This is a genomic window from Streptomyces sp. SGAir0957, from assembly GCF_043523415.1.
Genome location: NZ_CP027293.1, coordinates 57,672 through 173,014, shown reverse-complemented (window position 1 = coordinate 173,014; position 115,343 = coordinate 57,672). Strand labels below are relative to the sequence as shown.

At 72.3% G+C, this 115,343-nt stretch carries 86 protein-coding genes and 2 pseudogenes (2 of these 88 cut by a window edge); 50 read left to right on the top strand and 38 right to left on the bottom strand.

Features of this window, described 5'->3' with window-relative positions; all coding sequences use genetic code 11:
• From C1N81_RS06465 to C1N81_RS06405, 13 genes are all read left to right on the top strand, one after another.
• Nucleotides 1-5,538: the final stretch of a non-ribosomal peptide synthase/polyketide synthase gene (locus C1N81_RS06465; protein WP_394427654.1), read on the top strand. The gene continues 13,236 nt to the left of window position 1, outside the view; the window shows 5,538 of its 18,774 coding nt (coding positions 13,237-18,774); the start codon falls outside the window, past its left edge; the stop codon is at nt 5,536-5,538.
• Nucleotides 5,539-5,576: 38 nt separating this feature from the next.
• Nucleotides 5,577-6,794: a cytochrome P450 gene (locus C1N81_RS06460; protein WP_394437768.1), complete on the top strand. Its 1,218-nt coding sequence runs from the start codon at nt 5,577-5,579 to the stop codon at nt 6,792-6,794.
• A 90-nt stretch (nt 6,795-6,884) separates the two neighbouring features.
• A complete protein-coding gene (locus C1N81_RS06455; RefSeq protein WP_394427653.1) occupies nt 6,885-7,817 on the top strand; it encodes a sulfotransferase domain-containing protein in 933 nt (310 codons plus the stop codon).
• 67 nt (nt 7,818-7,884) lie between these two features.
• A complete protein-coding gene (locus C1N81_RS06450; RefSeq protein ID WP_394427652.1) occupies nt 7,885-8,784 on the top strand; it encodes a TauD/TfdA dioxygenase family protein in 900 nt (299 codons plus the stop codon).
• A 32-nt stretch (nt 8,785-8,816) separates the two neighbouring features.
• Nucleotides 8,817-9,977, top strand: coding sequence for a 3,5-dihydroxyphenylacetyl-CoA synthase DpgA (gene dpgA, locus C1N81_RS06445; protein ID WP_394427651.1), 1,161 nt, complete (start codon nt 8,817-8,819; stop codon nt 9,975-9,977).
• 20 nt (nt 9,978-9,997) lie between these two features.
• Complete coding sequence (gene dpgB / locus C1N81_RS06440; protein ID WP_394427649.1) at nt 9,998-10,714, top strand: enoyl-CoA-hydratase DpgB; 717 nt, start codon at nt 9,998-10,000, stop codon at nt 10,712-10,714.
• A complete protein-coding gene (gene dpgC / locus C1N81_RS06435) occupies nt 10,711-12,063 on the top strand; it encodes a (3,5-dihydroxyphenyl)acetyl-CoA 1,2-dioxygenase DpgC (protein ID WP_394427648.1) in 1,353 nt (450 codons plus the stop codon). Before dpgB ends, dpgC begins: the two co-directional genes overlap by 4 nt.
• Nucleotides 12,060-13,394 (top strand): aminotransferase-like domain-containing protein, encoded by a 1,335-nt coding sequence (locus C1N81_RS06430; RefSeq protein ID WP_394427647.1) that lies wholly within the window; start codon nt 12,060-12,062, stop codon nt 13,392-13,394. Before dpgC ends, C1N81_RS06430 begins: the two co-directional genes overlap by 4 nt.
• Nucleotides 13,395-13,452: 58 nt before the next feature.
• The gene (locus C1N81_RS06425) at nt 13,453-14,601 is read left to right on the top strand and encodes a glycine amidinotransferase (RefSeq protein WP_394427646.1); all 1,149 of its coding nucleotides are present in this window, start codon (nt 13,453-13,455) and stop codon (nt 14,599-14,601) included.
• A 49-nt stretch (nt 14,602-14,650) separates the two neighbouring features.
• Nucleotides 14,651-17,875 carry a non-ribosomal peptide synthetase gene (locus tag C1N81_RS06420; protein ID WP_394427644.1) on the top strand — a complete coding sequence of 1,075 codons (3,225 nt, stop codon included), beginning with the start codon at nt 14,651-14,653 and terminating at the stop codon, nt 17,873-17,875.
• Nucleotides 17,872-19,485, top strand: a complete 1,614-nt coding sequence (locus C1N81_RS06415; RefSeq protein WP_394427643.1) for a condensation domain-containing protein — start codon at nt 17,872-17,874, stop codon at nt 19,483-19,485. Before C1N81_RS06420 ends, C1N81_RS06415 begins: the two co-directional genes overlap by 4 nt.
• A 25-nt stretch (nt 19,486-19,510) precedes the next feature.
• Nucleotides 19,511-20,998 (top strand): lyase family protein, encoded by a 1,488-nt coding sequence (locus C1N81_RS06410; protein WP_394427642.1) that lies wholly within the window; start codon nt 19,511-19,513, stop codon nt 20,996-20,998.
• A complete protein-coding gene (locus C1N81_RS06405; RefSeq protein ID WP_394427640.1) occupies nt 20,995-21,900 on the top strand; it encodes a GHMP family kinase ATP-binding protein in 906 nt (301 codons plus the stop codon). The genes C1N81_RS06410 and C1N81_RS06405 overlap by 4 nt, the downstream gene beginning before the upstream one ends.
• Nucleotides 21,901-21,918: 18 nt before the next feature.
• Here the strand turns inward: C1N81_RS06405 and C1N81_RS06400 are convergent, their stop codons facing one another.
• Complete coding sequence (locus tag C1N81_RS06400) at nt 21,919-23,361, bottom strand: tryptophan 7-halogenase (protein WP_394427639.1); 1,443 nt, start codon at nt 23,359-23,361, stop codon at nt 21,919-21,921.
• Between the two features lie 168 nt (nt 23,362-23,529).
• Nucleotides 23,530-23,901 (bottom strand): nuclear transport factor 2 family protein, encoded by a 372-nt coding sequence (locus C1N81_RS06395; protein ID WP_394427638.1) that lies wholly within the window; start codon nt 23,899-23,901, stop codon nt 23,530-23,532.
• Nucleotides 23,902-24,252: 351 nt separating this feature from the next.
• Between C1N81_RS06395 and C1N81_RS06390 the strand changes: the two genes are divergently transcribed.
• Together C1N81_RS06390 and C1N81_RS06385 are read left to right on the top strand one after the other, a co-directional pair.
• Entirely contained in the window at nt 24,253-24,459 is a 207-nt protein-coding gene (locus tag C1N81_RS06390; protein ID WP_394437766.1) for an MbtH family protein, read from the top strand.
• 104 nt (nt 24,460-24,563) lie between these two features.
• Nucleotides 24,564-26,798, top strand: coding sequence for a pyridoxal-phosphate dependent enzyme (locus C1N81_RS06385; RefSeq protein WP_394427637.1), 2,235 nt, complete (start codon nt 24,564-24,566; stop codon nt 26,796-26,798).
• A 259-nt stretch (nt 26,799-27,057) separates the two neighbouring features.
• Here the strand turns inward: C1N81_RS06385 and C1N81_RS06380 are convergent, their stop codons facing one another.
• The gene (locus tag C1N81_RS06380; RefSeq protein WP_394427636.1) at nt 27,058-29,550 is read right to left on the bottom strand and encodes an ATP-binding protein; all 2,493 of its coding nucleotides are present in this window, start codon (nt 29,548-29,550) and stop codon (nt 27,058-27,060) included.
• A 943-nt stretch (nt 29,551-30,493) separates the two neighbouring features.
• Entirely contained in the window at nt 30,494-31,273 is a 780-nt protein-coding gene (locus C1N81_RS06375; protein WP_394427635.1) for an FkbM family methyltransferase, read from the bottom strand.
• 118 nt (nt 31,274-31,391) lie between these two features.
• Between C1N81_RS06375 and C1N81_RS06370 the strand changes: the two genes are divergently transcribed.
• On the top strand, nt 31,392-32,591 hold the full coding sequence (locus C1N81_RS06370; protein ID WP_394427634.1) for a macrolide family glycosyltransferase: 1,200 nt from the start codon (nt 31,392-31,394) through the stop codon (nt 32,589-32,591).
• Nucleotides 32,592-32,734: 143 nt separating this feature from the next.
• Here C1N81_RS06370 and pip read toward each other — a convergent pair whose 3' ends face one another.
• Both pip and C1N81_RS06360 read right to left on the bottom strand, forming a co-directional pair.
• Entirely contained in the window at nt 32,735-33,700 is a 966-nt protein-coding gene (gene pip / locus C1N81_RS06365; RefSeq protein WP_394427632.1) for a prolyl aminopeptidase, read from the bottom strand.
• Between the two features lie 227 nt (nt 33,701-33,927).
• On the bottom strand, nt 33,928-34,890 hold the full coding sequence (locus C1N81_RS06360) for a zinc-binding dehydrogenase (RefSeq protein WP_394437764.1): 963 nt from the start codon (nt 34,888-34,890) through the stop codon (nt 33,928-33,930).
• 127 nt (nt 34,891-35,017) lie between these two features.
• Here C1N81_RS06360 and C1N81_RS06355 point away from each other — a divergent pair, with 127 nt between their 5' ends.
• The 3 genes from C1N81_RS06355 (at nt 35,018) to C1N81_RS06345 (ending at nt 37,166) form a co-directional block, all read left to right on the top strand.
• Nucleotides 35,018-35,647 (top strand): TetR/AcrR family transcriptional regulator, encoded by a 630-nt coding sequence (locus C1N81_RS06355; RefSeq protein ID WP_394427631.1) that lies wholly within the window; start codon nt 35,018-35,020, stop codon nt 35,645-35,647.
• A 298-nt stretch (nt 35,648-35,945) separates the two neighbouring features.
• On the top strand, nt 35,946-36,710 hold the full coding sequence (locus C1N81_RS06350) for a PAS domain-containing protein (protein WP_394427629.1): 765 nt from the start codon (nt 35,946-35,948) through the stop codon (nt 36,708-36,710).
• 270 nt (nt 36,711-36,980) lie between these two features.
• The gene (locus C1N81_RS06345) at nt 36,981-37,166 is read left to right on the top strand and encodes an ANTAR domain-containing protein (RefSeq protein WP_394427628.1); all 186 of its coding nucleotides are present in this window, start codon (nt 36,981-36,983) and stop codon (nt 37,164-37,166) included.
• Nucleotides 37,167-37,280: 114 nt separating this feature from the next.
• Here C1N81_RS06345 and C1N81_RS06340 read toward each other — a convergent pair whose 3' ends face one another.
• A complete protein-coding gene (locus C1N81_RS06340) occupies nt 37,281-38,513 on the bottom strand; it encodes a thiolase family protein (protein ID WP_394427627.1) in 1,233 nt (410 codons plus the stop codon).
• Between the two features lie 84 nt (nt 38,514-38,597).
• Between C1N81_RS06340 and C1N81_RS06335 the strand changes: the two genes are divergently transcribed.
• A complete protein-coding gene (locus tag C1N81_RS06335) occupies nt 38,598-39,479 on the top strand; it encodes a LysR family transcriptional regulator (protein WP_394427626.1) in 882 nt (293 codons plus the stop codon).
• A 96-nt stretch (nt 39,480-39,575) separates the two neighbouring features.
• On the opposite strand, the gene C1N81_RS06330 is transcribed toward C1N81_RS06335, so the two are convergent.
• From C1N81_RS06330 to C1N81_RS06315, 4 genes and pseudogenes are all read right to left on the bottom strand, one after another.
• Nucleotides 39,576-40,034 (bottom strand): MaoC family dehydratase, encoded by a 459-nt coding sequence (locus tag C1N81_RS06330; RefSeq protein WP_394427625.1) that lies wholly within the window; start codon nt 40,032-40,034, stop codon nt 39,576-39,578.
• A gap of 60 nt (nt 40,035-40,094) precedes the next feature.
• On the bottom strand, nt 40,095-41,627 hold the full coding sequence (locus C1N81_RS06325) for an acyl-CoA synthetase (protein ID WP_394427624.1): 1,533 nt from the start codon (nt 41,625-41,627) through the stop codon (nt 40,095-40,097).
• A gap of 37 nt (nt 41,628-41,664) precedes the next feature.
• Nucleotides 41,665-42,552 (bottom strand): amidohydrolase family protein, encoded by an 888-nt coding sequence (locus tag C1N81_RS06320; RefSeq protein WP_394427623.1) that lies wholly within the window; start codon nt 42,550-42,552, stop codon nt 41,665-41,667.
• A gap of 1 nt (nt 42,553) precedes the next feature.
• Nucleotides 42,554-43,466: pseudogene (locus C1N81_RS06315) on the bottom strand (SDR family oxidoreductase).
• Nucleotides 43,467-43,598: 132 nt separating this feature from the next.
• Between C1N81_RS06315 and C1N81_RS06310 the strand changes: the two are divergent.
• On the top strand, nt 43,599-44,054 hold the full coding sequence (locus tag C1N81_RS06310) for a MarR family winged helix-turn-helix transcriptional regulator (protein WP_394427622.1): 456 nt from the start codon (nt 43,599-43,601) through the stop codon (nt 44,052-44,054).
• Nucleotides 44,055-44,070: 16 nt separating this feature from the next.
• Here the strand turns inward: C1N81_RS06310 and C1N81_RS06305 are convergent, their stop codons facing one another.
• Nucleotides 44,071-45,078 carry a PaaX family transcriptional regulator gene (locus C1N81_RS06305; protein WP_394427621.1) on the bottom strand — a complete coding sequence of 336 codons (1,008 nt, stop codon included), beginning with the start codon at nt 45,076-45,078 and terminating at the stop codon, nt 44,071-44,073.
• 136 nt (nt 45,079-45,214) lie between these two features.
• On the opposite strand from C1N81_RS06305, the gene C1N81_RS06300 reads away from it, so the two are divergent.
• Genes C1N81_RS06300 through C1N81_RS06260 form a run of 9 tightly spaced genes read left to right on the top strand, consistent with a single transcriptional unit; the run spans nt 45,215 to nt 54,195 of the window.
• Nucleotides 45,215-46,135, top strand: a complete 921-nt coding sequence (locus C1N81_RS06300) for a transporter substrate-binding domain-containing protein (RefSeq protein ID WP_394427620.1) — start codon at nt 45,215-45,217, stop codon at nt 46,133-46,135.
• 3 nt (nt 46,136-46,138) lie between these two features.
• The gene (locus C1N81_RS06295; protein WP_394427619.1) at nt 46,139-47,083 is read left to right on the top strand and encodes an amino acid ABC transporter permease; all 945 of its coding nucleotides are present in this window, start codon (nt 46,139-46,141) and stop codon (nt 47,081-47,083) included.
• Nucleotides 47,080-47,964, top strand: coding sequence for an amino acid ABC transporter ATP-binding protein (locus C1N81_RS06290; protein WP_394427618.1), 885 nt, complete (start codon nt 47,080-47,082; stop codon nt 47,962-47,964). Before C1N81_RS06295 ends, C1N81_RS06290 begins: the two co-directional genes overlap by 4 nt.
• Nucleotides 47,961-49,103, top strand: a complete 1,143-nt coding sequence (locus C1N81_RS06285; protein WP_394427617.1) for a CapA family protein — start codon at nt 47,961-47,963, stop codon at nt 49,101-49,103. Before C1N81_RS06290 ends, C1N81_RS06285 begins: the two co-directional genes overlap by 4 nt.
• Entirely contained in the window at nt 49,100-50,338 is a 1,239-nt protein-coding gene (locus tag C1N81_RS06280; RefSeq protein ID WP_394427616.1) for a CaiB/BaiF CoA transferase family protein, read from the top strand. Before C1N81_RS06285 ends, C1N81_RS06280 begins: the two co-directional genes overlap by 4 nt.
• A 36-nt stretch (nt 50,339-50,374) precedes the next feature.
• Nucleotides 50,375-51,484, top strand: coding sequence for a 2-hydroxyacyl-CoA dehydratase (locus tag C1N81_RS06275; RefSeq protein ID WP_394427615.1), 1,110 nt, complete (start codon nt 50,375-50,377; stop codon nt 51,482-51,484).
• Nucleotides 51,481-52,731: a 2-hydroxyacyl-CoA dehydratase gene (locus tag C1N81_RS06270; RefSeq protein WP_394427614.1), complete on the top strand. Its 1,251-nt coding sequence runs from the start codon at nt 51,481-51,483 to the stop codon at nt 52,729-52,731. The genes C1N81_RS06275 and C1N81_RS06270 overlap by 4 nt, the downstream gene beginning before the upstream one ends.
• A 13-nt stretch (nt 52,732-52,744) precedes the next feature.
• On the top strand, nt 52,745-53,236 hold the full coding sequence (locus tag C1N81_RS06265) for an MFS transporter (RefSeq protein WP_394427613.1): 492 nt from the start codon (nt 52,745-52,747) through the stop codon (nt 53,234-53,236).
• The gene (locus C1N81_RS06260; protein WP_394427612.1) at nt 53,191-54,195 is read left to right on the top strand and encodes an MFS transporter; all 1,005 of its coding nucleotides are present in this window, start codon (nt 53,191-53,193) and stop codon (nt 54,193-54,195) included. Before C1N81_RS06265 ends, C1N81_RS06260 begins: the two co-directional genes overlap by 46 nt.
• A 74-nt stretch (nt 54,196-54,269) precedes the next feature.
• Here C1N81_RS06260 and C1N81_RS06255 read toward each other — a convergent pair whose 3' ends face one another.
• Genes C1N81_RS06255 through C1N81_RS06245 form a run of 3 tightly spaced genes read right to left on the bottom strand, consistent with a single transcriptional unit; the run spans nt 54,270 to nt 58,518 of the window.
• Nucleotides 54,270-55,682 carry an alpha/beta hydrolase gene (locus C1N81_RS06255; protein WP_394427610.1) on the bottom strand — a complete coding sequence of 471 codons (1,413 nt, stop codon included), beginning with the start codon at nt 55,680-55,682 and terminating at the stop codon, nt 54,270-54,272.
• A gap of 23 nt (nt 55,683-55,705) precedes the next feature.
• Nucleotides 55,706-57,487: a CocE/NonD family hydrolase gene (locus C1N81_RS06250; RefSeq protein ID WP_394427608.1), complete on the bottom strand. Its 1,782-nt coding sequence runs from the start codon at nt 57,485-57,487 to the stop codon at nt 55,706-55,708.
• Nucleotides 57,484-58,518: a poly(ethylene terephthalate) hydrolase family protein gene (locus C1N81_RS06245; RefSeq protein ID WP_394427606.1), complete on the bottom strand. Its 1,035-nt coding sequence runs from the start codon at nt 58,516-58,518 to the stop codon at nt 57,484-57,486. Before C1N81_RS06245 ends, C1N81_RS06250 begins: the two co-directional genes overlap by 4 nt.
• A gap of 239 nt (nt 58,519-58,757) precedes the next feature.
• Here C1N81_RS06245 and C1N81_RS06240 point away from each other — a divergent pair, with 239 nt between their 5' ends.
• From C1N81_RS06240 to C1N81_RS06205, 8 genes are all read left to right on the top strand, one after another.
• Complete coding sequence (locus C1N81_RS06240) at nt 58,758-59,519, top strand: IclR family transcriptional regulator (RefSeq protein WP_394427604.1); 762 nt, start codon at nt 58,758-58,760, stop codon at nt 59,517-59,519.
• A gap of 165 nt (nt 59,520-59,684) precedes the next feature.
• Entirely contained in the window at nt 59,685-60,857 is a 1,173-nt protein-coding gene (locus C1N81_RS06235; protein WP_394427602.1) for a 4-hydroxybenzoate 3-monooxygenase, read from the top strand.
• 143 nt (nt 60,858-61,000) lie between these two features.
• On the top strand, nt 61,001-61,972 hold the full coding sequence (locus tag C1N81_RS06230) for an ADP-ribosylglycohydrolase family protein (protein ID WP_394427600.1): 972 nt from the start codon (nt 61,001-61,003) through the stop codon (nt 61,970-61,972).
• Nucleotides 61,973-62,193: 221 nt separating this feature from the next.
• Nucleotides 62,194-62,682, top strand: a complete 489-nt coding sequence (locus tag C1N81_RS06225) for a hypothetical protein (protein WP_394427598.1) — start codon at nt 62,194-62,196, stop codon at nt 62,680-62,682.
• A gap of 805 nt (nt 62,683-63,487) precedes the next feature.
• Entirely contained in the window at nt 63,488-67,495 is a 4,008-nt protein-coding gene (locus C1N81_RS06220; RefSeq protein WP_394427597.1) for a non-ribosomal peptide synthetase, read from the top strand.
• Nucleotides 67,492-77,076 carry an amino acid adenylation domain-containing protein gene (locus tag C1N81_RS06215; RefSeq protein ID WP_394427596.1) on the top strand — a complete coding sequence of 3,195 codons (9,585 nt, stop codon included), beginning with the start codon at nt 67,492-67,494 and terminating at the stop codon, nt 77,074-77,076. Before C1N81_RS06220 ends, C1N81_RS06215 begins: the two co-directional genes overlap by 4 nt.
• Nucleotides 77,073-77,213: a hypothetical protein gene (locus C1N81_RS06210; RefSeq protein ID WP_394427594.1), complete on the top strand. Its 141-nt coding sequence runs from the start codon at nt 77,073-77,075 to the stop codon at nt 77,211-77,213. The genes C1N81_RS06215 and C1N81_RS06210 overlap by 4 nt, the downstream gene beginning before the upstream one ends.
• A gap of 24 nt (nt 77,214-77,237) precedes the next feature.
• Nucleotides 77,238-78,110 (top strand): TauD/TfdA dioxygenase family protein, encoded by an 873-nt coding sequence (locus C1N81_RS06205; RefSeq protein ID WP_394427592.1) that lies wholly within the window; start codon nt 77,238-77,240, stop codon nt 78,108-78,110.
• Between the two features lie 238 nt (nt 78,111-78,348).
• Here the strand turns inward: C1N81_RS06205 and C1N81_RS06200 are convergent, their stop codons facing one another.
• Nucleotides 78,349-78,819, bottom strand: coding sequence for a hypothetical protein (locus tag C1N81_RS06200; RefSeq protein WP_394427591.1), 471 nt, complete (start codon nt 78,817-78,819; stop codon nt 78,349-78,351).
• Between the two features lie 308 nt (nt 78,820-79,127).
• Here C1N81_RS06200 and C1N81_RS06195 point away from each other — a divergent pair, with 308 nt between their 5' ends.
• Nucleotides 79,128-79,343 (top strand): hypothetical protein, encoded by a 216-nt coding sequence (locus tag C1N81_RS06195; RefSeq protein ID WP_394427590.1) that lies wholly within the window; start codon nt 79,128-79,130, stop codon nt 79,341-79,343.
• A 222-nt stretch (nt 79,344-79,565) separates the two neighbouring features.
• Here the strand turns inward: C1N81_RS06195 and C1N81_RS06190 are convergent, their stop codons facing one another.
• Together C1N81_RS06190 and C1N81_RS06185 are read right to left on the bottom strand one after the other, a co-directional pair.
• Nucleotides 79,566-80,243 (bottom strand): response regulator transcription factor, encoded by a 678-nt coding sequence (locus C1N81_RS06190; protein WP_394427589.1) that lies wholly within the window; start codon nt 80,241-80,243, stop codon nt 79,566-79,568.
• On the bottom strand, nt 80,240-81,493 hold the full coding sequence (locus C1N81_RS06185) for a sensor histidine kinase (protein ID WP_394427588.1): 1,254 nt from the start codon (nt 81,491-81,493) through the stop codon (nt 80,240-80,242). The genes C1N81_RS06190 and C1N81_RS06185 overlap by 4 nt, the downstream gene beginning before the upstream one ends.
• Nucleotides 81,494-81,652: 159 nt before the next feature.
• On the opposite strand from C1N81_RS06185, the gene C1N81_RS06180 reads away from it, so the two are divergent.
• The 3 genes from C1N81_RS06180 to C1N81_RS06170 all read left to right on the top strand — a co-directional run bounded on the left by C1N81_RS06180 (nt 81,653) and on the right by C1N81_RS06170 (nt 84,986).
• Entirely contained in the window at nt 81,653-82,597 is a 945-nt protein-coding gene (locus C1N81_RS06180; RefSeq protein ID WP_394427587.1) for an ABC transporter ATP-binding protein, read from the top strand.
• Nucleotides 82,594-84,153: a DUF1349 domain-containing protein gene (locus C1N81_RS06175; RefSeq protein WP_394427586.1), complete on the top strand. Its 1,560-nt coding sequence runs from the start codon at nt 82,594-82,596 to the stop codon at nt 84,151-84,153. The genes C1N81_RS06180 and C1N81_RS06175 overlap by 4 nt, the downstream gene beginning before the upstream one ends.
• Before the next feature lie 107 nt (nt 84,154-84,260).
• A complete protein-coding gene (locus C1N81_RS06170) occupies nt 84,261-84,986 on the top strand; it encodes an ABC transporter permease (RefSeq protein ID WP_394427585.1) in 726 nt (241 codons plus the stop codon).
• A gap of 187 nt (nt 84,987-85,173) precedes the next feature.
• Here the strand turns inward: C1N81_RS06170 and C1N81_RS06165 are convergent, their stop codons facing one another.
• A complete protein-coding gene (locus tag C1N81_RS06165; RefSeq protein ID WP_394427584.1) occupies nt 85,174-85,764 on the bottom strand; it encodes a TetR/AcrR family transcriptional regulator in 591 nt (196 codons plus the stop codon).
• Between the two features lie 245 nt (nt 85,765-86,009).
• Here C1N81_RS06165 and C1N81_RS06160 point away from each other — a divergent pair, with 245 nt between their 5' ends.
• From C1N81_RS06160 to C1N81_RS06135, 6 genes and pseudogenes are all read left to right on the top strand, one after another.
• Nucleotides 86,010-86,408: a VOC family protein gene (locus C1N81_RS06160; RefSeq protein WP_394437763.1), complete on the top strand. Its 399-nt coding sequence runs from the start codon at nt 86,010-86,012 to the stop codon at nt 86,406-86,408.
• 94 nt (nt 86,409-86,502) lie between these two features.
• Nucleotides 86,503-87,149: pseudogene (locus tag C1N81_RS06155) on the top strand (CatB-related O-acetyltransferase).
• Nucleotides 87,146-88,045, top strand: coding sequence for a Vgb family protein (locus tag C1N81_RS06150; RefSeq protein WP_394427583.1), 900 nt, complete (start codon nt 87,146-87,148; stop codon nt 88,043-88,045). The pseudogene C1N81_RS06155 and the gene C1N81_RS06150 overlap by 4 nt, the downstream one beginning before the upstream one ends.
• Before the next feature lie 67 nt (nt 88,046-88,112).
• Nucleotides 88,113-88,460: a YciI family protein gene (locus C1N81_RS06145; RefSeq protein ID WP_394427581.1), complete on the top strand. Its 348-nt coding sequence runs from the start codon at nt 88,113-88,115 to the stop codon at nt 88,458-88,460.
• A 360-nt stretch (nt 88,461-88,820) separates the two neighbouring features.
• Nucleotides 88,821-89,450, top strand: coding sequence for a DUF998 domain-containing protein (locus C1N81_RS06140; RefSeq protein WP_394427580.1), 630 nt, complete (start codon nt 88,821-88,823; stop codon nt 89,448-89,450).
• A gap of 147 nt (nt 89,451-89,597) precedes the next feature.
• Nucleotides 89,598-91,058: a fascin domain-containing protein gene (locus tag C1N81_RS06135; RefSeq protein WP_394427579.1), complete on the top strand. Its 1,461-nt coding sequence runs from the start codon at nt 89,598-89,600 to the stop codon at nt 91,056-91,058.
• Between the two features lie 98 nt (nt 91,059-91,156).
• Here the strand turns inward: C1N81_RS06135 and C1N81_RS06130 are convergent, their stop codons facing one another.
• On the bottom strand, nt 91,157-91,801 hold the full coding sequence (locus tag C1N81_RS06130) for a TetR/AcrR family transcriptional regulator (protein WP_394427578.1): 645 nt from the start codon (nt 91,799-91,801) through the stop codon (nt 91,157-91,159).
• A 172-nt stretch (nt 91,802-91,973) separates the two neighbouring features.
• Between C1N81_RS06130 and C1N81_RS06125 the strand changes: the two genes are divergently transcribed.
• Complete coding sequence (locus C1N81_RS06125) at nt 91,974-92,939, top strand: NAD(P)-dependent alcohol dehydrogenase (protein WP_394427576.1); 966 nt, start codon at nt 91,974-91,976, stop codon at nt 92,937-92,939.
• Nucleotides 92,940-93,071: 132 nt separating this feature from the next.
• Here C1N81_RS06125 and C1N81_RS06120 read toward each other — a convergent pair whose 3' ends face one another.
• The 18 genes from C1N81_RS06120 to C1N81_RS06035 all read right to left on the bottom strand — a co-directional run bounded on the left by C1N81_RS06120 (nt 93,072) and on the right by C1N81_RS06035 (nt 114,408).
• Nucleotides 93,072-93,428 (bottom strand): STAS domain-containing protein, encoded by a 357-nt coding sequence (locus C1N81_RS06120; RefSeq protein ID WP_394427575.1) that lies wholly within the window; start codon nt 93,426-93,428, stop codon nt 93,072-93,074.
• 194 nt (nt 93,429-93,622) lie between these two features.
• Nucleotides 93,623-95,110 carry an NADase-type glycan-binding domain-containing protein gene (locus C1N81_RS06115; RefSeq protein ID WP_394427574.1) on the bottom strand — a complete coding sequence of 496 codons (1,488 nt, stop codon included), beginning with the start codon at nt 95,108-95,110 and terminating at the stop codon, nt 93,623-93,625.
• A gap of 3 nt (nt 95,111-95,113) precedes the next feature.
• Entirely contained in the window at nt 95,114-95,677 is a 564-nt protein-coding gene (locus C1N81_RS06110) for a phage tail protein (RefSeq protein ID WP_394427572.1), read from the bottom strand.
• A complete protein-coding gene (locus tag C1N81_RS06105) occupies nt 95,674-97,635 on the bottom strand; it encodes a putative baseplate assembly protein (RefSeq protein WP_394427571.1) in 1,962 nt (653 codons plus the stop codon). Before C1N81_RS06105 ends, C1N81_RS06110 begins: the two co-directional genes overlap by 4 nt.
• Nucleotides 97,635-98,057 carry a GPW/gp25 family protein gene (locus tag C1N81_RS06100; protein WP_394427569.1) on the bottom strand — a complete coding sequence of 141 codons (423 nt, stop codon included), beginning with the start codon at nt 98,055-98,057 and terminating at the stop codon, nt 97,635-97,637. Before C1N81_RS06100 ends, C1N81_RS06105 begins: the two co-directional genes overlap by 1 nt.
• A complete protein-coding gene (locus tag C1N81_RS06095; protein ID WP_394427568.1) occupies nt 98,054-98,374 on the bottom strand; it encodes a PAAR domain-containing protein in 321 nt (106 codons plus the stop codon). Before C1N81_RS06095 ends, C1N81_RS06100 begins: the two co-directional genes overlap by 4 nt.
• A gap of 35 nt (nt 98,375-98,409) precedes the next feature.
• Nucleotides 98,410-100,236, bottom strand: coding sequence for a VgrG-related protein (locus tag C1N81_RS06090; RefSeq protein WP_394427566.1), 1,827 nt, complete (start codon nt 100,234-100,236; stop codon nt 98,410-98,412).
• On the bottom strand, nt 100,233-100,955 hold the full coding sequence (locus C1N81_RS06085) for a CIS tube protein (RefSeq protein WP_394427565.1): 723 nt from the start codon (nt 100,953-100,955) through the stop codon (nt 100,233-100,235). The genes C1N81_RS06090 and C1N81_RS06085 overlap by 4 nt, the downstream gene beginning before the upstream one ends.
• Nucleotides 100,956-101,004: 49 nt before the next feature.
• On the bottom strand, nt 101,005-101,430 hold the full coding sequence (locus tag C1N81_RS06080) for a phage tail protein (protein WP_394427563.1): 426 nt from the start codon (nt 101,428-101,430) through the stop codon (nt 101,005-101,007).
• 104 nt (nt 101,431-101,534) lie between these two features.
• A complete protein-coding gene (locus tag C1N81_RS06075; RefSeq protein ID WP_394427561.1) occupies nt 101,535-104,666 on the bottom strand; it encodes a hypothetical protein in 3,132 nt (1,043 codons plus the stop codon).
• A 4-nt stretch (nt 104,667-104,670) separates the two neighbouring features.
• Nucleotides 104,671-104,829, bottom strand: coding sequence for a DUF6760 family protein (locus C1N81_RS06070; protein WP_394427560.1), 159 nt, complete (start codon nt 104,827-104,829; stop codon nt 104,671-104,673).
• A complete protein-coding gene (locus tag C1N81_RS06065; protein WP_394427559.1) occupies nt 104,826-105,323 on the bottom strand; it encodes a hypothetical protein in 498 nt (165 codons plus the stop codon). The genes C1N81_RS06070 and C1N81_RS06065 overlap by 4 nt, the downstream gene beginning before the upstream one ends.
• A complete protein-coding gene (locus C1N81_RS06060) occupies nt 105,320-105,760 on the bottom strand; it encodes a phage tail protein (RefSeq protein WP_164560583.1) in 441 nt (146 codons plus the stop codon). Before C1N81_RS06060 ends, C1N81_RS06065 begins: the two co-directional genes overlap by 4 nt.
• A 59-nt stretch (nt 105,761-105,819) precedes the next feature.
• Nucleotides 105,820-107,394, bottom strand: coding sequence for a phage tail sheath family protein (locus tag C1N81_RS06055; protein ID WP_394427558.1), 1,575 nt, complete (start codon nt 107,392-107,394; stop codon nt 105,820-105,822).
• Between the two features lie 140 nt (nt 107,395-107,534).
• Nucleotides 107,535-109,625 carry an AAA family ATPase gene (locus C1N81_RS06050; protein ID WP_394427557.1) on the bottom strand — a complete coding sequence of 697 codons (2,091 nt, stop codon included), beginning with the start codon at nt 109,623-109,625 and terminating at the stop codon, nt 107,535-107,537.
• Nucleotides 109,622-110,326 (bottom strand): DUF4255 domain-containing protein, encoded by a 705-nt coding sequence (locus C1N81_RS06045; RefSeq protein WP_394427556.1) that lies wholly within the window; start codon nt 110,324-110,326, stop codon nt 109,622-109,624. The genes C1N81_RS06050 and C1N81_RS06045 overlap by 4 nt, the downstream gene beginning before the upstream one ends.
• Nucleotides 110,323-113,529 (bottom strand): hypothetical protein, encoded by a 3,207-nt coding sequence (locus C1N81_RS06040; protein ID WP_394427554.1) that lies wholly within the window; start codon nt 113,527-113,529, stop codon nt 110,323-110,325. The genes C1N81_RS06045 and C1N81_RS06040 overlap by 4 nt, the downstream gene beginning before the upstream one ends.
• A gap of 168 nt (nt 113,530-113,697) precedes the next feature.
• Nucleotides 113,698-114,408, bottom strand: a complete 711-nt coding sequence (locus tag C1N81_RS06035) for a helix-turn-helix transcriptional regulator (RefSeq protein ID WP_394427553.1) — start codon at nt 114,406-114,408, stop codon at nt 113,698-113,700.
• A 254-nt stretch (nt 114,409-114,662) separates the two neighbouring features.
• On the opposite strand from C1N81_RS06035, the gene C1N81_RS06030 reads away from it, so the two are divergent.
• Nucleotides 114,663-115,343, top strand: the 5' portion of a protein-coding gene (locus C1N81_RS06030; protein ID WP_394427552.1) for a COG1470 family protein. 672 nt of this gene lie beyond the right edge of the window; 681 of the gene's 1,353 nt are visible here — the first part of the coding sequence; the start codon lies at nt 114,663-114,665; the stop codon falls past the right edge of the window.

The window sequence follows — 115,343 nt, the reverse complement described above, 5'->3', positions numbered from 1 at the left end:
GAACGGTCGCCGGAGACGATCACCGCGCTCCTCGCCGTCCTGAAGACCGGCGGCGCCTACCTCCCCGTCGACGTGGGCTACCCCGAAGCCCGTATCGAACTGATGCTGCGCGACGCCGCGCCCACCGCCCTCCTCACCACCACCGGCATGGCCGACCGGCTGCCCGCGGCAGCCGGCGGGCCGCCCCGCATCGTCCTCGACGACCCCTCGACCCGCGCCGCGGTGGCCGCGCAGGACGCCGTGCCCACGGCCACCCCCGCGCACCTGGACTCCGCGGCCTACACCATCTACACCTCCGGCTCCACCGGCACCCCCAAGGGCGTCGTCGCCACCCACCGCGCCGTCGACCGGCTGGTCCGCCCCGCCGACTACGCCGACCTGCGCGAGGGCGACGTCGTCTCCCATCTCGGGTCGGTCTCCTTCGACTCCACCACGTTCGACATCTGGGCCACGCTGCTCAACGGCGCCACCCTCGCCGTGGGACCGGCCGGCTCACCGTCCGTCGCCGACATCCGCGACTACCTCGCCCGGCACCGGGTCACCGTCGCCCTGCTCCCCACGGGCCTGCTGCACCAGGTGATCGACCTCGACGTGGAGGCGCTGAGCGGCGTCCGCTCCGTCCTGACCGGCGGCGAGGCGCTCTCCGTCGAGCACTGCCGGGCCCTGTTCGACGCCCTGCCCGGCACCCGCCTGATGAACGGCTACGGGCCCACCGAGAGCATCACCTACACCCACACCCACCCCGTCACCCGCGAGGACGTCGACAGCGGCCGGGCGATCCCGCTGGGCCGGCCGCTGGCCCGCACCCGCGCCTACGTCCTCGACACCGCCCTGCGGCCCGTCCCCGTCGGAGTCCCCGGCGAGCTGTACATCGCGGGCGACGGCCTCGCCCGCGGCTACGCGGGCCGTCCGGGCCTGACCGCCGAACGGTTCACGGCCTGCCCGTTCGAGGACGGCGGCGCCCGGATGTACCGCACCGGCGACCTCGTGCGGTGGCGGGCCGACGGCGTCCTGGAGTTCGTCGGCCGTGCCGACGACCAGGCCAAGATCGGCGGTTTCCGCGTCGAGCCCGGAGAGGTGGAGGCCACCGTCTCCGCCCACCCCGACGTGGCCCAGGCCGTGGTCGTCGTCCGCGAGGACACCCCGGGCGACAAGCGCCTTGCCGCCTACGCCGCGCCGGCGGACCCGGCCGTGGCGGGCCGTGAACTGGCCGACCGCATCCGGCAGTTCGTCGCCGACCGGCTGCCGGACCACCTGGTGCCGCCCTTCGTGACCGTCCTGGACCGGCTGCCGCTCACCCCGAACGGGAAGGTCGACCGGGCGGGCCTGCCCGTCCCCGACCCGATGGCGGCGGTCAGCGTCGCACGCGGCCCGGCCACCCCGTACGAGGAGCTGCTCGGCGTCGTCTTCGCCGACGTGCTGCGCCTGCCCCGCGTCGGCGTCGACGACGACTTCTTCGCCCTCGGCGGGCACTCCCTGCTCGCGGTCCGGCTGGTCAGCCGTATCCGCGCCGTGCTGGGCGCCGAGACGTCGGTGGCCGCGGTCTTCGAGAACCCGACCGTGTCAGGGCTTGCCCGTCAGCTGACCCGGGCCGAGGGCCGGGCCAGGCCCGCCCTGGTGCCGAGGGAGCGGCCTGCCGTGGTGCCGGTCTCCTACGGGCAGAGCCGCCTCTGGTTCGTGGACCGTATCGAAGGGCCCAACCACCTCTACAACATCGGCCTCGTCCTGCGTCTCACCGGCGATCTCGACCCCGAGCTGCTGCGGACGGCCCTCGCCGACGTCGTCGCCCGGCACGAGAGCCTGCGCACCACCTTCCCGCTGGTCGACGACGAGCCGTGCCAGCACATCGTGCCCGTCGGCGAGGCGGCCGTGGAGCTGCCGGTCACCGCCGTCACCGAGGAGGAACTGGCGGGCCATCTCGACGGGCTCGCCACCCACTCCTTCGACCTGGCCCGCGAACTGCCGCTGAAGGCCGCCCTGTTCTCCCTGCGGCCGGGCGAGTGGGCGCTCTCGGTCACCGTCCACCACATCGCCGGCGACGGATGGTCGATGGGCCCGCTGTGGCGCGACCTCTCCCATGCCTACCGGGCCCGCGCCGCGGGACGCGCCCCGGAATGGGAGCCGCTGCCCGTCCAGTACGCCGACCACACCCTGTGGCAGCGCGACTTCCTCGGCGACGCGGACGACCCCGACAGCGTGCTCGCCACGCAGGTCGCCCACTGGAAGGAGCGGCTGCGGGGCGCGCCCCAGGAACTCGACCTCCCCACGGACCGGCCCCGTCCGGCGGTCTCGGACCACCGGGCAGGACTGGTGCCGCTGACTGTCCCGGCGCCCCTGCACGCACGGCTGGCGGAACTCGCGCTCGGGCAGGGCGTGACGATGTTCATGCTGCTGCACGCGGCGGTCGCGGTCCTGCTCTCCAAGAGCGGCGCCGGCCGGGACATCGTGATGGGCAGCCCCGTCGCGGGCCGCACGGACCAGGCCCTGGACGACCTCGTCGGCTTCTTCGCGGGCACCCTCGTGCTGCGCACCGACCTCTCCGGCGACCCCGACTTCCTGGAACTCCTCGACCGGGTGCGCACGACCGGCCTGGACGCCTTCGAGTACCAGGACGTCCCCTTCGAGCGGCTTGTGGAGGAGCTGGCCCCCGCCCGCTCCATGGCCCGCAACCCGCTGTTCCAGGTGATGCTCGCCGTGCAGAACAACCACCGGGGCACGCTCAGTCTGCCCGGTGTCCAGGTGCGCGAGGAGCCGACCGGAGCGCTGACGGCCCGGTTCGACCTCGACTTCGAGGTCCGGGAGAGCTTCGACGAGTCCGGCGCGCCCGCGGGGCTCGACGGCGAGGTCGTCTACGCCACCGAGCTCTTCGACCGCTCCACCGTCGAGACGCTCACGGCCCGGCTCCTGCGGGTCCTGGAGACGGTCGCCGCCGACCCCTCGCTGCCGGTGACCCGCGTCGGGCTCCTCGACGACGCCGAACGGCGGCGCGTCACCGAGGAGTGGAACGACACCACTGGCCCGCTCCCCGACGACACCCTCGCCGAGCGCTTCGCGGCGCAGGCCGCCCGCACCCCCGACGCCGTGGCACTGGTCCGCGACGGCGCCGAGATCACCTACGCCGAGCTCGACGAGCGCTCCGACCGGCTCGCCCGGCATCTGATCGGCCTCGGCGCCGCCCCGGAGACCCTGGTCGGCGTGGCCCTCGACCGGTCGGTGGACCAGATCGTCGCGCTGGTGGCCGTCGTGAAGACCGGCGCCGCCTATCTGCCCGTCGACCCCGGCCAGCCGCGACACCGTACCGACCTCGTACTCACCGACGCCTCGCCGGTCCTCGTGCTGAGCACCGTGGAGACCACGGCCCGGCTCGGCGGCACGGAGGACGGCACACCGGCGCGGTGGATCGACCTCGACGGGCCCCTGGCCGACGCTCTCCGGGGCGGCCCGGCCCCCGCGCCGGTCACCGACGCCGACCGCGGCACACCGCTGCGGCCGCACCATCCGGCCTACGTGATGTACACCTCCGGCTCCACCGGCACCCCGAAGGGCGTCTGCGTCCCGCACCTCGGCGTGGTCAACCAACTGGCCTGGATGCAGGACGAGTACCGCCTCGAACCGGCCGACCGCATGGTGCAACGGGCGTCGTTCGGCTTCGACGCCTCGGTGTGGGAGATCTTCTGGCCGCTGCTCAACGGCGCGGCGGTGGTCCTGAGCGGCCCCGGCGCCCACCCGGACCCCGCGTACCTGGCCTCGCTCATCGAACGGGAACGGGTGAGCGTCGCCCAGTTCGTCCCCTCCGTGCTGCGGGCGTTCCTCGATGGCGGCGCCGCCGAGCGGTGCACCGGCCTGCGGACGATCCTCTGCCTCGGCGAGGCGCTCCCGGCGGCCGTGCGCGACCGCGTCCGGGAGACCCTGGGCGTACCGCTGCGCAACCTCTACGGCCCCACGGAGGCGTCCATCGCCGTCACCGCCTGGCCGTGCGACACCGACCAGGACGGCGACACCGTGCCCATCGGACGCCCCCTGCGCAACATCAGGGCGTACGTCCTCGACGACGGACTCCTGCCCGTGCCGCCCGGCACCGCCGGCGAACTGTACGTCGCCGGTGCGGGCCTGGCCCGCGGTTACCTGGGCCGCCCGGTGCTCACCGCCGAGCGCTTCGTCGCCTGCCCGTACGGACCGGCGGGCGAGCGGATGTACCGCACCGGCGACATCGTGCGCTGGAGCGCCGGGGGCCACCTGGAGTTCCTCGACCGCGCGGACGACCAGGTGAAGATCCGCGGCTTCCGCATCGAGCCGGGCGAGGTCGAGGCGGTCCTGGCCACCCACCCGAAGATCGCCCAGGCGGCCGTCGTCACCCGTGAGGACCCGGGCGGCGAACCCGCCCTCGTCGGCTACCTCGTCCCGGCGGTCGCGGACGACGACGGGGCGGACCTGGTGAGGCAGGTGCGCGAGTACCTGGCCGACCGGCTCCCGGAACACCTGGTGCCGCCGGTCCTCACCCCCCTCGACACGCTGCCGCTCACCCCCAACGGCAAACTCGACCGGGCCGCGCTGCCCGCCCCCGACTACACCGCCCTCGCGACCGGCGGCCGGGGCCCGCTCACCCTGCGCGAACAACTGCTGTGCTCCGTCTTCGAGCAGGTGCTCGGCGTCTCACCCGTCGGCGTCGACGCGAGCTTCTTCGCCCTCGGCGGCCACTCGCTGCTCGCCGTACGGCTCGTCAACCGCATCAAGGTGGTCATCGGCGCCGACGTCCCGGTCCGGGCCGTGTTCGAGGCGCCCACCGTCGCGGGCCTGCTGGCCTGGATCGCCCGCGAGGGACGGCAGGGGAGCGCGGACGTGCTCGTGCCCATGCGGGCGTCGGGCGACCGGCCGCCGCTCTTCTGCGCCCACACCGTGCTGGGCCTCGGCTGGGAGTACGGCTGGCTCACCGACGCCGCCCCGGGCGACCAGCCGCTCTACGCCCTGCGCCCCCGTGGCATGGACACCGGCGCGACGGAACTGCCCGACTCGCTGGCCCGGATGGCCGCCGACTACGTCGCACAGATCCGCACCGTGCAGCCCACCGGCCCCTACCACCTGCTCGGCTGGTCCTTCGGCGGCAACGTCGTCCAGGAGATGGCGGCCCAGCTCCAGGACGCGGGGGAGGAGGTGGCCGCCCTGATCCTCCTCGACTCCAGCCCCGTGGACGGCCCCGCCACCGCCGAACAGCGGGCGGGCTTCGCCGAACAGGAGGAGACGGTGGCGGGCGCGCTCACCGGCGAGGAGCACGAGGCCTACCTCCGCATCGTCCGGAACAACACCCGCATCCTGCTGGCGCACCGGACCCGGAAGACCACCGGCACCCTGCTGCTCGTCTCCGCCGACTCCGAGACGAAGGCAGGCCTGTGGCGCCCCTTCGTCTCCGGCGAGATACGGGAGCACACGCTCGACTGCGCCCACCGCGAGATGCTCCTGAACCCGGACGTCGTCCGACAGATCTGGTCCCTCGCGGCGCGCGAACTGACCCCGACCGACACCGCACCGGGCCAGGCGTGACGCCCGGCCCGGCGGACAGCACACCCTGCGAGACGAGGATGGCCGTGGGCGACCCCCTGTACACCGTCACCACCATGCCGACACAGCGCCCGCCCGAGCGGCCGTTCGACCCGCCGGCCGAAATGCTCGAGGCCCGCCGCCACGGCCCCATCAGCCGTTACGTCTTCCCCGGCGGCGTGGACGGATGGCTGATCACCGGATACGACCTCGTCAGGTCGGTCCTGGCCGACCCGCGGTTCAGCTCCCGGTGGGAGCTCCTGCGCCATCCGACCGTGGACCACGGGGGCGTCGAGCTGGACCCGGCGCCCCCGGGCGAGTTCCTCTTCATGGACGAGCCCCGCCACGGCCGCTACCGCAAGCCGCTCATGGGCAAGTTCACCGTGCGGCGCATGAGGCTGCTCACCGAACGCATCGAAGAGATCACCGCCGAACACCTCGACGCGATGGAGCTGGCCGGGCCCCCCACCGACCTGGTGACCGCCTACGCCAAACCCCTCCCCGCCGTCACCATCTGCGAGCTGCTGGGCGTCCCGCACGACGAACGCCCCTCCTTCCAGAAACAGGTCGACGCCTTCCGGGACCTGGAGTCCGACCGCGACGACCTGATAGCGGCCTACTACGCGACCCGCACCCACCTCGCCGCCCTCGTGGCCGCCAAACGCGCCCGCCCCACCGACGACGTGCTCAGCGAACTCACCGACAGCGACCTCACGGACGAGGAGCTGGTCGGTATGTCCCTCTTCCTGCTCGCCGCCGGACTCGACACCACGATGCACATGATCGGTCTCGGCACCTACGCGCTGCTGCGCCACCCCGACCAGCTCGCCGCGCTGCGCGCGGATCCCGCCCTCGCCGACCGGGCCGTGGAGGAACTGCTGCGCTACCTGAGCGTCGGCAAGACCTTCATGCGCACGGCCCTTGAGGACGTGGAGGTCGGCGGGCACACCATCACGGCCGGGACCACGGTGATCCTGTCCTACAACACGGCCAACCGTGACCCCGCGCGTTTCACCGACCCCCACCGGCTCGACCTGCACCGCCAGGAGGGCGCGCACATCGCCTTCGGCCACGGCGCCCACCAGTGCCTGGGCCAGCAACTCGCCCGCGTCCAGATGCGGGTGGCGTTCCCCGCCCTGGTCAACCGCTTCCCCACACTGCGCCTCGCCGTACCGGCCGAGGAGATCGCCCTGCGCCCCGAGGCGGAGATCGCTGACGTCTACGGCGTGAAGAGTCTCCCCGTGACCTGGGACGCGTAACTGTGGCGAACATGGATGCCGTTCAACGGCCGCCACGGCAGATTGTGACCGAATCCGCTGCCTCTTCGTGCCTCTGTGAGGAATGCCGCCATGGGTGATCAGACGCTGACTCGAGCACCGCGCAGGTACAAGTCGCCGCAACAGGACAGTGCCCGCTGGGACGACTTCCCGCTGCGCGAGGGCGACATCGTCGTGAGCAGCCCCGCGAAGGCCGGCACGACGTGGGTGCAGATGATCTGCGCGCTGCTCATCTTCCAGACCCCCGAGCTGCCCAAGCCGCTGTCGACCCTGTCGCCGTGGCTGGACCAGCTCTTCACGCCGCAGGACCAGATGTTCGCGCAGCTCGCCGAGCAGGAGCACCGGCGCGTCATCAAGACGCATGTCCCGCTCGACGGATTGCCCCTCGACCCGCGCGTCAGCTACCTCGTCGTCGCGCGGCACCCCCTCGACCGGGCCCTGTCCATGTACCACCAGGCCGCCAACGTGCGCGCCGAGTGGCTGCACGCGTTCAACAGCGACCAGGACTCGACGGAGTACTCCGGTCCCAGCTCCCTCACGCTCCCGCCGGCCCGCGAGTACCTGCTGAACTGGTGCCGTGCCGGTGAGTCCGACGCCTGGGAGCAGGACGTCGCCGCCGCCGAACTCCACCACCCGCTCGACGCCTGGCACCGGCGTGCCGAGCCGAACGTCCGGCTGCTGCACTACGAGGACCTCCGCGCCGACCTGGCGGGGCAGATGGCGGCGCTGGCCGACTGGCTGGGCATCACCGTGGACGCCGACGTCTGGCCCGGCCTGGTGCGGGCGGCGACCTTCGAGGAGATGAAGGGCCGTGCGGCGCAGCTGGCGCCGGACAAGGAGATCCTCGCGGACCCCGTGGAGTTCTTCCGCTCAGGACGCTCGGGCGACGCCCGCTCCGTGCTGACCGACGCCGATCTCGACGCCTACCACGAGCGGGTCGGTGCCCTCGCCCCGAAGCCTTTCCTGGACTGGTTGCACGGCGGCACGGCGGGCGCCCGCCCTTGACCGCCGCACGGCCGCCCGCCGGCGCGGCGCCCCGCCGACCGTCCCACGATCCGAAGGAGAACCCGCTGTGACCCCGTCCGCGCCAGCGCAGACCGCCGCCGCCCCCGTGCCGTCCGACGCCTTCGACATCCGCCGTGTCTCCGGCGCCCTCGGGGCGGAGGTCCGCGGCATCGACCTCAACGACCTCACCGACGCGCAGTTCGAGCGGGTCCACGAGCTGATGCTCGAACACCTCGTCCTGTTCTTCCCGGACCAGGAGAGGCTCACCCCCGAGGGGCACATCGCGTTCGGCCGGCGCTTTGGCGAGGTGGAGGTCCACCCCTTCCTGCCCAAGCTGGAGGGCCACCCCGAGATCACGGTCATCCAACCGGACAAGGGCGGCAAGGCCGACGAGTGGCACATCGACGTCAGCTTCAGCCCCAGCCCGCCGATCGCGTCGATCCTGCACCTGATCGACACCCCCTCCGCGGGCGGCGACACCATGTGGAGCAACCAGTACCGGGCGTACGAGACGCTCTCCGAGCCGTTCAAGGAGATGCTCGAAGGGCTCACCGCCGTCCACGTCCTGAAGATCCCGCCGGTCGTGGAGATGTCCGCCGAGCACCCCGTCGTCCGCGTCCACCCGGTGACCGGGCGCAAGTCGCTCTACGTCACCCGGATGTGGACCTCGCACATCCCGCAGCTCACCCGGCAGGAGAGCGACGCCGTCCTCCAGCACCTGTTCGAGCACTCCGAGCAGCCCGCCTTCACCCTCAGGTACCGCTGGGACCCGCACACCGTGGCCCTGTGGGACAACCGCGTCACCCAGCACATCGCCATCAACGACTACCAGGAGCACCGCCGCGGTCAGCGCGTCACGGTCAACGGCGACCTGCCGTCGAGCAATACCCCGCCCCGGCCCGAGTACCGGCGCAACGGGGACGAGCGGTACTACCCGCGCCGCATCAACGCCAAGGTCGGCTACTGAGTCGGCCTACCCCGCACCCCACGGAGGAAGACGTGCGCGGAACCCAGCAGCGGGCCGCCCCGGTACCCCGTCCCGCCCCGGCGGATGGTCCCGCCCCGGCGGACGGTCCCGCGCGGGAGCGAGCGGCCGCCGGCGCGCCGGGGCTCGTCGGTGTCGGCACCGCCGTACCGCCGCTCTCGTACACCCAGCGAGAGGTCCTCGACCTCTTCGGCATCACCGACCGCCGCATCCGCTCCGTCTTCCTCGGCGGCAACATCGAGCGCCGCAATCTCACCCTGCCCCCGCTCGGCCCCGACGGGACACCCGTCGGGGAGTCCCAGGGCGATCTGCTGCGCAAGCACACCGAGACCGGGCTGCGGATGGGCCGGGAGGCCGTCGAACGCTGTCTGGCGGACGCCGGAGCGGACCTCGGCGACCTCCGCTACCTGTGCTGCGTCACCTCCACAGGACTGCTCACGCCCGGACTGTCCGCGCTCCTCATCAGGGACCTCGGCATTGACCCGTCCTGTCAGCGCCTCGACGTCGTGGGCATGGGCTGCAACGCCGGGCTCAACGCGCTCAACGCCGTCGCGGGCTGGGCCGGCGGCCACCCCGGCGAACTCGCCCTGATGGTCTGTGTCGAGGCCTGCTCCGCGGCCTACGTCTTCGACGGCACCATGCGCTCCTCGGTGGTCAACAGCCTCTTCGGGGACGGCGCGGCGGCCGTCGCCGTCCGCGCCCCGGAGCGACCGGGCGACGAGGCACCGCCGCCCGGACCCGAACTGCTCAGGTTCACCAGCCACATCATCCCGGAGGCCGTCTCCGCGATGCGCTACGACTGGGACGACGACCACGGCAAGTTCAGCTTCTACCTCGACGCCGACGTGCCCTATGTCGTCGGCGCCCACGCCGAGACCGCGGTCTCCCGCCTCCTGGACGGCACCGGCCTGGGCATCGAGGACATCGACCACTGGGTGGTGCACTCCGGCGGCAAGAAGGTGATCGACGCGATCCGGGTGAACCTCGGCCTGTCCCGGCACGACGTGCGGCACACCACCGGGGTGCTGCGCGACCAGGGCAACGTCTCCAGCGGATCGTTCCTGTTCTCCTACGAGCGGCTGCGCGACGAGAAGGCCGCTCTGCCGGGCGACCTCGGGGTCCTGATGACGATGGGGCCGGGCTCGACCATCGAGACGGCGCTGGTGCGCTGGTGAGGAAAGGAGCTGGTACGAGCATGAGGACCGGACCCGACCGGACGGAACTCCCCGAGGACCTGGGCATCCTGGTCGAACTGGACGGCGGCAGCCCGCTGCCCGAACTGACCGCGGCCCTCGACGCGGTCTGCGAACAGGCCGGGGAACGGCGTGCGCGGACGGTCGTGGTCCTGCGGTTCACCCCGGCACCCGACCGGACACGTGAGTGGCCGGGCGACGTCTCCATCCAGGAGGTCAAGCGCTGGGAGCGCGCCCTGCGCCGTCTGGAGCGGCTCGACCATGTGAACATCGCCGTCGTCGAGGGCACCTGCGGCGGCCCGGTCCTCGACCTGCTGCTGGCCGCGGACTACCGGATCGCCGGGCCCGACCTGCGCCTGATGCTGCCGGTCAACGGCGGCCACTTCTGGCCCGGCATGACCCTGTACCGGCTCGTGCAGCACATCGGGCTGGCCCGCGCCCGCCGCATCGTGCTGTGGGACTCGGCGATCGAACTCCGCGAGGCCACGGAGCTAGGCATCGTCGACCAGGTCAGCGAGGACCTCACCGAGGCCGTCCACACCGCGGCCGTGCTGCGCGGCCGGCTCTCCGACCGCGAGACCCACATCCGCCGGCGGCTCCTGGAGGAGGCCGCCTCCGCCGAGTACGACGACGCCCTCGGCGTCCACCTGGCCGCCTGCGACCGCGAGTTGCGACGCCTGGCCGACAGCGGCACGCAGCCCACGGAGGCGCCGAAGTGACCACCCGGCTCGACACCTCCCTCGTCGTCGGCGGCCGCTTCGACGACGACGCACACCACCTCGCCGAGGCGGCAGCGGCAGCCGAACGCGTCCTCGCGGCGCTGCCCCCGGTCCCGGCGAGGTCCCCGGACGAGCGGGCCCGCGCCGCGAGCGCGCACGCCGAAGTCCGCGCCGTTCGCCGGGACTTCCTCGCCCGGCACACCGACACCGTCTACGGCCTGCTCACCGACGGGCTGACCCGGCGTCCGCGCCTTCCGGAGCTCGTGGACGCCGCCGCCGACCTGGTGCCCGGCCTGGTGCCGACCCGCGCGCAGATGGCCGCCGAACGCCGCGTCGTACAGGCGGAGAAGGAAGGCCGCGAGATCGACCAGGGCCGGTTCTGCGGCGCCGTGCTGCGCTCGCCCGAGGCCGGCCGGCATCTCGTGGAGACGATGCTCGGACCCACCCCGCGCGCCCTGGAACTCCTGGACGGCTTCCGCGCCGACGGCCGCGTGGAACTGGACGCCGTGCACGTCGAACGCCGGGGCGCCGCCGCCCACGTCGAGTTCCGCAACCCGGAGCGGCTCAACGCCGAGAACGCCCGGCTCGTCGCCGACCTCGACACCGCCGTCGACCTCGTCCTGCTCGACGACTCGGTCCGCGTCGGCGTCCTGCGCGGCGGCACCACCGACCATCCCGCGTACCGGGGGCGGCGCGTCTTCAGCGCCGGGATCGACCTCACCGACCTGCGGAACGGCCGGATCCCGCTGGTCGACTTCCTCCTCGGCCGCGAACTCGGCTACGTCGGCAAGCTGCTCCACGGCCTGCTGACCGACCCGGCCCCCGGCGCCGGCACCGAGCGGTTCGTCACCAAACCGTGGATCGGGGCCGTCGACACCTTCGCCATCGGCGGCGGCATGCAACTCCTGCTCACCCTCGACCACGTCGTCGCCGAGGAGGGCGCCTTCGTCAGCCTGCCCGCCGCGGAGGAGGGCATCGTGCCCGGCGCGGGCAACCTCCGCCTCACCCGGCAGACGGGCGCCCGCCTCGCCCGCCAGGTGGTGCTCGGCGGACGCAGGATCGCCACCACCGACCCCGAAGCCTCCCTGGTCTACGACGAGGTCGTGCCCGCCGCTCACATGGACGAGGCGGTCGAACGCGCCGCGGCGGCCCTCTCTGCCCCGGCCGTCGCCGCCAACCGGCACATGCTCGCCCTCGCCGAGGAACCCCTGGACCACTTCCGCGCGTACATCGCCGAGTTCGCCTTCGCCCAGGCGGACCGCGCCTACGCCCCGGACGTCCTCGACAAGGTCGAACGCCGCTGGCAGGAGCGCGAGCGGCGGCGCGCGGCACGGGGGAGCCGGACATGACCGCCGCCCCCGACCTGCACGCCGCCGACCTGCACGGCTCTCTTCAGGACCCGGTGCTCGGCGCCATCGGCTTCCTGAACGAGGTGATGGCCCGTCACCCCGACGCGATCTCCTTCGCGCCCGGCGCCCCGCACCCCGACTTCGTCCAGGGGCTCGACCCGCGCGACCTGACGGACCGCTTCCTCACCCACCTGCGCACCGAACGCGGCCTCGACGCGTCCCGCGCCGAACGCGCGCTCTACGAGTACGGCCCCGCCCAGGGGCTCATCAACGACCTCGTGGCCGAGGCCCTCCGCACCGACCAGGGCATCGACGTGGCACCCGACGACGTCGTGATCACCGTCGGTGCCCAGGAGGCCATGTTCCTCACCCTGCGGGCCCTGTACCGGAACAGCGACGACGTGCTCGCCGTGGCCGATCCGTGCTTCCCCGGCATCGTCGGCGCCGCACGGCTCCTCGACATCCCCGTGACCGACGTCCGTGAAGGCGCCGCGGGACTCGACGTGGACCACCTCGCCGCTCGCTGCCGCCAGGCCCGGGCCGAGGGCCGCCGCGTCCGCGCCTGCTACGTCGCCCCGGACTTCTCCAACCCCGGCGGGGCCCGGATGCCCCTCGACGCCCGGCGGGCCCTGCTCGACCTGGCGGACCGCGAGGACCTGCTGCTCGTCGAGGACAACGCCTACGCCTTCACCGCCGCCGAGGACGACGCCCTGCCCGGACTCAAGGCGCTCGACGCCCGGCGCCGCGTCGTCCACCTCGGCACCTTCGCCAAGGTCGGGTTCCCCGGGGCCCGCGTCGGCTACGCCGTCGCCGACCAGCGGGTCGGCCGGGCCGGCGGCGACCGGTCACTCGCCCAAGGACTCGCCGGCGGCGACCGGTCACTCGCCCAGGAACTCGCCGACCTCAAGACGATGGTCACCGTCAACACCTCACCGCTGTCCCAGGCCGTCGTCGGCGGCCTCCTGCTGGAACACGGCCGCTCCCTGCGGGCCCTGGCCCGGCGCAAGGCCGAGCGCTACCGCTCCAACCTCGCCCACTTGACCGACGCCCTGGAGCGGCACCTGCCCCCCGGCACGCTCCCGGGGGTCTCCTGGCACCGCCCGGCCGGCGGCTTCTTCGCCCGCGTCGACCTGCCCGTCCCCGCCGACCACGCCTTGTTGGAGGTGTCGGCGGACCGGTACGGCGTGCTGTGGACACCGATGCGGCAGTTTTCCCTCACCGACCGCGGCGACCGGCAGATCCGGCTGTCGTGCAGCTACCTGGAGCCCGACCGGATCGAGACCGGCGTGCGGCGCCTCGCCGCCTTCCTCACGAAGGAGGCCGCGGGATGACGAGCGGTCACCGCACGCAGGCACGCACCCCCCGACGCCCCACGAAAGGCCCCCGCCGATGCGTCTGAACAGCTACGACGACTTCACCCCGCTGAAGGAGGTCGTCCTCGGCTCGGTGGACGGCTACCTCGACCGGGTGCGCGACATGTCGTTCGACATGTTCATCAGCGACAACCTCTCCGGAGCGCGCGGCTACTACCCCTCCCTCTCGACCTGGCGCGACAGCGAGGAACGCCGCGACCGCAACACCCCGCACCGCCTCGAACAGAAGGAGCGCTTCCTCGGCGAACTCGTCGAGGACGTCGAAGGCCTCGCCGCCCAGCTCGCCGCGCTCGGCGTCACCGTGCACCGGCCCCTGCCGCCCGCGCCGGAGGCGACCCGCGTCGCCACCCCCGCCTTCGAGGCCACCGTCACCCCGCCGCTCAACCTGCGCGACAACACCCTGATCATGGGCGACGAGATCATCGAGACGCCGCCCATGCTGCACGACCGCTACTTCGAGACCCAGTTCCTCAAACCGGTCTTCCTGGAGTACTTCCGCACCGGCGCCCGCTGGACGACCATGCCGCGCCCGATGATGACCGACCACTCCTTCGACCCCGCCAACGTCGCCCACGCCGCCCCGAACATCGAGGTCCCGCTCGACCCGCAGGCGTCGCCCTACGACGTGGGCCTGGAGCCGATGATCGACGGGGCCAACTGCCTGCGCCTCGGCCGCGACCTGATCGTCAACGTCTCCAACGCCAACCACGCCCTCGCCTTCGACTGGCTGCGGCGCCACCTCGACGGACGGTTCCGCGTCCACCGCATGGACCGGCTCACCCAGAGCCACATCGACTCCGTCGTGGTTCCGCTGCGCCCCGGCACCCTGCTGCTGCGCGACCCGGGCGTCGTGGACTTCCTGCCCGAGGCTTTGCGCGGGTGGGACGTCGTGGTCCCGCCACCGCCCGGCGTCGACGACTACCCGCAGTACGAGAACGACGACCCGATCCCCGCCAGCCCCTACATCGACCTGAACGTGCTCTCCATCGACGAGGACACCGTCATGGTCAACGACGCCTGCAAGACCCTCATGGCCACGCTGGAGAAGCACGGGTTCACCGTCGTCCCCGTCCGGCACCGGCACCGGCGCCTGTTCGGCGGCGGCTTCCACTGCTTCACCCTCGACACGGTGCGCGCCGGCGGCGCCGAGGACTACCTGGCCTGAGCGTCCCGCCCGCCCGCACGCCGACCCATCGACCAGCAGGAGCGTCCCGATGCAGGAAACAGCACCCGACCCCCTCGCCGGGCAGCGGCCGGCGACCGCCCGGCCGCAGGACGCCGCGGCGGCCCTCGCGCAGGCGTGCGGGGCGGACGCGGCCTCCGTACGGCTCGCCGTCCGGCTGAAGGTGGCCTCGGTGCTGTTGGGCATGGCCTCCCCGGCCCCCGACGCCTCCTGGCGCGACCTGGTGCGCCACGTGCGCACCGACGACGGGCGCGCCGAGGCGGAGGAGGCCTGGACGAACGCGTCGGCCGCGGTCGGCGTGAGCGCGGAACGGCTCGGCCGGTACGAACGGCGCGCCCTGGATCTGATGGGGGAGGACCCCGACCTGCCGCACACCCGGCACGGGCTCCTCTCGCCCGAGGAGAGCGAGGCCGTCATCGCACGCGGGGCCGGACCCCTGCGGCCGCTGCCCGGCCGCCGCTTCCACGAACTCTTCGAGGAGCGGGTCCGGCTCCACCCGGACGCCGTGGCCGTCGTCCACGGGAGCACCACCCGCACCTACCGCGAGCTCAACGACGAGGCCAACCGGATCGCCCACACCCTGCTGCGGGAGGGCCTGGCCCCCGAGGACGTGGTGGCCGTCGTCACCGAGCGGCACGCGCACTGGCCGGCCGCGGTGCTCGCCGTGTTCAAGGCGGGCGGCTGCTATCTGCCGCTGGAGCCGGAGTTCCCGGCCTCGCGCATCGCGAGGACCCTCACCCGCAGCGAGTGCCGCTGGGTGCTCGCCGACCCCGGCGTACCCTCCCTCGACGAGGCCCTGAGCGGCCGCGACACGGTCCGCCGGATGGACGTCGGGGACCTCGCCCGCGGGGACGGGCCCACGCAGGACCCCGGGGTCGCCGTCGCCGGGGACCAACTGGCGTACGTGTACTTCACCTCGGGGTCCACGGGCGAGCCCAAGGGCGCCATGTGCGAGCACGACGGGTTCCTCAACCACCTCTACGCCAAGATCGAGGATCTCGGTGTCCAGGAGGGCGACGCCGTCGGGCAGACCGCCCCGCAGTGCTTCGACATCTCCCTGTGGCAGCTGGTCTCCCCGTTCCTCGTCGGCGGCCGGGTGCTGCTGGTGGAGCAGGAGGCCGTCCTCGACGTGGCCAGGTTCGTGGACCTGGTCAACCGGCACCGCGTCCAGGTCCTCCAGCTCGTGCCCACCTACCTCGAACTCGTCCTCGCCGAGGCCGCCCGGGGCCGCGCCGCCCTGCCGCACGTGCGCGTCATGGCCGTGACGGGCGAGGCGCTCAAGAAGGAGCTGGTCCGCCGCTGGTTCGAGCAGTTCCCCGGCGTACCGCTCGTCAACTGCTACGGCCTCACCGAGGTCAGCGACGACTCCCACCACGGTGTCATGCGCGCGGTGCCGGACCACCGCTCGGTGCCGCTCGGCGACACCATCCGCAACTGCCGCGTCTACGTCATGGACGAACAGCTCCACCTCGTTCCGGACGGCGCACCGGGCGAGATCGTCATCGCCGGTGTGTGCGTCGGCCGCGGCTACGTCAACGATCCCGACCGCACCGCCGCCGTCTACCGTCAGGACCCCCTGCGGCCAGGCGAACGCCTCTACCGGTCGGGCGACTTCGGCCGCCGCCTCCCCTCCGGTGAACTGGAGTACCTGGGCCGGCGCGACGCCCAGGTGAAGATCAGCGGCTTCCGTATCGAGATCGGCGAGATCGAGGACCGGCTGCTCCAGGTCCCCGGCGTCCGCGACGGTGCCGTGGTGGTGGCCGGTACCGGCGACGACCCGCAGCTCGTCGCCTATTACACGGGTGAGGACGCCCCCGACGGCGAGGAGACCGCGCGCGCCCTGGGCACCGCCCTGCCGTACTACATGGTTCCGCACCGGCTGCACCGTGTCCGCGAACTCCCTTTGTCCGGCAACGGGAAGATCGACAAAAAGGTCCTCACCGCACGCGCCGACGACAGCGCCCGCCCTCAGGAGAGCGCCGATTCCGGCGCTCCGCGCCTCGACACCGCCACCGAGCGCCGCGTCGCGGCCGTCTGGGCACAGGTGCTGCGGGTGCCGGAGCGGCGCATCGGACGCGACAGCCGCTTCACCGACCTCGGCGGCACCTCCCTGTCCGCGATCCGGCTGGCCATCGCGCTCGACCGTCAGGTCACCGTCGCCGAGCTCCGCGACACCCCGACGGTCGCCGATGTCGCCGCCCTGCTGGACAGCAAGTCCGCACCGGCCCCGGAGATCGCCCCGAGGGCCGCCCCGGCAGATCCGGTCCTGAGCCCGCACCCGCCCGCCGACGGCCCGGCCCCGCTCCAGGTCCTCGACGTCCGCGCGGCCGATCCCGATCCTGTCGCCCGCGCCACCGCGCACCGCGCCGAGGCGCTGGCCGCCCTCGCCGACGCGGGCGCCGTCATGCTCCGCGGCGTCGGCGCCCGCACCCCCGCCGACGTCGCACGCGTCGCGACCGCGCTCGGCATCGAACCCATGACGGAACGGGAGGGCTTCGCACCCCGCACCACGCTCGCCCCCGGTGTGTACTCCGGCAGCCACTGGCCCGCCGAGGACCCGATGTGCATGCACCACGAGCTGAGCCACGCCGCGACCGTCCCCGGCACCCTGCTCTTCGCGTGCCTCACCGCCCCCGACAGCGGCGGGCGCACCAATGTCTCCGACTCCCAGCAGGTCCTCGCCGCGCTCCCGCCGGAGGTGACCGCCGCCTTCGCCGAGCACGGCTGGCTGCTGCGCCGTGCCTACCACGACGTCGGGCTCTCCTGGCACGAGGCGTTCGGCAGCACGGAGCGCGCGGCGGTCGACGCGTACTGCGCCGAGGCGGCCGTCGAACCCACCTGGAGCGCCGACGGCCACCTGTACACGCGTCAGCGCCGCGCCGCGGTGGTGCCCCACCCGCGCACCGGGGCGCCCTGCTGGTTCAACCAGATCGCCTTCCTCAACGGCCTCACCCTGGAACCGGCGATCCGGCAGTACCTCACCGACGTGTACGGGCCCGGCGGCCTGCCCTTCGACACGGCGGCCGGTGACGGCGCCCCCGTCACCGCCGACATGGTCGAGAAGATCGACGCCGTCTACGACCGGTTCACCGTGGGGGAGCCCTGGCAGGAAGGCGACGTCCTCCTCGTCGACAACATCCGCACCGCCCACGCCCGCGAACGCTACGAGGGCGACCGGGAGATCGCCGTCGTCCTCGGCGACCCGGTACGGCTGCCCGGCCACGTCCTGCCGCTGGACGACGGCGGACCGTCGTGACGCGTCCGGGACCCGCCGTGCACGACGGCGGACCCGTGCCCGGTGACACCGCCGGGCCGGTCACCGTACCGGCGACGTACGCCCAGGAACGCGCCTGGCTGGCCTCCCGCCTTGCCCACGACCCGCCCACCTACTGCGCCGTCGAAGAGTTCCCCCTGCACGCGGCCGTCTCCGCGGACGACCTCGTGCACGCCCTGCACGTCCTCATGGACCGCCACGAACCCCTGCGCACCGTCCTGCGCACCGTGGACGGACGGCTCCGCCAGGAGGTGCACCCGAGCCCCGAGCCGTGGATCGAACGGATCGACCTGAGCGCTCACGAACCCGCCGCACAGGCGGAGGAACGGCGTTCCCTGCGCGCCCGCCTCGCCCGCACCCCGTTCGATCCGCGGCGGGCGCCCCAGTGGCGCGCGGCCGTCCTGGAGCTGGGGGAGGGGTCCTGGTCGGTCGTTCTCGCGGCCCACCACACGGTGTACGACACCGCCTCCGGGTTCAACGTGCACGCCGAACTCACCGAACTCTGCGCCGCCGCCGAGGAAGGACGCCCGGCCCGCCTGCCCCAACTGCCCTTCGGCTACGCCGCATACGCGCGGCGCGAACGCGAGCGGGCCGCCTCCGGCGGCGGCGAAGCGGCCGCCGCCCACTGGCGGGCCCGGCTGCACGGGCTGCCCCCCGTGCACACCGTGCCGCTGGACCGTCCGCGACCGCCCGCCCGCACCTTCCGCGGGGCCGAGGTGCGCACCGCCCTGCCGGTCGCTGTCACCGCGGCACTGACCGGCGCCGCCCGGCGCCACGGCACCCGCCCCGTCCTGCTGTTCCTCGCCGCGTGGACCGCCCTGCTCCACCACCACTCCGGCGCCGACGACCTCGCCGTCGGCCTGCCCGTCGCCGGGCGCGACGACCCCGCGACCCGCGCCATGGTCGGCACCTTCGTCAACATGCGCGTCCTGCGGGCCGACCTCTCCGGCGACCCCGACGGCACCGAGGTCATCCGCCGCACCGCCGCCGCCGTCCGCGCGGGCGAACGGTTCGACATCCCCTTCCAGAGCCTCGTCGCACTCCTCGGGGCGCCCCGGCTGCCCGGCGTACCGCCCCTCTACCAGCTCGCCTTCAACCACACCCCGGCCGACGGTCTCGGCCCGCCCATCGTCTCCTGCGAGGAGGATCTCCTCCTCGACGTCGCCGGTACCGGCGTCCGGCTCGTCTACGACGCCGCCCTCTTCGACCGCTCCACCGCCGACACCCTGCTCGCCGACTACGTGCGGCTGCTCGCCACCCTCCTCGACGCACCCGGCACCCGCCTCTCCGCGCTGCTCCCCGCCGCCCCCCTGCGCGCCCACCTCCCCGCCACCGCCCCGCCTTCCGCACGGACCGCGCCGCGCGACGCGACCGAGGAACGGGTGGCGGCCGCCTGGCGGGCCGTCCTCGGCACCGATGCCGTCGACGTCCACGAGGACTTCTTCGCCGCGGGCGGCCACTCGCTCCAGGCCCTGCGCCTGCTCGCCCGCCTCGCCCCGGGGCGGGAGGACGGCCCCACGCTGCGGACGTTCTTCGCCGACCCGACGGTGGCCGGACTCGCCACCGCCCTGAAAAGCACTCTTGCGCTGTGAACAGCATTCCCGACGGGAGGACGGTATGGCGGTGACCGGCCGGATCGACGGCACACCGAGCGACGTGTGGCACGAGGAGGTGCTCGCTCCGCAATTCGCCTACGAGGCCGAACACCTGCTGACCCACTACGTGGCCATCGAAAGGGCCCTCCTGCGCGAGTACGTGCGGATGGGTCTTGCCGACCCCGCGGGCGCCGCGGCCCTCGACGCCCGCCTCGGCTCGCTCGACGTCGACGCGATACGCGCCGATCCGCAGCGGAACATGTCCGACATCTCTTTCGCGCTCGAACACCACGTGCAGTCCGGCCCCACGCCGCCCTTCGCCGCCTGGCACGTCGACCGCAGCCGCAACGACGCCCAGGTGTGCGCCCAACTCATGGCCGCACGCACCCACTTCACCGCCGTCGCGGCAGACCTGACCGATCTCGGCCGGGCCGTCACCGCCCTCGCCGCCCGCCACACCGACACCCCCATGCCCGGCTACACCCATGGCCAGGCCGCGCAGATCATCACCCCCGGCTACCACCTCGCCGCCCTCGCCGCCGAGACCAACGCCGCCCTGCGGCGCATGCTGCACACCTACGACGAGACGGACGCCTGCCCGCTGGGTTCCGGCGCCATGGCGGGCCAGGAACTGCCCTGGGACCGGGCGCGGCTCGCCGCCGACCTCGGCTTCGCCCGCCCCCAGCCGCACGCGCTCGTCGGCGTCGCCTCCCGCTCTTGGACCACCGCCATGGCCGCCGACCTCGCCGGCTACGCCGCCGTCCTGAGCCGCTTCACCACCGACTTCATGACCTGGGGCGGCAGCGGCTTCGGCTTCCTCGACCTGCCCGACGACCTCGCGGGCATCTCCGCCGCCATGCCGCAGAAGCGCAACTTCCCCGTACTGGAACGCATCCGAGGACGCTGCGCCCATGTCGTCGGCCGGGCCGCCGACCTCGTCGCCGGACAGCGCAACACCCCGTACAGCAACACCGTCGAGGTGTCCAAGGAGACCGGCGCCCACCTCTACACCCAAGTACGGGCCATGCGCTCCCTGCTGCGTCTGACGCACGCCGTCGTCACCGGCATCACCTACCGCACCGACCGGATGCGCACCGCCTGCGCCGAGGACCACCTCGGCGGCTTCACCCTCGCCAACCGCCTCACCCTGGACTGCGGCATCCCGTGGCGCACCGCCCAGATCGTCGCCGGGCGCTACATCAAGCACGCCGTCGAGCGAGGCCTGGACGCCGCAGCTCCGGACGCGGACCTGCTGCGGGCCTGCGCCGCCGAATCCGGCTACGAGGCCGAGCCTGCCGCCGAACTGCTCGCCGAGTCCTTCGACATCGACGCCGGACTGCGCGCCAAGCACTCGGCGGGCTCCGCCCACCCCGATCAGGTCGCACGGCTCCTCAAGGACGAGGGGAGCGAACTCGACCGGCTGGACGCCGAATGGTCGCGCAGGACCGCACACAGGCAGGCTGCGGCCCGGCGCCTCGATGAGCCGGTCCCCTCGCGGGACCACGTATGACGGGGCTGCCGGCGGCCGCTCGCAGGGTCGCCGTGGACATCGCCGAGGGCACGGGCGCCGCCTACGGCACCTTCGGTGAGCTGCTCCAGGGTGTCCTGCCCGAAGGGACCGCCTTCCTCGTCACCCTTCCGATCAGCCTGGGCAGTCGCGCCCGGTTCCGCTACGACCCCCACGGCCCGCTGCACGTCTATCCCGCGCACAAGACCAAGTCGCTGACCCTGGCGAGAACCATGCTCGACGCCCACGGCGACGGCGGCGGGGGAACGCTCCTGCTCGACAGCGACCTGCTCGTCGGCAAGGGCCTCGCCAGTTCCTCCGCCGACCTCGTCGCCACGGCCCGCGGCGTCGGCGCCGTACTCGGCCTCGACACCTCACCGGCCGCCGTGGAGGACTGGCTGCGCCCTGTCGAACCCACCGACGGGGTCATGTATCCCGGCGTCGTCGTCTTCGAACACCGCGCCGTGCGGCTCCGCGCCGAGCTGGGCGCGCTGCCGCCCCTGACCGTCGTCGCCGTCGACGAGGGCGGGCACCTCGACACGGTCGCCCACAACCGGCGTCCCCGGCACGTTCCGTCCGGCCTGCGGCGCGAGTACGCGCGCCTCGTCGACGACCTCGCCGACGCCATTCGCGCCGGCGACCTGAGCGCCCTCGGCGCGGTCACGACACGCAGCGCTGTCCTCAACCAGCGCTGGCTGCCCAAGCGCAACCTCGACGCGATGACCGGCATCGCCCAGCGCGTCGGCGCCCTCGGAGTGGTGTGCACGCACAGCGGCACCATGCTCGGGCTCCTGCTCGACACCACCGCTGACGGGCACCAGGAGAGGCTCGAAGCGGCGCGCGCCGCCTGCTCGGCGCTCCCCGGGACCCTCTCCGTCTACCGCTCGGCCACGGCGGACCGGTAGACGGAGAGGACGGCGGGCTCACACCGCGGCGGACTCCTGGCTCTTCGCCCAGTGCATGCCGTCCTGCGCGACCGTGAGGCCGCCCTCGACGGCCGGGACGTCGTCGTCCGCCTCACCGAAGGCCGCCTGCATCTGAATGCGGTGCCCCTCCCAGTGGATGTCGCGGGACTGCCGGCTCAGGTCCTTCTTGCGCTGGTCACGGTAGGTATCGGAGGTCAGCGCCGTATCGTCCGACGCGCCGCCGCCGACCAGGCCGACGAACGCCCCGGCGCCGGGGGAGGAGTCGCGGGTGACGCGCCGGGCGTCGTCGAAGTACTGCTGCTCGTCCCGGGTCACGTCATAGAAGCTGACGAGGAAGTCGTGGAAGGTCTGGTACTCCCTGCGGTACCGGGTCGCGTACTCCGCGAAGCACTCCTCTTCCTCCAGGTCTCCCCGGAGCACACTGTTGATGGAGCGCGCGGCCAGCAGCGCACTGAACGTGGCCATGTGCACGCCGGAGGAGAACAGCGGGTCGATGAAGCCGACCGCGTCGCCCACCAGCGTCAGGCCCGGAGACCAGAAGTTGTCGCTGAGGTAGGAGTAGTCCTTGCGCACCCGCACCTCGCCGTAGGGGCCACTGGTCACCCGCTTCGCCTCCGACAGATAGTCCTCGACGAGAGGGCAGTCGGCGATCATCGCGGCCAGTGCCTTGTCGCGATCGCCCCGGATCCGGTCCGCGCACTCCTTGCGCACCACCGCGCCGACCGAGGTCAGGGTGTCGGACAGCGGGATGTACCAGAACCAGCCCGCGTCGAAGGCGACACAGGTGATGTTCCCGCTGTTCGGCGCGGCGGGCCGCTTGCCGCCCTCGAAGTAGCCGTAGAGCGCGATGTTCTGGAAGAAGTCCGAGTAGCGGCGCCGTCCGCCGACGCGCCCGTACAGGCGGCTCTGATTGCCGGAGGCGTCGACGACGAAGCGGGAGCGCACCTCTCGCGCGCTGCCGTTCTCGTCCTCGAAGCGCACCCCGGACACCCGGCCGTCCTCCTCCAGGACGTCACGGACCGAGCAGCGCTCACGGACCACGACGCCCTTGCGCCGGGCGTTGTCGAGGAGCAGCTGGTCGAACTTCATGCGCTCGACCTGGTAGGCGAACGAGGTGGGGCCCGCGAACTTCTCGGAGAGCGCGAAGTCGAAGCTCCACGGTTCGGTGTTGGAGCCCCAGCGGAACGTGCCGCCCCGCTTCTTGACGAACCCGGCGGCGTGCAGTTCCTCGTCCACGCCGAGGAGGGCACAGATCCCGTGCACCGTGGAGGGCAGCAGGGACTCGCCGATCTGGTGGCGGGGGAAGCTCTCCTTCTCCAGCAGCAGCACACGGTGGCCCTGCATGGCCACGAACGTCGCGGCCGACGACCCGGCGGGGCCGCCTCCGACGACGATGACGTCGAACGACTCCGCGGATGCCGCATCGCCGGGACTGGTCATGGTGACCCTTTCGACCGAGGGAGCCGGCCGACGGGAACGGCCGGCGGCGACCAGACGCGGCCGTCCGAGCTTGATCCTCGCCGAGCCGCGACGGACGCGGCATCGGCGTCAGCCACCGTTACGCGCGGTGGTACCCCGCACACTCCTACACGCGGTGGCGCCCCGCACTCACACCATCGGCGCGAAGAAATAGGTGTTGCGGACCTCGAAGAGCAGGTCTTCGCCGAACCGGAAGAAGTCGGCGAACCGCAGATCCACCTCGCTGCCGTCCTTGAGCGTCCCGCGGAACTCGCCCTCCACGGCGGCCTCGCTCGCGCCCACCACGAGCTTTACCACCGTGTGGCTTCCGGAGTCGATGACGCGCTGGCCACGGTAGAAGGCGTCGAGGCCGTCCCGTCCGACGATGGGGTCGTAGCCGGGACGCTCGTACACCGCGCTGTCGGCGAAGAGGCCGACGACTCCCTGGACGTCACCGTCGTCCACCAACGTGTAGTAGCGGCGGACTCGTTCGGTGATCTGGTCCACCTCGAAAGCGGTCATGCCGTTTCCTTCCGGTCATGGTGGCGCTCAGCGCTCCGCACGACGGGGAGCCGGCCGACGCCGACGAAGGGAGAGAGCGGGGCCCGGTCTGCGGTGAGCGAGAGCGGAGCCGGCAGTCGACAGGCGAACGGCCCGGCTGCGTGAGTCCCGCAAGACTAGACACACTTCGGCCCGTTCCGGCAGCCCTGTAAGCGAAGAAGACCGCACCGGGGGGCCGTCGACGAAGCCCGTCCGCCCACCGCGCCGTAACGGTGGATCCCACCGAGGACCGGCCCGGAACACGCCGCGAAACTGAGGGCCTGACGGTGGAAGTACCACCGTGCCACGACACGGAAAAGGGCGGTGGGACAGGTGAACCCGTTCGACGATCCGGACGCCACCTTCCAGGTCCTCGTCAACGACGAGGGACAGCACTCGCTGTGGCCCGCGTTCGCACAGGTCCCGGACGGCTGGACCGTCGCGCACGACAAGGACAGCCGCGAGGCGTGCCTGGCCTACATCGAGAAGAACTGGACCGACCTGCGGCCCAAGAGCCTGATCGAGGCCATGGACGGCTGAGGGCGGAGCACCGAGCCCCTCTTCCCCGGCCATCGCCGGAAGGTGCCCCGGCGCACCGGCGCCCGGCCCGCACTCCCACCGAGGCACCTCCCCGAGGAGCGCGCATGCGACACGACACCCTCGTCGACGCCATCGGCAACACCCCGGCCGTCCGGCTGCGGGTGGACGCCGCCGACGGAGTCGAGGTCTACGCCAAACTCGAACTGCTCAACCCCTACGCCATGAAGGACCGCGTCGCCCGGCGCATCATCCTGGAGGCCCGCCGCACCGGCGCCCTGCGCGAGGGCGCCCCCATCGTGGAGAGCTCCTCCGGCACCATGGCCCTCGGCGTCGCCCTGGTCGGCACCTATCTCGGGCACCCCGTCCACATCGTCACCGACCCGCGCATCGACCCGGTCACCCTCGCCAAGCTCCGGGCGATGGGCTGCAGCGTGCACGTCGTGGAGGCGATGACGGCCCAGGGCTGGCAGAGCGCCCGCCTCGAACGCCTCGCCGCCCTGATGCGCGACCTGCCGGGTGCCTGGTGGCCGCGGCAGTACAGCAACCCGGACAACCCGGCCGCCTACCGCACCCTCGCCGACGAACTCCGCGACGACCTCGGCACCGTGGATGTCCTGGTCGGCTCCGTCGGCAGCGGCGGCTCGCTCTGTGGCACGTCCGCCGCGCTCCTTGAACACCTGCCCGACCTGAAGGTGGTCGGTGTCGACTGCGTCGGCAGCGTGCTGTTCGGCCAGCCCGACCTCGCCACCCGCAAACAGAGCGGACTCGGCAACAGCCTCTACCCCGACAACATCGACTACCGGCTCATCGACGAGGTCCACTGGCTCTCCGACGACGAGGCCTTCGACGCCACCCAGAGCCTCGCGAGAGAACAGAAGATCTTCGCCGGCAACACCTCCGGCTCCGTCTACCGGGTCCTCACCCACCTCGCGGCCCACGCCCGGCCCGGGACCCGGCTCGTCGGCATCATGCCGGACCGCGGGGACCGCTATGCCGAGACCGTCTACCGCCACGAGGCGGCCGGCCCCCTCGCCACCACCCCCACCGAGGTGGCCTTCGGCACGACCGTGCACAGCTGGTCCTACGCGGCGATCCCGCGCAAGGACCGGCCCGTGCTCGTCTTCGTCGAGTCCAACACCACCGGCACCGGCATGCTGGCCCTGCGCACGGCGACCCGGCTCGGCCTCGCCCCGGTCCTCCTGACCAAGGACCCCGCCCGCTACGCGGGACTGGAGGACACCGGCTGCCACACCGTCCTCTGCGACACCGAGGACGAAGCGGCCCTGCGTGCCGCCGCCGAGGAGGCCGCCGCGGGACGCACCATCGCGGGCGCCACCACCACCAGCGACTTCTACCTCGCCCAGGCGGCGGCGTTGGCCCGGTCGTTCCAGCGCCCCGGACATGCCGCCGACACCGCCGCGCTCTGCCGCGACAAGGCCCTGAGTCGTGCCGCCCTCGACGACGCGGGCGTGCCGCAGCCCGCCTATGTGGTCGTCGAATCGGCCGACGCGGTGGCCGACGCCGTCGCCCGCGTCGGACTGCCCTGCGTGGTCAAACCGGCCGACGGTTCCGGGTCGCAGGACGTGCGCTGGTGCTCCGACGAGGAGAGCGCCCTCGCCCACGCCGCGCACATCCTCGCCGCCACCGAGAACGTCCGGGGCCAGAAACGGGCGGGCAAGGTGCTCGTCGAGGAGTTCGCGCAGGGGCCCGAGTACAGCGTGGAGATGTTCTGTGCCGACGGCGAGGCCAGGTGCGTCGGAGTGACCCAGCGGACCACGACCGCACTGCCCCACTTCGTTGAGACCGGGCACCTGTTCCCCGCCGTACTGTCGCCGGTGGCCGAGGCGGAACTCGCGGAGTGCGCGCGGCAGGCACTGAAGGCGATCGGCTTCGTGCTCGGCCCCGCCCACGTCGAGGTCCGGCTGACAGCGGACGGACCCGCCGTCATCGAGGTGAACGGGCGGCTGGCCGGTGGCATGATCCCCGAACTCGTCCGCGCCGCGACCGGCATCGACCTCCTCGACCAGCAGCTTCGCGCCACTACGGGGCGCCCCCTCGCACTGCACACGGACGGTGCCCGGCACGCCGGGATTCGGTTCCTGACGGCGACGCGGACCGGACGGCTGACCGGCGTCACCGGTACCGCCGAGGCCGCCAGGGTGCCCGGAGTCGAGTCCGTCGTCGTGACCGGAACCCCCGGCCGGGCGGTCCGCCCGCCCCAGGACGCCTACGACCGACTGGGCCATGTGCTCGCCGTCGGCGCGACACCGCAGGAGGTCGAGACCGCCCTGGACAGGGCGACGGCACTGCTCCGGGTGGGAACCACCCAGGTGCCGTGACGGTCGCACCCCGTCGGGAGGTCGATCGACGGTGCGGCATGCGAAGACCGCACTGACCCATGGAGCACGGGGCCGCCGGACCCGGGGGCCGCTACGCGCACCGGCACAGAGCACCGTGCCGCCACTCGTACGAAGGCGAGCGGCGGCACGGTGGTGGGGCCCCGGCGCCCTGCCGGCCCTGCCTCCGGGGCATCCCCTGAGCACGCGCCGGACACCGCGAGGCTGTCCTGCGGAAGACGCCGGGAAGCGTCGGCGATCTCTAAGCGCCCTTCAGCTGCCGCTCGACGGACCCGCCGCCGACGCCCAGCCCGCGCAGCACCTGCCGGGGATCGGGCAGCCGCCGCAGCGCCACGGTCGCGGCCGGCGCGGGCGCCTCCGGGACGTCCGTCCGCCGCTGTGCGGCCCACGCCGCGATGTGGGCCCGGGACCGCAACCCAAGCGTGGTGCGGATATGACGGATGTGCGTCTCCACCGTGCGCACGGACACATGGATGCGCGCCGCGATCTGACGGTTGGTCAGGCCCTCCACGACCAGCGCGGCCACGTCCCGCTCCCGCCTGCTCAGGGGATGGGAAGCCGCCTCGTCCTGCGGCTCGACCGAGTCCTCCCCGAGCGCCAGGCACAGCGCCTGCCGCCACGGCATCGCCCGGCCGGCCTTCAGCCAGGACTCGGCCCGGCTCACCGGCACCGCCCGCAGCGCGGTCTCACGCGCCTGTTCGACCTGCCACCGCCACCAGCTGCTCTCCTGGAACGCCCCCTCGCGCACGCGCTCCGCCACGCCCAGCAGCCGTAGACCCCGTTCGAACTGGTGCCCGCGGATGGCGACGATCGTCAGCCCCTCCAATGCGCGGGCCGCGTCCCGATGGTGATGCGCCCGGCAGCGCAGCGCCTCGGTGAAGTGCTCCTCCGCCCGCTTCAGGTCACCCTTCTCCAGGGTCAGCGAACCGGCGGTGGACAGGATGGCGCTCAGCAACTGCGGGGCCACTCCGTCGCGCAGCACGGTGAAAGCCTGTTCAAGTTCACGTTCGGCGGTGGACGGGTCGCCGTCCTCCAGGCGGTGCCGGGCGAGGGCGCCCCGGCTCAACGCCACGAGGGTGTCGTGCCGGGACCGCAGGCCGATCTCCAGGGACTCCTCCAGGTCGTCCACCGACGCCCGGCGCTGGTCCAGAGCCTGCCGCAGAATCCCTCGTACGAACAGCAGCCGCCCCAGCAGGGGTGAGGGGCCACGCCGTCGTTCCTCCCGCACGGCCGCGTCGATCCGCCGCGCCGCCTCGTCGGGTGCGGAGCCCTGACCGGCGAGGGCCGTCGCCTCCAGCGCCACGGCGCGGTACGCGGAGTCCGGCGTGGCCGCCTCCAGGGCGTGCTCCACGAGCCCGGCCACCTCGGCGTTGCGCCCCCGTGTCCCCTCAACGGCGGCCAGCGCGCCGGTCAGCAGCAGTTGGCGCTCGTCGGAGCCCTCGCCGAGGCGTCGTACCGCGTGCAGCAGATTGACGCGCTCGCCGGCCAGCCGGTCCAGCGTGGCGAACGGCACCACGGCCTCGCTCCGCAACGGCAGGGACATCGTTGTCAGCCAGGTGGTCATCAGCTCGTACGTCGCTGCCTCCGCACCCTCGGCGGCCAGCAGTTCCTGCCCGAAACACTGGATGGACTCCAGCATGCGGAAACGGGGCTCCCCGCTGCTCGTGCCTGTGTGGGGGGCGATGACGGACTTCGCCTCAAGGGCGATCAGGAGTTCCGGCAGCGCGGCCGCCGTCCCCGGCAGGTCGGCGGTGACCGCCGTGGCCGCCTCCAGGCCGAAGCCGCCCGGCAGGACCGACAGTCTGCGCAGCAGCACCTGTTCCGCGGGCCGCAGCAGGGTGTACCCCCACTCCAGCGCGGCGCGCAGACTCTGATGACGCTCCTCGGCGAGCCGCCAGCCGTTCGTCAGGAGGGCCAGCCGGTCGTGCAGCCTGGAGCGGAGTTCGGCCGGCGGGAAGACCCGGACGAGCCGGGCGGCCATCTCGATGGGCAGCGGCAGCCCGTCCAGTCGCGCGCAGATCTCGGCCACGTCGTCGGCGTTCTCCCGGCTGAGCTGAAAGTCCGGGGCGACCGCGCGGGCTCGGTCCATGAAGAGGGAGACCGCGTCCGAACGCAGGTTGTCGGTGTACGAGTTGCCCGATCCGGTCGCGGTTCCGGGCTCGCTGAGCGTCAGGCCGTTCACCGAGAACACCGCCTCGCCGGGCAGCCTCAGCGGTTCCCTGCTCGTGGCCAGAACGCTCAGCCTCGGTCGTCCGGGAAGCAGCTCGGTCAGTACGGTTCCGCAGGCGTACAGCACGTGGTCGCAGTCGTCCAGGACGAGCAGCCGGTCCGGTGCCGAGGCTGTCGCCGTCGCCCCGTCCGGTTCGTCGCCGAGGGCGTCGAGTATCCGTCGGCGCGCCTCGTCGGCGCCGGTGACCGCTCCCAGTCTCACCACGGAGACCTCGCTCCGGCGGCGGCGTGCCTCCTGGCCGGCGACCTCCAACGCCAGTCGGGACTTACCCACGCCGGCGGGCCCGGTCAGCGTAAGCAGCCGCACCTCGTGCAACAGCCTGGTCAGCTCGACCAGTTCGTCGGCGCGGCCTACGAAGCTGCTGAGCTGGGTCAGGAGTTCGCTGTTCAGTCCGGTGTCCATGGCGCCGGACCTGTGCCGCAGCCGGTAGGAGCGTTGACGGCAGGCATTGGAGCAGTAGCGGGCGCGAGCCTGCGAGGTGCGGGTCTGCTTGGTCTGCGGCATGGGGGTTCCGCAGGTGTCGCACGTGACAGTCGTGGGGGTGGACATGGCACACGCCTTTCATGGGGGTCGGCGGCCGCAGGGGGATGCTGTGCTCCGCAGGGCGAAGTCGCCTCTGGGCAGACGGGGTACAACTCTCGGGTTCGGTCCGGAAAGCGTGCGGCCTGGCGCCGGGGCGGCACTGGGGGAGGGGAGGACAGCTGCCCGAGGACCGAGAGGGTGGTGAAGGTGGACGGGCGGGGTGCCGGCCGAGGTGGCCGCGGGCCGTGGGTTCCCGTGCGGCCGGGTCAGGTGCCGCTGATCGAGCCGGAACCGCGCGCGCTGCGGTCGGGATGTGAGGCATATGTGGGGCGGGTGATCACTAGCGGATACCGTCCTTCTCCACTGCACACTGCCGGTGGGGGGATTTGGAGCGAATGCCATTGCGTGGGGTAGTCGCTTCGCTCCGGCTGGTTACCTCGAAGCCTAGGAATGGTGCGTGCTGGGGTCAAGCAATGCTCTGCTTATGCCCAAAATTCTGTGGATAAACGGCCGAGGTCACCGTGTCCGTTTCCCCTTCAATGCGGCCCGGTTCGTGCCCGTTTCGAAATCCGTTTACGCACTGCTCAAGGCGTTCTGACGTCGATGAGGGTGCCAAGAGGACCCGTTTCCCCGTGCGGAGCGGGCCGGAATGTTTCCGTTTCCCTGCCAAGGTGTGGGACGGTTCTAGGGTTTTCCCCAGATGCGATCGGTCGGCTGTTGTCCTCAGGCGGGTGAGATGCTGAACTGAGCCGCCCGACGTTCGACGCGCCACGGGCGTCCTGGGTGCCCCGAATTCTCAGTCGCACTTTGGCCGTTCACACCACGCCGCACGCCGCTCGCCGCGTCTCCGATGTGCGATATCGCAGACGCGGCGTGGATGCGCGCGGGCCCACTCACCTGTTCCGGACCGGCGACGTCGGCGGACTCACGCCTGCTCGTCCATGGCGTAGACCATCCAGTGACGCAACACGTCCGGGATATTGCCGGCGCGCTCGGTCACGACCGTAAAACCTCGGGCGCCGAGCATGTCGACGATGGTCTCCAGCCGACCGTCGAGGTCCTGTACCTCGATCACGCACTGCCGGATCCGTCGCCAGTCCGAGTCGTCGAGACCTTCCAGAACCTCCAGCTCCGAGCCCTCGACGTCGATCTTGAGCAGGTCGATGGGTCCCTCGGGCTCCCACTCGCGCAGCACGGCGGACAACCGGAGCACGTCCGCCTCCACCTCGACGGCGCCCAGGACACGGTCTACCGCTTCCGGGCCGATCTGCTCCTCGACCAACTTCTTGTTGAGCTCCTTCTCCTCAGGATGCCGTGTGGAGTTTCCGGGCAACGCCGGGAAATAAGTGAACGGGACCCGCTCCTCCCGGCGCCGGCCGAGCGCGGCCCTTACCACGCTCACATCGGCCGATCCGCACCCGCTGAGGTTCTGCAGGAGCGCCTGGTGGATGTCGGGGATGGGTTCGAGAGCCAGGACGCGCGCATCCGGACATTCCTCGACGACGAAGAGCGAGAACATGCCCACGTTCGCGCCGACGTCCACGACGCGCGCGGATCGGGGGAGGCGAATGCCGTGCTGGAGGTAGTCGCGTTCGACGAACACTTCGTTGTAGATGAAGTGCATCTCGGAGAAGAGCGCACCTTCCGCATAGGGCGCGAAGACTTGAACCCCTTCGGCGACCTGGACGGGGCGAATGTCGGCCATTGATGCTCCCTGGGTCGTGGTTCACCGCGTCCGGAGCGCCTACCCCGCTTTGCCCATCAAATGACCATTGTTGTGGCCCCTGTTGTCGGCTCACGCCGTCTCCAGTACCGTCCGAAGCATGAGTCACGTAGCCATGGTCAGTATCGCCCACCACGGTCATGTGAATCCGAGCCTGGGAATTGTGCGCGAGCTGGTCGACCGCGGCCACCGCGTGAGTTACGCCATTCCCGACGAGGGCGACTTCGTCGAGAGAGTGCGCTCCACCGGCGCCGAGCCGCGTATCTGGAGGTCGACGCTGCCGGCGGCCGGAGACGACCAGGCGCTGTGGGGCGAAACCCGGCTCGACGTCGCCGAGTTGTTCCTCCGCGACGCCATCCAGGCACTTCCGCAACTTGAGGCGCTCCATCAGGACGCCCCGGACCTGATGCTCAGCGACTTCTCCGGCTGGGCGGCGCAGGTCCTCGCGCACCGCTGGTCCATCCCCTACGTACAGCTCTGCCCGCAGCTGGTGCCGTGGGAGGGGTACGAGGACGAGGTCGGCGCGGCGCTGGCCCAAGAGCTGAAGTCCTCCGAGCGTGGTCGTGACTACTACGCGCGGTGGCGTGCCTGGCTCGACGCGAACGGTCTCGAAGGCGTCGACCCGGACACCTTCATGAGCCGCCCACCGCGCTCGCTCGTCCTGATCCACCCCGCTCTGCAGCCGCACGCCGACCGGGTGGACACCTGCCGTTACAGTTTCGTCGGGCCCTGCCAGGGCGACCGGGCGGAGCATGACACATGGAGGCGCCCCGACGAAGCGGTCGGCAAACGACTCGCGTTGGTCTCACTCGGCTCCAACTTCACGAAACGGCCCACCTTCTACCGGGCCTGCGCCAGGGCCTTCGCGGCACTGCCCGACTGGCACCTCGTACTGCAGGTGGGGAAGCAGGTGACCGCGGAGGACCTCGGTCCATTGCCCGGCAACGTCGAGGTCAGCCGTTGGGTCCCACAACTCGGGGTGTTGCGGGAGGCCGATGTCTTCGTCACCCACGCCGGTGCCGGCGGGGCTCAGGAGGGCCTGGCGACCGGCACCCCGATGCTCTGCGTCCCGCAGGCCGGGGACCAGTTCGACAATGCCGCCAGGCTGGTCGACCTCGGCGTCGCCGAACGACTCGACACGGACGACGCCACCCCCGAGGCGCTGCGCACCGCCGTCCAGCGACTCGCCGACGAGCCGTCCGTCGCCGCGCGTTGCGCCGACCAGCAGAAGCGGGCATCGGGGGACGGGTCCCAGCGAGCGGCGGATCTCGTAGAGGCGCAACTGGCGCGCTCCTCGTAGGGGACGGCGGCGCGCGAACCGGCGCGATCCCTGGACCGCTCGCACTCCGCGATCGGCCGGACCATCGCGCCATGCGCACAGAGGATCTCAGGAGCTCCGAGCCCGGGTCCGGACGCCCGTACCCGGCGGATCGACCGCGCCGATCACCGTCCGTTCCTGCCGAATCGCGCGATCGCCTCCAGGACCGTGGCCTGACTCGTGGGACTGCCTGTGTGTCCGGAGTCGTCGATCACTTTCAGTTCCGCGTCCGGCCACGCCTTGGACAACTCCCACGCGGTCTTCAAGGGGCTGCCCAGGTCGAGTCGACCGTGGATCAGTACTCCGGGGATACCGGCCAGCCGATGTGCATCACGGAGCAGTTGTCCGTCTTCGAGCCAGGCGTCGTTCGCGAAGTAGTGTGCGCAGATCCGAGCGAATGCCATCAGCGCGTTGTCGGGTCTGTCGCTGTAGGCGCCCGGGTGGCCAAGGACCTCGTGGGCGATGACAGCGTCCTCCCAAGCACACCAGTCCCGCACCGCCTTCCTTCTGACCGTCTCGTCCGGGCTGTTCAGCAGCTGGTTGTAGGCGGCCACGACATTCCCGCTCCGCTCCGCCTCCGGAACGGCGTCGCGGAATGTCTCCCAGGGGCCCGGCAGCAGGCGTCCGACGCCGTGGTAGAGCCAGTCGGTCTCCTCCGGCCGGGTCATGGTGACACCGACGATGACGACCTCGGAGACCCGCTCGGGATAGCGCTCAGCGTAGGCGAGGATCAGTGTCGAGCCCCAGGAGCCGCCGTAGAGGAGCCAGCGCTCGACACCCAGGTGTTCGCGCAGCCGCTCCATGTCCTCGATCAGGTGGTCGGTGGTGTTGGTGTCGAGGCTGACGGACGGGTCGGAGGCGTGCGGCCTACTCTCACCGGAGCCACGCTGATCGAACAGGACGATCCGGTAGACCTCGGGGTCGAACAGCGTGCGGCTGCCACGGCGCCCGCCACTGCCGGGCCCGCCGTGCACACACAGAGCCGCCTTTCCTTGAGGATTTCCACTGGTCTCCCAGTAGATCTGGTTTCCGTCGCCGACATCGAGGTGGCCGTGCGCGTACGGTTCGATGTGCGGGAACGGCTGAGTCATGAGGGTCTCCTCCAAAAGGTGTGCAGAGCCTCGCGAGGCTAGTCGACGGCTGGAACGACGTCACGTATTTTCTGCGCCGCTCGCTCACGTGGCGAGGTCTTCGGCACAGTCGCGTCGGGTACGGGCGACCCGTCGCGGACGTCGCCCTCACCGATGATCTCGCCGATGCGCCGTCGGGGCGCCGGGGGCTGTCGTCGGGCATACCCGTCCTGCTGAAGGCAGCGCCGCTACGGTGTCAGCACGATCCTCCCGAAGACCTCACCGGCGGCCATCTTCCGGTGTGCCAGGACGGCTTCCTCCAGGGGCAGCACCTCGTGCACCACTGTTTCGATCTCGCCGCGACCAGCTGCGGCGAACTGCCGGCCGCGCACGGCACGCAGGTCTGCTCGGGCGACGGTGGCCGCGCTGAAAGCGGCGAAGGACATCGACTTCTGGAACGCCGCCATGATCTTCGTGCCGAAGTCCGCGGGCGGCTGGCCTGCGACAGCGCCGACGGCCACCATGCGGCCATTGGGGTTGAGCCTGTCGAAGAACGACGGCAGGTCCTTGCCGGCCACAATGTCGATGATGACGTCATAGCCCGCTGGAGCCTCCTTCCCTCCGCGACCGGTGCGATCCAGCACGTGGGTCGCGCCGAGACGGCGCAGCCGCTCGCCGCGCTCGGCCGACGATGTCGTGACCGCCACCGCGGCGGCACCGCCGAGCGCCGCGAGCTGCACGGCCATGATCCCGATGCTGCCGGCCGCGCCACGCACCAACACCGTCTCCGCCGCGGCGAAATGGGCGTGGCGGAGCCCGAAGTGGGCCACCGTACCGGCACTGCCCAGCGTCACCGCGGCGATGGCGGAGAGGCCGCCGGGGAGGGGAAGGACCTGCTCGATCGGCGCGGCAACCTGTTCGACGTAACCCCCGCCGGTGCCGGTGAACGCCCACACCCGCCGGCCGATCCAGGACGCGTCGACGCCGTCACCGACCATGGTCACGGTGCCCGCCACCTCGCCGCCCGGGACGAAGCCCTCCTTGAAGCCGTAGGCGGCCAGAGCCCCACTCCGGATCACGGTGTCGACACCGCCCACGCCCACCGCCTCAACGGCGATCAGTACCTGCCCGGCGGCAGGTGTGGGCGGCGGGAGTTCGACAACAGCCAGGCCTTGAGGCTCCCCGAACGTCTGAATCGCGATTGCCTTCAATGGCGTCTCCACGTCCTCGGACCGCTCGGCACGGTCCTGCTCCATACCGCCGGCGATCCCCGCTCGGCGAGCTTTTACGTCCTGGACGGTAAGCGGACGCCCCCGTCCGTCTAGGTAAAGTGAGAGAGTGACCGATCGTTTGCCTCACAGTCCGCGTTCCGATGCGAGGGACAATCGCGACCGCATCCTCGACGCGGCCCGAGCGCTGTTCTCGGCCGACGGCCTGGCCGTGCCGATGCGGGAGATCGCGCGGCGCGCCGGGGTGGGACCGGCCACCTTGTACCGTCACTTCCCGACCAAGCAGACGCTGGTCGCCGAGGCCTTCGCGGATCAGTTGCGCGCGTGTCGCACCATCGTCGACGAGGGATGCGCGGATTCTGACCCGTGGCGTGGCCTCTGCCTGGTGATCGAGAAGATCTGTGAGCTCCACGCACACGACCGGGGCTTCACCGAAGCCTTCCTGTCGACTTTCCCGGGGGCGCCGGATGTCGCGGGACGCGCGTACACAGTGAAGGCAGTCGCGGGACTGGCCCAACGAGCCAAGGACACAGGGCAGCTGAGGCCCGACTTCGTCCTCGACGACCTCATTCTCGTACTCATGGCCAACAAGGGGATCCACGCCGGATCCACCGCCACCCAGGTCATGGCCTCCCGGCGCTTCGCGGGGCTGGCGATCCAGGCGTTCGAAGCCTGTCCCCACCACGCACCGCTACCGGCGGCTCCACGACTGACATCCGCGGCACCGGCCGACGCCTGACCGTGGCGACTGAGCGCACAGCATTGCGCGGCCCGGCCCGGCCCGGCCCGAGCCGGTGGCGGCGAGGAACATGATCTTGTGCGCTGAGCGGTGCCGCGTCATCTTCACCCTCGGTCCGGGCCGAAATGTGCCTATCCGGCGCAGCGGAGCCGAAGACGCCCTTTGCTTGGAGAGAGTGTGCGCGGATGGGGCACTTCGTATTCAGCGGGGCGGGGCAGGCCGTCACGCAGCTCGCGTCGAGGGGTGAGTACTGGTGATGGAAGTGCTGCGAAGCACGTGGGAAAGCCAGGTGTTCCAGGTGACGAAAGCCCCCTACCTGCTGCTCGATACGGACTTGTGCATCCGCGGTGTCAACGAGGCCTACTTACGAGCGACCGGCCGGGCGCGGGAAGAACTGATCGGCGCGTTCATGTTCGAGGCGTTTCCCGACGACCCCCGCGACACCGCGGCGACCGGTGTGCGCAATCTCAGCGCGTCCCTGGAGAGGGTGCTGCGCCGCGGAACCGTGGACGACATGGGCATCCAGCGCTACGACATCCCCGACACCTGTCGCCCCGGGACCTTCCGCCGCAAGTCCTGGGCACCGGTCAACTCCCCGCTGCACGCGTCCGAAGGGCGTGTGGCCGGGATCCTGCACCACGTCGAGGACGTGACCGCAGTGGACGAGGCGCTACGCGGCGCCGCACGGGACGACGACCGGGCCGCTCCGACGCCGCTGCTGCGGCGCGCGATGCTGGCCGTCGCGCACTACGAGCGGGCCACCGCGGCGGTCGCCGCCGGGCAGGCCCACCCTGATCCCTTCGGAGAGCTTGCCCCGGTGTGGGGCGCGCGGCGTGCCCAGCGTGATGCGGCGTGGCACGCCATCGTGCACGCGGCCCGCCGGGCCCCCGCCAGGGCCTGCGCGGACGCCGTGTGCGAGGCCGCCGCGGCGCGACTGCCGGACACCGACGCCGCCGCGATCACTCTGCATGGTGCCGCGGTGGCCGACTTCCAACTGGCCGCCAGCTCTCCGTGGGCCCGGCGTGTGGAGGAACTGCAGTACATCACTGGTGAAGGCCCTTAACTGACCGCGTTCGCCACCGGCGAGCCGGTCGCTCTCACGACTCTGGACGAAGGCAGCGCCCGTTGGCCGCTGTTCACCGACGCGGCGGCCGGCATCGGCGCGGCCGGCGTCTACGCCCACCCCCTGCGCACCGCGAGTGCGACGCTCGGCACCCTGACCCTCTACCGCAGCCGTAGGACCGCCGACCCCGGCACCGGCGCGAGCGGCGCAACGCCGTCGGCCCTGGCGGAGACCTTCGCCGAGATCGCCACGCAGGTACTCCTCGCCGACATGGACAGCGAGGTCATCGAGCAGATCCGGGCCACCGCCGACCAGGACGATGTCAACGTCGCCATCGGGATCATCGCCGCCACCCAGGACATCAGCATCGGCGACGCCGAACGGTGGCTGCGCCGCGCCGCCACGGCACTCCGCCTGCCGGCCGCTGACCTGGCCCGGTTCTTTCTCAGCCGCTGACCATCCAGCACCGTCGGCCCGGCTTCCTCGGGTCGGCCGACGGTGCCACGGTCGGGCCACACCCGTCCCCGATCCCGGCGACCGCCGTATCGGCGTCGGCGCACAACGGCACGGTCATCGGCCGACCTGCGCGGCCTCGGTGCTCATGTCGCCGCCCGTGACGTTCTCCAGGACGACGGCGAGGGCCTGGCCCACGCCGATGCAGAGGGCGGCGACGCCGAAGCGCGCGCCGGATTCCCTCAGCCGGTGGGTCAGCGTGCCCAGGATCCGCCCGCCGGAGGCCCCGAGGGGGTGGCCCAGGGCGATGGCGCCGCCCTTGGCATTGACGAGGGCCGGGTCGACTCCCCAGGCGTCCACGCAGGCCAGCGACTGCACGGCGAACGCCTCGTTCAGCTCGACGGCGCTCACATCGGACCAGGTGATGCCCGCGCGGCGCAGCGCCCGGTTCGCCGCCTCCACCGGTGCGAAGCCGAAGTCCTGCGGGTCCAGGGCGGAGACGCCGCGCCCGGCGATGCGGGCCAGCGGCGCGGTGCCGATGCGTGCGGCGGCGGCCTGCGAGCCGAGCAGGACGGCGGCCGCGCCGTCGCTGAGCGGGGAGGCGTTGCCCGCGGTGATCACACCGTCCGGGCGGAACGCCGGCTTCAGCGTGGCGAGCTGGTCCGGCGTCGAGGTGGGCCTGATGCCTTCGTCGCGCTTGAGGGTGGTGCCCTTGCGGTCGACCGTGACGGGCACCACCAGGTCGTCGTAGAAGCCGTCTGTCCAGGCGGCGTCGGCGAGGTGGTGGGAGCGTGCGGCGAAGGCGTCCTGGCGCTCGCGCGGGACGGCGAACCGCTCGGCGAGCTGCTCGTTGGCCTCGCCCAGAGAGACCGTCCACTCCTTGGGCATACGCTCGTTGACGAGCCGCCAGCCGAGCGTGGTGGAGACGGCGGTCATGTCAGCGGCCGGGTAGGCGCGGGAGGGTTTCGGCAGCACCCAGGGGGCGCGGCTCATCGACTCCACACCGCCGGTCAGCACGATGTCCGCGTCACCGCTCTCGATCGCGCGGGAACCCATGATCGCCGCGTCCAGGGAGGAACCGCAGAGCCGGTTGACGGTGGTGGCCGGGACGGAGGTGGGCAGCCCGGCCAGGAGGACGGCCATCCGGCCCACGTTGCGATTGTCCTCGCCTGCCCCATTGGCGTTGCCCCAGACCACGTCGCCGATCTCGGCGGGGTCCAGGTCCGGCGTCTTGGCCAGGACGCCCCGCACGGCGAGCGCCGCGAGGTCGTCGGGCCGCACACCGGCGAGGGCGCCGGAGAACTTCCCGAACGGTGTTCTTGCTGCCGCGTACACGTAGCTGTCGGTCATGCCGTCACCGTAGAAGCGGCCCATTCATGGTGTCCAAGACCTAATACGGCTCGATTGATAAGCCGTGTGCATAGAGTGGGAGGCATGGAACTGCGCCAGATCCGCTCCTTCCTCGTCCTCGCCGAGGAGTGCCACTTCGGGCGGGCGGCCACCCGGCTGCACGTCGCGCAGCCGGCACTGTCCCAGCAGATCAAGCAGCTGGAGCGGGAGCTGGGCACCCCTCTGTTCCACCGCTCCACCCGGCAGGTGACCCTCACCGAGGCCGGCCGGCACCTGACCGGGTACGCCCGCACCCTCGTCGCCGAGGCCGAACGGGCCCGCGTCCACATGACGGAGCTGGCCACCGGGCGAGCCGGACGGGTGCGTGTCGGTTTCGTCGGCACCGCGACCTACGACGTGCTGCCCAAGGTCGCCCGCACGGTGCGCGCCCGGCTGCCGCACATCACCCTGGAGCTGCGCGGCGAGCTGCTGACCCCGCAACTGGTGGAGGGCCTCACCGACGGCACCTACGACCTCGCGGTCTCCCGGCCCGACCCGGCCGGCGGCCTGGACATCACGCCGCTGCGCACCGAGCCGCTGGTCGCCGTCCTGCCCTCCACCCACCCCCTGGCCGCCGAGACCTCGGTCCCACTGCGCGCACTGGCCGGTGAGTCCTTTGTCATGCATCCCGCCCGGCCGCAGTCGGCGATGTATGAGCGGGTCCTGGCCGCTTGCGCCCGTGCGGGCTTCAGGCCCGCCTCACCCACCGAGGTGGCGGAGACCGCCACCCTCGTCGTCCTGGTGGCGGCCGGTCACGGCGTCGCGCTCGTACCGCAGTCGGTGCAGAGCCTGCGCCTGGACGGCGTGACCTACCTGCCGCTGGCGGACGAGGAAACCGTCGACCTGGTCCTGGCCCGGCGTAGCGCGGCCGTCTCCCCGGCGGCCCAGCAGGTCGCCTCGGTCATCGAGGAGTGCGTACGCGGCTGAGCGTCACCTGCACGCCGCGCCTGCGGGCGCTTTGGCGAGGCGACGAGAACGCGCCGCTGACAGCGCGTCCGTCGGTCGACTGCGCCGCGCCCGCGCTCAGGCGTAGTGCCGGTACACGGCCTGCGCCACGCACGCGGGCTTGGTGTTGCCCTCGACCTCGACCGTGAACGTCAGCTGCATCTGCACACCGTTGCCCTTCACCTCCTCGACCGAGTCGACCGTGCCGTGCAGCCGGATCTTGGCGCCGACCGGCACCGGGCTGGGGAAGCGGACCTTCTCAAGGCCGTAGTTGACGCTCATCGAGACGTCCTGGATCTCCAGCAGGTCACCGAAGAGCGGGATGATGAGGGAGAGCGTGAGGTAGCCGTGGGCGATGGGGCCGCCGAACGGGCCCTCCTTCGCGCGCTCCGGGTCGGTGTGGATCCACTGGTGGTCGTCCGTGGCGTCGGCGAAGGTGTTCACCCGCTCCTGGGTGATCTCCAGCCAGTCGGTGCGGCCGAGGTCGTTGCCGGCGAGGGCGATGAGGCCGTCGAGGCCCTTGGCGGTGGTCGTCATGTGAAGCTGCCTTTCAAGTGGTGATGACACGTGTGATGACACATCGTCAGTTGACGGGTGTCAGAGGGTGGGCCGGGGCGCGTAGGTGTCGCGGACGGCCGGTTTGACGATCTTTCCCGAGGCTGTACGGGGCAGTTCGGGAGCGAAGACCACCGTCTTGGGGATCTTGTACTTGGCGAGTCGGCCGTGCAGATGCGCGAGGACTTCGGAACCATCGGGCCGGGCCCCGGTGGCCAGGACCACGACCGCGTGGCCGACCTCGCCCCACACGGCGTCCGGCACCCCGACGACCGCGCACTCGGCCACCGACGGGTGGCTCAGCAGGGCGTCCTCGACCTCGGCCGGGTACACGTTCTCCCCGCCGGAGACGAACATGTCCTTGACCCGGTCGACGATGTAGGCGTACCCGTCGTCGTCCGTCCGCGCGATGTCGCCGGTGCGCAGCCAGCCGTCGTCGGTGAAGGCCGCCGCGGTGTCCTCGGGCCGGTTCCAGTAACCGCGCATGACGTTCGGGCCCTGCACGAGGATCTCGCCGCGCTCACCAGGGCCGGTGTCACGCCCGTCGGGCAGGGTGATCCGGGTGTCGGTGAAGAAGTGCGGCACCCCGGCGGACCCTGCCTTCGCCGCCGACTGCTCCCGGTCCAGGAAGAGGACGCCTGGCGACGCCTCGGTCATGCCGTATCCCTGGCTGATGGCCAGGCCCCGGGCGAGGTAGGTCCTCAGGGTGCGGGCCGGGACGGGTGCGCCGCCGCAGTTCAGGGAGCGCAGGCTCGACAGGTCGGCGTCCGCCCACCGAGGCTGCGCGGCCATCGCGTCGTACATGGTGGGGACGCCGAACATGTAGGTCACCCGCCGCTGCTCGACGACGTCGAGGACGTGTGCCGCTTCGAAGCTCTCCAGGAGCACCACTCGGCCGCCCTTGAGGAGGGTGGGCAGGCAGGTCATGTTGAGGCCCGCGGTGTGGAAGAGCGGGGCGACGACCATTGTCACCTCGTCGGCGGTGAGGTCGGTGTCGACCAGGACGTTGACGCTGTTCCAGGTGATGTTGGCGTGGGTGAGCACGGCCCCTTTGGGACGCCCTGTCGTCCCGGAGGTGTACATGATGATGCAGGCATCGTCCGGGCCGACGGGCACGTCCAGCGGGCCGGTGCCGCCGCCCGCGAGCAACTCCTCGTAGCCGAGGGCGTCCTCTTCGGGGGTGCCGACGGTGATCCGGTGCCTGATCTCGCTGCCCGCGGCGGCCTCGGTGGCCGTGGCGGTGTGCTCGGGGCGGTGCACCAGCACCGTGCTGCCGGAGTCGGTCAGGTTGTACGCCAACTCCGGTGCGGCGAGCCGGGTGTTGAGCGGTACGAAGACCGCGCCGAGCGTTCCGGCCGCGAACAGCGTCTCCAGGAACGACGGGTGGTTGGGCCCGAGGTAGGCGACCCGGTCACCGCGGGCCACCCCGAGGGTGCGCAGCGCGTGGGCCAGGCGCAGCACCCGTTCGTGCAGTTCCCGGTAGGTCAGCTCCGTGTCCTGGTGGACGACCGCTGTGCGCTCCGGTGTTTTGCGGGCCCGGCGCGCGGGCCAGGAACCGATGCCTTGGTTCAGCACGGCGCCCTCCTTGTGAGACGTTCACAGTCGTTGGTTTTCAGTCCTTGACCAGACCGAGCAGCCGGGCGGCGTTCTCCTTGAGGATCTTCGGCCGGACCTCGGGCTTGAGGTCGAGCTTCTCGAAGTCGGCGAGCCACCGGTCGGGGGTGATGACCGGGTAGTCCGAGCCGAAGAGCACCTTGTCCTGCAGCAGGGAGTTGGCGTAGCGCACGAGCTGGGGCGGGAAGTACTTCGGCGACCAGCCCGAGAGATCGATGTACACGTGCGGTTTGTGCGTCGCGACGGCCAGCGCCTCGTCCTGCCACGGGAAGGAGGGGTGCGCCAGGATGATGCGCAGCTCGGGGAAGTCCACGGCCACGTCGTCGACGAGCATCGGGTTGGAGTACTTCAGCCGGATGCCGCCGCCCCCGGGCACGCCGGCGCCGATACCGGTCTGCCCGGTGTGGAACAGGGCGGGGACGCCGAGTTCCTCGATCGCCTCGTAGAGCGGGTACGCCATCCGGTCGTCGGGGGAGAACGCCTGGATGCTCGGGTGGAACTTGAACCCGCGCACCCCGTGCTCCTCGACCAGGCGGCGGGCTTCGCGCGCACCTGCCCGGCCCTTGTGCGGGTCGACGCTGGCGAAGGGGATGAGGACGTCACCGTGTTCGGCGCAGCTCTCGGCCACCTCTTCGTTGGCGATGCGCGGGTGGCCGGTGGCGTGCTCGGCGTCCACGGTGAACACCACGGCCGCCATGCTGCGTTCCCGGTAGTACGCGGCCATCTCGTCGATGGACGGCTGCCGGTGGCCGTGGGCCTTGAAATACTTCTCGGAGGCGCCGAAGAGTTCGGGGCTCAGCGCGCCGTGGCCGCTCTTGGAGATCTCCGCGTGGGTGTGGACGTCGATCGCGGTCAGCGCGGCGACGTCGATGGCCTGGTCGCTCATCTCAGGCCTCCGGGGCCTTCGGGGCGGGGATGCCGTACGTCTCGGGCTCGGCGCCGACGCCCTCGTGCCACCGCTCGGCGATCGTGTCGGCGCTCCAGCCGCCGTCGGCGAAGTCGACCGCCTTCTCCGCCGGGTGGGACCAGAGCGCGAGCCGGTCACCGCCGATGCCGATGGCCTGGCCGGTGACGTCCTTGGAGCTGTCGGAGGCGAGGAAGGTGATGAGGCTCGCGACGTCCTCCACGGTGCCGAGGCCCTCGTCCTTGCGCAGCCAGTCGGGGAGCGGGGCGCCGGTGCGCTCGGCCTCCTCGATGACCGGTCCGAAGGCCGGGATGGTCTTGGTCATCTCGGTGGCCGCGACGGGCACGACCGCGTTCACGGTGATGTTCGCGCGGGACAGCTCCATGGCCCAGGTACGGGCCATCGCGACGATGCCGGCCTTGGCCGCGGCGTAGTTGGTCTGCCCGAAGTTGCCGCGCTGGCCTGCGGGGGAGGAGATCAGCACGATGCGGCCTCCGTCGCCCTGCTCGCGCATCCGCACCGCGGCGGCGCGGGCGCAGGTGAAGGTTCCGCGCAGGTGCACCTTGACCACGGCGTCGAAGTCGTCGTCGGTCATCTTCCACAGCACCCGGTCGCGCAGGATGCCGGCGTTGGTGACGAGGACGTCGAGGCGTCCGAACTCCCGCACCGCGGTCTCGGTCAGCAGCTCGGCCGCTTCGCTGTCGCCGACGGCGGCCACCGCGCCGGTCGCCTTGCCGCCGGCTTCGGTGATGGCGGCGACGGCCGCGTCCACCACCTCCGCGTCCACGTCGTTGACGACGACGGGACGCTCCGGCCGCGGCGAGCGCCTCGGCGTAGGCCCGTCCAAGGCCGCGTCCGCTTCCGGTGACGACGGCGACTTTGCCGTGCAGGTCCATGGGTGCACCTCTCGCTATTGACAGGAATCCTGTTGGTTCGGTGACTCCAGTGTTCTCATTCATCAGGAATCCTGTCAATGGGCTAGGGTGAGTCGCCATGAGAGACCGAACGGCCTGCAGCGGAGGCACGGCATGACGGAGGCGGCGCAGCCGGTGGCCGGGAGCGAGGCGGAGGCGGGGCCTTCCCTGCTCTACCTGCTCAAGCGGGCGGAGCTCGTCGTGCGGGCCCGCCTGGAGGAGCTGCTCAAGCCGGCCGGGGTCACGGCCCTGCAGTACACCGCGCTGACCGTGCTCGAACGGCATGACGGCGTATCGGCCGCCCAGCTCGCGCGCGACTCCTTCGTCACCGCCCAGTCGATGGCGGACATGGTCCGTGCGCTGGAGAGCCGCGGCCTGGTCCGGCGCGAGCCGAACCCGCGCAACCGGCGTGAGAAGGTCATCCGGCTCGCGGAGCCCGGGCGGCGGCTTCTCGCCGACTACGCCGAGCCGGCCCGGCACCTCGAGGAGCGCATGGTCGCCGAGCTGGCGTCCGCCGACGTCGAGCGCTTCCGGAACGCGCTGAAGAGCGCGCACCGGGCACTGTCCTGACGTGACACCGGGGCGCTCACGGCGTGGAGCGCTTCACCTCTTCCAGCTTGCGCGCCCGCGCGGCCTGCTCGAAGGGTGTGTCGCCGTGCGCCCTGCGGTCGCCCAGCGACGCGTACAGCTCCGCGATGGCGGCGGAGTCGTGGTGGGACGCCAGCTCGGCCAGCTCGGGGGAGACGGTGGCGAGGATCTGCCGGAAGCGCAGTTCGGCGAGAGGCCCGAGGCGGTCGTAGATCTGGACGAAGACCTGCTGGGCGCGGGGCCGGTCCCACTCCCGCGGCAGCAGGACGGCCGGCAGGTCCGGGTCGCTCTCCGGGAAGCTGCGCCAGGCGACCCGCAGTTCGGTGCGGGTGCGCAGCGCCTCCGCCGGGCTGATGCGGCCCGCGTCGAGGTGGTCGAGGACCGGGGCGTAGCGGTCGATGAAGGCGCGGTACTCCTTCGTCAGTGCCGTCAGGTCGAAGGCGGATATGGGATCGCCCTCGGCAGGGCCGCCGGGGACGGTGGCGCAGCGCAGCACGGTCGCGGTCGCTATGCCGAGGTCACGCAGTAACTCCTGCGCCTCCGTGCCCAGATCGCGCGGTGAGACCCACAGCCCGTCGTAGAGGGCGGCGAATCCGAGTACGCGCAGCCGGGAGCGCAGCGTCGTGCGCAGGCTGCGGGCCTGTTCGGGGACGGAGAACGCCAGGACGGTCCACTGCCCGTCCCACTCGGGCGCGGTGGCGCCGAACGTCAGCATCCGGTGAGTGCGCTCGACGATCACCTCCGAGGTGCGCGGCGGAATGCCGTAGGCCGTCGTGCGTCCGTCGCGTGAGGTGTCGAGCAGACCGCGGGCCACGAGCCGGCGCATGGCCGCTCTGGCGCCGTCGGAGGTGACGTCGAAGTCGGCGAGGAGCCGCACGAGCGCGGTGGCCGGGATGTGCTCGTCCCGCCAGTACCAGAAGTCACCCAGCAGGGAGGTGAGCAGGAGCTGGGGTTCCGCCCCGGTCTGAGCCCGTGGCAGCTCGGCCTTCCGCGGGTCCTTCCCCATGGCACCTCGGTTTCTCGATGGCCTTCGCGTCGAACCGAAGTATGGCACGACTCTTGTCATAGGCGACACCTCGTGCGACGCTCGGCAGCGATACCGACAATGACGCGGATCTCACTTCATGCAAGGGAACACCTTCATGTACGACTCTCGATCCCACCGACGGTGGCGAACCGGCACGTTGTCCGCCGCACTCGTGGGCGTGCTGGCCCTGGCGGGCTGCGGCGCCTCGGACGAGGAAGGCGCGGGGACTCCGTCCCTGGACGCGGTGCCCGCTCTGCACGACGCCCTCCCGAAGTCCGTCAAGGACGCCGGCGTACTGCGCTTCGCGGGCGACTCCCACCCGCCCTTCCGCTCGGTGGCCGCCGACGGCTCTGTGACCGGCATCGACGCCGACCTCCAGAAAGCCCTCGGCCAGGTGCTCGGCGTACGCACCGAAGTCAAGATCGTGAACAACCTCCCGGCGGCGCTTCAGGGCATGCTCAGCGGCCGCTACGAGGCGTTCAACGGGCCCGTTCAGGCCACCGCCGAGCGCGAGCGCCAGTTCGACACCATCACCTGGATGACCAGCCGCACCTCGTACGTCATGCCGAAGGACTCCAAGGCGGGCGTCTCCTCGGCCGACGACCTGTGCGGCAAGAAGGTCGCCGTGGTCAAGTCCAGCGTGGTGGAAGGACAGCTGAAGAAGCTGTCGGCGTACTGCACCGACAAGGGGGACAAGGCCGCCACGGCGATCGGCCTGGACGACACCAACGCCACGCTTCTCGCCGCACAGTCCGGCCGTGCCGACGCCGCGGGGATGACCCAGGCCGCCGCCATCGACGTCGCCGAGACCCAGAAGGACAAGTACAGCTACGTCACCCAGACCGAGGACCAGGGCGCCACGACGGACTACCTCGCCCTCCTCGTGCCCAAGGACAGCGGGCTCGGCCCGGTGATCCAGAAGGCCTTCAAGAAACTCGTCGACGACGGTGAGTACCAGCGCGTGATGAAGCACTGGGGACTCACCGACGTGATGGTCGACGAGCCCGTCCTGAACATCGCCGGCAAAGAGGGATGACCCGTGCCCCGATCCCTTTCCCCGACGAAACGCCCCATCGGCGCCGTGACCGACGCCGCGACCGACGACGTCGACGTCGCCCACTCCACACGGCGCATCCGGCCGTGGCGTGTGGTGGGCGGCGCGGTACTCGCTCTCGTCGCCGTGGTCCTTGTCCACTTCCTGGTGACCAACGAGCGCCTCGAGTGGGGCGTGGTCGGTGAGTACCTCTTCGACCCCTCGGTCCTCTCCGGCCTCGGCACCACCGTCTGGCTGGCGCTCGCCGCCACCGTCATCGGCGCGGTCGTCGGAGCGCTCCTCGCCGCCGCCCAGCTCTCGGACTTCGCGCCGGTCCGCTGGGCCGCCACCCTCTACATCGGTGTCTTCCGCGGCATCCCGCCGCTGGTGCAGCTCATCTTCTGGTTCAACCTGGCCTATCTGCTGCCTCGGATCTCCATCGGCATCCCCTTCGGCCCCGAGTTCGCCTCCTGGAACGCCAACGACGTGATCACCCCGGTGACGGCCGCCGTGATCGGTCTGTCCCTGGTGGAGTCGGCGTACATGGCCGAGATCATCCGCGGCGGCCTCATCGGAGTGGAGCAGGGGCAGCGCGACGCCGCCCGCGCCATGGGCCTCACCCCGGCGCAGACCTTCTTCCGGGTCGTGCTGCCGCAGGCCATGCGGGTCATCATCCCGCCGGGCGGCAGCCAGTTCATCAGCGTCCTCAAGGGCACCGCGCTGGTCTCGGTGATCGCCATGGCCGACCTGCTCCACTCGGTCCAGGTCATCTACAACCGCACCTACGAGATCGTCCCCATGCTCATCGTGTCCTGCCTCTGGTACCTCGCCGTGGTCACCCTGTTCACCTTCGGACAGCGCTGGCTGGAGCGGCACTTCTCCCGCGGCCACACCACGGGCGGCGGCCGTGTCCGCCGGCCCAAGCCCACCCCCGACGGAGCGACCGCATGACCGGTGAGCCCGCCCTGCGCGTGCGGGGCATACGCAAGAACTTCGGCGACCACGCCGCCCTCGACGGTGTCGACCTCGACGTCGCCGACGGAGAGGTCGTCACCATCATCGGCCCGTCCGGCTCGGGCAAGTCGACCCTGATCCGCTGCGTGCACCAGCTGGAGACCATCGACTCCGGCGCCATCTACCTGGACGACGAACTCCTCGGCCACGAACGGCACCGCGGTGGCCTGCGGCCGCTCAACGCCCGCCGGGTCGCCGCCCAGCGCAGCCGGATGTCCATGGTCTTCCAGCAGTTCCACCTCATCCCGCACTTCACGGTCCTGCGCAACATCACCGAGGCCCCGGTCCGCGTCCACGGCCGCTCCCGCGCCGAGGCCGAGACCGAAGCGCGCGAACTGCTCGACCGGGTCGGTCTCGGCGACCGCGCCGACCACTACCCGCGCCAGCTCTCCGGCGGCCAGCAACAGCGCGTCGCCATCGCCCGCGCCGTCGCCGCCCGGCCCCGCGTGATGCTCTTCGACGAGCCCACCAGCGCCCTCGACCCGGAACTGGTCGACGAGGTGCTCGGTGTGATGCGGCAGCTCGCCGCCGAGGGCATGACGATGGTCGTCGTCACCCATGAGATCGCCTTCGCCCGCGAGGTCGCCGACCGCTGCGTCTTCATGGAGGCAGGCCGCATCGTCGAGAGCGGCAGGCCCGACGAGATGCTCACCGCCCCGCGCACCGCGCGCCTGCGTACCTTCCTCGCCCGGCAGTCCCGGCACGGCGAGGCCGGGCTGCGGGAGAGCCGGCAGAGCGAGACGCCGCAGAGCGAGACGCCGCGGAGCGAGACGCCGCGGAGCGAAAGCCCCACCACCGCCCAGGAGCACACCTCGTGATCACCATCGCCTCGGTCGGGGACCTCATCCTCGACGAACCCGATCCCGCCTCCTACCTGGCCCCCTCGGCGTCCCTGCTGAAGGCCGCCGACGTCACCGTCGGCCACGTGGAGGTACCGCACTCGACCACCACCGTCCAGCAGAGCACCGACGTCCCCGCGCCCCCGGCCGACCCGGCGGCGCTGGCCGCCCTCGCCGACGCGGGCTTCGACGTCGTCACCCTCGCGGGCAACCACATCCACGACGCCGGGACCGAGGGCATCACCGACACCCTCGCCCACGCACGCGCCGCGGGGCTCGTCCCGGTCGGCGCGGGCACCAGCCTCGCCGAGGCCAGGACCCCGGCGATCGTGGAGCGCGGCGGCCTGCGCGTCGGCGTCCTTTCCTACAACTGCGTGGGTCCCCGCGAGTCCTGGGCGACCTCCGGCAAGGCGGGCTGCGCCTACATCCACGTCCTCACCCACTACGAACTCGACCACGCCAGCCCCGGCGGCCCGCCGAAGATCTACACCTTCGCCGCCCCCGAGAGCCTCGCCGTCATGGAGGCGGACGTGGCCCGGCTGCGAAAGGAGGTCGACGTCGTCCTCGTCGGACTCCACAAGGGCGTCGGCCACACCCCGGCCGCCGTCGCGATGTACGAGTCACCGGTGGCCCGCGCGGCCATCGACGCGGGCGCCGACGCGGTCTTCGGCCACCACGCCCACATCATGCGCGGCATCGAGACCTGGCGCGGCCGGCCGATCTTCCACGGCCTCGGCAACTTCGTCACCGTCACCCATGCCCTCACCCCCGACGCGAGCAGCCGCTCCAGCGCCGAACTGACCGAGTGGGCCCACCGCCGCAAGGAGCTGTACGGCTTCTCGCCCGACCCGGACATGCCCGCCTACCCCTTCCACCCCGAGAGCCGCAACACCGCGATCGCCTTCTGCCGCTTCGACGGCGACGGACTGGTCGAGGCGAGCTTCGAACCCTGCTGGATCGACGACGCCGGACGCCCGGTGCCCTGCGGCGACACCGACGAGGGCCGCCGCGTCACCGACTACATCGAGGACATCACCCGCCGAGCGGGCCTCAACGGCCAGTTCGTCCGCAAGGACGGCCGCGTACTGATCCAGCTGACCACCGAAAGGGCATCATGAGCGACCAGCCACTCGCCGGGCGGACCGTCATCGACCTGACCACCGCGCTCGCAGGCCCCTACGCGACCCTGCTCCTCGCGGGCCTCGGCGCCACCGTCATCAAGGTCGAGAACCCGGCCACCGGCGGCGACTCCTCGCGCAACAACGCCCCCTACGTGGGCGCCGACGGGCTCTCCGTCTCCCGGCAGGGACCCGACGACATGTCCGTCTCCATGCTCGCGCGCGGCCGCAACAAGCTCAGCGTCACCCTCAACCTCAAGGACAAGCGCTCCCAGCGGGTCTTCGCCGACCTCGTGCGCGACGCCGACATCCTCGTGGAGAACTACAGCGCCGGTGTCACCGGCCGCCTCGGCATCGACTACGCCGCCGTCCACGAACTCAACCCGCGCCTCGTCTACACCTCGATCACCGGATTCGGCAGCCAGGGCGGGCCCGGCTCGGGCAAGGCGATGGACTCCATCATCCAGGCGCTGTCCGGCGTCATGCTCACCGCCGGGGAACCCGACGAAGGGCCGGTCCGCTTCGGGCTCCCCGTCGGCGACATGCTCGCCCCGCTCTTCGCCGTCATCGGCACCCTCTCCGCGCTCATGCAGGCCGACCAGAGCGGCGAGGGCCAGCACGTCGACGTCTCCATGCTCGGCGCCCTCACCTCCCTGGTGGCGTGCGAGCCCTTCGACGCCTTCGCGGCCGTCGGCATGGAGCAGCGCACCGGCGCGATGGTGCCCCGCCTGGCCCCCTTCGGGATCCTGCCGACCTCCGACGGCCACCTCGCGCTCTCCGCGCCCACCGACGCCTTCGCGCACGGCGCGCTCCGCGCCATCGGCCGTCCCGACCTCATCGAGGACAGCCGCTTCCACAGCCGGGACCAGCGCGTCCGCAACGCCGACGCGATCCACGCCCTGATACGGGAGTGGACGTCCGTCCGCACCACAGAGGAAGCGCTGCGCCTGTTCACCGCGGAGGGTGTGCCGGCCGCCGAGGTGCGCGACCCCCGCGAAGCCGTCCGCGACCCCCTGGTGCAGGCGCGCGAAGAGGTCGTACCGATGGCCCACCCCCTCCACGGCACGGTCGAGGGCCTCGCCACCAGCGGTGTCCCGATCCGCTTCTCCGGCGCCCGCGCCGGGTTCGACCGGCCCGCCCCCGCCCTCGGTGAGCACAACGACGCGGTCTACCGGGAGAAGCTCGGCTACAGCGCGGAAGACATCGCCGAACTCGTCGCCGAATCGGTGATCTGACCCGCGCCGCACCCCGCACCACCTGGAGGAACAGTCATGTCCGCTGCCCTGGCGCAGCTCCTCTCCCACGCCGCCGGCGACCGGGGGGACCACCCCGGGCCGGTGATCGGGTACGTCGGCGCCGACGTACCCGTGGAGTACCTCACCGCCGCCGGCCTGCTGCCCGTACGGCTCGGCGGCGACCCGCACACCCCGAGCACGGCCGGTGACCGCTACCTCGGGACCGGTCTCGACCCGGCCGCCCGCTCGGTCCTCACCCGCCTCCTGGACGGCGGCCACGGCCCCCTGGACGGCGTCGTCGTGTCCCGGGACTGCGAGGCGTCCACCCGCCTCTTCTACGCGCTGCGCGAGCTGCGCCGCGTAGAACCGTCCCTGGCGCTTCCGCCGGTCCACCTCGTCGACGTCCTCCACCTGCCGCACCGCACCACCACCCGCTACGTCCGCGCCAAGCTCGCCCAGCTGCGTGCCACCGTCGAGACCTGGGCCGGACGCACGGTCGACGACGCCGCGCTCGCGGCGGCGATCACCGCCCACGACCGGCTCAGGGAGCTCCTCGCCCGGGTCGCGGAGCTGCGCCGCGCCCGCCCGGCCCGCCTCACCGGCACCGAGATGCTCACCGTGGTGGCCGCGACGACGGTCCTGCCCGTCGGCCGCGCCACGCAACTCCTTGAACAACTGCTTGCCGAGTCTGGTGAGTTGCCCGAACACGAAGGGACGCGTGTGTTCCTCACCGGAAGCCCGCACGACACCACCCACGTCTACGAGGAGATCGAGAACAGGGGCTTCCTGATCGTCGGCGAGGACCACGACCGGGGCGACCTGCTGTACCGGCGCAGGACCGGTGCGCCGACCGAGACGGCGCTGGCCGAGCGGTACCAGCACAACGGGCCCGCCGCGCCCCGCGCCGCGATCCGCACCCGCGCCGAGCACACCCGCCGGGAGGCCGTGGCCTGCGGCGCCGAGGTTCTCGTCAGCTACGCCCGGGTTCGCGACGACGCCCCTGCCTGGGACTACACCGCCCAGGCCGCCGCGACCGGCCTGCCGTCCGTCTTCCTGTCCCGCCAGCCCTATGGCGGCCTCGACGACCAGGCCACCGAGGCCCTCGACGGCCTGCGCCCCGCCGCGCACACGGAGGCGGTCCGATGAGCCCCCGCCTCAACTCCGCCTCCTCGGCCACCCGTTATCAGCGCGAGTGGTTCGCGGGGCTGCGGCAGGAGGTGGCCGACGGCGCGCCCCTCGCGCTGGTCAACGCCGATGCCCCGCAGGAGATCTTCCGCACCATGGGCATCCCGTACGTCGTCAACCAGTGGTGGTCCTCGATCGTCACGGCCAAGCACCGTGCCCAGGACTACCTCGCCCTGCTGCGCGAGCGCGGCCTGCCCGACGACAGCGAGCAGTACAGCTCGATCCCCCTGGCCTCGGTCTTCGACCCGGACCCGGCGAACGCGCCCTGGGGCGGCCTGCCCCGCCCGTCGATCGTGCTCGCGGAGACCACAGGGGACACCTCGCGCAAGGTCTTCGACATCTGGGACGACCAGCCAGGAGTCTCCTTCTACCCGCTGGAGAGCGCCGCCGAGAACGACGTCCCCACCAACTGGTGGGAGCTGATGCCGCGCAACTGGGAACAGGCCGTCGGCAGCGACCGCCTCGACCTGATGACCGGCGAACTCGAAGGGCTCATCCGCTTCCTGGAGCAGACCACCGGCCGCACCTTCTCCGAGACGAGGTTCGCCGAGGTCATGCGGCTCACCAACGAGCAGCAGGAGTGGAACCGCCGCACCCGAGACCTCATCGCACGGGCCCGCCCCTGCCCCCTGCCCGTCAACGACTCCATCCCGAGCGTGATGATCCCGCAGTGGCACCGGGGCACCGTCTGGGCCCGCGACGCGGCCCGCGCCTTCCACGACGAGGTGGCCGAACGCATCGGGGCCGGGGCCTCGGTCGCGCCCGCCGAACGCACCCGCCTGATGTGGATCGGCCGCGGCCTCTGGTTCGACCTCGACTTCTACCGGCGGTTCGAGGAGAGCCACGGCGCCGTCTTCGTCTGGTCGATGTACCTCGCCATCGCCGCCGACGGCTATCTGCGCTACGGCGACGACCCGCTGCGCGCCCTCGCCGCCCGCTTCGCCGCCTTCTCCGACCAGCTCTACACCCCGCCCTGGTCGGCCGAGTGGTACGTCAAGGAGGCCCGGCACCATGGCGTGGACGGCGTCGTCCACCTGGTCTCCGACGACGCACGCGGCAGCTACTTCACCACCCGTGCCCTCGAAGCCGCCGGCATCCCCGTCCTGGAGCTGTACGCCGACAACGTGGACGCCCGTGGCGCGGGCCCCGAGGAGCTGACCCGTACCGTCGGCGACTGGCTCGACAAACGTGTCCGTCCGGCCACCTGAGCCGGCGCCGTCGATGCCGGCGGTGCTCTCCGGCGCCCTGGCCGCCCTCTTCGTCGGTTCGCTCACCAACACGATCGTCGGCATCGCCCTGCCGACGATCGCCGGAGAGCTGGGCGGCCAGGACCAGGTGCCGTGGGTGGCGAGCGCCGCTCTGCTCACCATGACGGTGGCGACCCCGCTGTGGGGCAAGGCCGCCGACCGGCGCGGACCGAGAGACCTGCTCCTCGCCGCCCTCGGCGTCTTCGTCGCCGGGTCTCTGCTGGCCGGATGCGCGCCGACGATGGGCGTCCTGCTGGCGGGCCGAGCCGTACAGGGCGCCGGGGCCGGCGGCATCCTCGCCCTCACCAACGCCCTCGTCGCCGGACTGGTCCCGGCCCGCGAACGGGGCCTGTACACCGGGTGGTTCGGGGTCTCCTTCGGCACCGCATCGGTGGCGGGACCGCTCGTCGGCGGTTGCTGGTGGGCGCCCCGGGACCCGGCTGGCGCTGGTGCTTCCTCGGGGTGATCCCGGTCGCCCTGGCCGCGGCGGTCCTCGTCCGCCTCGCGCCGCACCGTGCCCCCGCCGCACCCCGCGGGGGCGTCGACCTGCTCGGAGGCGCCCTGCTCACGGCGGGCGCCTCCGGCGCGGTCGTCCTGCTGTCGGCAGGCGGCCGCGCCTGGCCGTGGGCATCCTGGCCGACCGCCGCCCTCACCGCCGCCGTCCTCGCCGCCGCCGTCGCCGGGGTGCGCCACGAGCGGCGCGCCGACGACCCCATCCTGCCGCCCCGCATCTTCGGCCACCGTGGGCTCACCGTGGCCTGCGGGACGAGCTTCCTGGTGGGCGCGGTCATGTTCGGCGGCGTCATCTACCTGCCGCAGTACCTCCAGGTGGTCCGCGGCCACGACGCCACCGAGGCCGGGCTCCTGATGCTTCCGCAGGTCGGCACGATGATCGTCGCCTCGACGCTCGCCGGACGGCTGATCACCCGTACCGGCCGCTGGAAGGTGTTCCCGGTCGCCGGCTGCGCCCTGGTGACGGCCGGCGCCGTCCTGCTCTCGCCGCTCGCCCCCGACACCCCGGCGTGGTGGCTCGCCGGGGCGATGGCCGTCCTCGGCATCGGTACCGGCCTGACCCAGCAGGTGCTGGTCCTGGTGGCGCAGAACGCCGTCGGCCCCGGCGACGTGGGGACGGCGGGCGCGGCGGCCACCTTCAGCCGTACGCTCGGGGGCGCGGTCGGCGTGGCCGCGTTCGGCGCGGTGCTGTCGGCCCGGACGCGCTCCGGCCTGCCGCCCGGCCAGGACGCGCACGACCTGCTCGGCACCCCCGAGCGCGTCGCCGCCTTGCCCGCCCACCTCGCCGAGACCGTACGGGCCTCCTACACAGCCGGTCTCTCCTCGGTGTTCCTGCTGACCGTTCCACTGGCGGCCGCCGCGCTCATCGCGGTCCTGCTGGTGCGGGAGACGCCGCTCGGGGGCCGCGACTAGAACCCTGGGACGCGGCGGGGGCCGTACCGGGAGACCTTCCCGGTACGGCCCCCGCTCTGCCGTTCAGGCGCTGTTCAGCTTCCGAAGTAGGGCCGGTTGAAGACGGCCGGGTGGTAGTGCACGTACCGGCCGCGGTCGTCCTGCGCCGACCTGGTGAGCCGGTTCAGGCTCTCGGGCGTGGTGCTCGACGACCAGTGGCCGGTCCTCAGCCGCTCGGTCATGGCGGTGATCGCCGCGACCTGCTCTCCCGGCGTGAAGGTGCAGTGCCCCACCGTGTCGACGTAACTCTGGCGCAGCAGCGCCCCGTTGCCCGCCTTGCGGACCGCGAGGCCGTACGACTGCTGCTGGGCGACGGTGGAGATCTGGTCGCCGACCGGGTTGACGGTGAGGACCGGGATACGCAGGTCGCCGTCGAAGACGATGCCCTTCTCCAGGTACCGCACGGCGTCCGGATCGGCCGCGACCCTCGGCGCCCTGGCCAGGGTCCGCAGATCGGCGCCGAGGTCGAGACCGGCGCGCGCGTACATCTTCCGTACCGTACGCCGCTGTTCGGGCTTCGCCGCCGCGTACTGCTTCGCGTAGTCGATCCCGGTGTTCCACGACGGGTTGCCGCCCGCCAGCGTCTCGATGGAGCGGCGGCTGCTCATCGCCTGCCCGATGTACGGCTGTGCGCCGCCGGCCAGCGCGAGGAACATCCCCTCCTGGACCGCGTCGGCGTCACCGGGGCGGGGCTTCGGCGTGGCCTCGCCGTCGGCGTCCAGACCCCAGCCGGGGAGCTGTCCGACGGCCGCGGCCAGCGCGATCCGCGCCCGACCCTGGGCGGTGGCCTGCGCTTCGGTGAGTGCCGACACCCAGTCCTGGGTGGCCTGCCCGGTGTCGGCGGGCACCCCGGTCACCGGCAGGGAACGGTCGGGGAACAGCAGGGACTTGAGGGTGAAGACGGTGTCGAGCTTCTGGTTCCACTGCCCGACCGCACCGCCGAGGCCCCCGCAGAAGGGGACCGCGGCGTCGAAGACGTCGGGGTGGACCTGGGCGGTGCCGGCCGAGACGAAACCGCCCATCGACCGGCCGGAGGCCACCGCCCAGCGGGGTGCGCCGACGGCGTCCTCGAACCGCTTCAGAGCCGCCGCCTGGTTGTCGATCGCGGCGGCGATGTTCCAGCCGGTGACCGTGCGGGCGGTGCCGCCGACCGCGTACCCGCGGTCGGTCAGCTCGCCGGTGAGCGGCTCGTCGGCGGCCCGGCTCGCGAAGTCCAGGTCGACGATGACCACACCGTTCCAGCGGTCGGGGACCACGAACCGGTACGGCGTGCCGTCGGCCAGCTCACCACCGGTGCAGCTGACCTTCGCGGGGGAGCCGGACGGACACGGTCCCGTGTCCCGGCCACCGGCCGCGGCCGTCGGCGCAGCGAGCGCCGCCACCCCGGCCGCCGCCATGCTCACGGCGAGGGCCTTGCGTACTCTTCTTCCTGCTCTTCCTGACGCCATGGTGTTCCTTTCCGGGCTGCCCATCAGCGCGCGACCGGCAGAGTGATCGAGGACGGCTGGGCGGGCGTGCGCCGCACGGTGTAGACGGGGGAGGGGCTGGTCTCGGTGCGCGCGCTCTCGCGCACGTCGGCGCCGGTGACCGTCACCCGCAGCCGGTGCCCGGCCGGGACGACGGAGGACAGCGGCAGCATGTCGAGGTCGACGCGCTGTGTCCTGCCGCCCTTCGGCATCGGCGCCGCGTCCCGCTCGTTGCTCCGGTGCCAGGGCGTGCCGAGCACGTCGTAGGGCGCGTGCTGGGTGGAGCGCAGCGACAGACGGAGCCTGCCGTCGGTGAGGATGCGCACGGTTCCGTCCGGGGCGACGTCGGAGAGGTAGGCGAAGACGTTGCCGTCCGGGGCGGAGGAGGACATCCGCAACGAGACGACCGGATGCCCGGTCAGTTCGGTGTCCTTGCTCAGGGGTGCCGTGGTGTAGGTCAGCCCCTTCTCGTCCTGCGGGCAGGTCTGTTCCTGGTCGAGGGGTTCGGGGCAGCTCACCGAGTAGTCCACGGTGTAGTCGTCGGCGCCGCCGTGGCCGCGCGGCCTGGTGGCGGTGAGTGTGCCGTCGTTGACCGAGTCGACGGTGCCGGTCGAACCGCCGCCCAGGTAGTAACGGGTGTCCTTGGCACGCGGCTTCACCGGCCACTGCTCGGCGTCGCGCCAGGTACCGGAACCGCCGGCGACTCCGGTGTAGTAGTGCACCGCCGGCTCCTCCATGACGCCGTTGTCGACGCCCTTGAGCCAGTGGTCGAAGAAGCGGTGCCGCTCGGCGACGATGTCGAACCCGTCGTACTCGCAGTGGTGCCACGGCCCGATGAGCACCTTGTTCGGGTTGGACAGGGTGGCCGCGCTGACGAGGCTCTCCTTGCGGAAGTCGTCGTCCCAGCCGTCGAAGCTGTAGATCGGCACGCCGGAGCGCTCGATGGCGTCCCGGTAGGTGGCCACGCTGTACTCGTTCCACGGGTCGGTGTCGACCGCGTCGACGTGGCTGTCGCGGTAGGGGGCGGCCTTCCACATGTCCTTCAGGGACGTGTTGGCCTGGTGCTGCTCCACCGCCCGGTTCAGCAGCCGGCCGTCGGTGTCCGCGTCGACCGGCAGGTTGCGCAGGTCCTCCTCGCGGGTACGGGTGGGCCCGACACCCCAGTTGGCGCGTATCCCACCGCGGTTGAAGGCGTCGTACTTGTGGAACGAGTAGTTGCCCGCGAAGACCGCCTTGAGGTGCGGCGAACCGGCGGTGGCCGCCTGCATCGCGGCGTCACCGGTGTTGGAGCAGCCGAAGACCCCGATCTTCCCGTTGCTGTAGGACCGCTCCGCCAGCCAGTCCATGACGTCGTAGGCGTCGCGGGACTCCTGCCGGGAGTGGTAGCCGGTCATGGTGCCGAACGAGGCGCCGTTGCCGCGCCGGTCGACGAAGGCCACGACGTAGCCGTACTTGGTGAGTTCCGCCATGCCACTGGTGACACCGCGCAGGCTGACCGAGCCGTCGTCGGCGCGTGAGGCCCGGCTGAGCTGGTGCTCCCAGACCACGGGGAAGGGCCGCTGTACCGGTTTCCCGTCGACGGCCGGCCGGTACAGGTCCACGGCCAGGCGCGTGCCGTCCCGGGTCGGCAGGTATTCCGAGGTGCGTACCCACTCGTCGTACAGAACGGGGGAGTAGCCCGTGTACTCCCCGGGCCGCGAGACGCGCGGATCGGTGCGGGCCACGGCCGGGGTGGCGGCGGTGGCGGTCATGAGCAGCGCCAGGAGGGTGATGACGATCCGCTTCACCGGTTCACCTCGTTGCCGGAGTTCTCGTCCTTGCCGGAGTTCGTGGCCTTGCCGGGGTCCTTGGCCTTGGCGGGCTCCTTGCCGAAGCCCTTGGAGGTGACGTCCCAGCCCTCCACCGCGCACAGACCACAGTCCTCACCGAGGAAGTAGTTCCGGGCGGTGCGATTGCCGTTGAGGGTGAAGTCGAGCCACTGCACGAGTACGGCGACCGCCTCTTCGTGGATGGTGCCGTCGGGCTCGCCGTCGCGCAGGCCGCGCCAGAACCCGCTGTGACCGGCGTGGGCGTTGCTCGCCCGGACCGCCGGGACGTCCGACAGGTCGTAGCTGACGCGGCTGTTCTCGTAGGCCTTGTCATCGACGCCGCCGTCGACGTAGAGCGTGGGCGTGTGGAGGTTCTCGAGTTCCTCGCGGCCGTAGCCGAGTGAGGCGTCGGCCTGGAACCCGCTGTTGAACGAGACGACGGTGTCGACCCGGGGGTCGGCGCCCGCCACCAGAGCCTCGATGCCGCCGCAGGAGGTGCCGGCGACGGCCACGCGGCCGGTGTCGATGCGGCCCCGCAACGGGCTCCCGGGCCGCTTGTTCTCCTTCTGCGCCCAGGTGATGCCGGAGCGCAGGACCTCGAGGTGCGCGGTGCCGTCCTCGTCGCGATCCGGCTGGTCGTAGGCGCCCACCGCCACGACGAGGAAGCCGTGGGCGGCGAGCAGGGTGTGGGCGCCGATGTACGGGTTGGCCGACGGCCTGCACGCGCCGTTGCCGAAGACGACGACCGGCAGTTTTTCTGTCGCCCGAGCCGGGAGATCGGCTGGTCGGTACACGGTGTACGGGGAGGCGTACCCCGCGTCGTGCGCGGCGTCCTCGCGGACGACGGGGTGGAACTCCTCGATGGCGGGCCGCGCCTTGCCGGCGGCGGCTGTTGGGGTGCTGTGCAGGTCAGTGGGGTCCGGCCGGTTCAGCACGGCGGTGGCGGTGGCGGAGACGACCAGCGTCGTGGCCAGTGCGGTGAGTACGGGGGAGCGCACGGAACGTTTCACGGTCTTTGACCTCTCGTCGAACGTGGCATGCCCGCAACACAATGGTCGCCATACGATTCGACCGTCAATACAAGTGTCGCGTTTACTTCGTCCGCGCCGGTACGGGACACTCAGGGCACCTCGAGGCGCGAACGACCCGAACTGCATGCACGACCCGAACGACACGCACGACCCGAACGACACGCACGACACGAAGCGACACGCACGACACTCGAGACGCGAAGGAGCGCCGGCGCACGATGGCCAACTCACCGTCCAGGGAGACGCTCACCGAGCGGATCGTCCGAGTCCTGGAGACGTTCGACACGGACCGGACCGTGCAGACCGCCGCCGAGATCGGGCGCCGGGCCCGGCTGCCGTCCTCGACGGCGCACCGGATGGTGGCCGAACTGGTCGACTGCGGGCTGCTGGACCGGGACGAGGAGCAACGGGTCAGTCTGGGCATCCGGCTGTGGGAGCTGGCGCTGCGCGGATCCCGCACACTCCGACTGCGGCAGGCGGCGCTCCCCTTCATGGAACGCGTCCAGGCGCAACTGCGGCAACACACGCAACTCGCGGTGCTCGAGAACGACGAGACGCTCTTCGTCGAGCGGCTGTCCCATCCCCAGGCCGGCGCGAACGTCACCCGGATCGCGGGGCGGCTGCCCCTGCATGCCTCGTCGTCCGGACTGGTGCTGCTCGCCCATGGCCCCGAGGACCTGCGCGAACGGATTCTCGCCGGCCCACTCGAAGCGGTGTCGCCCGAGACGGTGACCGACCCCGGCCGACTGCGGCGCCTGCTGGCCGGCATCCACCGTGACGGCTTCGTCGTGGCCCCGGGGACGGTCGAGTCCGTCTCCACCGGGGTGGCCGTACCGGTCCGCGAGGGCCGCGGCGAGGTGATCGCCGCGCTGTCCGTCGTTCTGCCGCGCTCCACGCCCACCGGCCGGACGGTGGAACACCTCCGCGCGGCGGCGGCCGGGATCTCGGCACAGATCGCGGCACACGAGGCACGGCCGTGACGATCGGCGGAAGCCGCCCCCGGAACAACGCTTCCCATTGAATGAGAAAGACCGTCGTCAAGGCCGTCGGCCGCCGCCAGACTGCTGGCCATCCCCACAGGCCGACTTCCCCACAGGCCACTTACCCACAGGCCGACTTCCCCGCCGGGCGTCGAAGGAGACGACATGTCCATACGCACCCGCGTCGCCATCATCGGTGCAGGCCCCGCCGGTCTGCTGCTGTCCCACCTGCTCGACCGGCAGGGCATCGAGTCGGTCGTCATCGACTCCCGCAGCCGGGAGGAGATCGAGAACACCATCAGGGCCGGGATCCTGGAGCAGGGCACCGTCGAGGTCTTGGACTCGACCGGGGCGTCGGAGCGCGTGCGTACGGTCGGACAGCGCCATGAAGGCATCGAGCTGCGTTTCGACGGGGAGGGCCACCGCATCGACTTCGCCGCCACCGTCGGCCGGGCCGTGTGGCTCTACCCCCAGCACGAGGTGCTCAGAGACCTGGTCGCCGCCCGCCTGGGCGCCGGCCAGGACCTGCGCTTCCAGGTGAGTGCCGAACGCGTGGAGGACGCCGGGACCGACCGGCCCCGGATCATCGCCCGGGACGCCGACGGCGAGCGCGTCGAGATCGAGGCCGATGTCGTGGTCGGCGCGGACGGCTCGCGCAGCGTCGCCCGCGAGGCCGTCACCGGCACGCACGGCGGCTACTACCGGGAGTACCCCTTCGCCTGGTTCGGCATCCTGTGCGAGGCACCGCCCAGCGCCGAGGAACTCATCTACAGCAACTCCTCCGACGGCTTCGCGCTGATCAGCCAGCGCAGCCCGGACGTCCAGCGCATGTACTTCCAGTGCGACCCGGACACGGACACGGAGGCGTACTCGGAGGCACAGCTCTGGGACATCCTCCAATCCCGCGTGCCCGGAACCACGTTGAAGGAAGGCCGTATCTTCCAGCGGGACGTGCTGCGCTTCCGCAGCTTCGTCGCCCACGAGATGCGCCGCGGCCGGGTGGTGATCGTCGGCGACGCCGCCCACACCGTGCCGCCCACCGGGGCCAAGGGCATGAACCTCGCCGTGGCGGACGTCGTCCTGCTCACCGACGCTCTGCGCGCGCTCCTCCTCGACCGAGACGAGACCCTGCTCGACACCTTCTCCGACACGGCCCGCAAACGTATCTGGAAGGCCCAGCACTTCTCCTGGTGGATGACGAACATGCTGCACCTCCAGCCGGAGACCAGTGACTTCGACCGCCTCCGGCAGATCGGCGAACTCCGCACCCTCGCCGAATCCCGGGCGGGCCACACCTACTTGGCCGAGGCCTACACCGGCTGGCCCCTCGACGCATGAGCACCGCCGCGTGACCGGCACGCCTGCGCCGCTCACCGTCGACGGCGTCTCGACGCTCGGGCACGGCGTCGAACCGGGCCCGGGTAGCCGACGAAGGACAGAGAGCCGCGCGGTCCTCGGTGCGGCACAGATAGCCTGCGCTGATGGAGCGGATGCAGCGCGCCGCCGGCGCGGTCGTCGGGTCAGCGGTGGGTGACGCCCTCGGTGCCCCCTTCGAGTTCGGTCCGCCGGGAGCCTTTTCCGCGCGGTTTCCCGTGCCTGGCGCCGGTGGAGAGATGTGCGGAGGGGGTGGCTGGGACCCCGGCGAGGCCACCGACGACACCCAGATGGCGGTCCTGGTCGCCGAGTCGCTGCTGGAGCGGGGCGGACTGGATCTGCCGGACATCTTCGCCCGCTTCCAGCGGTGGGCAACATCTGCACCGAAGGACATCGGTCTGCAGACCGAAGACGTCCTGACAGGCGGCATGCCCTGGGACCTCGCCGCCGCGATCCACTTCCAGGTCAATGAACGAGCGGCGGGCAACGGCTCCTTGATGCGGGCGTCGACCTCCGCGGTCCACTTCGCGGCCGCCGGCCAGGAAGCCACCATGAACGCGGCCCGCCGTATCGCGGCCCTCACCCACGGCGACCGCGCGGCCTGGGAAGGCACCGCGATCTTCCACGAACTCATCCGCGTCACGCTCGACGACACCGACACCGACACCGACACCGACACCTACACCGACCCCGTCACCGCGCTCCCGGACATCCTGGCTCTGGTCCACCCCGACCACCGCGACCGCTACGCCACCGTCCTCGCGCCCGACTGGCACCCCGATCTGGCGACCGAGTTCAACGGTGCGGTCTGGCCCTGTCTGGGCTCCGCCGTCTGGGCCCTGCGCACCACCAGCAGCTTCGAGGACGCGATACGCGCGGCGATCGACGTCGGCGGGGACACGGACACCGTCGCCGCGGTGACCGGAGGCCTCGCGGGGGCGTATTACGGACTGGACGCAATCCCCGTCCACTGGACCCAGCCACTCCATGTTCCCCTCCCCGGATCCGATGGCCGGGTACTGAGCCTGACGGACCTGCTCCACCTCGCACACCGCCTCCTGGAGGCAGGCGGCGCGTGAGTCCTGCGTGGCGGCTCACATGGATGGTGAACCGGTGGGGTCCGATTGCCTGCCGTCCGCGTCGGTGAGCCTCCGCGACCGGGCCGACCGGGCCGACCGGGCCAACCGGGCCAACCGGGCCAACCGGGCGAGCAGGCGAGCAAGGAGGGGGACTTGTGCCGGGGCCGGCCCGCCAGGAGTCCGCCACAGGGCCCGCGGCGATACACCGTAGGGTCCGTCCCATGGACCGACCCGACATCGCCCCGGACCGCCTGACGGGCACCTGGCACATCGTGTGCTCCTCCTTCCCGTTGTGGCAGAGCGGGAGGCGCACGGACGCCACCTTCACCTACGAGCCGCTGACGAGGCACGGAAACGGGACGGACACGGGCCCGCCGCGGATGACCGACGACGTCGCCTACCGCACCCGGGGCGGGCGGACCCGCCACATCCGCGGCGTCGACACCCGCCTCACCACGCACCCGGGGTCCGTCTACCGCTGGCGCGGACGCGGGCTGCTGGCGGCGCTGTCGAGTCAGTGGGAGGTGCGCGAGGTGGGCGCAGGCGACGCCTGGGCGGTGATCGTCTTCAGCAAGTCCCTCGTGACACCGGCCGGGGCGGACGTCGTCGTGCGCGCCGACCATCTCGACGACTCCGAAGTGATCGCACAGGCCTTGGCGGCCGGGACGCGCCACGAGGCTCCGCCTGTACCGCGCTGGCGTTCCGTGTAGTTCGTGCTCACCCGCACCCGTACCCGCCCACAGCCGCTGAGCGCCAACCCTGGGGGAGGGGCAGGGTGACCGCGCCATTCGCTACCCCCCGGATGGCGCGGTCCGCCCGCCTCGACCACGAGCGCCGGCCGGCGGGAGGGCGGCGGGCGCTCCGGGAGCGGGTGGACCACCCCAGTGTCGGCGCTGGAGGCGATCCACAGTCGAAAGCTACCCGAACCAGCGCCGGGCATCCTGCCCCACCTTGCGAACCGGGCATGGGTGCGGTACCGCGGCATAGCTCATTTCTGGACAAGCCCAATATTTCACCCACCTTCCAGCCGTGACGAGCGCGCCGCCCGGCGGGTGTGGCGTGGGTCACTATTGACCCCAAGATCGGCCCGCGCCTAATATCGGCGAAATGAACCACTGCGGGGGTGGTCAGGAACGCACAATATCCTTCGACTATTCCTCCGTGTATACGTGGGGCAACTTTATGGAGTGCTGATAGGGCGGCGATTCTCCGAAGGTCGGGCGAGGCGCCACCGTGCCGGTGAAGGATCGTCCCGGAACTCTCAGTAATTCTCCGTGCGTTCGCGCATGGATTCCCTAAGTGCGGGCTGGCCAGGTAATGCCGCCCTCGGCTTGGCTTATGGTTTCACTCGGCCGTCCCTGCTATGCGCGATGATGCGCGTATATTCCGATCGACAGCGGAACTGTTCTCAAGCGGAACTGTCGGGCATGCTCGTGCATCACTGCATCGGCCATCCTCCCCCTGGTGATGCAGCATTCCTTTTTCGCCGCGTTCTTTTCTCGCGAAGGGTAATCAGTGCCTTCCCCCACCACGGTCACCCATCACTCCGGCAAAGACATATCCCCTGCGCCTCTGTCATTGGCGCAGGAGAGGCTCTGGGTCACGGCGCGCATGGACGGAGAGGCCAGTGCCGCGTACAACGAGCCGATGCCCTTCGACATCCACGGGCCGCTGGACCGGGACCTGCTGATCCGGGCGCTGCACCTGCTGGCGGCCCGCCACGAGGCGCTGCGTACCCGACTGGTGCCCTCCGGTGGCTCCGCGCTTCTGGTCGTCGATCCGCCGGAGACCGGATTCCCGGTGACCTTCGAGGATCTGACGGCGCTTCCGGACGCTGCCGAACGTTTCGCGCGGACGAGGCGGAAGGTGGAAGGCACCCCGTTCCGTCTGGGTGAGGAGCCCATGGTCCGCGGCTGCCTGGTGGCACTCGAACCGGACCACCACGTGCTGCTTCTGACGGCGCACCACATCATCTTCGACGGCTGGTCCCGCTCTTTGCTGCTGCGGGAGCTCGGCCTGATGTACACCGCGCTCCAGCAGGGCCAGGATGTGTCGCTGCCCGATCTGACCTGGCAGTACAGCGATTACGCCCGCTGGCAGTGGGACTGGATGTCGGGGGACGAGCCAGCGGCGCACGCCGACTACTGGGCCGCGACGCTGGCCGATGCCCCGGCCGTGTTGTCCCTGCCCACCGACCGGCCTCGGCCGCCCGAGCAGGTCTTCGACGGAGACCGCGTGCCCGTGTCCGTGGACGAGGAGCTGACGCGGGCCCTTCGCAAGCTCGCCGCTGACAACGATGTCTCCCTGTACGCGACCGTTCTGACCGGCTGGTCGGTGCTGTTGTCCCTGCTCTCCGGCCAGGACGACATCGTGGTCGGCGCCCCGACCTCGAACCGTCGGCGCGGAGACGTCGAGGGTCTGATCGGCTTCTTCGTCAACACGCTCGCCCTGCGCGCGGACCTCTCCGGGGCGCCGAGCGTCGGCGACGCCCTGAAGCGGGTGAACCAGCGGATCCGCGACGCCCTCCACCACGTGGACCTGCCTTTCGAGCGGGTCGTCGAAGTGGTCAACCCGCCGCGCAGCCCTGCCTACACGGCGCTGTTCCAGACCTTGTTCGCCTGGGTCCCCTCCATGCGCAAGGAACTGGAACTCCCGGACCTGAAGGTCGAGCTGCGGGAGGACGCGGCCCACGTCCCCGCGAAGTTCGACATGGTCCTCGCGCTGGCCGACGAGGGCCGGCACCTCACCGGGGAAATCGACTACGCGGTGGCGCTGTTCGACCGGACGACCGTCGAACGGTACGTGCGCCAACTGCTCCGCGTGCTGCGCCTGATGACCGAACGGCCCGAAGCGGAAATAACCGACTTCACCTTGCTGGACGAGGACGAACAGCGGGAACTCCTCACGGCCTTCAGCACCGGGCCCGGCGCGGACCTGCCGGACCCACCGGCATCAGCGGGCCTGCTGGAGCGGTTCGCGGAACAGGTGCGCACACGGCCGACGCAGCCCGCCGTGGTGGCCGGGGACACGGAACTGGACTACGCCACCCTTGACCGCCGCGCCAACCGGCTCGCCGACGCGCTGATCGCCCGCGGCGCCGGACCCGACCGCGTGGTGGGCCTGCACGCCGGACGCACGGCCCAACTCGTCGTCGGCGTACTCGGCATCCTCAAGGCGGGGGCCGCCTATCTGCCGCTCGACCCCGGACAGCCCCCGGAGCGGCTCACGGCCATGGTCGACGACGCCGCACCGGTACTCGTACTGACCGACCAGGCCGAGGCCGCGACCGGCGACCGGGAGCTGTGGCGGAACCTGGCGGCGACGGAGGCCGAGGGAACGCGCGACGAAGCACCGCCCGTCGACACGGACCCCACGCGGCTCGCCTACGTCATCTATACGTCCGGATCGACCGGCCGGCCCAAGGGCGTAGCGGTGACGCACGGCAGCGTCGTCAACCTCTTCGACCACTGGCGCGACCTCATGGGAGACGCCCCCGGCGAGGCGTCATCGGCCTGGTCGAGCATCGGCTTCGACGCCTCGGTACACGAACTCCTCGTCCCGCTGACCACCGGAGCGGTGCTCCACATGGTCCCCGACGCACTCCGGGGCGACCCCTCGTTGCTCGTGGACTGGCTGCGCGAACACGAGGTCACCCAGGCGTTCCTGCCCCCGTCCTACATCCTGTGGATCGACGAGGATCCGGCCGCGCGACTGGCCGGGCTGCGCCTGCGCCAGCTCCTCACCGGCGTCGAGTCCCTGCCCGAGGCCGCCCTGCACCGCATCCGCGAAGTGCTGCCCGGCCTGCGCATCTGCTTCGGCTACGGCCCGACCGAGGCGACGCTCTACTCCACCGCCTACACCGACCCGCAGCCCTACGACCGGCCGTGCCCCATCGGACGGCCCCTGCGCCGCACCCGCCTGTACCTGCTCGACGATCGTATGCGGCCGGTACCGGTGGGAGTCACCGGCGAGGTGTACCTCGGTGGAGCGAGCCTGGCCCGTGGATACCTGAACCGCCCCGACCTCACCGACGAGCGTTTCGTACCCGACCCGTTCGTCCCCGGCGCACGCGTCTACCGCACCGGCGACCTGGCGCGCTGGCTGCCGGACGGAAACGCCGAGTACGTCGGCCGCGGCGACGACCAGCTCAAGCTGCGCGGCTTCCGCATCGAACCGGGCGAGGTCGAGGCAGCGCTGCTGTCGGTGCCAGGGGTGCGGGAAGCGGTGGTGCTCGCCGACCGCGACACACCAGGAGGCCCGCACCTGGTCGCCGGTGTGGGACGTGACGCCGAGACGACGTGGACACCGCACGCATGGCGCGCCGCTCTCCAGGACCGCCTGCCCGACTACATGATCCCCGTCGTGGTGGCCGAGTTCCCCCGGCTGCCGTTGAACCGCAGCGGAAAGGTGGACCGGACCGCGGTGCTGCGCGCCGTCGCGGGAAGCCGCACGGAGCGGGTCAACACCTCCACGCCCCGCGATCAGGTCGAAATGGCGCTGTACCAGATCTGGCGGCAGGTGCTGCTCCACCCGGACGTGGGGATCGACGACAACTTCTTCGATCTCGGCGGCACTTCGATCTCCGCGATCAAGATGGCGTCCGCCGTCCAGGAAGAACTCGGCGTGGCCCTGCCGGTCCGGGACGTCATGCTGCACCCCACCATCGAGACGCTCGCCGAGCGGGTACGCGTCCGTGTGAGCGAGGCGTCTCAGCCCGCGGAGCACAGCAGCCTGGTGGAGTTCCGCGCGGGCGACGGCCGGCGGCGCGTGGTGTGCGTGCACCCCGCCGGAGGCACCGCGTTCTGCTACCTGCCCCTGGCCACGGAGCTGCCCGCCGACGTCGGCGTGGTGGGGCTCCAGGCGCCGGGCATCAACCCCGGCGAGTCCACCCTGCCGGACATCCAGGCGATGGCCGAGGAGTATCTGCGGCTCGTCGCTCCCCGCCCCGACGAGGCACTGGTGCTCACCGGGCTCTCCTACGGCGGTCTGGTCGCCTACGAGATGGGCCGCCACCTGGTGGCCGCCGGACACGAAAAGGTCAGCGTGGTCCTGCTCGACACCCACGGCGCCGAGGACGCGGAGCAGCGCGCCCAGATCGCCCCGGTCGGCATGGACGAGTTCCGGGAGAAGCTGGTGCGCTTCAACGGCATGTACCCGGGCATCGACGACGACCAGGTGGCCCGGTACCTGAACGTCTACAACCACCACCGCGAGACGACACGCCACTACGTCGTACCCGAGTCCTCGGCCCGTGTCGTGCTGATGCAGGCGACCGCCGTGGAGGGTGAGTCGGAGGGGGAGGACAGCGAGGGCGCGGCAGCCGGGCAGCGTGCGTTCTGGCGCAGCCGCGTCAGCGGTCGCTTCGAGGTCGAGCCGGTGGCCTGCGGCCACTGGGACATGTTGGAGAGCGACGCACTGCCGCGTGTGGCCGCCGTCCTCACCGCCGAACTGGACCCGGCGGCGACCGAGCAGGACGAGGCAGTTACGGGGCGCAAGATCCTTTCTGGCACGTCGGAGGCATGATGGAACCGCACTTCTCAACCTCTGCCGCCGGTGTGCCCGAGAACCCGGAAACACCGGCCGGGCTCGCCCAGCAGATCCACCGTCAGGCGCTGCGCTCACCGCGGGCGGACGCGGTCGTCGACGGCGACGTACGGCTGGACTACGCGACGGTGAACGCCGCGGCCACGGCCGTGGCCGGAACACTGGCGCGCGAGGGCGTGACGCGAGGACAGGCCGTCGCGGTGGCGCTGCCCCGCTCGTGGCGGCTGGTCTGCGTGATGCTGGGCATTCTGCGGCTGGGCGCCACCGTGGTGCCGCTGGACACCCAGAGCCCCGCCGAACGCCGCCGCTTCATCCTGGCCGACTCCGGCGCGACGGCTCTGGTGCACGCCGCGCCCGAGAGCGCCAGCGCGCTTCCTCAGGAGGTGCGGGCACTCTTCGTGGACACCTTGCTGCCCGGCCTCCCAGACGCCTCGGCGGCCGTCCTGCCCGGCCTTCCGGACACCCCGGCCGCCGTGCAGGCGCCGCCCACCGCCGGCGACGTGTCCTTCCTCTTCTACACCTCCGGAACCACCGGACAGCCCAAGGGAGTCGAGGTCCGCGACGCCGGGATCGCGCGGCTGGCCGACCCCGGCTACCTCGATGTCGAGCCCGGCCGGCGCTACGCCTGGATGGCCAACCCGGCGTTCGACGCGCTGAGCTTCGAGGTGTGGGTCCCTCTGCTGTCCGGCGGATGCAGCGTGGTCCTGTCCGACGAGGACGCGCAGACCCCCGAGCGGCTCGCCGCGGCACTGCGGCGCGAGCGGGTGGACAGCATGTTCGTCACCGCCGCGCTCTTCAACGCGGTGGTCACGGCCGTACCGGACTGCTTCGCCTCGGTCGGCCAGGTCCTGGTGGGCGGTGAGCAGCTCAACGCCAAGGTGATGCGCCAGTGGTACCGGGACAACCCCGACAGCGCCACCCGCCTGTTCAACGCGTACGGGCCGACGGAGTCCGCCACCTTCGCCCTGAGCCATCCGATCCCGCGGGACTTCGACGGTGACGTGGTGCCCATCGGCCGGCCCCTGCCGCGGACCGGTGCCGTCCTGGTCCCGCAGGGCCAGGAGCGGGTCGCCGCACCGGGCGAGGTCGCCGAACTCCTCCTGAGCGGCGCCGGACTCGCGGTCGGCTACCGCAACCTCCCCGAGGAGACCGAGCGGCGTTTCGTGCGCCTCGCCTGGCTCGACGGCGGCAGGGAGCGGTACTACCGCACCGGTGACCTCGTCCGAGCCGACGACGAGGGCCTGGTGGAGTACGTCGGCCGGGCCGACCGCCAGGTCAAGGTCCGCGGTTTCCGGATCGAACCCGGTGAGGTGGAGCGGCACATCGCCGCGCACCCGGCGGTCCGGCAGACCTACGTGTGCACGCGCCGCGCGGGCGAGGACGGGCCGAACGAACTGCTGGCGTTCGTCGCCCTGCGACAGGAGCCGACCCAACAAGAGCTGACCTACGAGGAGTTCGACAGCTACCTCACGGCCCGCCTGCCCGTCTACATGCGCCCGCACCGGATCCATCTCGTCGGGGAACTGCCGCTCAACGCCAACGGCAAGGTCGACCAGGCCGCGCTGCACGAGCGGGCCGGCAGGCCCTGGCAGCCGGCCGCCTCCGAGGGTCCGGCCGCCACACGAGCGGAGCGCGAGGTCCTGGAGCTGGCCGAGGAGATCCTGGGGGTCACCGGCCTCCGGCTCGGCGACCGGTGGATCGCCAACGGCGGCGACTCGTTGAAGGCCCTGCGGTTCCGCTTCGCCGTCCGGCAGCGCTGGGGCCGCGACCTGGCACAGGCGGCCGTCCTCCACGGCGACCTGGCCACGATCGCCAGGGCCGTCACCACGACCGGCCCCGGCGAGGAGAGCCCCTACCCGGACGTCGTGGTCGCCGGTGCCTCCTCGGCGCCCGCCACGAGCGAGCAGCAGCGGTTGTGGCTGCTGCAGCGTCGCGCGCCGGGCTCCCTGGCGTACTCCGTGGGCCAGGCCTTCCGCGTGGACGGGCCCGTCGACACCGCTGCCCTCCGGCGGGCGCTGCGGGCCCTGGTGGCACGTCACGCGGCGCTGCGCACGAGCTTCGACGCCGGGCCGCTCGGGCTCCTGCAGACGGTCGGCGAGCCGTACGATCCCTGGCACGAGCCGGGCACACAGCGGGCCTGGGACGAGGATGAGGCACACGCGTTCGCCGACGCCTTCTTCGCCGAGCCCTTCGACCTCGCCGTCCCCCGCATGTTCCGGGCCTCCTGGCTGCCCCGTGCCGGTGGCGGCACACTGCTGCTGCACCTGCACCACATCGCCGTCGACGGCTGGTCGCTGACGAACCTGCTGCGGGATCTGTCCGCCGAGTACGCCGGAGCCGGAGCCGGAGCCGCCGACGCCGAGGCAGACGCCGACGCCGCGACCGGTCGGCACCAGCGACCCGTACCCGTACCCGTACCCGTACCCGTACCCGTACCCGACCCGCTCGACTTCGCCGCCTGGCAGAGCGCCTGGTTCTCGACCGCGGCCTACCAGGCACAGCGCGACGAACTCCTGGCGTTCTACCGCGCCGTGGAGGAGCCTCAGGAACCGCTGTCCGCCCTGGACGCCGACCCGGCGCCGCGGGCGCGGCTGCTGCACACGACGCTCGACGTCGTCCACCGGGCCGGGGTGGACCAGCTCTGCGCCGAGCTGGGACTGACCCGCTTCCAGGTGCTGCTCGGCCTGTTCTCCTGGAGCCTGTACGGCGTGACCGGCCTGCTCCGGCCGCGGATCGCCGGCCCCGTCGCCAACCGGCCCGTGGGCGAGTTCGAGGACAGCGTGGGCATGATGGCCAACACCGTGCTGCTGCCCGTGACCGTCGCACCCGACGAGGACCTGCGCGCACACCTCGCCCGCACCGGGGCCGGCACGCGAGAGGTACTGCGACATGAGGATGTGTCGCTGGCGGACGTGCTGACCGGCTGGGAGGCAGCCGGAGACGGCACCCCGTTCGACTTCCTGTTCGTCCTGGAGAACACCGACTTCGAAGGGCTGCGGCTGCCCGGCTGCGTCCAGCGCCCCCTGTGGTGGGCCGCGTCGGAGGCCAAGTGCCCCATGACGGTCTCCGTGGTCGAGCATCCCGACGGACTCGACCTGCTGTGGGAGTACGCGGAGGACCGGTTCACCGGCGAGGCCGTCGAGGCGATGGCCCAGTTGCTGCGGCGGGCGGTGGCCGCGCTTGCCTCCGGCGGCTCCTCCACCGTGCGGGAACTGGTCGCCCCTTACCGGCGCTCCCTGCCGGAGCACGGGCGCGGACCCGCCCCGGAACCGGGGTTCACCACGATCGCCGAAGGCTTCGCCCAGCAGACCGCCCGCACCCCGGACGCCCCCGCCGTCGTCACGGCCGACGGAAGCACCCTGAGCTACGCGGCGCTCGACTCCCTCGCCGCGGACCTCGCCGATGAACTGGCCGACCGCTACGCGATCCCGGCCGACGGCAGCCCGTGCCGGGCGGCCCTGTACGTGGAACCGTCCGCCGAACACGTGGTGGCCCTGCTGGCGCTGGCCCGGCTGAACGTCACCGCCGTCCCCCTCGACCCCTCCTACCCGGCCGCTGCGCTGCGCCGCGTCCTGGAACGGGTCGACCCGCTGTGCGTCCTGGTCACGCAGGACGGCCTGCCGACGCTCGACACGCTGCTCCAGGACGGCGTGGAACGCCACCTCGTCGCGCTGACGGACCCGGCGACCCACCAGGGCGACGCCACGGACCACACGAGTGCGCCGTCGGCCGCCGCCCGGAAGTGGCGCGCGCACGAGGGCGCCCGACCGCTGTACACCCTGTTCACCTCCGGCTCCACCGGCGTTCCCAAGGGCGTCCAGATCTCCGACCGCACGCTGTGCGACCTCATCCGGTGGCAGTCGGGGCCCGGCGGGCTGACCGCCCCGGCGGCCACTCAGCAGTACTCGATGCTGGCGTTCGACGTGTCCTTCCAGGAGATCTTCGGGACCCTGTGCACCGGCGGCAGCCTCCGGCTCGTCCGCCCGGAGTGGCGGCAGGACGCCCCCGCGCTGCTGGAGCGGCTGGAGTTCACCGGCGCCGAGCGCATCTTCATGCCGTACGTGGCCCTGCAGTTGCTCGCCGAGTACGGGGTCCGCCTGGGCCGGTACCCCTCGCGGCTGCGTGAGGTGGTCACCGCGGGCGAGCAACTGGTGTGCACCGACACCATCCGCCGCTGGTTCGCCGGACTGCCCGGCGCCCGCCTGTTCAACCACTACGGGCCGACCGAAACGCACGTGGTCAGTGCCCTGTGCCTGGAGGGCGATCCCGCTGGGTGGCCGGAGCGGCCCGCCATCGGACGCCCGGTGGCCGGCGCCGACCTGCGCGTGGTGGACGCCCAGGGCGATCCGGTTCCGCCGCTGTGCACCGGCGAGCTGCTGATCGGCGGCACCATGACCAGCCGCTGCTACCTGGACGAACCCGACTCCGACGGCGGACGCTTCGTCGAGGTGCCCGGCGCGGGCCTGTTCTACCGCAGCGGCGACCGGGCGTGGTTCGACCGCGACGGCCTGCTGCACTACGCGGGCCGCGACGACCAGCAGATCAAACTGAGCGGCCACCGGCTGGAACTCGGCTCCGTCGAGGCCGCCCTGCTGCGCCATCCGGATGTGGCGGGCGCCGTCGTCGTACGGGACGGCGACCGGCTGACGGCCTGCCTGGAGATCCGCGACGCGTCCCTGTCCGCCGACGCCCTGACCGCGCATCTGTCGGCGGCGCTGCCCGCCTACGTCCGCGTGGACCGCTTCCGCAGCCTGCAAAAGCTGCCGCGTACCCCCAGCGGCAAGCTCGACCGGCAGGCCGCGCTGCGGGCACCGGGCGAGGAGATGTCCCGTTCGGCAGCCGCCCGCACCGGCCTCTCCGCCGAGGAGGAACGGCTCACCGCCGCCTTCGAGGAGGTCACCGGCGCGACCATCGGACCGGACCAGACCTTCTTCGAGGCAGGCGCCTCCAGCCTCACCCTCATGCGCTTCCACCTGCGCTGCACCACGGAACTCGGCCTGCGCTTCAACGTCGCGGACCTGTTCGAGCACGTCACCGTCCGCTCCCTGGCCCGCCACCTCTCCGGCACCCCCGCGCCCGCCCCCGCGGCCGAGAGGACCGGCGGGACCTCGCGGCCCGGCGAACCGATCGCGGTCGTCGGCATGGCGGTGCGCGTGCCCGGCGCGCCGGACCTGGCCGCGTTCTGGGACCTGGTGGTCTCGGGCGGCACCGGCATCCGCCGTATCGACGCCCCGGAGGGTGTCATCGGGGCGCACAGCACGCTCGACGGGATGCTCGACTTCGACCCGGGCCACTTCGGGATCAGCCCGCAGGACGCCCGCCTGATGGACCCCCAGCAGCGGCACCTCCTGATGGCCTGCGTCCAGGCGCTGGCCCACGCCGGAGTCGCGGACACCTCGGCCGCGCGTGTGGGCCTGGTGGCCGGTGCGGGGGAGAACACCTACTTCCAGAGCATGCTGCGCGAGGCGGACCCCGCCCGGCTGCCCGACGGCTTCCAGCTCGCCCTGCACCACGAGAAGGACTTCCTGGCCACCAAGGCCGCCTACCACCTCGGGCTGACCGGCCCCGCCTTCAGCGCCCAGACGGCGTGCTCCAGTTCCCTGGTCGCCGTGCACCTCGCGGCCGGCCTGCTGCGGCAGGGCGAGGCCGACGTGATGCTCGCCGCGGGCGTGCTCATCGACCCCGGGCTGACCGGCGGCTACCGCTACCGCCCGCAGCACATCTTCTCCGCGGACGGCGACTGCCGTCCCTTCAGCGACGACGCGACCGGAACGGTCGGCGCGAGCGGAGTCGGCGTCGTGGTCCTCAAACCGCTGCGGCAGGCAGAGCGCGACGGGGACACCGTCTACGGGGTCGTCACCGGCTCCGCGATCAACAACGACGGTACGGCGAAGATGAGTTACACCGCGCCGTCCCTTGCCGGGCAGCGCGAGGTGATCCGGACCGCCCTGGCCCGCGCCGGACGCACGGGTGCCGACCTCGGCTACGTGGAGGCACACGGAACCGGCACCCGCCTCGGCGACCCCATCGAAGTCGGGGCGCTGCGCCAGGCGTTCGACGTGAGCGAGTCCGGCCGCTGCGCGCTCGGCTCCGTCAAGAGCCAGCTCGGCCACCTCGGCGCGGCCGCCGGTGTGGTGGGCCTCGTACGCGCCACCCTCGCCGTGCACCACGGAATCGTCCCGCCCACGATCAACTTCCGTGTCTTCAACCCGGAGATCGGCCCCGACCCCACCCCGTTCCACGTCCCGGGACAAGCCACGCCCTGGCCGACGGAGCGTGAACGGGTGGCCGCGGTCAGCAGTTTCGGGATCGGCGGCACCAACGCGCATGTCATCGTCGAACAGCACACCGGGGCCGACACCACGGCGGCCACCGCGCCCGACTCCGTGCCGCGCTGTCTGGTGCTGTCCGCGTCCAGCACGGAGGCGCTCGCCGCCGACGCCACCCGCATCGCCGACTACCTGAGCCTGCGGCCCGAGCGCCTGGAGTCCGTGCTGCGCCATCTGCAGACCGGACGCGCCGCTCGTCGCCTGCGGTGCGCGGCGCCCGTCGAGGACGCCGCCACCGCCGTGGAGTGGCTGCGCGCGGTGCCCGCGGGGAAGGTCCCGCACGGTATCGCGGACCCGGACGCCGCGCCGGTCCCCGCCCCTGGCCGCACGGCGCACGACCTCGCCGAGCACTGGACCGCCGGAACCCCTGTCGACTGGCGGGCGGCGCCCGCCCCGGCGCCCTGGGACTTCCCGCCCCCGTCCTTCGCGCTCGCGGAATACGACATCGACCGCACGCCCGGGAAGCGCACGCCCGGCAACCGCACGCCCGGCAACCGCACGCCCGGGAACCGCACGCCCGGGAACCGCACGCCGGAAGACGGCACGCCCGAAGCCGCAGCCGGAGGGCCCCAGCGGCTTCCCGAGGCCGACTGGCTGCATCAGCCGCACTGGGTCCGGCTGCGCCGCGCCGCAATGGCGAACACCCCCGCGCCCGCGACGACGGGCACCCCCGCGCCCGTCACCCGCGCGTCCGCGGTGATCGTCGTGGCCGGCGAGACCACGCCGCGGGAAGTGTGCGCGCCCTTCGAGGCCGTCGCGTCGCGCGTCGTACTGGTGCGCGCGTCCAGCACCTTCGCCCGCCGCGGACCCGACCTCTTCGACGCCGACCCGGCCGACCCGGACTCCCTGCGCCTGCTGTTTGACGCGCTGTCCGACGGCGGCACCGGCGACACCTGGGACCTCGCCGACGCGGAATGGGTGCACACGCTGCCCCTGGAGGTGACGGGACCCGTCGGCCCCCGGAGCCTGGACCACGCCCGCCGCGCCTGTCTGGACACGACGGCGGCCCTGGCCCAGGCACTGTCCGGGCGGACCGGCACCCCGCGCGTGTGGTGGCTGTCGTACGGCGCCCGGCCCGTGGCCGGAACGGTGGACAGGCCCGAACTGGCCCTCCTCGCCGGGCCGGTCGAGGTCGCCCCGCAGGAGTCCGCCCTGACCGGCCACTGGCTGGACCTCCCCGACGGCGACCTCACCGGCTGGGCCGGACACGTGGCCGCGATCGTCGGCGAAGCACGCCGCACGGAACAGTCCGGCGGCCCGGCTCTGCCCCGGCAGGTCGCGCTGCGGCAGGGCTACTGGTGGCGTCCGGGCACCGTCCCCGTAGCTGCGCCGGCCGACCCGCGCGTCCTGCCCGTACCGTCCGACGAGGACACCGTCCATCTGATACTCGGCGGCACGGGCGGCATAGGCCGCGCCATCGCCGCATGGCTGCTGGAACACACCGCCGGCCGGGTCCTGCTGCTGTCGAGAAACCCGCGGCTGCCCGCCGAACTGGCCCCCTGGGCGGACCGCGTCGGCCTCGTCACGGCCGACCTGGCCGTCCAGCCCGTGCACGACGTGGTGGCGGCCGTCGCCGCGCACACCCCGCGCCTGGACGGAATCGTCCACGCGGCGGGCCTCGGCTTCGGAGGACTGCTCGTACGCCGCGACGCCACGGCGATGCGCGACGCCGCCGCGGCCCGGGACCTGGGTGCCCTCGTCGTGGAGCACCTGATCGAGCGCTTCCGGCCGGAACTCGCGGTCTACTGCTCCTCGATGTCCGCCCTCCTCGGTGGTGTGGGCCAGAGCGACTACGCGGCAGGCGCGAGCCTGCTCGACGGCTTCGCCCACCACCGCGCCACACAGATGGAGACGACGGTCCGCCTCGGCATCGACTGGGACATCTGGCGCGAGACCGGAATGGCGACCCAGGTCGCGAACCCCGACCGTCGCCATCAGGCGCATCTGGAGGTCGGCCTGACGGTCGAGGAAGGCAAAGCGGTCTTCGGCCGGGCCCTGGCCCTGCAACTGCCGCAACTCCTCGTCTCCACCACCGACCTCGACCTCTCCCGCTCCTTCTACGCCCCCGTCGACGCCGGCCGGGCGGAACAGCTCCCCGCACCGTCCGGGCCGGCACACCGCGCGGAGGAGGCGGCCGCTCAGGACGAGGACGGCGCCGCGGAGCGAGCGCGCGCCATGACCCGCGTGATCCAGGACCTGTTGGGCGTGGACCGACTGGACCCGGAGGACTCCCTGTACGACCTCGGCGCCGACTCGCTGATGATGCTCAGCCTGATCGTGCAGATCGAGGACGACTTCGGCGTCGAGTTCGACCTGGGCACCTTCAGCCACCGGGTCAGCCTCTCCGAAATTCTCAAACACCTCGACGCGGCCCTCACACCCGCCGAGAACGAGACCGGGGCCGGAGCGGACGCCGCAGAGAGCACCGACTCACCGGTGGCGCTCGAGATCTGGCAGGAAGGGACCGGACCGGACGTCCTGTGCCTGATACACCCCGTGGGCGGAGACATCCAGGCCTACCGGTCCCTGGCGGCAGCGCTCGGGCCCGTACCGACCGTGTGCCTCATCGCCGATCCGGCGCTGCGCGACAGCACGCTGCCCGCGTGGTCACTGACCGAACGCGCCCACCACTACGACGCGGCACTCCGCGCCCGCTTCGGCGGCCCCGGCCATCGCATCCACCTGGCGGGATGGTCGTACGGAGCCAGGGTCGCCATGGAGATGGCCTCCGTCGCCGAGTCCGTCGGCCGGCGGGTGGAGACGCTTCACCTCCTTGACCCGCCACCGCCGCGGGCGGACGTGCTGGTCGCCGCCTACGACGAGACCCATCTGGAGAAGGTGTTCGCCGCCGAACTCGGCACCACGGCCTCACCGGTGTCGGCCGAACACGCGCAGGCGTACGCCGACAGACTGGCCCGCTGCTGCCGGGCCAACCTGCGCAGCCTGGGCGAGCACCAGGTCCGGCCGCTCGCCGCCGTCCCCACGTACCTGTGGCTGGCCGAACTGCCCACGACCGGTATGCCCGCGCCTGGCGACCCGGAGGAGACGGACCGGCAGTGGAGCGCCTGCCTGCCCTCCTCCGCCGTACGGCGCACGCTGCCCACCGACCACTACGGCATCGTCGCCGCACCCCATGTGAACGCGGTGGCCGGGACCATCACCGCGATGCTGGCCGGCCCGGCGGACGGCGCCACGCCCCGCAGCGAGCAGACACCGGAGCGCGGCCGGTGAACCTTCACCAGCCCCTGTCCGTACGGTCGTTCCGGCGTCCCGCGGCCACCGAGCCGGGCCCACCGGGTGGCGAGACCCCCGACACCCCCGCTCTCGGCCGCACCACCCTCGCCGACCCGCTCGACCGAGGCCTGTAACCCCACCCCATTCCGGAGGATGTCATGGAGTCATACGAGCGCGAAGCACTGGAAGCGGTGACCACACGGCCCGTGCACCCCTACCGCACGCTCACGGTCGAACGGATCACCCCCGTGCTGGGCGCGGAGATCGGCGGCGTCGACCTGTCGAAGGAGATCTCCGCCGAGCAACTGGACGAGATACGCACCGCGTTCCGCGACCATCACGTCCTCGTCTTCCGCGACCAGACGATCACCGCGGAGGACCACAAGCGCTTCGCCGGGGCCTTCGGCGAGCTGCGCCCCGTCAGCCCGCCGCCGCCCGAGGGCGACCCCTACATCCTGGAGATCCGCACGACGTCGGCCGCGGTGAACGTGGCGGGCAACGGCTGGCACGCCGACGGCACCGCCGACGCCGAACCGTCCCTGGGGTCGATGCTCTACATCACCGAGATCCCCGAGCCGGGCTGCGGCGGCGACACGCTCTTCGCCAGCATGCACCTGGCCTACGACATGCTCTCGCCCGCCCTGCGCTCCCTGCTCGACCCGCTCACCGCCATCCACGACGGCGCCCAGGCCCTGGCGGGCTACACCCCGCCCGCCGACTACGTCATCCCCAAGAGCGAGCACCCGCTCGTGGCCCGCCACCCCGAGACCGACCGCAAGCTGCTCTACGTCAACAAGGCCTACACCAGCCGCATCCCGCAGCTGTCGGCCGACGAGAGCCGGGCGCTGCTCGACATGCTCTTCGACATGATCGCCCGCAGGCCGGTCCTGCACTGCCGCGTCCGCTGGACGCCGGGCACGCTCGTCTTCTGGGACAACCGCTGCGTGCAGCACCACGCGACATACGACTACTACCCCTACGCCCGCTACGGCCAGCGCGTCGCCATCAACGGCGGCCCCGTCAAGGCCTGACAGCACCACCCAGAACGGGAGTCGTGCACGGCCCGCAGGGGCCGTGCACGAGAGGTTCCCTCGTGGCCGTGGCTGCGAGGGGCTGTGTCAGTGACGCGAGGCTCAGGCCCGCCCGTCGCCCCGTCCAGAAATTGCTACGGGCACTCGCCGGCCCCGTACGCCTGGAAACGGTCCGCCGCCTGGCGACAGCGGTGGCCTTGCGCTGGTGTCCCGGTGCGAAGGCCACCGCTGCCCGACATCACAGTTGACCGGTGAAGACCGGGTAGCGCTCCACTTTCAGCAGGTAGTTCTGAATGCCGAAGTCCACCCCGCTCGGGCGCCTCACCTGGACCTTCACGGTGGCGTCACGGCGGGCGGTGTCGTCCTCGTACGAGAAGGCCCGCGTCACGTTGAGGCTGCGCCACTCGCCCGGCATGGCGGCGAAGGAACGGTGGTTGTCGCTCTGCGGGTGGCCCTTCTGGCCGCCGAAGAGGATGTCGAACGCGCAACTCCCGGTCCAGCTGTCCTGCTTGAGCAGGATCTCGGCGGTGAAGGTGGCCAGGAACAGCGCCCCGTAGCTGGGGGTGCCCTTGCCGACCTCGGCCGGAATGACCATGCCCGGCACGTCTGTCCACTGGCCTTCCACCGCTGCTGTCCAGCGTTCGTCGCTCCACACCACCGCGGCTCGTGGAAGGAGCACACCGGACGACTGCACTGCGTCTTTCGTCACGTCAGCCATACTGATCTCCTCGGTGAGAAGAAGGCGTGCGCACTCTCGCTTCCAGTGGACCGAACCGCCCTGTGCCGAGCCAGCCGCAAACCGGCCGCCTCCGCGCCGCGGCCATGGCCGGCCCGATCCGGAATCCCACATGTCACAGGAATGTCCGGCGCTTCACCCCGCGTGTGGTGAGGCATGAGGTGAGCCAGGCCGAGCACGAGCGCGGGTGTCTTTCATTGGTACGTGCCGACGGCCGGGCAGGGTGCCGGATGGCGGGTTCGCCTCGTCGTGAGAGGGCCGGTCGGGGGAAGACGTTCCTCATGGCGGATGAGATGTACCGTGCGGCGGTGCGGGCCCGGTTGGCGGAGTCGTGTGGCCTGGCCCGGGAGCTGGAGCGGACGACGCGTGCGGCGGTGGGGAAGCTGCGGCGCCAGTTGGAGGAGAACTACGAGCTCAGGCGTGAACAGGCACACTTGCTGGAGGGGCGCGCCCGTCGGCGGCAAGGGGGAGGGGCGGACGGTGAGCGCCGCGAGTAGTCCCCGCTGCGACGGTATCGGCAGGGAGAAGTGGTGAGGTGAGCCGCAGCGAGCGCGTCGCCCGTCGCACCGTCGGCCCCGGCCTGCCCGGATCCCGTCTGCTCGGCGCTGGGGAGGTGGAGCCGGCCCAGGCTCTCGCGGACGCGGCCACCGTCGGCCTGCCGCACGCCCGGGTGTACAGGGCCCGCCTCCGTTCGCGGGTCGCCGGCCCCTGGCCTCTGCTCAGTCTGGTGGGGCGGCCGGGTCGATGATCCGATACCCCACGCCGGGTGTGGTGGCGATGACCGGGGGTGCGCCGAGTTTGCGGCGCAGGCGGCTGATGGTCACGGTGACGGTGTTGGTGAACGGGTCGGCGTGTTCGTCCCAGACCTGTTCGAGGAGGTTCTCCGTGCTGAGGAAGGCGGGGCTCGCGTTCAGGAGGGCTTCGAGTACCGCGAATTCCTTGACGGAGAGATCGAGCCGGTGGCCGTCGCGGCTGGCGGTGCGGCGCAGCGGGTCGAGTTCGATGCCCGCCGTGCTCAGGGTGCGGGACCGGGCGGTGGGACGGCGGCGGGCCAGGGCCCGGATGCGCAGGATGAGTTCGGGAAAGTGGAAAGGCTTGGCGAGGTAGTCGTCGGCGCCCAGGGTCAGGCCGCTGACGCGGTCGCCGGGCGAGTCGGCGGCGGTCAGCATGAGGATCATCACGCGGCCGTCCCGCTCGGTGATCATTTGGCAGAGGGCGTCGCCGTGAATGCCCGGCAGGTCGCGGTCGAGCACGACGACGTCGTACGCGGTGACGTCCAGCTTGGCCGCGGCGGCGAGCCCGTCGTGGGCCACGTCCACCGCCATGCCCTGGTCGCGCAGTCCCTCGGCGATGACTTCGGCGAGGGGACGGGCGTCCTCGACCACCAGGACTCTCACCGCGCCATGCCCCTCTCCGTGTGGGGAGCTCCCGCCATCTCCCTGCCGTCCGTACGGGGAAGGGTGACGGTGACGCGCAGGCCGCCGCCGGGGCGGGCGCGCAGGTCCAGGGTGCCATGGTGGGCCTGGGTGATGGCCGCGACGATGGAGAGGCCGAGGCCGCTACCCCGGCCCGTGCCGGTCCGGTCGGCGCCAAGGCGGCGGAAGGGCTGCGCGAGCTCCGCCACCCGCCGCTGGTCGAGGACCGGTCCGCTGGACTCGACCACGAGGGACACCGCGCCTGCGCCGTCTCCTTCGGCCCCTGCCGCGGCACTGATCCAGCCTCCGGGCTCGTTGTGCGCGATCGCGTTGTCGACCACGTTGTCGACCGCGCGGCGCAGCAGCGTCTGGCTGCCCCACACCCACGCGGAGCCGTCGATCCGTTTTTCACGCACGGTCAGGCCTTTGGCCGCGATGTCCTCCGCCCGTCCGGTCAGGGCGGTCAGTGCGAGATGGCCGAGGCTGAGGCGCTCCGAGTCGGTGAACTCGCCGCGCTGGCTGCGGGCCAGGACGAGGAAACTCTCCAACAACCGGTCCACCTGGTCGAGTTCGGCGCGTATCCGGGCGGCCAGCCTGGCCGTGGTCTCGGGCACCGGGCCCGGCTTGGCGAGGGCCACGTCCAGAGAGGCCCGCATCGTGGTGAGCGGGGTGCGCAGTTCGTGGGAGGCGTTGGCGACGAAGAGCCGCTGGGCGTCGAAGGAGCCCTCCAGGCGGCCGAGGAGGGCGTCGATGGTGTCGGCGAGGTCCTTCACCTCGTCGCCGGGGCCGCCGACGGCCAGGCGTTCGTGCAGGCTGTCCGCGGTGATCCGGCGGGTGGCCGCTGTCATCACGCGCAGAGGGCGCAGCACCCGGCCGGCGACGAACCAGCCGAGGCCGACCGAGATCACCGCCATGACGGCGAGGGCGATGGCGGAGCCGAGCAGGATCTGCCGGGACTGGGTGTCGTGCGCCTGGGCCAGTTGCTGCTCCAAGTCGTGGATGCGGCCCTGGGCCTGTGCCGCCGTGGCTCGCTGATCGGCGCCGCCACCCGGGGCGGTGCGGCTGGAGCGCGATCCGCCGGATGCCACCAGGGCCGCGATGGCGAGCAGCGCCGTTCCCGACAGCAGGAACAGCGTCACGTACAAGGCGGTGAAGCGGGTGCGGGCAGTGCCACGGCGCAGCCCGAGCCGGGCGGTCAGGCCCGCGAGCCGTCGGGGCGGACTCCATCTCATCCGCGTGTTCCCCTCTCGCCACCGCACCAGGACACGTACCTCACCAGGACACGTACCGCACCAGGACACGTACCGGGCCAGGCTAGGCCGAGGCGCCTAACAGCGAGATGACAGGGGCCGTTCGGCCGCTGTAACGCGCTCCGTCGCAGGGTGGCGCCCATGAGCGAAGAGAGTACGACGGCGACGATCGAGGTCATCGGTCTGCGTAAACGCTTCGGGCCACAGCTGGCTCTGGACGGGATGACGTTCACCGTGCGGCCCGGACGGGTGACCGGCTTCGTCGGCCCGAACGGCGCGGGCAAGTCCACCACCATGCGCGTGATCCTGGGCCTCGCCGCAGCTGAGGGAGAGGCCCTGGTCGGCGGGGTGCCGTACCGCACCCTGCGTCGCCCTCTCCGCCATCTGGGGGCCCTGCTCGACGCCTCCGCGCTGCAGCCGGGCCGCACCGCCCGTAACCACCTGCTGTGGCTGGCCCACTCCCAGGGCGTGCCGACCCGGCGGGTGGACGAGGTCATCGATCAGGCCGGCCTGGGCACGGCGGCCCGGCGCAAGGCCGGCGGCTTCTCGCTGGGTATGTGCCAGCGCCTGGGGATCGCGGCGGCGGTGCTCGGTGACCCGCCGGTGGTCATGCTGGACGAGCCGTTCAACGGCCTCGACCCCGACGGCATCGTGTGGATGCGCGGCTTCCTGGCGGAGCTGGCCCAGCAGGGCCGCGCCGTCCTGGTCTCCAGCCATCTGATGAGCGAACTCGAAGGCACCGCGGACCATCTCGTGGTGATCGGTCGCGGCCGGGTCGTCGCGGACACCAGCGTGTCCGGCCTGCTCGCCGAGGCGTCCGCCGGCCGGGTCACCCTGCGTACCTCCGCGCCCCCGCGCGCCGCCCAGGTCCTGCACGGCGCGGGCGCCACCGTTCTCGCCACCGGCCCCGACACCCTCGACGTCACGGGCCTGCCCGACGAGGAGATCGTGGCCCTGCTCGCCCGGAACGGGGTGCCGTTCTCCCAGGTGTCCGCGCACCGGGCGACGCTCGAAGAGGCGTACATGGAGCTCACCCGGGACGCGGTGGAGTACCGGGGCGTCCCGGTGGGGGAGGCCACACGATGACCGCCACCCTTACCCCTCGCCCCCCGGCCACAAGGCGCGCGGAGCGGGTCGGGTTCCTCAGGACGCTGCACGCCGAGTGGACGAAGTTCCGTACGGTACGCGGCTGGGTTCTCGCCATGGTGGGGGCGCTCCTGGTGACGGTCGTGACCGGACTGCTCGGCACGGCCGCCCCCGCCCCCGGCGGTCGCGGCGCCGACTCCGCCTCGTACCCCAGGGGCCCGGGCGGCGAGGCCGTCAATGACAGCTTCTACTTCGTCCACGGGACGCTCACCGGCGACGGCGCCCTCACCGTTCCCCTGTGGTCCCTGACCGGTACGGCCGACACCGGGATCGGCAAGACGGTCCAGGGCGCCCAGCCCTGGGCGAAGGCAGGAATCATCGTGAAGGAGAGCCTCACCCAGGGATCCCCGTACGCGGCGGTCATGGCCACCGGCGGTCACGGCGTGCGCATGCAGTACGCCTACACGCACGACATGGCGGGCCCTTCCGGCAAGGTCATCCAGGAGTCCCCGCGCTGGCTGCGGCTGGTCCGCGCCGGTGACAGCCTCACCGGTCACGCCTCTACCGACGGCTCCCACTGGACCAAGGTCGGCTCCGCGAAGCTGCCCGGGCTTGCGCGCACCGTGCAGGCCGGGCTCTTCGCCACGTCACCGGAGGCCAAGCAGGACACCGCGGCGGGCACGGGCTTCAGCCCCGCCGTGGCCATCGGGACCTTCGGGCGCCCCGGCCTCACCGGTGGCTGGTCCCGGAGGGCGTGGAGCGGCACCCAGGTGGGCGGCGACGCGGGCACCTCCGGCAGCTACACGAGCACCACGAAGGGCGGCTTCTCGCAGACCGGCGGCGGGTTCACCGTGACCGGGGCCGGTGACATCGCGCCGGTCGTCGGCGGGCCCGTCATGGGCGTCGGCTTCTCCGTCGAGAACTTCCTCGTCGGCACCTTCGCCGGGCTGATCGTGGTGATCGCCGTGAGCGCGGTGTTCATCACCGGCGAGTATCGGCGTGGTCTGCTGCGTACGACCGTAGCGGCAACTCCTCTGCGAGGAAGGGTGCTTGGGGCGAAGGCAGTGATTGCTGGGGGCGTCGCGTGCGCCATCGGCCTGGTGGCCGCCGCGATCACCGTTCCTCTCGGGGAACGCAGTGCGCGTGGCAGGGGCTTCCATGTCTTCCCCGTCACGTCGGCGACCGAAGCGCGCGTCATGGTCGGAACCGGCCTGCTCTGCGCGGCCGCGGCCGTCCTCGCTCTAGGCGTCGGTGCCCTGCTGCGGCGCAGCGGCACTGCGGTCGCCCTGGTCATCGCGTCGATGGTGCTGCCCTTCCTGCTTGCCACCTCCGGCGTACTGCCCCCGGGCGCCTCGGAGTGGCTGTTGCGGGTGACCCCGGCTGCGGGCTTCGCCATCCAGCAGACCCTGCCGCGGTACGCGCAGGTGCTCAGCGTGTACGAACCGTCGACCGGTTACTACCCGCTGGAGCCCTGGGCCGGCCTCGCCGTGCTGTGCGGATACGCCGCGCTCGCCTTCGGTCTGGCCGTGGTGCGGCTGCGGGGGAGGGACGTATGAGTCTCTCCCGCGGTGCACGTCTCGCGAGCACGGCGGACGGCGCGGGGCGAGGGGACTTCGGCCGTGCCTTGTGCGCGGAGTGGACAAAGCTGCGTACCGCGGGGGACATGGGCAGGTTGCTGCTGCTCGCCGTCGCGCTGACCGTGGCCGTCGGCTGCGGCACCGCCAAGGCCGTGAAGTGCCCGGACGCGGGGTGCGGCCAGGACGCCGTCAAGCTCGCTCTGACCGGCGTCACCGTCGGGCAGGCGGTCGTCGCCGTCCTCGCCGTGGTGGCCGTCAGCGGCGAGTACGGCACCGGGATGATGCGCACCACGCTCACCGCGATGCCGAACCGGATCACCGTGCTCACCGCCAAGGCGACGATCCTCACCACGGTCGTCCTCGCCTCCGGGACGGCCGCCGTTCTGGCCTCCCTTCTCGCCGGCCGCTACATCCTGCCGGGCAACGGATTCACCGAGGCGCACGACTACGCGCCGCTCTCCCTGGCCGATGGCCCGACCTTGCGCGCGGCCGTGGGCTCGGTCCTCTACCTCGTTCTGATCGCCCTGCTCGGCCTCGGCGTGGCGACGGCGGTACGGGAGGCGGCGACCGCCATCGGGATCGTGCTCGGGCTGCTCTACCTCTTCCCGGTCGTCACCCATGTGGTCAACGACCCGGCATGGCGGCGTCACCTTCAGCAGATCTCGCCCATGACCGCCGGACTCGCGGTCCAAGCCACCGTGCATGCGCACGAGTTGCCCATCGGCCCATGGGCCGGCCTGGGCGTGCTCGCGGCGTGGGCCGCGGCCGCGTTGCTGCTCGGCGGCCTGCTGCTGCTCAGGCGCGACGCGTAGCCGACCCGAGCTGTCCGTGTGCACGGTGGCTTCGGGCCCCTGCCCGGCCCGGCGCCTCACCCGGTCAGCGATGCGGCCGACCGGGAGCGACGCCGGGCGGGCGGGTCTTCGGGTTGCCGACCCGGAGACCCGGCGTCCGCCGCCGGTCGGGCGGCTTGCGCTCCGGGCACGGTGCGCGGGCCGGGTGTCACGAACGGGACGCATAGGCGGCCATGAACATGTCCAGAAGCCCGTCGATGGCGGCCTCGTCGATGGGGCGGTCGGACACGAGCGCACGGTAATAGAGGGTGCCGCACAGCACTTCGGCGGCGAAGGTGAGGTCGGCGTGCGGGGACAGTTCGCCGGTGTGCTGTGCACGCGTGATGCGTTGCAGGGTGCTGGTCTCGACGGAGGTCAGGAAGCGTTCGTGGATGGTCGCGCGCAGGCCGGCATCGGCCTGCGCTTCGGCGATCAGGGCCCGGTAGACGGGGCCGATCGGCGGGGTGCTCAGCGCGCCGGACGAGCGGATGAACTGTTCGCGCAGGTCTGCCCGGATGTCGCCGGTGTCGCGGTAGTCCAGGTCGCTGGTCCAGACGTGGCTCAGGGCGTCGAGCAGGAGTGCGGGCAGGGACGGCCAGCGGCGGTAGATCGTGTGTTTGCCGACGCCGGCCCGCTGCGCCACCGCCTTGATGTTCAGCCCCGCGTAACCGACCTCGACTGCCAGGTCGAGGGTGACCTGCAGGATTTCCTCGGTGCGCGCGGCGCCTCTGCGGCGCGGGGCGGGGGAGGGCTCGGTCATGCCCGCCATCGTATCGGCACCCCTGGTGCCGTTGACAGCCCCGACGGGTGCTGACATTCTTCCGGTCGGAACGGCACGCAGGGTGCCGTTAGATTCTGGTGGTGGCCCCGCGCCTCTCCCATGCCGCCCGTGGCCGGTTCGGGGTCTTGGTGCTGCGCAACGGCGGCGACGGAACCAGCGCCGCCACCGCGCACTGCCTCACCCGCCGGTACCGCAGACTCCGCGAAGCCATGAGGGGAACCGCCTTGAAGATCACCACGTCAACCGTCTCGCTCACCGTCGACGACGTCGCCACGTCCCAGCGGTTCTTCACCACCCACCTCGGCTACACCGAGCAGGCCGCCGCCGACGGCTTCGCCTCCCTGGCCCGCGACGACGCGGTGGACGTCGTCCTGCTCGCCCGCGGAACGCAGGTGCTGCCGGCCGACCAGCGCGATCAGCACGCCCGCGGCCTGATCCTCGCCTTCACGCTCGCCGACGGCATCGAGGGCGAGGAGCGGCGGCTGCGTGACGCCGGTGTCGAGATCACCATGCCGCTGCGTGCGGAGCCCTGGGGCGAGCGTCTCTTCCAGATCACCGACCCCAACGGTGTGATCATCCAGTTCGTCGAATGGACCGCCGCGCCCGGCCCCGAGAACACCTGACGACCCATCATGTCAGGCCGGGCCCCGGTCCCGCGGCGGAGCACGCGGCCCGGGCCGGCGCAAGGCCATCCCGCACCATGGCAGAGGAACGCACTTGTCGCCTGATCCCACCACCCTTCACCCACTGCCCGACCACCACCGCGTGGTGTTCCTGCAACCGCTGGTCACCGCGCCGTAGGCGCATACACGTACTACGACGACCCGGACGGCGCCACGGACTTCGAGCACCGCAACGTCCTCTACGCCTACGGGCCGGAGCGCTTGATCATCGGCCGGTACTGCGCGATCGCCGCGGGAACCCGGTTCCTGATGGCCGGTGCGGAGCATCCGACGATGGGGGCGTCGACCTACCCGTTCACCATGTTCGGCGGCCGCTGGGCCGAACGGACCCTGGACATCGTCACCGCCATGCCCAGCCGCGGCGACACCATCGTCGGCAACGACGTCTGGTTCGGCCACCAGGCGACCGTCATGCCCGGAGTGCGCATCGGCGACGGCGCCATCATCGCGGCCGGCGCGACGGTCACCGCCGATGTCCCGCCCTACACGATCGTCGGCGGCAACCCGGCCGGACGCATCCGGCAGCGCTTCGACGACGCCGACACCGCCAGGCTGCTGCGCGCCGCGTGGTGGGACTGGCCCGCCGACCTGGTCACCGAGCACGCCCACACCATCATGGCCGGGACCCCGGCCGCCATCGAACGCATCGCCGCCGAGCACCACGGGGGGAAGCCGCTGTGACACAGGTGTCCATCGAGGAACACGCCGTGGCGGACCGCTCGGCCGGCCCCTACTCCGTCACCACCGGGCCTGACGGCGCCCTGTGGTTCACCCTCGTCCACAGCGGGCGGATCGGCCGGCTCGTCCCCGGCGAGGAACCGACGAGCCACCGGCTCGATCCCGCCTGCGGGCCGACCGTCATCACACCGGGCCCCGACGGCGCGCTGTGGTTCACCGAATACCAGGCGGGCCGGATCGGACGGATCACCACCGACGGCGTCATCGACGCATTCGACCTGCCCACTGCGAACGGCGGGCCCTTCGGCATCGCGGCCGGCCCCGACGGCGCGCTGTGGTTCACCGAGACCGCCGCCGACCGCATCGGCCGCATCACCGTCGACGGCCGCGTCACCGCCTTCCCGCTCCCCGTCACCGACGCGTTCCCCTCAGCCCTCACCGCCGGTGGCGACGACGGCATGTGGTTCACCCTCAACCAGGCGAACGCCATCGGCCGGATCGGCATGGACGGCGCGGTCACCCTCCACACCCTGCCCACGCCGGAGGCAGCACCCGTGGGGATCGCCGCAGGCCGGGACGGAGCGCTGTGGTTCACCGAGATCGCCGCCGGGCAGATCGGCCGGATCGCACACGCCGGACAGATCACCGAGTTCCCGCTGCCCGACCGCACCGCCCGACCGCACGCCGTCACCGTCGACGGCGACGGCACCGCCTGGTTCACCGAATGGGCCACCAACCGCGTCGGCGCGATCACCCCCGAGGGCTCCCTCACCGTCCACGACCTGCCCACCCCACACAGCGAACCGCACGGCATCGCCCCCGGCCCCGACGGCGCCCTGTGGACCGCACTGGAGATCGGCGCACTCGCCCGCATCACCCCCACGATCCGCCCCGCATGACCAAGCATCACCTCACCCACTGCAAGTAAAAGCGGTCACCCCTACGGCGACCGCGGAAGAAGGCCTCATGAAATACGCTCTCGTGATCTTCGAGACGGACGCGTCACGCCGACTGATCCAGACCGACCGAGCCGCATACCGCGGGCAGTACGAGGCCTGGATCGGCCGCCTCGCCGCAACAGGGAAGCTGGTCGGCGGCGAGGCCCTGCAGACCGAACACACCCGTCCCGCGACGGTGCGCACAGCGGCCGACGGGACAACACAAGTGACCGACGGGCCCGCGCAGGGCGGCGAAGAGACCCTGGGCGGCTGGTTCATCATCGACGTATCCAACCCGGAAGAGGCCGTCGAGCTGGCCAGAACTCTCCCCACCCCGGAGACGATCGAGATCCGCCCGATCCTCGAATCCGCCTGACGAGGCCCCAGGCGCCGACGCTTGGAACAGATACCGTGTCGCGCGCGAGCGGCTCAGCGGCTCAATGGCTAAACGGCCCAGCGGCTCAACGGCCCAAGGGCTCAATGGCCCAGCGGCTCAATGGCCCAGCGGCTCAATGGCCCAGCGGCCGGGGGCCGCCGATCCGCATTCAGTCGCACGCCGATGGGCGCATCAGGGTGGGACTCGGGGAGATATCGGGGATCACCCCATGGTGCGGCGTCTCCCCGGCAGCGAACGATCAGGGCATGATCTCTCACCGACGCCGTACGCGCGGCCGGCTGCCTCGCCTCCTCGCCCCCGCACTGTGGGCGGCCGTCGCCGCTGGCGGCAGGCGCAGCGGTGTGGGCACCGTCGGACACCGACCCCGGGCTGAGCCCGTTCTCACTGACCGTCAGCGACTTCGCCGCGCTCGACCGGGGCGGCCTGATCGAGACCAGCATGGCGTTCCTCGGGGTGATGTCCCTCGTCCTGCTGGCCGTGGCGAGGAGATGGCTGACACCCGTGCGCGGTCTGCCCTCCGCGCTGCTGGCGGCGTGGGGCGCGGGCCTGGTGATCGCCGCCGTGGTACCGACCGACCCGCTGACCACACACCTGAGCGGATCGGCCTATGTGCACCGCTACGCCTCCATCATGGCGTTCCTCGCGCTGCCGCTGACCGGACTCGTCCTGGCCCGGCGGCTCGCCGCTGCCCCCGACGCGCGACGAACGGTCCGTTGGCTGCGTCTGCTGTCCGGGGCCGCGCTCGCGGGGGCCGTCGTGATGGCCCTCTCCGCGGGACCGGGCCACCGGGAACTGATCGGACTGGTGGAGCGCGTGCTGCTGGGCAGCGAGGTGGTCCTCCTCGGTGTCCTCGGCCACTACGTGCAAAAGCACCTACCACGGCGCCCAGGATTCGCGCGCCCGGCCGATGTGTTCGCGGGGCGTCCGGGACATGGTTTCGAGACCAGCGGAGCGCAGTCGACGCGCTGAGACCGAAGCTCCGTGTCGCCCACCCACCACAGATCCCCGCGTCCGATAAAGCACGCCTGCTTCGGCAACTGAACCGTATGCTCGCCAAGTTCAATCACTCACACACATCCACCTCGGATGCGAAACCCTGCGGAGAATGAAGCGACTGTGAGACGCATACGACTTGCCCTGGCGGCCGTGGTGACCGCCGTCATCGCCGTGATGACACTGGCCACGCCGTCGACGGCAGCCGACGTGGCAGTGCCACCTTCCTCGGCCGGACAGCGCTGGGCGTTGAAGGTCAACGGCTATTACGTGACGGTCAAGGCCGGGGAAGGCGGCGACGAGAAGCTCCGGGCCAACCCTGACGCCACGCTCCCGAAGGGGTGGGAGCTGTTCACCCTGCACACCGACTACGTCAAGGGTGCGAACGACCCGTACGGGTCCACCGTCAGCCTTCGCTCCGAGGCCACCGGGAGGTACGTCACCGCGGAGGACGAGGCCAGCGGAGACCTGCTGCGTACCCGGGGCGAGGCCACCGGCGCGTGGGAGCGTTTCACGCTGCGGCCGCTGGCGGGCGGCACGTTCGGCCTGCTCGCCCACAACGGTAAGTATGTGAAAGCGGAGCTCGGTACCTACGAAGACTACGGACTGCTGCGCGCCCGCACCGATCCCTCCGAACTCGGCTCCTGGGAACGGTTCACTCTCGAGCCAGTCGGCCCTCAGGGCAGCGAAGCGGACAAACTTCCTGCCCCCTCCAAGCCCGCGTCGCGCTCGCAGGATGTCGTCTCCTGGAACATCTGCGCCAACAACAACCCGTCGGACGACTGCAAGCTCAAGTACGCTCCGCCCGCCACAGTCGCCGGCAAGGTGTCCTCCGCCCTCCACTCCGCGCTGGGCAGCAAGCGCCCTGACGCCATCTTCTTCCAGGAGATCTGCGAGAAGATGGCGAAGCCCCTGGAGCTCGAACTGGAGAAGTGGGCCGGCCCGCTGGACGTGCGGTTCATGCCGACCTACTACAAGGTGGCCACCGGGACCGACGGCAGGGTGATCCAGGCGCAGAAGACCTGCGAGGACGGATCCGACCAGGCGGACCGGGGATCCTTCGGAATCGCTCTCGCCGTCCCGGACAGCAACACGTGGTACATGGGTACGGTGCTGCCCTCGCCGGACAAGCCGGACGAGAAGAAGAAGGAGCAGCGGCCGATGCTCTGCGCCGCCGTTCCGGACGAGGGCACCACCTTCTGCAACGCCCATTTCAGCAGCGGCCCTTACACCGACGCCAACGGCAATCCGGCCGGGGACGACACCGACCCTGGAAATCTCGTCCGGCCGAAGCAGGCTGACGCCATGCGCGCGCAGACGGTCAAGTTCGCAGCCGCGGGCTACACCACGTACTTCGGTGGCGACCTCAACACCACCACGAAAGACGTCTCCTACCTTTCAAGCCTCTACAACGGCTACCAGGAGTGCGGTCAGCAGACGCCTGCCTCCCCGCACACGGGCGATCCCACCGACGGCAACAACAAGATCGACTACCTGTTCGGTCCGCAGAACCTCACGTACGCCTGCAGCGTCACCGACGGCGGACTGTCCGACCACAGATTGATCCAGCTCTCCACCTCCTGACGCCCTTCCCGGCGACCCGTCCCACCCCCGGAACAGGGCCTGTCGCGGAAGGGGGAGTGATCGGACTGGATGTGGCCCGCGGCAGGTAGCGCTTCTTGTCAGCGACTTGAGGGCCGCTGCCCGCGGGGACCGTCGGCTGCCATCGGGAGGCTGCGCAGTGTCAGTGCGGCCGGCGGGGGCAGTGGTTTGTCGGCCGTGTCGGTGCGGAACGACTGGAGCAGATAGGCCACCAGGCGCCGGGACGCTGCACCGTCATCCGGTAGGGCGGCCACCAGACCGCAGTGTGCCAACAGGATGACGGCGAGGTCCGAAGGGTGAAAATCGGCGCGTAGCGCGCCCGACGCCTGGGCCCTGCGTACCAAAGTCGTGAAGTCCCGCTCGGCTCGTTGCCGGGACTGGGCGTGTTCCGACGTGGTTTCCGGGAAGGCCGCGACGAACGCGGCGGGGAACCCGCGTTCCTCCCGTTGCAGGGCGCAGATCGTCTCGACCAGCCGCTGGAAGCCCTGCCACGGGTCGGGGGCGGCCAGAGCCTCCGTGAGCGCCCGCGCGCAGGTCTCCATCTGCTGGGCGAAGGCACCTCGCACCAGGGCGTCCCGGGTCGGGAAATGCCGGTACAGCGTCGCCACGCCGACCCCGGCCCGGCGGGCCACGGTCGCCATCGGGGCGTTGATTCCGTGCTCCGCGAAGACCGCACGGGCGGCGACGAGGAGGCGCTCCCGGTTGCGCCGGGCATCCGCGCGCATCTCGTCCCGAGCTGTGTTCCGGGCATCCGCCCGCACCTCGTCCCGCGCTGTGTTCCGAGAGGATTCCACCATCACTGTCTCTCGCTTCCGGTCCAAGTGGACGATTGCGTCCGCTTACGAGCTTACGGTCGATGCCAGATCCCCGAACGGCCCCGGCGGCAAAGGCAGAACGATGAACGACCGCATGATGAAGGCAGTGCTCTACGACCGCTATGGCGGCCCCGAGGTGCTCTACACGAGCCGCGTGCCACGCCCCGAGCCGGCCCCCGGCGAGGTCCTTGTGAAGGTGCGCGCGTTCAGCGTCAACGGCGGCGAACTGGCAGCCCGCGCCGGCCGTCTCCGCCTGCTGAGCGGCCGGACATTCCCCAAGCGCGTCGGCTTGGACTTCACCGGCGAGGTCGCCGCAGCGGGTGCCGGAGTCACACGGTTAGCGCCCGGTGACCGCGTATGGGGGGTCCTCGGCCGCACCGCCGGGTTCGGCAGCGCCGCCGAGTACGTGACCGTGCCCGCCGAGCGGATGGGCCGGCTCCCGGACGGCCTTGACCTGGTGGACGCCGCCGCGCTGCCGGTGGCCACCACAGCCATCACCGCGCTGCGGGACAAAGCCGGGCTGCGCCCCGGCGAACGACTCCTCGTCCGGGGCGCGGCGGGCGGTGTCGGCAACGCCGCCGTCCAGCTCGGACAGGCGTACGGCGCCGAGGTCACGGCCCTGGCCCGTGCGGCCAACCTCGACTTCGTCCGCGGGCTCGGCGCGCACAAGGCGATCGACCACCGGACCGTGCAGCCGGCGGAACTGGGCCGCTTCGATGTGGTCCTGGACACCGCGGGCACCGACCTGCGGGCCTTCCGGCGCCTCCTGAATCCGGGCGGGCGCATGGTCACCATCGCCTTCGACCTGAAACGGCCCGCGGCCTCGCTCGGCTACCTCGCGGCCAGCACGGTCCACGGACCCGGCCGGGTCCGCTTCTTCAGCGGCAATCCCACGCGGGCGGACTTCGACGACCTCGCCCGCCATGTGGTGCAGGGCAAGTTGAGCCCCGCGGTGGACACGGTCTTTCCCCTGGAGGAGACAGCAGCGGCACACCGGGCGCTGGAGGCGGGCGGCGTCCAGGGCAAGTACGTGGTCAGGGTCGCGTAGGGCGTCGGCGAAGGCGCTGACCCAGGAAGGCGGCGGTGGTGTGCGATGAGGCGGGAGGATGCTTCGGCTGTCGGCGGCACCGTTTCTCAGGGCCTGCGCCCGCTGAGGGTGCTTGCCCGTTGAGGGTGCTTGTCACCCCTGCGCTGTGAGGGCGTGCTCGAGCGTCGGTTCCGGGTGGAGCCGCTCGGTCAGGCGGGTCATCCGCATCAGCCGTAGCGTGAGGGGGTGGGGGCAGATCAGGAGCCAGGTGCCGTTCCGTTCCAGCACGCGTCGTTGTGCTCGGCACAGCAGGTCCAGGCCGGCGCAGTCCAGGAACTGTATGGGGGTGAGGTCGACGATGAGCTTGATGCCGTGCTGGGCGGTGATTTCGTCGAGGAGGGCGGCTGACTCGATGGCGGCGCTGATGTCGATCTCACCGTGCAGTTCGAGTACGAGGTGTCCGTACCTTGTGTACTGCCGGACGAATCCTGGCCTCAATGACTCCGGCATGTGCATTTATGCGACTCCAGCTCGGGGCGAGGGAGGGTGCGCTGCGCCGGGGGCCAGGGCGAGGAGTGCTGGTCAGACTATAGCCAACGCCCCTCGCGTGACGGCTTTTCCGGCACCCCGGTCCTTTTGTGTGGACCTCAGTTCATCCACTTGACATATGCCAATGTCCCGGATCCCTGCATGCCACTCGCGCGTCACGCCCTCTGGAAGAACTCCACCTCCGCGAGAGCGATGTGGCGACCGGGCGCCAGCCCCGCCGGAGCGTTCAGGGTGAGCCGGATCGTCGTGACGTCGCTGATGCCCATCTGGATGGTCTGCGGTCCCGGTTTGTCACTGAGCGAGATCTCCTTGTGCCGGACCTCACCGTCCTTCGACGTCACCTCGGCGTCGATCCGCAGCGCGCGCGCCTCACGCGCGTACTCTTCGGCGGACTTCGAGGCGCCGTTGGTGATGATCAGGTCCACCAGACGGAACGGCCGGCCGAAGGTGTACGTGACGGAGGCGCCGGAGCCGGGCACCGCCCAGTACCGGTTGCTCAGCCCGTCGACGCTGTCGCCTGCCGGATGCCCGGCCAGCTGGGCGGTAGCCGTGACGCGCGACGGGGTCACCGCCTTCGCCTTGCCGAGCTTGTCGCGGGTGTCCTCGATCAGGTGCCGTCCGGAGGGGAGCAGCAGGAGACCGCCTGCGCACAGGGCCAGCACCACGGCGAGCACGACCAGCGCCCGTGTCAGCCGGCCGGACCCCGCCCGGGTGCGCCGCGGTCGCAGCGGCCACATCGCCCGCCACCACGGCAGGGGTACGGCCGCGGTGGCCGGGGCCAGCGGCGTCGCGCACCGTCGGCAGAACCTGCGGCCCGGAGGGTTGGGCGTTCCGCAGGCGGGGCACGGCACGCCTGTCGTGTCCTCCTGTGCCGGGACGGTCCGTACGACGGGGCGCGGGGTGACGGCCCTGGCAGGCCGCACGGGCTGGGGTTCGGCGGGCCGCTGCGCGGCGGGAGGCGCTGGCGGGGCGGGTGACGGTGCGGCGCTTGGCGGTGCGGCAGTTGACGGGGCGTCAGGTGGCGGTGGGGTGCGCGGCACCGGCGGTACCGCCGGGCCCGCGGCGGAGTCGGTGTCGGTTGCGCCGGTGGAGGCCTCCGGCACCGGCGGCCGTGCCGGTGCGGCGGCCCGGGAGGTGTCCGTCGCCGGAGTGGTGCCGGGGGTGGTCTCCGCCGCATGCGGGCGCTTTCGTGCCGTGCCCCGCAGGCGCAGGCCGCCTCGTCGGCGCGGGGCCGCGTCCGGAGCCGGGGCCCCGGCTGTGGGATCCGCCGCGGGCGGCGGGGCCGGTCGGGCGGGGGCCTCAGCCGCCGAAGCCGGCGGTGGACCCGGCGCTTCGGTCCGCGCGCCGCCCGCCGGTCCCGGGGGCGCGGCGGGCGCGGGCGGTGTCGCGGGCGCGGCCTGCGACGGGCCGTCCGGGAGCCCCCGGTGTGCGGCGGGCGGCGCGGCCGGTTCCGTCTCCGGGGCGGTGGCCGGTGACGCGGCCGGGGCGGTGGCCGGTGACGCGGCCGGATCGGGGACCGGCTCCGCCGACCGCCGGGCCGAGCGGCCCGCCGCCTCGTTCGACCAGCCCAGGTAGTTGCCGCAGTTGCCGCAGAAGTCGTCCGTGTCCTCGTTGGACGCCCCGCAGGCAGGGCACTCGCGCATGACTCACCTTCCGTCGTCTGCGGGCGGTCCCGGCAGGACCTCCACCCGCCAGGCCGTGTGCACCGGGCACAGGTCCCGGACGAGTTCGCGGACCCGGTCCGCGTCGACGTCCGGCGTCCGGTCCGGCCAGACCCGGATCAGGACCTCGGCCGCCGGAGCGGGCGGAAGTGCGGCGCCCGCCGTGCGGGACCAGGCCGCCGCGCCGCCCCCCACCACGTCCGCGCCCACGCCGAGCACGAGGCGCAGGGCCTCGGCCAGGCCACCCGCGGTGCCGCGCCTGCGGTGCAGTTCCATGGCCCGGACCGTGGCAGCGCGGCGCAGTTCGAGGGGACGGCGCGGGTCGTCGGCGCCGCCCACCCACGAGGCGAGCCAGGCCAGGAAGTCCTCGGGCGTCACCCGGGGATCGAGGTAGGCGGGCAGATTGTCGAGCGTGGCGAACACCGGCGCCAGGACCGTGTCGAGCCCGGACGTGAACCGCTGGGCGAAGTCGTCCTCCGCGTAGAGGGCGGGCAGTTGCTCACCGATGGGGTAACGGCTGGGCAGGCCGGGGACGGCGGCGCGGCTCATCCGCGGGCCTCCGCGTCCGCCGGGGTGACGACCACCTGGTGCTGGTAGGAGAAGACGAGGGTGCCCGCGCCGATGTCGATGCGGTCGGACGGGGTGCCGCGCCGTCCGGTGACCGGGTCGGCGGCGAACAGCCGGATGTCCTCCACCAGCACGTCGCCGACCGCCCGTTGCAGCACCCCGAACACCTCCCCGTACTGCACCGGCCGCCCGAACGGCCAGCCCGTGCCGTCGAGTCCGCCGCTCAGGGGGTTGAGGTGGCGGAACAGCGCCGCGAGCGCCGCCTCCCGGATCCGGTCGGTGTCGCCGCCGGGTGCGGTGAGCCGGGCCACGACGGTGACGCCCTGATAGACGGGCGGCTCCACGACGAGCCGGGTTCCGATCAGCCGCCGCTGGTCGAGGGCCTCGGTGACGGTGGCGAGGACCTGGTCGGAGGGGATCAGCTGCTCGAAGCGCAGCCGGTCGTCGCCCTCGTCGGCGACCGCGTCCGGCACCACGAGGACACGCACCGCTCCGGGTTCCTCCGCGGCGGGCAGACAGCGCACCCTGCGCACCGAGGGCGCCGCCTGGCGGGCGATGATCTCGTGGTCCTCGGCGGTCACCGCGCGTTCCTGCATCCGCAGGGCCTGCGGGGCGCGCAGTTTGGCGTTGGCGACGGATTCACCGGCGACGCCGCCGTGCGCCGCCTCCCGGTTGCCGACCCGTGCCACGTACGGGACGGAACTGCGCAGCACGTTGATCGCTCCACGCGCGACATTGCCGGCCGGACCGCCGCCGGTCCGGTAGCGGGCGACCCGCACCAGGGCTCCTTTGGGCGGTACGGCGCCGCAGGAGCGCAGCGTTCCGTCGGCCTCGCGCAACACCGGGGGGAACGTGAACTCCCCGGTGGAGGCGTTGACTTGTACGTGCCGGTCGGTGGGTCCCGAGCGTCCGAAGTGGTCCACGACGTCCCAGCGCAGCCACCCTTCGGGCGAGGACACCTCCACCACCGGCGGTTCCCCGTCGAGCAGCACCGGCGGGCGGTCGAGGCGGAACGACTGTCCCGCGACGCCCTCCGACTCGCCCAGCGGCACGTCGGTCACCGTCTCCGCGTGCTCCGCGCGCACCGTGCCGCCGATCGTGAAGACGGCGGCCTCGCGCACGGTGGGCGTCTCGGAGTAGAACGGCTGGCCCGGTTCCGGTTCGACGACCCGGCAGCGCAGCCAGCCCGCCCGGGTGCCGCCGATCACCGAGGCGGTGTGCCCCGCGGGGACGTGCACGATGACCTCGCCGGGGCGGTTGAGCCCGCCGGTGGAGTCCTCGCCCGTCTCGCACCGCCGCCAGCGCGCCCCGTCCCACGCCTCCCACACCAGCGGAGGCTGCCTCGGGTCGACGCCGACGCCCTCGACGCGGCTGTCCAGGCGTACGGCGACGATGCAGCGCGGCACCGCTGTCGGCAGCCCGAACAGCAGGGCGTCGCCCGGTTCGGGGACCGCCTGGAAGCACGGCACGTCGCGTCCCTCGGTGAGCGCGCGGGTCCTGTCGGTCTGGTCCCCGCTGCGCGGTGCGGTGACCAGGCGCGTCAACTCGCTCGGCACGATGTCCAGTTCGCCGGTGGTGGCGAACACTACGGCGTCCTCGTCGTCACCCGCGACCGTGGTCACCTCGGTGCCCGCGGACAGCGTCACCGTCTCCGGCTGCGGCGCGGACAGCCAGAAGTCGACCTCCGCGCCCGCGGCCGCCGGCGGGAACAGCTGGATGCCCAGCAGGTCGAGGAAGGCGAGGTAGTTCTTGTCCGGGACCCGGTTGAGCCGGTACAGCAGCTGGTCCACGAGGTAGGCGAACGTCTCGATCAGGGTGACGCCCGGGTCCGACACGTTGTGGTCGGTCCACTCGGGCGCGCGCTGCTGCACGTACCGCTTCGCTTCGTCGACGAGCTGCTGGAACCGTCGGTCGTCCAGATTGGGGGAGGGCAGGGCCATCAGTTGCCGACCGCTTCCTCGGTCCCCTCCTCCGAGGGGATCGTGTAGAAGGGAAAGACCAGGTTGCGCCGGTCGTTGGTGGTCCGGACGGTGAAGTGCACGTCGATGTACAAGGTGCCCGCGTCCACCGAGTCGAAGGCGACGACGACGTCGTCCACGGTGATCCGCGGCTCCCACCGCTCCAGCGCCTCGCGCACCTGCTGCGCGACCCGCCCCGCCGTGGCGCCGTCGCCCGGGGCGAAGACGTAGTCGTGGATGCCGCAGCCGAACTCGGGGCGCATCGGCCGCTCGCCCGGCGCCGTGCCGAGGACGAGGCGGATGGCCTCCTCGATCTCCCGGCCCCGCTCCACCATGGCGATGCCCCCGGTGGGCCCGACCCGCAGCGGGAACGCCCAGCCGCGCCCGATGAACCGCTCGCTCACATCGGCCCCCCGATCTGCACGGTCAGCGCGCCCGGCAATATCTGCGCGCCGCACGCCGTCTTGTCGTTCATCCGCGCGGCGGGCACCCCGCCGATGAGGACGGCGTCCCGGGCGAGGGCCGCCGGGTTCGGCACGATCACGTTCCCCGGGCCGAGCGCCGCGTGCGGCACGATCGGGCAGACGTGCAGGCTGCCCACGACGGCGGCCGGACGACCCTCGATCTCCACGGTCAGCACGGCGGCGGCGGACATGGGCGGCGGGGTGGTGATCCGGCCCCCGTGGTTGGTGGGGTCTCCGGTACGGGCTGCTGCGGGCATGGACGCTCCTGATGGGGGAGGGGTGGGCCTGGGGGTTAATTGATCTTGACGAGGCGTGCCTTGAGGATGCCGAGGAGTCCGCCGTCGACGGAGGCCTCCGTCCGTCCGGTGATCCCGACCTTGCGGCCGGTGACGTTCACCGAGGACTGGCCGTCGACGTTCACCCGCCGCCCCTTGATGTTCACCTCGCCCCTTCCCGCGTCGAGCGTGATGCCGTCCTTGTCCATGACGAGGGAGCTCGCGACCTGCTTGGCACCCCGGTACACGGTCACCTCGATCCGGTCCTCGCGGTCGTCGAGGCGTACTTCCAGGCGCTTGTCGCCGGTCAGCAGACGCAGCCCCGAAGGACCCGGTGCCGGAGCGTCGAGGAGCTCGACCCGGTGCCCCGAACGCGACACGACGGAACGGCGGTTGACCTTCCCGCTCGTCTTGTCGACGAGCGGCACGTCGTGCGGCGACGGTTTGTCCACGCCGTTGTAGAGCCCGCCGATGACGTACGGACTGTCGAGCAGCCCCTGCTCGAACCCGACGAGCACCTCGTCGTTGACCTCGGGGCTGACCACGCCCCCGCCGCCCTTGCCGCCCCACTGCACCGTGCGCACCCAGTCGGAGACGTATGTGTCGTCCAGCCAAGGGAACTTGAGGCGCACCGCGCCCCGGTCCGAGCCGAGCGGCTCCTCGCGCACGTCCGTCACCACGCCGATCGCCAGACCCGGGACGCGCGGGCCGCGGCCGGGCGCGCCTGCGCCGGTGACGAGCCCGGTCAGCGAGCGGTCCGGGCTCGTGCTCACCCACACCGTGGTCCGGTACCCGCCGTGCGGTTCGAGGACGTGCTGCACCGCCGTCGCCGTGTAGCGCCCGGAGAACTCCTTGCCGACGTTGCCGAGCGCGATCGGCTTTCCGGCGCGCAGCATCGGGTTGCCCTCCACGACGGCCTCCAATTCTCCGTATCCGGAGGCCACTTGCTCTGCGGTGGCCCGGGCCACCGCCGTCGCCTCCGCCTGGGTGCGGTACGGCGTGTCGGTGACGGTGAGCTGCGTGGCCCTGCCGAACCGGTTCACGGCCGTCGGGCTCAGTCCCGGCACCACCGTGCCGCTCACCATCGACGCCTGCTCCGCGACCAGGGGCCGCTTCGTGGTGACGTCCCACCCCCGCACCTGCACCTTCGACGCCGCGTCGGCCGTCGTCAGGGCGGCGCGCAGCGCCAGCAGGTTGCGCCCGTACTCCAGGACCATCGGGTTCGTGGTCGCCGACGTCGACGGCGCGGGCGCCCCGGACGCCTTCACCGGCCGGGTGAACTGCAGCACGCCCTTGTCGTCCATCCGCACCAGCGCCCCGCTCTCCCCGGCCAGGTACTGCAGGAACTCCCAGTCGGAGACGTTGGCCTGGGAGAGCTGCTGGTGCGTGACGGCCGGCGCCTCCACCTTCCCGACGGCGAGCCCCGCCCCCGTCGCCACCTTGCGCACGATCGCGGCGGTCGTCATGTTGCGGTACGCCACCACTTTGCGGCCCCGCTGCAGACGGTGCGTCTTGGAGTACGCCCGGACGACGGTGAAGGTGCCGGTGCTGTCCCGGTCCAGTTCGAGGGCCGTCACCTCGCCGCTGAACAGCCGCTCGCGCGCCCGCCCCTTCACGGTCACCACCGAGACCCGTAGCACGGTGCCGATGGTGATCCCGGTCTCGCCGAGGAGTTCGTGGTCGGGGTCCCTGAAGGTGAGCACCGCCATGTCCGGCAGTCCCACGTTCTCGTCCACCACACAACTCACCAGCTGCGCGGCCCAGGCGGGTGGCAGTTCACCGGGTGCCTCGACGATGGGATCGGCCGCGAACGACCGCCCGTCACGCGCCTCGGATGTCGTCACGACTCCTCCTCGTCCCACGCGTCGCGCACGCCCGGCACCACCAGTTCGGTACCGGGAACGAGCGCCATGGGGTCGTCGATCCCATTGGCCTCCGCGATGGCCCGCCAGGCGGTGGCGTCCCCGTACTCGCGCCAGGCCAGCATCGCGAGGCTGTCGCCCGCCACGACCGTGTGCGTGCTGCGCGCGGTGCGCGCGCCCGACGTCGGGTTCTGGCCCGGCGGATCGACGCTCGCCTCCTCGATGGACAGCGAGCAGGTGGCACGCAGCGGCTTTCCGTCCACGTCGAACAGCGTGTACGACACCGAGAGGCTGGACATGACCCCGTCGAACGACGTGGTGCGCGCGGTGCCCCACTCGAACCGCACCCAGGGACTGGCCGGCTTCTTGCGGCCCAGGCTCGCCGGGGTCGGGACGCACGCCTTCATCAGCTTCTCCACCGCCTGCTCCACCGAGTCGTCGTGCTTGGCGGTGGCGTCCAGGAACACGTCGAGGCTCAGCGTGCGCGGCCCGCTGCCGACGAACTCGGGCAGCGCCGACTCGCCCGCCATCCGGGACGGCGTGCGCCGCCACTCGGTGGACTTGTTCAGCGACAGCGTCGACGGGTTGAACTGGAGGTCGAGCCGCGCGATCGTGCCGCCCGGCCGGGAACCGACGGAAGCCGGCGGCTCCTTCAGGGTGAGCTGGGCCCTGGCGCGGCTGGCGCGGCCCGCTGGGGACATGGCGTGCGGTTCCTTTCCGGAGGTTCTGTGGCATCCGTCGCGGGGCGGGTCAGGAAGGGGAGAGGCCCTCGTGGGCGATCTCCAGGGTCTCGACCGCAGGCGCCGAGTTGGCGGGGTCGAACGAGGGGCCCTGCCAGCGGACGGGGACGATGCCGTAGACCTGCCAGCTGATGATCCGGCTCAGGTCGGGCCGTAGGGCGACGATCTCGCCGTCCTTCGGCTCCACCCGGCGCAGCGTCTCGTCGAGCCAGCCGGCGATCTTCGCCGTGTCCTGGGTGACGGGCCGGGTGAGCGTGATGTTCGACCAGGTGACGCGGCCGGGCAGCTGCCAGGTGAAGCCGTTGTTGCCGCCCTCCGCATAGCTCTCCATCTCGACCTCGGCGCCCATGCCGGAGCAGGTGTGGAAGGCGCCCAGGTCGTTTCCGCCGATGGCGAGCCGGAAGAAGACGCTCGTCGCGAAGATGTTGTCAGCCATGCGTCCGTCCGTCGTCCGTTCCTCGTGCGTTCTGGTCTCTGGTGCCGCCCCGTCCCGTCCCGTCCCGCCTCGAACCCGTGCCGGGCGCGGTGGTGGTGGCGGGTTCAGCGGCGGCGGTCGGTGGGGTGGCCCGTCCGTTCCCGGCCGCGCCGTAGTTCGGTGCGCAGGAGCCGGGAGACCGGATCGAGCAGGCGCCGGGCCAGGTCGTCCAGGTCGATGCCGGGGGCGGGTGATGTCTGCGTACCGGTGGAGGCTGTGGTCCGGTTCGCTACCGTGGCCGCGCTCGTACCCGTACCCGTACCCGTGCCGGTGCCCGTGGACGAGGTCCTGGTCGATGTCGCGGCCGTGGTCTGTGTTCCCGGCGTGGACATCGAAGAGGCCGCAGGAGGGCCGCCGCTGCTCGCCGGGGTGCCGCCGTCCCGCTGGACGACGCGCGCCGCGGGGCGCACCACGGGTGCCGTCCGGTGCGGCTCCTGCCGCGCGGGGAGGCCCGGAGTTGCCGCGAACGTCGGCTGCACCGGCGGCAGTTGGCCTTGCGGTGCGGAGACGGGCAGCGGGCGGGCCGGTACGGAGGCGTGCGGGGCGCTCTGGAGCGTCGGCGCGGCGGAGGCGGGGCGGACGACGTGGGTGACTGGGGACCCGGACCCGGACCCGGGTGCCGGGGCGCCGGTGACGCGTTGGATGTGCCTCGGGCCGTCGGCGGCGGGCCGGGGCGCGGAGGTCTGCGCGTCACCGCCGTCCCGCGCCGACGGCCCGGCCTGGGACCAGCGCGCCACGACGACGGGACGTCCGCCGGGCCGTGGCGCGGGCAGCGCCGGGCCGCTCGCGGCCTGCGTGCTCACGCTCAGCGGGCGTGCGGAGAGGAGCCGCACGGTCGGCCGGATCCTGGACGCCGCCCCGGCGCCGGGCGCCGCGGAGTACGCGGAACCGCCGACGGCGCGCGCGACGACCAGGGGTACGGGGCCGCCGGGGCCTGTGCCGCGGTGCCGGACGCCGCCGGGGCGCGGGAGCGGGGTTGCGCCGGACTCTTCGGAAGCCTGCGCTCCCGGGGTGGCCGGGCCCGCAAGGGTGCCCGTGGCGGAGGGCGCGGAGGCGCCCGCGCGGGGCGGCGTCGCCGCGGGGTCCTGCGGGGGCGTCGCGCGACCGGAGGCGCTGCGCTGAACGACTGCACCCGACATGCCCGTTGTCCCCGGTCCCTCTGCGGCATCCGTGGCCCCCGGGCCGCCCGTCCCGCCGTGGCCGGACGGTGCGACGAACGGCGTCGGGGGCGCGGTCCGGTTCGCGGGCGGTGGCGATGCCGGTGGCGCCGCGTCCGCGGCCGGGGACCCGCCCAGCAAGGGTGCCTGAGGCGCCTGCGCCGGGTCCCCAGGCTGTGCCGGGTCCCCAGGCTGTGCCAGGGCGCGCTGCACGGAGGCACGCGAAGGCCGGGCGGGCCCGCCCGGACGGGGCCGCCCCGAGCGCTCGCCCCGGCCGGTGGGCTCGGCACTGGCGGGCAGCGCCGACAGGGGAGCGCCGAGGCCCGTACGGACAGGTGGCCGGGCGGGGCCGTCCGCGACGGCCGGTGCCGCGGTGCCGGGTGCCGCCGTGCCCGGTGCGGAGCTGGGCGTGGCCGAAGGCTGTTCGGGAGAGCTGTCCGTCCGGCTCTGCACGACAGGCAGGGCGGACGGGCGGACCTTCTCGGACGTCGTGTACGCGCCGCTGGTCGGGCTCAACTGCATTGCTGTCGGCGGCATTTGAGGCAGCGGGGCGCCCAGAGGCGGGCGGCCGGGGGTGGTGGGCCCGGTCTGCGGGGAGCGTTCGGCGGGCCGGTCGTGCGGCTCGGTGGCAGCCGTGGCCGGAGCGGGGCCCCGCTCCGAAGCCCGGGTGGCGGGGGCCGGGGCGAGGGCGGCGATGCGGCGCGCCGGGCCCGTCGCGTCGCGGGACACGATCAGCGACCGCCCTGCGGGGCGCGGGCGGACGAGGGGTGCGGGACCGCCCTGGTCGCGCGGGTGGGAGCGGCCCGCACCGGCACGCGGGCCGTGACCTGTTCCGGCGCGTGGACCGGCACTCGGACCGGCGCCCGTTCCGGTATCCGTCCGAGGGGCAGGGGACGCCCCGGCTCCGGACCGCCCGCCTGCCGCCGTCCGCGCGCCGTTCCCGGCGTCCGTACGCGCCCGGGCGCTCCCCACGTCCGTACGAGGAGACCGGGACGCGGGCTCCCCGGGCATGTCACTGGGCCGCACGGGATCGGTGCCGGAGATACTCCCCGGCACCACCGCGATTCGGCGCACCAACGGGAAACGGGCAGGCGTTGCCGACGCGGCTCGGTCGGCGCCCGGTGCGTCCGCCTGCCGCACGGGCGGGACCGGACCGTCCAGCACCGCAGGGGACTCCCTGGCCACCAGCGCGCGCTGCACCGGCCCCTCCGCGGGCGCGGGTGCCGGAACGGTGCGCCGCCCCTTGTCGTCCCGCTGCCCGGGTCGGGAGCTGGTGTCCGTGGAATCGGGGGATGTGCGGCTGGTCGCGTCGCCGCCGGGCGCCCTGGGGGGCGGTGACCCGCCCTCCGGCGTACGGCGCTGGACCGACGGCGCGTCACGACGCTCCGCCGCTCCGCCCGGAGCCCGCGGTGCCGTCCGCCCGGTGTTGCCGGTGCCGCTGGTGCCGCGCTCGGCGGCAGGCCCGGCGGAGCGCTCGGCGGAGCGCTCGTCGGTGCGTTCCGTGCCGCGTTCACCGGCCCGCGCCCGGCGCTGGACCTGTGAAAGCTCCGGTCCCGCCGGGCGGACCGCGGTGCTCTGGATGTCGCCCGCACCTGGGGTGGGTCCGGAGTCGTCCTCCTCGGTGACCGGTGCCAGTGCCCGCAGCAGCAGGGGGCCGCCCCCGCTCCGCGCGGCCTTGGCCGTGCCCGTGACGGGGTGCGCGACACCGGAGACGAGACCCGTGGGGGCCGAGGGCAGCACACCGTGGGCGAGTCCGGTGTCGAACGACGGGTCGCGCCACGCCGCGAGCCCCGCGCGGAAGACCAGCCCGTCGCTGACGGCCAGCGGAGCGCGCGAGACGGTGAGCCGGGGAGCGGAGACCTGCCGCCACCCGCCGTCCCAGCCGCCCGGTACGCCGGGGCGGGGCTCGTCCACGCCGGGGCCCGCCCCGTCCGCACCGGTGGAGGCCTCCGTCCGGGGGGCCGGGGTCGCCGCCGGAGCCGGGGCGGGCGCCGCCTCGGGGCGGCCCGTGCGGCGCCGCGCTCTGTCCCGCCATGCCATGCGCTCAACCGCCTTCGTTCACGCGGGTGTTGATCCGGGCGATCTCGGAGACCCACTGCCCGCGCTCGTTGTGGGTGAGATCGAGGATCTCCTCGCGGGGCCAGTGGAAGTGGTAGGCGATGTACGCGATCTCCTCCCGCAGCCGGGGGAGCGCGTACGTCACGATTCCCCCAGGCGCCCACCCGAGAGGTCGACCTCGAAGCCGCCCTCGCAGTGCGGGCAGGTCACGGCGGCCCGGGTGTGCCCCTCGCTGTTGACGCGCCGGTAGAAGTCCTGGAGGAACGCCACGTCGGTCGCGTACATCCGCTCCACGACCCCGGCGTGCACATCGGTGACCGTGCCGATCCGGGTGATCACCTGGCTGAGCAGTACGACGCTCAGGTACGCCGGGTTCTCCTTGACCCGCAGGTCGATCTGGGGCCGCAGCTCGTCGCGGGCCGTGGCCAGGCGCATCGCGCCGTGCCGGTGCACGGTGCCCGCCTCGTCGACGTATCCGCGCGGCAGCTCGAACTCGAACTCGGTGCGCAGTCCGTGGTCCGGTCCGGACGCAGGGATGGCGGCGGGGGGTGGAGGGGACGCCGCTCGCGCGTCCGTCGCGGGCGCCGTGGCCTGGAGGATCTCGTCCAGGTTGCCCGCTGTCACCGTGCGGCGCCTCATTCGACGACGATCTCTTCGAACACGATGGTCACGGACTCCGTGGCGGCCGATGACTCGCCCGCCTTCAGCGACGGGCCCTCCCACTTCGACGCCCAGCCCTGCATCAGCTGGATGCGGCGAACGGTCTCCCCGGTGGAGTCCTTGATCTCGATGGTCAGGTTCTGCCGTGCCGTGTCGACGGCGCCGTTGTTGAGCGTTTCCTTGATCCACTTGGTGAACTCGCTGCTCTGGTCGAGTCCCCGGGTGATCGTGATCTCGCCGGCCTGCCGGGCGCCCGGCTGCTTGCGGATGATCTGCTTGCCCTCCGCGCTGACCTGGCGGACCTCGACGACCTCCTCCTCGACGGTCAGACCGCTGATCTCCTGGATCGACTCCACCAGGTAGCCGCCGAGCTGCACGCCGAAGATATGGGTGGAAAGAGCATCGCCCTCTGCCATGACTGTCTGTCACCTTTCGTTGCTGCGGGGATGTGGGCGGCCGACCGGGACCGGCGGTGTCACTCGTCGACGAGACTGGTGCTGTCGGAGAACTGGGCAAGACGGAACACCACGAACTCGGCGGGTTTGACCGGCGAGACTCCGATCTCACAGACCACGCGACCCTGGTCGATGGACTCCTGCGGGTTGTTGTCGCGGTCGCACTTCACGTAGAAGGCCTCCGCGGCGGTCTGCCCGAACAGCGCGCCGCGCCGCCACTCCTCGGTGAGGAAGGCGCTGACGTTGCGCCGGATGCTCGACCACAGGCGGTCGTCGTTCGGCTCGAACACCACCCACTGGGTGCCAAGGAGGATGGACTCCTCGAGGTAGTTGAACAGGCGCCGCACGTTCAGGTAGCGCCAGGCCGGGTCGGAGGAGAGGGTGCGCGCGCCCCAGATCCGGATGCCGCGGCCGGGGAACGCCCGGACGCAGTTCACACCGATCGGGTTCAGCAGGTCCTGCTCGCCCTTGCTGAGCCGCAGTTCCAGGTCGACGGCGCCGCGGATCACCTCGTTGGCCGGGGCCTTGTGCACGCCGCGCTCGGCGTCGCTGCGGGCCCACACGCCGGCGATGTGACCGCTCGGCGGGACGGTGGTGTTGCGTCCGGCCGCCGGGTCGAAGACGCGCACCCACGGGTAGTAGAGGGTGGCGTAGCGGGAGTCGTACCCCGCCTCGTCGTTGCGCCAGGTGCGGACCGCCTGCGCGGACAGTCCGGGCGGGGTGTCGAGGACGGCGACGCGGTCGCCCATCTGCTCGCAGTGCGAGATGACGGCGAGCTGCACGGTGCGCACGCCCTCGTCGTCGATGTCACCGCGCTCGAAGGCGCTCATCAGGTCGGGCACGGCGACCATCGTGATCTCGTCGATGGTCTCCAGGCCCGCGAAGCCGGTACGGGCCCCCGCGTCACCGACGTACTCGGCCGGGTCGAGCCGGGCCACCTCGCCGTTCGCGGACGAGGCGGGTGCGGGTGCGGGGGCGGGCGCGGCGTCCGGGACGGCGACCGTCTGCGCGGCGGGCTTCGTCTGGGTCGCGCCGCGCTGTTCGGTGACCTCGATCAGCTTCGAGGCGCGGGCCTGGTTGGGCAGATAGCCCTTGACGTTCTTGCGGGTGGACGCGTCGTAGGTCTCGGCCACCTGGTCGCCCTGGCGCACCAGGACCCGGAAGCGGTCCTCGGGCGGGTTCTCGCCCTCGGGTTCGGCGATCTCCACCGACACCCCGCTCACCCCGGGCCGCGCCGCGACGAGGAAACCGCCCAGTTCGACCGGTTGCGCGAGGGGGGCGCCCTGTCCCGCGGACGAGCCGTTCACGGCCGGCGCGGAGGTGTCGTCGGAGGAACCGCCGATGCGCACGATGTACGCGGCGCCGCCGCCGTTGGCGAAGTAGCCGTAGACGGCGTGCGGCAGGTACGTGCCCTGGGTGAACGCGCCGAACTGGCGCGTGTACTGGTCCCAGCTGGTCACCAGGGTCGGAGTGTGGAACGGGCCGTCCTCGGCGAAGCCGACGAACGCGGCGACGGCGGTGCCGACCCCCTCGATGGGGCGAGCACCGGACTGCACCTCCTCCATGTAGACACCTGGGGTGAGGTACGTCGGCATGCTCGCTCCTTCACGATCCTGCGGTCCGGGTCGGATCCAGCCTTGTCGCCGCTCGCCACCGGTGAAAGGGGACGCCGGGCCCTGCCAGGGGGCAATCGCCCTGCCCGCGGGGGCGGCCCGCCGGACCCGCTCGTGCAGGGTCAGACGCCCGTGACCTGCGCGAGGTGGGGTCCGAACTCGCTCTCCAGGACCAGTCGGCCGAGCTTGCGGTACTCCTGGGCGACCGCCGTCACCACCTGGGCCATCGTCAGGGGCGTGCCGGACTCGGCCGACAGGTACGCGGCGGTGACCGCGCACGAGCGGATGGAGCCGCCCGCCAGCTCGAACCGGTCGGCGCAGAACGGGAGATCGAGGTCGTCCGCGCGTGGCAGCCGTTCGCCCAGGCACCGTTCCCACAGGGCCAGGCGCTGGGTCTCGTCGGGCACCGGGAAGTCCGCCACGACGTCGAGGCGCCGGGTGAACGCCTCGTCCAGGTTGGCCCGCAGGTTGGTCGTGAGGATGGCGATCCCGTCGAAGGACTCCATGCGCTGGAGCAGGTACGCCGACTCGATGTTGGCGTGTTTGTCGCGCGCGTCCTTCACCTCGGAGCGCTTGCCGAAAATCGCGTCGGCCTCGTCGAACAGCAGGACCGCGTTGACCGCGGACGCCTCCGTGAAGATCCGCTCCAGGTTCTTCTCGGTCTCCCCGATGTACTTGTCGACGACCGTGGACAGGTCCACCACGTACAGGTCCATGCCCAGGTCGGCGGCGACGACCTCCGCGGACATCGTCTTGCCGGTGCCCGACTCCCCGGCGAACAGGGCGATCACGCCGCGCCCCCGGCCGCCGCCCGGCCGCATGCCCCACTGGCCGAGGACCTGGTCGCGGTGGCGGGCGCGCAACGCCAGTTCACGCAGTCCGCGACGGGTCGGGGCCGGGAGCACGAGGTCGTCCCAGCCGACCGCCGGCTCCACGCGGCGGGCGAGGCGGGCCAGGCCCGCGCTGTTCTGGGCGCGCACGGCGGCCCTCAGATCGCCGGTGCTGACGGCCCTGCCCGCCAGCGCCGCCGCGCGCACGGCGGCCTGCGCCGCGCGCCGCAACTGCCGGGAGTCGAGCCGGTGGGCGGCCACCGACCGGGCGAGCGCCTCCACGTCCGCCTCCGGCGCGCCCTCCTCGGCGGCGGCTTCGAGCGCGTACCGCCAGCGGGCGGCCTGCTGTCCGGGGGAGGCGCCGGTCACGGTCAGGGTCACGGGGGTGCGGGCCGCCCAGTCGGGGTCCCAGCCCTGGCCGCCGTAGGTGAACAGCGGGACGCCGGACAGCGCCCCGCACCAGGTGCGCAGTGCGTGCGCGCGCTCGGACGGCTGATCGGGCAGGGCCTCCAGCGGGCCGAGGACGACACCGGCGCCGGTCAGGCGGGCCTCCCGGGCGGCCACCGCGGCCAGTTCGGGCAGTTCGTGGGGGCGGCGGGCGAGCGCCGCCGCGTCCAGGACCAGCGGTCGGCGGCCCACCGCGCGCAGGGCGGCACCGGCCAGGCCCTCGGGGGCACCGCCACGGGCCCGCAGGTGCACGTGCCCGGTGCCGCTCACGGCCGCCGCCGCGGCGCGCCGGACCTGCACGGCGTCCAGGGCCGGGTCGACCGTGTCCTCGGCGAGCACCGGCAGCAGGCGTGCGTCGGGGCCCGGACCGCCCAGCAGGTGCGCGGTGATCCGGTCCGGGACCACCAGGACCCGGGACAGGGGCGGGCGTTCGGGCTCGGTGACCTCCAGGAGGCCGCCCGCAAGGAGCGGTGCGCCGGGCGCCAGCCGGAACCGGGCGTCCGACAGACCGGAGTGCCCGCACAGTTCGAGCGCGAGCCCGACCGTCGGCCGTCGGCGCGTCAGGTCGTCGTTGAGGTATCCGTAGAGCCGCTCGAAGCGGGCGTCCACGTCGGGGGCCAGGGCGACCAGGAGCAGGTCCACGTCCAGCGGGGCGAGCCCGAAGTCCCTTGCCAGGCGGTCGAGTTCGGAGCCGGGTGGCGGCTCGTCGTCCGACGGCGGTGCGGGCAGCCCGGGGTGCGCCGGCGCGTCGAGGATCCGGGCGACCGCGTCCGGCGTGAGGTACTGCCCCCGGTAGGGGTCGTCCGGGTCGGGGTCGCCCGCGCGGCGCGCCGCGACGGCCTGCCGCACCCGCTCCTCCACCTCCTGCAACCGCCGCCACAGGAACGGCGTGCGGTCGGTGTCGGCCGGTGCGGCCGGTTCGGCGGTGTACGTCACGGTTGGCGGTCTCCTCGTCGGCGGCGGGCGGGCTGCGGGTGGCGCTCCCGAGAGCCGCCGAAGCCCTCGCCGCCCGGGTCGTCGATCTCGGTGTAGCGCAGCCGGCGGGGCGCGTCGGCCATGTCCGGGGCGGGGTGCGGTACAGAGCGGACCACGAGCCCGTCGGTGACCGGCGGACCCACGACCTGGACGGTTCCGGCCAGCGGCGCTCGCACCCGTACCCCGAGCGACGGCTTGAGCTCCCCGCCAAGCGCCGACCACACGTCGGACGCGGCCGGTGCGTCGAGGCCGGTGCCGCCCGCGTCCAGGCCGACGATGAGGCCGAGTTCGGCGAGCGAACCGGTCAGCAGCTCGGGGCCGAGCGTGTCGGTGGAGAGGAGACGGGCGAGTACCTGCGAGAGCAGCCGGTGCTCGTCCTGCGGACGGCTCGCCCACGCCGTCACCAGATACGTCAGCTCGAACCAGCGGGCCGGCGCGCGCCGCGCGACGACGAAGCCGTCGTCGTCATGGATCTCCCCGCTGCTGCTGCCGCGCCGCGTGTTGTCCTCGCGGATGTCGTACAGGAACACGCAGACGGTGGGCGCGCTGCGCCGGGCCGCCCAATCGCGGGTCGGGGCGTCGAAGACCACCTCGACCCCCGACGCCGCGAGCCCGGCCCCGTCGAGGAGCCCGCGCAGCGCCTCGTCGACCTCGTGGATCACCGGCGGGTCACCTCGTCCGGCGGCTGCACACTGCCGTTGACGACCAGGAAGTCCGTCTTCACCGGGGAGAATCCGGGGCCGCGTGCGGTGATCGTCCGCGGGCCCGTCTGGTCCTTGGCGAGGATCAGCAGCTGCCCGATGAACGTGCCGTCGGCCTTCGGCACCGTCGGGGCCGCGGCGGCGGTGATGCCCAGCTTCCAGCGGAACCGGACGGGAACGCCCGGCGGGAAGTCCTTGCCGCGCACCGAGGTCACGAAGCCGGGCTTGCCGATCGGCGGGACGGCGACGATCTTCGGCTGGAGGATCCGCAGCCGCTGCCGGGCGGAGTTGTCACCGAGGTCGGCGTCCGTGCCGCTGGTCGTCAGCGCGCCCGTGACCTGCGTGGTGAGCGCCTTCTTGGGGCTCAGCACGACCGTGAGCGTGGTGCGCGCGCCGGGTGCGAGATCGGGCAGCGCGCACAGCAGGGCGTCGTCACAGCCCGGGGGCGGTCCGTTGTTCGGGATGCCCGCGGGCAGTCCGAGGCGCAGTCGCAGCCCGGTGGCCAGCGCGTTGCGGCCGTTGCTTACGGTGTACGTGACGACGACGCGGCCGCCCACGTACCCCGGGTTCGGCTGGGCCGTGACGCGTACGCCGGGTCCCGCCTCGGGGGTCGGCGGCTGGGCGGGCGGTGGGGGCGCGGGTGGCGTGGTCGGCGGCTTCGTCCGGGGCGGGGCGGGGGTGGGCGTCGGGTCGGGCGGGGTGGGACTCGGTGTCGGGTCGGGCGGAGCGGGCGCCTCGCTCACCGGCACCAGGGTCCGGTCGGTGTTGTCCCCGGGATTGGGGTCGATGACGGAGCCGGTGACCGAGAAGTCGACCGGCTGGTCGCCCGGCGTGACCCCGGTGAGGGTGACCGTCACCGGGACGGTGCTGCCGGGCGGCACCACGCCCAGGTCGCAGGTGAGTGCGGCGGCGTCGCAGGTGGCGCCGGGCGCGGTGAGACCGGTGACCGTGACACCCAGGGGCGGGGCCACGGTCAGCCGGGTGCCGGGGGAGGCGGCGGGCCCGTGGTTGACGACGTCGACCTGGACCGTGCCGGTGCGGCCGACGACGATCCGACCGGACCTGTCGGGCGCCTGGACCGCGAGGTCCACGGACTGCTGCACGCTCGGTTCCTTCTGCCGCCCGGGCAGATCGTCGGTGAGCGGCGTCATCGCGCCCGAGCCGACGTCCACCCGGTGCAGCTTCTCCGGGCTGTTCGCGGCCACTTCGGAGCGGGAGCTCACGATCAGGCTCTCGCCGTCGGCGGTCCATGCGGCGTCGCGGGGCTGGAACGGTCCGGTGGCCGTCGTGTCCGGCAGCTCACGGCCGCACGCCCCGGGCAGGTCGCGGGCGGCGGCGGGCAGCAGGACCCGGCAGCCGTCCCCGCTCAGCGAAGTGAGCAGAATGCCGTTGCGCTCGTCGACGCGGCCGCCGCCGTTCTTCCGGTTGAAGGCGATCGTCCGTCCGTCCGGTGAGAACGCCGGGCTGTCGTCGATGACGTCGCAGGCCCCGGGGCAGTCCGTGGCGCTCAGGTCGCGCTGCTGGTCGAGGTGGTCAAGGGGCACGGTCCAGATGTGCTTGTTGCCGCCGTTCCCGCCGATCGTCTCCCTGCGGGTGAAGGCGAGGGTGGTGCCGTCGGACGACCAGGTCGGCTGGGCGTCCCCGCCGGTGGCCTCACCGGCGGGCGGAGTGATCTGGCCCCGGAGCGCCCCGGTCGCGGCGTCCGCGATCAGGACCCGGCTCGGCCCCGCCGCGTCTCCCACCCCGCCGGGTGAGGTCCGGGTGAAAGCGAGGGACTTGCCGTCGGGCGAGAACGTCGGATCGGTGTCCCAGTCCTTGGCGCCGCGCCCCGCGAGCGGCAGCGCCTGGGTGTTCGTCCCGTCGGCGTCGGCCAGCCAGATCCGCTCGATCCGCCCGTCGTCGGTGTCCTCGAACCGGGTCACCACGATGCGGCGGCCGTCCGGCGTGTAGTTCTGCCGCTCCGTCCACGGGTCGTAACCGGCGGCGGGCCCGAACAGCGGATCCTTCGCCGGGTCGGTGTTGGTGTCCGCCGCCGGGTCCTCCTTGAGGATCGTCAGGCCGAGGTCGCGCGGGTCGGAGCCGTCGGAGCGGATGTCCTGGAGGGTGACCACGTGCGGGCCCGCGGCGGAGGTGCGGTCCACGACCGCCCCGCCGCCGTCCACAGGGCCGAGCCAGGTGACTGTCTCGATCTCGCGGTCCTCGCTGAGTACAAGGGAGGGCGTCGCGTCGGAATGCGCCGTCGTACGGAAGACGTGGTCCCAGTCCCCTTCGCACTCACAGGTGACGTCCGGGCTGAGGAACACGAGACCGTCCCCGTCGGGCAACCACGCTGCCCCGTGGGTCCGCCAGCCGGACTGCGCCCCGGACAACAGCGGACCGCCGCCGCCCCCGCCGCCCGCCGCCCAGCGCAGCCGCGGCCCGTCCGGCCCCGTGGCCGTGTAGGCGATGACGTCGCGGTTCTCGGCGTCGTCCACCGGGTTCCAGGCGGGCTCGCTCGCCGTGCCGTCCGCCGGGTCGGTGACGCGCTGGGCCGTTCCGCCCGTCAGCGGCCGTACGTAGATCTGCTGTCCGACCGCGGGATCGGCGTCGCCGGAGTACGCGAGCCGCTGCCCGTCCGGAGACACCGTCGGGCACTCCTCGTCCGCGGGCGTGTCCGTCAGCCGGGTAAGCCCCGAACCGTCGGTGCGTACGAGCCACAGGTCGCGCTGTGTCCCGCCGCCGGGCCCGCCGGGCTCAGCCGAGTCGAACACCACGGCCTGCCCGTCCGGGGTCAGCCGCGGATGCGCCGCGTCCCGCCCGCTGGTCAGCTTGCGCACCGCCCCGTCGGCGGCGCGCAGGTAGATCTGTGGCTTCTTCTCGTCACGGCGGCCGGCGAACACCAACTGGTCGCCGAGCGCCGATGGTTGGGTGTCGAAGTGGGCGGGCCCGTCACCGAGCAGCGGGGTGCTCGACGTCGTGGTCGCCACCCGGCCGAGGCTGCGGTGCCGGGTACCGGCGTACGCGATCCGGGTGTCGTCCGCGTCGGCCGCCGCCACCGCCCTGGTGCCCACCGTGCCGGGCCCGGCGGCCGCGGTCACCGCGAACAGGGGCACCAGCAACAGCAACGCCGAGCCGATACGCCCCGTGCGGAGCCTTCGACCCCCGGGCCCCTCCGTGCCTGCCACGGTCCACCTCACCGTCCGAAACCGCCTTCGCGCGTGCGACCGCACATACGACGCCCATCCTGGGACGCGAAGAGCCCGGCACAGCAGGTCCCGCCGGACGCACCCGGGGGAAACGGCGGGTGGGCGTTCGGGCAGCGGACCGGCCGCGCCCGGCCCCCGTGGGTGAGGTCAGATCAGGCCGTTGCGCAGCGCGTGCCCCACGGCGTGCGCCCGATTGCGCAGTTCCAGACGGGTGATGATCTCGTGCAGCACGTTCTTGACGGTCCGCTCGGAGTACGAGGTCTTGCGGGCGATCTCCGAAGTGTCCAGGCCCTCCGACACCAGGCGGAGCATCTCCGCCTCGCGGGAAGTCAGCGTGGACAGCGAGGTGGCACGCGGGTCGAGCGTGGAGCGCTGGAGGCTGCCGACATGACTGAGCAGCTTCGCGAGGAGGTCGCCGGGCAGCATCCCCTCGCCGTTGGCGATCGCGAGCACCAGGCGCAGCAGCCGGTCCTGGTCGGCCTCCACCCGCCGCAGCACCGCGGCGACGCCGGAGTCGATGGCGCGCTGCAGGGCGTCCCCCGATTCGAAGGTGCCGACCACGAGGCCCGTACGGGTGTCGGAGTTGTGGCGCAGCCGGTTCAGCAGCGCGGTCGTCTCGTCGTCCACGGTGTCGACGGTCACGAGCGACACCCGCGCGCCGTCCGCGTCGGCGTCGTCGAGGAGGTCGATCTCGGGGCGCTGCCGTAACTGCTGCACAACACCCACGTACAGCACGGGATCGGGTGCGTAGACGGCGACCGACACCCGTTCGGGGTGCTCGGTCGGGGTTGTCCAGCGGGCGTGGCGCGTCGGGGAGGCGGAGGCAGAGGCGGGGGTGTTTGCGTGAGGGCAGGTCATGGTCAGTTACCTGTTCCTTGGAGCGCGGGGGCGAGGGTGTGCCGTGAGGCGAGGGGAGAGGTGGTTTCGGTCTCTGCGACAGGGGCGGGCACGGTGGCGACGGCGGGGGCGCCCGGCCGTTGCGGGCTGTCGGCGCGGTCCAACCACGGGCATGGTTATGGGAGTTGGCAGGAGTTGCCCGGGGCACCGCGGCTGCACGCCGCCTTGCCCTCGCGCCTCTCCAAGGGGCCCCGGCCGTGTCGTAGCGTCGCCGCGTGACGTCTCCAGCAGCCTCCCCCAGCCCCGGTGCACCCGGCCTCGACATCCCCGAGGTGTCAGTCACGCCCGGCAGCACCGCATCCACCAGCCTGACGGTCCGCAACGACAGCGACATCGTCGAGGCGTACAGCCTGGAAGTCGTCGGCGAGTGCGCTGCCTGGGCGACCGTGGAACCGGAGCGCATCTCCCTGTACCCGGGCACGTCCGAGACGGTGACGATCAAGCTGGCGCCCCCACGCTCCCCGGAGGTGCGGGCCGGCGAGAAGCCGCTCGCCGTGCGCGTCCTGCCCACGGAGCACCCCGAGGCGGTCCGGGTGCCCGAAACCACCGTGCGGGTGGCGGAGTTCAGGCAACTGCGTACCGAGATCGCGCCACGCCGCCGTCGGGGCTGGCTGCGCGGCCGCTACCGCATCGCCCTGCGCAACGAGGGCAACTGTCCCGTGCAGGTGGGCTGCACGCCCGCCCAGCCCGGCGAGGAGCTCGCCTTCGCGTTCCGCCCGACGGAGCGGAAACTGGAGCCGGGCGAGTCGGACGCGGTGGGACTGCGGGTGCGGACGGGGAAGCCGGTGTGGTTCGGCAACCCCGTCGTGTGGCCCTTCACGGTGGCCGTCGCGGAGACCGGTGAGGCGGCCGCCGACCGCGATCCCGAAGCCGCGCTGGACGTCCGGGCGCCCCTG

Bases quoted from the DNA above. Each gene is read 5' to 3' on its own strand.
- C1N81_RS06370 (WP_394427634.1), top strand. From the start codon at position 31,392: ATGAGTCACGTAGCCATGGTCAGTATCGCCCACCACGGTCATGTGAAT.
- C1N81_RS06215 (WP_394427596.1), top strand. From the start codon at position 67,492: ATGATGGAACCGCACTTCTCAACCTCTGCCGCCGGTGTGCCCGAGAAC.
- C1N81_RS06125 (WP_394427576.1), top strand. From the start codon at position 91,974: ATGAACGACCGCATGATGAAGGCAGTGCTCTACGACCGCTATGGCGGC.
- pip (WP_394427632.1), bottom strand. From the start codon at position 33,700: ATGACTCAGCCGTTCCCGCACATCGAACCGTACGCGCACGGCCACCTC.
- C1N81_RS06035 (WP_394427553.1), bottom strand. From the start codon at position 114,408: ATGACCTGCCCTCACGCAAACACCCCCGCCTCTGCCTCCGCCTCCCCG.
- C1N81_RS06455 (WP_394427653.1), top strand. From the start codon at position 6,885: ATGGGTGATCAGACGCTGACTCGAGCACCGCGCAGGTACAAGTCGCCG.
- C1N81_RS06060 (WP_164560583.1), bottom strand. From the start codon at position 105,760: ATGGCAGAGGGCGATGCTCTTTCCACCCATATCTTCGGCGTGCAGCTC.
- C1N81_RS06265 (WP_394427613.1), top strand. From the start codon at position 52,745: ATGCCGGCGGTGCTCTCCGGCGCCCTGGCCGCCCTCTTCGTCGGTTCG.
- C1N81_RS06385 (WP_394427637.1), top strand. From the start codon at position 24,564: ATGCGACACGACACCCTCGTCGACGCCATCGGCAACACCCCGGCCGTC.
- C1N81_RS06270 (WP_394427614.1), top strand. From the start codon at position 51,481: ATGAGCCCCCGCCTCAACTCCGCCTCCTCGGCCACCCGTTATCAGCGC.
- C1N81_RS06330 (WP_394427625.1), bottom strand. From the start codon at position 40,034: ATGACGACCACCGCCAAGGGCCTCGACGGCCTCATCGCCCTCGCCGGC.
- C1N81_RS06055 (WP_394427558.1), bottom strand. From the start codon at position 107,394: ATGCCGACGTACCTCACCCCAGGTGTCTACATGGAGGAGGTGCAGTCC.
- C1N81_RS06375 (WP_394427635.1), bottom strand. From the start codon at position 31,273: ATGGCCGACATTCGCCCCGTCCAGGTCGCCGAAGGGGTTCAAGTCTTC.
- C1N81_RS06320 (WP_394427623.1), bottom strand. From the start codon at position 42,552: ATGAGCGACCAGGCCATCGACGTCGCCGCGCTGACCGCGATCGACGTC.
- dpgB (WP_394427649.1), top strand. From the start codon at position 9,998: ATGAGGACCGGACCCGACCGGACGGAACTCCCCGAGGACCTGGGCATC.
- C1N81_RS06420 (WP_394427644.1), top strand. From the start codon at position 14,651: ATGCAGGAAACAGCACCCGACCCCCTCGCCGGGCAGCGGCCGGCGACC.
- C1N81_RS06290 (WP_394427618.1), top strand. From the start codon at position 47,080: ATGACCGGTGAGCCCGCCCTGCGCGTGCGGGGCATACGCAAGAACTTC.
- C1N81_RS06120 (WP_394427575.1), bottom strand. From the start codon at position 93,428: ATGCCGGAGTCATTGAGGCCAGGATTCGTCCGGCAGTACACAAGGTAC.
- C1N81_RS06235 (WP_394427602.1), top strand. From the start codon at position 59,685: ATGTCCATACGCACCCGCGTCGCCATCATCGGTGCAGGCCCCGCCGGT.
- C1N81_RS06105 (WP_394427571.1), bottom strand. From the start codon at position 97,635: ATGGCCCTGCCCTCCCCCAATCTGGACGACCGACGGTTCCAGCAGCTC.
- C1N81_RS06110 (WP_394427572.1), bottom strand. From the start codon at position 95,677: ATGAGCCGCGCCGCCGTCCCCGGCCTGCCCAGCCGTTACCCCATCGGT.
- C1N81_RS06115 (WP_394427574.1), bottom strand. From the start codon at position 95,110: ATGCGCGAGTGCCCTGCCTGCGGGGCGTCCAACGAGGACACGGACGAC.
- C1N81_RS06400 (WP_394427639.1), bottom strand. From the start codon at position 23,361: ATGACCAGTCCCGGCGATGCGGCATCCGCGGAGTCGTTCGACGTCATC.
- C1N81_RS06405 (WP_394427640.1), top strand. From the start codon at position 20,995: ATGACGGGGCTGCCGGCGGCCGCTCGCAGGGTCGCCGTGGACATCGCC.
- C1N81_RS06460 (WP_394437768.1), top strand. From the start codon at position 5,577: ATGGCCGTGGGCGACCCCCTGTACACCGTCACCACCATGCCGACACAG.
- C1N81_RS06130 (WP_394427578.1), bottom strand. From the start codon at position 91,801: ATGCGCGCGGATGCCCGGCGCAACCGGGAGCGCCTCCTCGTCGCCGCC.
- C1N81_RS06240 (WP_394427604.1), top strand. From the start codon at position 58,758: ATGGCCAACTCACCGTCCAGGGAGACGCTCACCGAGCGGATCGTCCGA.
- C1N81_RS06165 (WP_394427584.1), bottom strand. From the start codon at position 85,764: ATGACCGAGCCCTCCCCCGCCCCGCGCCGCAGAGGCGCCGCGCGCACC.
- C1N81_RS06225 (WP_394427598.1), top strand. From the start codon at position 62,194: ATGGACCGACCCGACATCGCCCCGGACCGCCTGACGGGCACCTGGCAC.
- C1N81_RS06430 (WP_394427647.1), top strand. From the start codon at position 12,060: ATGACCGCCGCCCCCGACCTGCACGCCGCCGACCTGCACGGCTCTCTT.
- C1N81_RS06335 (WP_394427626.1), top strand. From the start codon at position 38,598: ATGGAACTGCGCCAGATCCGCTCCTTCCTCGTCCTCGCCGAGGAGTGC.
- C1N81_RS06230 (WP_394427600.1), top strand. From the start codon at position 61,001: ATGGAGCGGATGCAGCGCGCCGCCGGCGCGGTCGTCGGGTCAGCGGTG.
- C1N81_RS06395 (WP_394427638.1), bottom strand. From the start codon at position 23,901: ATGACCGCTTTCGAGGTGGACCAGATCACCGAACGAGTCCGCCGCTAC.
- C1N81_RS06170 (WP_394427585.1), top strand. From the start codon at position 84,261: ATGGGCAGGTTGCTGCTGCTCGCCGTCGCGCTGACCGTGGCCGTCGGC.
- C1N81_RS06065 (WP_394427559.1), bottom strand. From the start codon at position 105,323: ATGAGGCGCCGCACGGTGACAGCGGGCAACCTGGACGAGATCCTCCAG.
- C1N81_RS06425 (WP_394427646.1), top strand. From the start codon at position 13,453: ATGCGTCTGAACAGCTACGACGACTTCACCCCGCTGAAGGAGGTCGTC.
- C1N81_RS06380 (WP_394427636.1), bottom strand. From the start codon at position 29,550: ATGCCGCAGACCAAGCAGACCCGCACCTCGCAGGCTCGCGCCCGCTAC.
- C1N81_RS06180 (WP_394427587.1), top strand. From the start codon at position 81,653: ATGAGCGAAGAGAGTACGACGGCGACGATCGAGGTCATCGGTCTGCGT.
- C1N81_RS06175 (WP_394427586.1), top strand. From the start codon at position 82,594: ATGACCGCCACCCTTACCCCTCGCCCCCCGGCCACAAGGCGCGCGGAG.
- C1N81_RS06275 (WP_394427615.1), top strand. From the start codon at position 50,375: ATGTCCGCTGCCCTGGCGCAGCTCCTCTCCCACGCCGCCGGCGACCGG.
- C1N81_RS06185 (WP_394427588.1), bottom strand. From the start codon at position 81,493: ATGAGATGGAGTCCGCCCCGACGGCTCGCGGGCCTGACCGCCCGGCTC.
- C1N81_RS06095 (WP_394427568.1), bottom strand. From the start codon at position 98,374: ATGCCCGCAGCAGCCCGTACCGGAGACCCCACCAACCACGGGGGCCGG.
- C1N81_RS06310 (WP_394427622.1), top strand. From the start codon at position 43,599: ATGACGGAGGCGGCGCAGCCGGTGGCCGGGAGCGAGGCGGAGGCGGGG.
- C1N81_RS06300 (WP_394427620.1), top strand. From the start codon at position 45,215: ATGTACGACTCTCGATCCCACCGACGGTGGCGAACCGGCACGTTGTCC.
- C1N81_RS06085 (WP_394427565.1), bottom strand. From the start codon at position 100,955: ATGTCCCCAGCGGGCCGCGCCAGCCGCGCCAGGGCCCAGCTCACCCTG.
- C1N81_RS06145 (WP_394427581.1), top strand. From the start codon at position 88,113: ATGAAATACGCTCTCGTGATCTTCGAGACGGACGCGTCACGCCGACTG.
- C1N81_RS06305 (WP_394427621.1), bottom strand. From the start codon at position 45,078: ATGGGGAAGGACCCGCGGAAGGCCGAGCTGCCACGGGCTCAGACCGGG.
- C1N81_RS06340 (WP_394427627.1), bottom strand. From the start codon at position 38,513: ATGACCGACAGCTACGTGTACGCGGCAGCAAGAACACCGTTCGGGAAG.
- C1N81_RS06195 (WP_394427590.1), top strand. From the start codon at position 79,128: ATGGCGGATGAGATGTACCGTGCGGCGGTGCGGGCCCGGTTGGCGGAG.
- C1N81_RS06205 (WP_394427592.1), top strand. From the start codon at position 77,238: ATGGAGTCATACGAGCGCGAAGCACTGGAAGCGGTGACCACACGGCCC.
- C1N81_RS06345 (WP_394427628.1), top strand. From the start codon at position 36,981: ATGGACAGCGAGGTCATCGAGCAGATCCGGGCCACCGCCGACCAGGAC.
- C1N81_RS06075 (WP_394427561.1), bottom strand. From the start codon at position 104,666: ATGGCATGGCGGGACAGAGCGCGGCGCCGCACGGGCCGCCCCGAGGCG.
- C1N81_RS06080 (WP_394427563.1), bottom strand. From the start codon at position 101,430: ATGGCTGACAACATCTTCGCGACGAGCGTCTTCTTCCGGCTCGCCATC.
- C1N81_RS06410 (WP_394427642.1), top strand. From the start codon at position 19,511: ATGGCGGTGACCGGCCGGATCGACGGCACACCGAGCGACGTGTGGCAC.
- C1N81_RS06280 (WP_394427616.1), top strand. From the start codon at position 49,100: ATGAGCGACCAGCCACTCGCCGGGCGGACCGTCATCGACCTGACCACC.
- C1N81_RS06255 (WP_394427610.1), bottom strand. From the start codon at position 55,682: ATGGCGTCAGGAAGAGCAGGAAGAAGAGTACGCAAGGCCCTCGCCGTG.